This is a genomic window from Streptococcus fermentans (genome assembly GCF_040888305.1).
Classification (GTDB): Bacteria; Bacillota; Bacilli; order Lactobacillales; family Streptococcaceae; genus Streptococcus; species Streptococcus fermentans.
The window spans coordinates 1-115,343 of record NZ_JBFNFG010000003.1 but is presented as its reverse complement, the minus strand read 5'-3'; the positions used below and the strand labels follow the sequence as shown (position 1 = coordinate 115,343).

The window sequence follows — 115,343 nt, the reverse complement described above, 5'->3', positions numbered from 1 at the left end:
CTTTGGCAAAACATCGGTATGTCTAGCCTCTTGACCGATGAGACCTATGGCGTTTTGATGGGCGAGTTGGTGCATACGGATAAGGTCAATCCTATGTGGATGCACGGGAACAACCTTAACAGCTATGTGGCTTGGTTTGTCGGAACTGTTGTCGGAACTGTTCTAGGTGGACTTCTACCAAATCCAGAAATTTTTGGCTTAGATTTTGCCCTAGTGGGGATGTTTATTGGGATTTTTACTTCCCAGTTTCAGATTATGCAAAAACGGATTCCTTTGCGCAATCTCTTCATAATTTTAGCAGTTGTAGCTGTATCTTTCTTTTTGCTCTTGACGGTGGTGTCTCAGTCATTAGCTGTTCTGTTTGCGACCTTGCTAGGTTGTACCATGGGGGTGGTCTTGGATGGTCAGTAAGTATATTTTATTAGCAATTGTCTTTTCTGGCTTGGTGACTTGGATTCCAAGAATGATTCCTTTTATCCTAGCCAAGTACAAGGGTTTGCCGCCTATCGTAGAGCGCTTTTTGAAATTTCTACCAGTTTCTATTATCTTTGCCTTGATTCTTTCAAGTGTGGTGACAGGAAAAGTTGGAAGCCTTCCGCAGATAAAGTGGTTAGACTTTTTAGCAGTCTTTCCAACGGCTTTTGTAGCCTTTCGTTACCGCAATCTGGTGGGAACTGTTCTCTTTGGGGTGGTCTTGATAGCAGTTCTACGTTTGGTCTTTTAAATCAGCCATAAAGAAAACCTATCACAAATATAGAAATCATATAATAGCGTAATTCCTTTTTTTCTGTTAAGATAAGATTGTATTCTATTTTGGAGGAAATATCATGAAAAAAATCGTTAAATATTCATCACTTGCTGCTCTAGGGCTTGTAGCCGCAGGTGTATTGGTAGCTTGCTCAGGCGGTGAAAAGAAAGATGCTGCATCTGGTGAAGCAACATCTAGTAAAAAAGAAATTATCGTTGTAACCAATGCTACACCAAAACCATTCAACTATGAAGAAAATGGCGAATTGACTGGTTACGAGATTGAAGTGGTTCGCGCTATCTTTAAAGATTCTGACAAGTATACTGTCAAGTTTGAGAAGACAGAGTGGTCAGGTGTTTTTGCAGGACTTGATGCTGATCGTTACCAAATGGCTGTTAGCAACATCAGCTACACTAAAGAACGTGCTGAAAAATACCTTTATGCAGCTCCAACTGCTAAAAACCCTAACGTTCTTGTAGTGAAAAAAGATGACTCTAGCATCAAATCGTTTGATGATATCGGTGGAAAATCTACTGAAGTTGTTCAAGGAACAACATCTGCTAAACAGCTAGAAGACTACAACAAACAACACTCAGATAACCCAACTATCCTTAACTACGTTAAAGGGGACTTCCAACAAATCATGGTACGTTTGAGTGATGGCCGATTTGACTACAAGATTTTTGATAAAATCGGTGTTGAAACAGTCATCAAGGACCAAGGTTTGGATAACTTGAAAGTTATCGAACTTCCAAGCGACCAACAACCTTACGTATACCCACTTCTTGCCAAAGGTCAAGATGAGTTGAAGGCATTTGTGGACAAACGCATCCAAGAATTATATAAAGATGGAACCCTTGAAAAGCTATCTCAACAGTTCTTTGGCGGTTCTTATCTGCCAGCAGAAGCTGATATTAAATAAATTTTTAAATCATCCATTCTCTGGTAGATGGATGATTTTCCATTCTGTAGGTATATAGTTTCAAACTATAGGTCTTCCTATCTATTAACAATTTGCGAAATCAAATAAAGTGTGAGATACTATTACAGTATTATTTTTAAAGGAGAACGAATCATGAAAATTAAAAAATGGTTAGGCGTAGCAGCTATCGCTACAGTAGCAGGCCTTGCACTTGCAGCTTGCGGAAATTCAGACAAGAAAGCAGACAACACAACTACAGTTAAAATTGCGACTGTTAACCGTAGCGGTTCAGAAGAAGCACGCTGGGACAAAGTCCAAGAATTGGTTGAAAAAGACGGAATTAAATTGGAATTCACAGAGTTTACAGACTACTCACAACCAAATAAAGCAACTGCTGATGGTGAAGTAGACTTGAACGCTTTCCAACACTACAACTTCTTGAACAACTGGAACAAAGAAAACGGTAAAGACCTTGTAGCGATTGCAGATACTTATATCTCACCAATCCGCCTTTACTCAGGTAAAAACGGGGAAGAAAACAAGTACACTAAAGTGGAAGAAATCCCAAACAACGGTGAAATTGCTATTCCAAACGATGCTACTAACGAAAGCCGTGCCCTTTACCTTCTTCAATCAGCAGGTTTGATTAAATTGGATGTTTCAGGAACTGAACTTGCTACAATCGCAAACATCAAAGAAAATCCAAAGAACTTGAAAATCACTGAGTTGGACGCTAGCCAAACAGCTCGTTCATTGACTTCAGTTGATGCAGCAGTTGTAAACAACACTTTTGTTACAGAAGCAAAATTGGACTACAAGAAAGCACTCTTTAAAGAGCAAGCTGACGAAAACTCAAAACAATGGTACAACATCATCGTTGCGAAAAAAGATTGGGAATCATCACCTAAAGCTGATGCAATCAAGAAAATTATCGCAGCTTACCACACTGACGAAGTGAAAAAAGTCATCGAAGAAACTTCAGACGGCTTGGATCAACCAGTTTGGTAATAAACACAGGGAGGTGGGAGAGATTTTTTCCACCTCTTGCTTTTATATAGAGACTAAAGAAAAGGAACATCCACTTGTATTGATTCCAAAGGTACAAGTCCTAGTAGAAAGGTAGAGAGAAAATGGTTTTCCCTAGCCAAGAAGAACAAATTGAAAAGTTTGAAAAGGATCATGTGGCGCAACATTACTTTGAAGTTTTGCGGACCTTGATTTCTAAAAAATCAGTCTTTGCCCAACAAGTCGGCTTGAAAGAAGTGGCTCGTTATCTAGGCGAGATCTTCAAGCGTGTAGGTGCAGAGGTCGAGATTGATGAGAGTTATACGGCACCCTTTGTCATGGCGCATTTTAAAAGTTCACGCCCAAATGCCAAGACTATCATTTTCTACAACCACTATGACACAGTACCTGCGGATGGCGACCAAGTCTGGACAGAGGATCCATTTACGCTTTCTGTCCGTGATGGCATCATGTATGGACGCGGGGTTGATGATGACAAGGGACATATCACTGCCCGCTTGAGTGCTCTTAGAAAATACATGCAGCATCATGATGATCTACCAGTCAATATCAGTTTCATCATGGAAGGCGCAGAGGAATCTGCCTCTATGGACTTGGACAAATATCTAGAAAAACATGCGGACAAGCTTCGTGGTGCAGATTTATTGGTCTGGGAACAAGGAACCAAAAATGCCTTGGAACAGCTAGAAATCTCTGGTGGGAACAAAGGAATTGTGACTTTTGATGCCAAGGTCAAGAGTGCCGATGTGGATATCCACTCTAGCTATGGCGGTATTGTAGAGTCAGCGCCTTGGTATCTGATTCAAGCCTTGACTAGTTTGCGAGCTGCAGATGGACGTATTTTAGTTGAGGGCTTGTACGATGAGGTTCAAGAGCCTAATGAACGAGAGTTAGCCTTGGTTGAAACCTATGCTCAACGCAATCCAGAGGAAATCAGCCAGATTTATGGCTTGGAATTGCCACTTTTACAAGAGGAACGTACAGCCTTTCTAAAGCGTTTCTTCTTTGAACCAGCACTCAATATCGAAGGGATTCAGTCTGGTTATCAGGGGCAAGGAGTTAAAACGATTCTACCGGCTGAGGCTAGTGCCAAGCTAGAAGTCCGCTTGGTTCCAGGCTTGGAACCACATGATGTTTTGGATAAAATCCGGAAACAACTAGACAAAAACGGCTTTGATAAGGTAGAATTGTACTATACCTTGGGTGAGATGAGTTATCGGAGCGATATGAGTGCGCCAGCCATTCTCAATGTGATCGAGTTGGCCAAGAAATTCTATCCACAGGGCGTTTCAGTCTTGCCGACTACAGCTGGGACAGGACCTATGCATACGGTCTTTGATGCCTTAGAAGTACCCATGGTTGCCTTTGGGCTTGGAAATGCTAATAGCCGAGACCATGGTGGAGATGAAAATGTGCGAATCGCCGATTATTATACCCATATTGAATTAGTAGAGGAGCTGATTAGAAGCTATGAGTAGAGATATTATTAAGTTAGATCAGATCGATGTGACGTTTCACCAAAAGAAAAGAACCATTACAGCGGTCAAGGATGTGACTATTCACATTCAAGAAGGGGATATCTACGGAATCGTTGGATATTCTGGAGCAGGGAAATCAACCCTAGTTCGTGTTATTAACCTCTTACAAAAGCCATCTGCAGGCAAAATTACCATTGACGACGATGTGATTTTTGATGGCAAGGTGACCTTGACGGCCGAGCAGTTGCGTCGTAAACGTCAGGATATCGGGATGATTTTCCAGCATTTTAACCTGATGAGTCAGAAGACGGCAGAGGAGAATGTAGCCTTTGCCCTCAAGCACTCTGGTCTCAGCAAGGAAGAAAAGAAGGCTAAAGTAGCTAAACTGCTTGACTTGGTTGGTCTTGCGGACCGTGCCGAAAACTACCCTTCACAGCTTTCTGGAGGTCAAAAACAACGTGTGGCTATTGCGCGTGCCTTGGCAAATGATCCAAAAATCTTGATTTCAGATGAATCAACTTCTGCCCTTGACCCTAAGACAACCAAGCAAATCTTAGCCTTGCTGCAAGATTTGAACCAAAAATTAGGCTTGACTGTTGTCTTGATTACGCATGAAATGCAGATTGTCAAAGACATTGCTAACCGTGTAGCCGTTATGCAAGACGGTCGCTTGATTGAAGAAGGTAGCGTTCTTGAAATCTTCTCAGATCCTAAGCAACCATTGACTCAAGACTTCATCTCAACAGCCACAGGTATTGACGAAGCTATGGTCAAGATTGAGAAACAAGAAATCGTAGAGCACTTATCTGACAATAGTATTTTGGTACAACTCAAGTATGCAGGAGCTTCTACAGATGAGCCACTTTTAAATGAATTGTATAAGCACTACCAAGTAACAGCCAATATTCTCTATGGAAACATCGAAATTTTGGATGGTACTCCTGTTGGTGAGCTTGTGGTTGTCTTGTCAGGGGAAAAAGAAGCCTTGGCAAGCGCTCAAGAGGCCATCCGTCAGGCAGGTGTGCAACTAAAAGTATTGAAGGGAGGACAGTAAGATGGCAGAATTGATTAAAGCATACTTACCAAACGTCTACAAGATGGGTTGGTCTGGTCAAGCTGGCTGGGGAACAGCTATCTACTTGACTCTTTATATGACGGTTCTTTCCTTTATCATCGGAGGTTTCCTAGGACTGGTTGCAGGGCTTTTCCTTGTCTTGACAGCTCCAGGTGGTGTCTTGGAAAATAAAGTTGTTTTCTGGATTTTGGATAAGATTACCTCTATTTTCCGTGCGGTACCATTTATCATTCTCTTGGCAGTCTTGTCACCCTTCTCTCATCTAATCGTAGGAACAAGCATTGGTCCAAATGCGGCTATCGTACCGCTATCTTTTGCAGTCTTTGCCTTCTTTGCCCGTCAAGTACAGGTGGTATTGGCTGAGCTAGATGGTGGTGTCATTGAGGCAGCTCAAGCTAGTGGAGCGACCTTCTGGGATATCGTGGGTGTTTACCTATCAGAAGGACTTCCAGACTTGATCCGCGTGACAACTGTGACCTTGATTTCCCTTGTTGGTGAAACAGCCATGGCGGGAGCGGTCGGAGCAGGTGGTATTGGTAACGTAGCCATCGCTTATGGATTTAACCGCTATAATCACGATGTGACCATTTTGGCAACCATTATTATCATTTTGATTATCTTTACAATTCAGTTCTTGGGAGACTTCTTGACCAAGAAATTAAGTCATAAATAAAAAAGAGCCAGCTGGCTCTCAGATTGAAGAAAAAGTTCGTTGTGGACAATTTTCTTCAATCTTTTTCTATTATTAGAGAAAATAAAAAAACTCTTATTACTCTTCGAAAATCAAATTCAAACCACGTCAACGTCGCCTTAGATTATATATGTGACTGACTTCGTCAGTCTTATCTACAACCTCAAAGCTGTGCCTTGAGCAACCTGCGGCTAGTTTCCTAGTTTGCTCTTTGATTTTCATTGAGTATAAAAAGAGCATTATATCTGCATTTCTAAGAGTTTTCGAGATGTAGTAACCAAGCTCCTTTAATTACCGAAAGGGTTTGTCTACCTTCTTAGAGCTTAGTAGCTCTTTTTCTATCACATTTTATCTGCAAATTTTTTACTAAGTTTTTGTCCGATCAAGGCGCCAAGTAAAGCACCGATGAGGACACTTGCTACAAAGAGAAGAATGGTAGTGAGATTTGCTGCGACCATAATGCGATCGATATAGTCCTGAGATTTTCCACGGGCGACTAGAGTTGCTATATAGGATTGAGGTGCCAACCACATGAGTAGAATGGGACCAGTAGTACCAAAAGCAAAAACTAGGAAGGAAAGAAGGTTCTTGACCTTATCCTTGTAGTGGCCTAGGTGAGCGATGCCATCTGCTGCAAGACCGCAGATAATTCCTGGCAGAAAGGTTCCAGCACCATGCTTGCTCCCGAGGAAAAAGAGAGAAATTACAAGTCCAATCGTAGTAATCGCTCCAAAACGAGGCACCTTTGCTAAAAGGATCATATAGACGCTACCACCCACAAGAGCAGAAAAGGCAGGGGCGTAAAACATATTTCCAGTGTGGTCGACAAGGTTCCCTAGTAGAACCCCCGCTCCGATACAGAGAAAGTAGACAAGAGCAGCTACAAGGGTTGTCAAGATATTCTTTTTCATAAGTTCTCCTTCGTATATCTGATGTTATTCATTGTATCATGCCTAGCTCAGATTGTAAATGCTAGCTTGGAACTAGTATTTATTAGGAAATGTGGTAAAATAGGAAAAAATAAAAGACGAGTGGTAAGAGTATGAAGAATTTAGGAAAAGTTTTTAAAGAGTTAAGAGAGTCCAGAAAAATCTCCTTGAGAAAAGCAACAGGTGGACGCTTTTCAGCATCCTTATTGTCGCGTTTTGAAAATGGTCAAAGTGAAATATCTGCTCAAAAGTTGTTTGTTGCTTTAGAGAGTATCCATGCTAATGTAGAAGAACTCTTATTTTTGGCGAGAGGTTTTCATCAGGATGCCTATTCTGAATTTAGAAACAGAATAGTCGAGGCTATCGACCCTCAAGATTTGACATCCTTGCGCACTATCTACCAGAGAGAATATCAACAACTTCCTTTTTCAAAGGATAAACAGCAACACATTCTCAATGCTATTTTGATAAAATCCTATATGAAAGCTATTGATGAGACGGTTACATTGACCTCTGAGGAAGAAAGAGTCCTACATGATTATCTATTTTCTGTTGAAATTTGGGGGCTCTATGAACTTTCGTTCTTTTCTTCCTGCTCTCCTCTTTTATCAGTCCAGCTTTTGACAAAGTATACTCGGGAAATGTTGCGGAAGTCAGATTTCATGCAAGGAGTTGGGAAAAATCGGAATATGATGCACACCTTGCTTCTCAATGGTTTTATGGCCTGTATTGAAGTTGATGATTTTACCAATGCCCTCTATTTCAAAAAACAAATTGAACAGAACTTCTTTGAAGAAAATGAAACCTATTTTCGAATAGTCTACCTATGGGCAGAAGGTTTGCTTGATAGTAAGCAAGGAAGAGCGGAGGAAGGACAGAGAAAAATGGAGGACGCTATCCGTATTTTCGAGATGATCGGTTGTAGCAAATCTGCAGATTATTATAGAAGTGCCATAGAGTGTTGAATATCTGCAACTGGATAAATGAAATTGAAACGATAGGACTGTGAAGATACTTATTAGTAGTAGAAAATTCCAGCGTTTTCGTTATTCGTTTAATCTGTTGCATATATTCAAAAAATATTCTCAAGGGCTTCTTGATGCTATACTAGAGCTACCATAAAAGTAGAATGTGAGAAAGAAAGGAATCTATATGAAACTATTACTAAGAAATCAAGCATACAGAGTTTTGAGTTTATCACGATTTTTCAATGCTTTTGGAGCTTCCATTTTTAATTTAGTATTTGTGGTCTATGCCTCGACTTTGCCAGAGGCTTCTGTTGCAGTTGCTATGGCGAATGTTGTGATGATGCTTCCAACTCTTTTTACAGTTTTTGTGGGAATTCGGGCAGATTATACCAAGGACAAGGTCAAATGGATGACCTATGTCGGTTTATTTCAGGCGGTTTTATTTTTTCTAGCAGCCCTAGTTATTCAGCAAGCTAGTTTCTTTGCCTTTTCGACCCTTTGCCTCATCAATGTCCTTAGTGATGTAGCCAGTGATTTTGCTGGTGGCTTGCGAATGCCTCTCGTTAAAGAAAAGGTAGCAGAGTCAGATCTGATGGAGGCCTATTCCTTTTCGCAGTTTATTACCTATATCTCTGCGATTGGCGGCCAAGCTTTTGGAGTTTGGCTATTAGGTGTGTCAACACAGAACTTTTCGCTCGTAGCGGGAATCAATGCCATATTTTTCCTAGTGTCAGCTCTCATTCTCTTTTTAGGAAGGGCTGAATTAAGCTTATCAACTCCACTTGTTGATAGTAAATCACTGAAAAATGAGAAACTTTCTATCAAAGATCAATTTTTAACGATTTACCGAAACTTACGTCTCGTTTTTCTTAAAAGTGGACATAAAAACTTTGGTTTTATGCTCTTTGCTATCTTGATTATCAATGCTTTGGGTGGTGCCTTAGGTGGTATCTATAACATCTTCCTTTTAAATCATTCCTTACTGAATTTTTCCTACAAGGATGCATTGTTTATCTTACAATTGATTACCTTATTAGCAGTTATCATCAGTAGCCTTACTGGCAATGATTATTTTGGGAAGCAATCTCTGCCTAGATTGATGATGTGGGTTACATTAGGAGCCAGTCTAGTTGGTCTATCTAATTTGTTAAACCAAGTCTTGCTCGGGATGCTTTTCGTCTTTTTTACCATGTATGTTTCTGGGAAAATTTCTCCAAAGATTAGTGCTCTGCTCATGAAAAATCTTGCTCCAGAGGTTCTCTCTCGTACCAGTAATTTTTTAGGTTTGTTGTTTACTCTATCTATACCAGTGGGGACGGCCTGTTTTTCACTGGTGGCAGTATGGGATATACAGTTAACATGGGCTCTGTTTGTTGGACTTTCCTTGCTTGCGATTCTCCTAGCTAGTCTTAATCTCAAAAATGAAATTTAGGTGTTAGTCTTCTTTTCACACTGTCCCAATCTTCTCATTTATGGTAAAATAGGACTATTAAGTTATAAAGAGGATTCCCTATGAAATTACAAAAACCAAAAGGAACGCAGGATATTTTACCTGCTGAGTCTGCCAAATGGCAGTACGTTGAAGGCTTTGCGCGTGAAATCTTCAAACGCTACAACTACGCAGAAGTACGTACCCCAATTTTTGAGCACTACGAAGTCATCAGTCGTTCTGTTGGAGACACAACTGATATCGTAACCAAGGAAATGTACGATTTTTATGACAAGGGAGACCGTCATATTACCCTCCGTCCAGAAGGAACTGCTCCAGTCGTTCGTTCTTATGTGGAAAACAAACTCTTCGCACCAGAAGTTCAAAAACCAAGTAAGTTCTACTACATGGGGCCAATGTTCCGCTATGAGCGCCCACAAGCAGGTCGTTTACGCCAATTCCACCAGATTGGAGTGGAGTGCTTTGGCTCTAGCAATCCAGCTACCGATGTGGAAACTATCGCTATGGCAGCCCACTTCTTGAAAGAAATTGGCATACAAGGTGTTAAATTGCACCTCAACACTCTTGGAAATCCTGAGAGCCGTGCGGCTTACCGTCAGGCCTTGATTGACTACTTAACACCGCTCAAGGAGACCTTGTCTAAGGATAGCCAACGTCGCTTGGAGGAAAATCCTCTCCGTGTCTTGGACTCTAAGGAAAAAGAAGACAAGGTGGCAGTAGAGAATGCACCATCTATCTTGGATTATCTGGACGCAGAAAGCCAAGCTCACTTTGATGCTGTTCGTCAGATGTTGGAAAATCTCGGAGTAGCCTATATCATCGATACCAATATGGTACGTGGTCTGGACTACTACAACCACACCATCTTTGAGTTTATCACAGAGATTGAGGGCAATGACTTGACAGTTTGTGCAGGTGGTCGCTATGATGGCTTGGTTGCTTACTTTGGTGGTCCTGAGACTGCTGGATTTGGTTTTGGACTTGGTGTTGAGCGCCTTCTTTTGGTCCTTGAAAAACAAGGTGTAGCACTTCCTATCGAAAACGCCCTAGATGTCTATATCGCAGTGTTGGGAGAAGGAGCAAATGTTAAGGCCTTAGAATTAGTACAGGTTCTTCGCCAACAAGGTTTCAACGCAGAGCGTGATTACCTCAACCGCAAGCTTAAAGCTCAGTTCAAGTCAGCCGATGTCTTTGCGGCTAAAACTCTCATTACTCTCGGAGAGAGCGAAGTCGAAAGTGGACAAGTGACAGTCAAGAACAACCAAACACGAGAAGAAGTGCAAGTGTCACTTGATGCTATCAATCAAAATTTCTCAGAAATCTTTGAAAAATTAGGATTTTATACTCAATGAAAATCAAAGAGCAAACTAGGAAGCTAGCCGCAGGCTGTACTTGAGTACGGCACGGTGAAGCTGACGTGGTTTGAATTTGATTTTCGAAGAGTATTAATAACAGATAAACTGGTCAGGATCTTACTCCTGACCGTTTTCTTTTGCAAAATGACAAAAATCCTAAACTTTTTGACAAATATACTTGTCAAAAATAAAAAGATGTGTTACAATGAAATCAAGTTGAGAGAAAAGGAGAAAGGAATGCTAAAAAATCGTTTAAAAGAGCTTCGGGCTCGCGATGGCCTCAATCAAACCGAACTGGCCAAGCTAGCTGGCGTGTCCAGGCAAACCATCAGTTTGCTAGAACGGGATGAGTACACTCCATCCATCGTCATTGCCCTGAAGATTGCTCAGATATTCAATGAGCCTGTCGAGTCAGTCTTTCGCTTGGAGGAGGATGAATGATGAACAAGTATAAAGGGATTTATTATCTATGTATAGTTGTGTTTATCGTTAATCTTTTGGCCATGATTGGAACCCTATTTGGTTGGTTTACTATCGTTGAAAGTAAATATCTCTTCTGGATAAATTTAGTTCTACTATTGGTCTTTAGATGGGTAGAGAGAAAGATAAAGTTTAAAGAGATTGTAAAAGGAGAAAAATTATGAAAGAATTTTTAGCAGGTTTTCAAGTAGATACTGAGAACAAAGAACTTGCAGGTGTTTGTGCAGGTCTAGGAAACTATTTTAACATCCAGACCAACGTCGTTCGTTTGGTGACACTCTTGTTGTTTCTTTCTTCAACAGAGTTCGGTATTATAACAGTAACTCTCTATGCCTATCTAGCAGGCTGGCTTGGTAATGAGCCCTTGGGAGATGGAGCGAAAAAAGCAAGAAACCAAGCTATTATCTTACTTGTTGTTTGTTTGCTTTTGGTATCGCTTGGAGCAGAGGGCTTGACAGCTATTTATGAATCAGGGAAAGCCTTTGGTCAATGGTTGGCTGGATTGGTTTAAAGGGGGATGAAAATGAAAAAGAAACGAGTGCTATATTTATTATTATTGTTTATATCAGCATTTATTACAGGTATGTTTATGGGACGTGCTTTGGCAATGGGAGTCAGTTTCAATCTAACAGATTTGGTTCCTTGGTTTTCTGGCTCTAGTTTATTATTGGCATTGATTAGCATCCTTTTGGCTTTCAATTTCCTAAAGAAAAGTAGGGGATTTCACTCCTTGTATCAAGAGGAAATGGATGACAATCTGAATGAAACTTATTATGTGCAAATGTATCGAAATCTTGAGTTTGGAACAATTGCTTCTAACATAGTTTCAGTTACGACTTTGTTAGCATTTTTTATATCGGCGACTGAAGTGCTTATACTTGGTAATAGTTATTTAACCTTAGTACTCTCTTTCCTAGGTTTGATGTTGCTATTTGTTGTTCAAAAATATTTATTAAAGACAATTTCGATTGTTCGTCAGTTCGATTTGGCATTTTTCTCCATGCCAAAGGATGTGTTAGATTATGTAAATTCTTACGATGAAGGAGAACGACAAGCTAATTTGGAACAAAGTTTTCGGGTTTTATTCCAATTAAACCAATATGTTTTACATGGTTTGTATATTTTGATTACTATCGTTTCTGTGCTTACAAGAGAAATTCAGTTATTAGCCCTTTTAGCTGTAGCTGTAGTTCATATCTATATCAATTTAATGCAGATACCGATGATAAAACGTTATTTCAAATAGAAACGATCACTGAAACTACTAAAAGTTATTAGTTGGTTTAGATAGAGGTCAGAAAATGAAAAATAATCGTAAATGGTTGAGAGTAGTAGTGTGTATGTTAAGTGCTTTTGTAGGAGCCTTTGCTTACACTCTTAGAGGTATAGCTGAACAGATTCAAATGTCACAAGTATTACACACTGTTTATGGACTCGCTCTCGTTATTGGAGGAATTTCCTTCGTTTTAGCCATGTATTATCTTGGTAAAAGTCGAGAAGTTTATACTCTTTATCAAAGGGGGACAGAGGAAGAAGATAGTGATCAGACTTATGTAAGAGCTTATCGTTACTTAGATTATGGTTCTGTTTCTTCAAATGTTTTGATGATAGCAATGATGACCAGTGGGATCATACTGATTTCTCCGATATTTAAGAATACCTTGCTAATTCTTCCTGCTCTTATTCTATTATGCTTATACATTATTGTTGCCAATTACTTGCTGCGAACTATTTTTATCGTTCGACACTATAAACTGTCTGTTTATTACACTCCAAAAGATATTTTAGCCTATCTTAACAGTTATGATGAAGGAGAAAAGCAGGCAGAGATGGAAAGTGCCTATTTAACTCTGTTTAGATTGAATCAGATTTTACTGCCATCACTCTATTTTTTATTGATAGTATTATCAGTTGTTTTACGAGAAATACAAGTAGTTGCCTTAGTTCTTTTAGTCGTCATTCATCTTTATATAACTATCGCACAATTAAGAAAAACAAAACGTTATTTCAAATAGGAGAATATTATGAAAACACTTAAAAATATCGGCTGGTATAGCCTTACTTTCTTATCATTTCTTATGGTCTATAGTTTTATTCAGGGCGTAGGCTTAGAAGCCATGAAAATGGGTGCGCCTGAATATGTTGCTGTCCCAATTTATGTCTTATTAGCAGGAATTTTCACCTTCGTTACCTATAAGTGGTATAAGACAGGAACCGTTACGATTGAAAATACAGCCCTTAACAAATATATCTGGTTGCCTGCCTTGGTATTGGTTCTTGTCATAGTTGCACAAAATTTCTTACCAAATGATCCATCAGTCAATCAACAGATGTTAGAACAAATGACTCATAATCAACCTCTCTTCTCTTTCTTTATGATAGTTGTTTTTGCGCCTCTGACAGAAGAGTTAACCTTTAGAGGTATGTTAGCTCGCTATGTCTTTCCTCAACAGGATAACATCAAGCAGACAGCTCTCTTTCTTATTGTAAGTACGATCATTTTTGCACTTGTTCATTTCCCTGGCACTCCTCAACAATTCCTAGTGTATGGTTCCCTAGGTTTGAGCTTGGGCTTAGCTTATGTCAGCAAAGGTGGTTTGGCATACAGCATTGCTTTACATGCTTTAAATAATTTAATCGGATTTTTAATGATTCTCATGCTATAATAGACTCAGGAGGAAGTCATGAAACGAGTACTATTATTAGCAGTGATTCAGGCAGTTGTTCTCTTCTTCATTATTGGAGCGCTTGCCTATGCTTTAAAAGGGGATTTCTTTTATAACCATCTAGCAGTTATCTTTGCACCAATCGCAGGGATTATGCGATTTGCGACAGCCTATGCAACGGAGATTGTTCTCCCTAAAAAGGCTGCAGAGATTGCTGAAAAGCGTAAAAAATAAAGAAATACCAAGTAAAATAAGATCCAGCGAATGATTTTGCTGGATTTTTTCATTTATAAGAGGAAACTCTCAACTTTTCTGCTGATTTTCATGAAGAGCCTGCGCTTTTATGGTAAAATAGTAACAGAATAATAGAGGAGAGAAAACATGAAACGTAGTATGTATGCTGGTCGTGTTCGTGAGGAACACATCGGACAAGAAATTACCTTGAAAGGCTGGGTTGCCCGTCGTCGTGACTTGGGTGGATTGATCTTCATCGACCTTCGTGACCGTGAAGGGATTATGCAGTTGGTTATCAATCCTGAGAAAGTTTCTGCGGAAGTGATGGCAACAGCTGAAAGCCTTCGTAGTGAATTTGTCATCGAGGTGACTGGTCAAGTTGCTGCACGTGAGCAAGCCAATGATAAGTTGGCGACTGGAGCGGTTGAACTGAATGTAACGGCTCTTTCTGTACTTAACACAGCCAAAACAACACCATTTGAAATCAAGGATGGCATTGAAGCGAACGATGATACGCGTCTACGTTACCGTTATCTTGACCTTCGTCGTCCAGAGATGTTGGAAAACCTTAAACTTCGTGCCAAGGTAACTCATTCTATCCGTAACTACTTGGATGAGTTGGAATTTATCGACGTGGAAACACCATTCCTTTCTAAATCAACACCAGAAGGGGCGCGCGACTATTTGGTGCCATCTCGTGTTAATAAAGGGCATTTTTACGCTCTTCCTCAAAGTCCACAGATCACAAAACAGTTGTTGATGAATGCTGGATTTGACCGTTACTACCAAATCGTCAAATGTTTCCGCGATGAAGATTTACGTGGAGACCGTCAACCTGAATTTACCCAGGTCGACTTGGAAACGTCATTCTTGACTGAGCAAGAAATCCAAGATATCACAGAAGGCTTGATTGCGCGAGTGATGAAGGAAACAAAAGGCATCGAAGTAACCCTTCCCTTCCCCCGTATGAAGTATGATGATGCTATGGCTCTTTATGGTTCTGACAAGCCTGATACTCGTTTTGAAATGTTGCTTCAAGACTTGACAGATCTTGTCAAGGGTGTATATTTCAAAGTCTTCTCAGAAGCTCCTGCGGTTAAAGCCATTGTAGTTAAAGGTGCAGCAGACAACTACTCTCGTAAAGATATTGACAAGATGACAGAGGTGGCCAAGCAGTATGGTGCTAAAGGTCTTGCTTGGGTCAAGGTAGTTGATGGAGAATTAAATGGACCAGTTGCGAAATTCTTGACTGGTATTCAAGCAGACTTGACAACAGCGCTTGGTCTTGAAGATAAAGACTTGGTTCTCTTTGTGGCTGATACGCTTGAAGTAGCTAATGCAACACTTGGAGCCCTTCGTGGACGTATTGCTAAAGAATTAGGCTTGATTGATCAGGATAAATTTAACTTCCTTTGGGTTGTTGACTGGCCAATGTTTGAATGGTCTGAAGAAGAAGGCCGTTATATGAGCGCCCACCATCCATTTACCCTTCCTCAAGCAGAAACTACTCATGAGCTTGAAGGAGATTTGGCTAAGGTCCGTGCCATTGCCTATGATATCGTCCTAAACGGTTATGAACTTGGTGGCGGTAGCCTTCGTATCAACCAAAAAGAACTTCAAGAACGCATGTTCAAGGCTCTTGGATTCTCAGCAGAAGAAGCAAATGACCAGTTTGGTTTCCTTTTGGAAGCTATGGACTATGGCTTCCCACCACACGGTGGTTTGGCTATCGGTCTTGACCGATTTGTCATGTTGCTCGCTGGAGAAGAAAATATTCGCGAAGTTATCGCCTTTCCTAAGAACAATAAGGCAACTGACCCAATGACGCAAGCACCATCAACAGTAGCTCTTAAACAACTAGAGGAACTTAATCTACAAGTAGAACAAGATGAAACAAACGAAACTAACTAAAAAGTGGAATCATTATCTTCGCCGCTTTGCTTATCGAGTAAAGATTTTGCGTGTTTTACAAAGTATTTCTCGAGAAAAATACGATGAAAAAATCTCAGCTTCTCTGGTATATGGTTTTCTATCAGCAGTAGCCGTCAATTTCTTTTTCCAACCAGGGCACGTTTATTCAAGTGGTGCGACAGGTTTGGCCCAGATTATATCTGCTCTAAGTAACCACTGGTTTGGGTTTCATTTCCCAATCTCAGTAGCATTTTATGCCATCAATATTCCTCTCATGATTTTGGCTTGGTATCAAATTGGACATAAGTTCACGATTTTTACCTTTATCACGGTATCCATGAGCTCGCTCTTTATCCAGTTTGTGCCGGTGGTGGTCTTAACAGAGGATCCAATCATCAATGCCCTTTTTGGTGGTGTTGTCATGGGACTGGGAATCGGCTTTGCTTTACGTCATAACATCTCCAGTGGCGGAACAGATATTGTCAGCCTAACCATTCGTAAGAAGACAGGTCGTAACGTCGGAAGTATCTCTTTCTTGGTGAACGGTACCATCATGTTGATTGCAGGAGTGACCTTTGGTTGGAAATATGCCCTTTATTCCATGATTACTATCTTTGTCTCAAGTCGTGTGACAGATGCAGTTTTCACCAAACAAAAACGCATGCAGGCCATGATTGTTACTAGCAATCCAGATGCAGTCATTGAGAAAATCCATCATAAATTGCACCGTGGAGCAACCATGATCCATGATGCTGAAGGAACTTATAACCACGAACGTAAGGCTGTTTTGATTACGGTTATCACTCGTGCAGAGTTCAATGATTTTAAACTGATCATGAAGCAAGTTGATCCAACAGCCTTTGTTTCTGTTTCAGAAAATGTTCATATCCTAGGCCGATTTGTCGAAGTCGAAAACTAATCAATTATAAAAATAGATTACAAAAAACCAACTCTAAGCAAAAGTGTTAGAGCTGGTTTTTCTTATTTTTCAATGATTTCATGCGCAATGACTTGACGATAGCAGATTTGACGATTTTCTTTGACATCATTGATGATTTGAAGAATAGTCTCAAACGAAGTGCGGCCGAGAGCCAGACTATTAATATTGACATAGGCTGCTAGGTTTAATTTTGGATTTACAGAGTCAAAGCTAAGAACAGGGACATTCAGCTGATGTTCGTTGAGGTAGTTACAAACACCTTCAGCTAAGAGGCTATCTGTTGTGATAACAGCATCGGTTTTTGGATCGTATTCAAAAAGTTGTTTGCTAAATTTATATCCTTTTTCTTCAAGAAATTCATCAGCGAAAAAGGTACGATGACTATCAAGAGATAGTTTGTGTTCTTTGAGGGCTTGCTCGTAACCTGTTAGACGATCCTGCGTAACGTAGAGTTTCTTGGTACCACCGATGAAAGCAATGCGGCTGCATCCTTTTTTGATGAAGTATTCTGTCGCATCAAAACCAGCTTGAATATTATCATTGTCAACAAGCGAAATGAAGGGTGATAGTGATTTCCCAAGGATTAGGAAGGGAAATTGTTCTTCAGTAACGAGTTTAACCAAGGGGTCATTTTCTTGGGCATACAAGAAGATAAGACCGTCTACACGCTTTCCATAGACCATCTGTGAAATTGCATTTAAGCGCTCTTTTTCGTCTTTTCCAGTTGCAATCTGGATAGCATAGTGATTTTCTGAAGCAATTTGTGCAATCCCTCTAAGGACAGAAGGAAAGAAAGGATTTTGATAGAAAACGTCTGAATCATCTGGAAGAACCAAGCCGATAACCTGCGTATAACTACTAACCAGGCTTCGGGCATTGAGGTTAGGATGGTAGTTGAGTTCCTTCATAGCCTTTCGAACTCGTTTTTTGGTTTCATCGCTAATGGTTGATTTGTTTTGAATAACACGGGTTACGGTTGAGGGTGAGACCCCTGCAGCCTTGGCCACGTCTTTAATTGTCACGGGCATAATAATCTCCTACTTATGGTAGTCTGGATCACGGAAATGCGTTTTGTAAAAGATAGTGACCAGGTATAGAACAAATAAAATATTTTGAACAGTAATCAAAGTTGCCATGTTTTGCCCCAAGAGACCGAGAATCATGGCAAGTAAGGTTGGTAATCCTAAACAGTTCAAAATGAAATGATAGCACTCTTTGTAGCTTTTAAATGAAAAGAGACGCGATTTTTTTGTGAAGTAGAGCAAGAGGCTAGCACCTAAAGCAACAATAAAAAAATTAAGTCCAAAGAGGAAGCTAGAACCAAGCACAAGAAAGAGACTAATATAGACGCGATTCTGTTGATACCAGTCTTTAGAAATGGCTTGTGTTAAGCTTTCCTTGCTTTGGAAGCTCTCAGTCGTTATCGCGTGATAGCGAATGCTGGTCAATTCTTTTCCTTGCTTGCTGATGATGAGTTTCTCAGGTTCAAAGTTCAGAAGTAATTCCTCAGGGAAGTTTGAACTAGAAGGGTCTCCGATTTGGATAGAAGCTTGATGAGGAGATGAACCTGTATAGCTCAACTTACCATCTACAATCTTTGCATTGGTAGCCAAATCCTGAACCACACTATCCGTCAAAGGAGTGTAGACATCATCGATGAAAGTTTCTAAAGGATAAGTTTCCTGAGAACTGTTCTGGATGGCAATAGGGACCATAGACAAACTAATCAGGAAAATACTGGTAAAAATCAGTTGAAACCAGTTGAGACCAAAACGTTGAGATAGGGGCTTACGAAATCCCCAAATACTATTAAAATAAGAAAATGGATATGGTAACATAAATCTCTTTCTATAGGCATTTTTCTATATGAGTATTATATAGAGAAATGTATTTTATTTCAAGCGGGGATAGTAGAATCCTTGGTAAAAGTGAATGTTTGTTATGATTCGTCCACTAACTAACAAGGTAATCTCAGCAAGCTCTTGTTTCTCACCAGACAATCGATGTACAAGGTCAAAAATGAAAAAGGGTGGCGGGGGGGTATATTACCCCTTGTCGCCACCGCTTGTAAGTCCTGAAACGAAGTTCTTTTGCAAGAAGAAGAAAAGTGTACAGATTGGAAGGGCGATGAGGATAGCACCTGCTGAGAAGTAGGCAATCTTCATGTTCTTCACATTGCTAACGAAGGTCTGTAGACCAACGGCAACTGTAAAGTATTCTTTTTCACGAAGCAAGAAACTAGAGAGGATATAGTCTCCGAAAGGTCCCATGAAGGCCCAGAGTGCTTGTACAGCAACCATTGGACGAACAAGAGGGAGAACGATTTGCCAGAAGCGGCGGAAATGTCCTGCACCATCAAGTTTTGCAGACTCATCAAGAGACATTGGCACGGTGTCAAAGTAACCTTTCATCAACCAAGCATTCATAGGGATACCTCCACCAACGTAGAGGAAGATGAGGAACCAGCTATGGTTAAGGGCATTCAACATGAGGGCCATAACGAAGAAGGCAGTCAAAGCAGCCATTGTAGGCACCATTTGGATAATCAAGAAGAAGACCAAACTTTGTTTACGAGCCAAGAAGTTGTAACGGCTATAGGCGTAACCAGCAAGTACGATAATACTTGTTTGTACAACCATAGTGATCAAAGCGATGATCAAAGTGTTGAGGTACCATGTACCGTACAAGGTTTCTGTAAAGAGCCCTTTGAAGTTATCAAAATTGAAGTCGATGTTAGTATCGAGTTTAAAGGCTGCGACGTTACCTGCCTTGAAGGCTGACATGATAGTAATCAATAGTGGATAGATAATCACGATTGAAAGGCCAATCAAGTAGAGGTAAGTAAGGGTTTGAGTCAGTCTACGTTTGAGTTTGATTGAGTTATTCATCTTAGACGTCCTCCATATCAAATGCGTGTAGTTTCTTGAATGCAATCATAGAGATTGAGATGACAATGATAGAGATAATCAAGGTAACAGCTGCCGCCATAGAGTATTGAGGAGATGTACCCGTTGTCAAACGGTAGATCCATGAGATCAAGATATCGGTTGAACCAGCTCCACCACCGACACTACCAGGACCACCGCCATTGAAGAGGTACATGATAGAGAAGTTGTTGAAGTTGAAGGTGTATTGGCTGATCAAAGTAGGTGCCGCAACAGCCAAGATCATTGGGAAAGTGATGTTGCGGAATTTTTGCCAAGCGTTTGCACCGTCGATATAAGCTGCTTCATACAAGTCGTTTGGAATAGACTGTAGGATACCGAGAGTAAGGACATAGATATAAGGGAATCCAAGCCAACCTTGCATCATAATCAAGGCAACCTTAGTCCAAGTAGGGTCTGTTTTCCAAGGGATGAGTGCCCCGTCAAGGAATGGAAGAACCTTAGCAAAAAGTGGCAAAACTTGGGTATTGATAGCACCAACACTATCGTTGAACATGTTTGAGAATGTCAAGATAGTGATGAAGGCTGGAACCGCCCAAGGCAGAAGGAAGATAACACCAAAGATACGTTTCCCCTTGATGAATGGTTGGTTGGCAATAATAGCTGTGAAGATACCGATTACAATCTGTAAAGTTGATGCAGACAAAGCCCAGATAATAGTCCAAGAAAGAACAGAACCGAAGGCTGAACGGAAGGTACTCAAGCTCCAGATATTTGTGAAGTTAGTCAAACCAACCCAGTCTAACAATTTGTTTGGTGGTAAGTGTTGGAAATCGTAGTTAGTAAAGGCAATCATCAAGGTTACAATAACCGGGAAGATAATCGCAAATGTCATGGCAACGTAAGATGGGATAATGAGCAAGTATGGGAATCCATTTTCATAGATACCTTTAATCATATCCTTAAGTGTCAATGGGACAGGGATGCCATTATTGATACGTTTTGCAATAGTGTGAGCGTCTTTAATATTGAGAATATAAAAGGCTAGATAAACAATTACAAAAATAGAGTGAAATGCACCACGAATCAACATGAAGAGAGAGTTGTCACGGCCAGGTTTTTCCCCAAGTGTGATCAAGTTGCTCAATTCAGGTGCTGCAAGTGCTATAAAATAGAGGACAAAAACTACTGTTACAGCAAGGAAGATAAAACCTTTAGCTTTTTGTTTATTATAGATTTGCCCCAACCCAGGAATCAATGAAAGCAAGGCTGCTTTTTTTGGTTGTTGTTCCATGAGTGCTCCTTTCATAAGATACGAGCGTTGAGCTCGATGCTAATCAGTAAAACTACTGAAAACATTGTCAGTGTATCTAAAAATCAAGGGAGATGTTTGAATTATCTCCCTTGAAGCAATCAATTAGTTACCAAATTTTTGTTGGATTGTTTCTTTGATCAATGTTACAGCATCATTAGCAGCTGTTTTAGCATCTTTCTTACCACTTACAGCTTCAAATAGCATTGTTTTAGCTGGGTCCCAAACAGCTGACATTTGAGGGATGTTTGGCATTGGTTGAGCGTTTTGGAACTGTTTGATAACAGCTGTTGTCAACTCATCGTTTTTACCTTCAGCATATGAACGAGCCTCAGTGTTAGCTGGGATTTCGTTAGTTTTATCATAGAAGGCTTTTTGTTCTTCAGTTGAAACAAGGAAGTCTACAAATTTTTGAGCAGCTTCAAGGTTCTTAGTACTTGATGGGATGATCCAAGCTTTACCACCACCGAATGTTTCATAGTTTTTACCGTTTGGAAGAGTTGGGATAGTCGCAACACTGTAGTTTACTTTAGCATCTTTGAAGGCCTGAGCTTTCCAAGGACCATCAATGATAGCAGCTGTTTTACCTTCTTGGAATTGAGTTTGGATTAGGTTTGGAGCTCCTTCCGTATCTTGCATACCTTTAGGCCATTTTTCGTACCAAGTTTTAGCGTAGTTGATAGCAGTGATAGCTCCTTCGTTTGCAAGTCCGATATCTTTAGGATCTTTACCGTTGTCACCAAATACGTAACCGCCGTTACCAGCAAGAAGTCCGTATGCATAGTAGAAGTTTGTCCAGTCAGCAAGGAAGGCAGTTGTTTTACCATCTTCACCAGCGAAGGCATATTTGCTATCTTTAGCAAGGTTTTCCAAGTCAGCAAAAGTTTTTGGAGCTTCTTTAATCAAGTCTTTATTATAGTACAAAACAAGTGACTCGATAACAGCAGGAGCACCGTAAACTTTACCGTCAGCAGCTGTTACAAGAGATTTAGTTTTATCATCTGTTTTAGCACCGTCGCTCAATTTCACTTCTGAAAGTTGTCCGTCTTTACCAAGGCTACCTACTCGGTCGTATGGTGCCATCATAACGTCAGCAGCTTTACCAGATTGGTTATCTAGAGAAAGGTTATCGAGACCACCCATTTGGTCTCCTGTTTTGATAGTAACTTTTACTCCAGCTTCTTTTTCGTAAGCTTGTGCAGCTGATTCAGCAAATGCTTTATATTGGTCTTCAACGTATAAAGTAAGTTCTTTACCTTCAGATGAACCAGAATCAGCCGCTTTATCAGCAGTTTTGCTTCCGCAAGCTACCAAAAGCAAGCTAGCAAGAGTAGCAGTACCAAGTACAGCTGCGCTCTTCATGAATTTAGTTGACATAGTGTATTCCTCCTAAAGAATAACAAATTTTAATTTCGAGGAAACGCAAACGTTTTCCCTTATGACCCTAGTATAGCACAAACGGAAAACGGTTGCAAGCATTTTTTTGAAAAAATTTTAAAAAGCTTGTTGCTGGCTAATTCCTAAAATTGTTTGTATAATAGAAGAGAAATAGGAAATCATGCAAATTTCAATTCAAAAATAATTTAAGGGAAACGATTGCATGATTGAGCTACTGATTAAAAGGGTGTTAAAAATAAGAATATAGTAACTTAAAAGTTTATCAATAAAAAAATAAATCATAAAAGTTTTTTAAAAACGCTTGCATTTCTTTTTGAAATGGGTTATACTTTACTTAGCGCAAACGTTTGCGCACAAATTTGAAACAATTAATTAAAAACACTTGAGGTGCTATTATGAAAAAACGTCAAAGTGGTGTGTTGATGCACATCTCATCACTTCCAGGAGCTTACGGAATCGGATCATTTGGTCAAAGCGCCTATGATTTCGTTGACTTCTTGGTTCGTACCAAACAACGTTACTGGCAAATCCTTCCATTAGGAACAACAAGCTACGGAGATTCTCCTTATCAATCTTTCTCAGCCTTTGCTGGGAACACTCATTTTATCGATCTTGATATTTTGGTAGAGCAAGGCTTGTTAGAAGCAAGTGATCTTGAGGGAGTAGACTTCGGTAGCAACCCAACTGAAGTTGATTATGCTAAGATTTATTACGCACGTCGTCCGCTTCTAGAAAAAGCAGTTAAACGTTTCCTTGAAGTTGGGGATGTCCAAGATTTTGAAAAATTTGCTCAAGACAACCAATCCTGGCTTGAACTTTTTGCAGAGTATATGGCTATTAAAGAGCATTTTGATAACTTGGCTTGGACAGAGTGGCCAGATGCAGATATTCGTGCGCGTAAAGCTTCTGCTCTTGAAAGCTACCGTGAACAATTGGCAGACAAACTTGTTTACCACCGTGTAACCCAATATCTCTTCTTCCAACAATGGTTGAAATTGAAAGCATACGCTAACGAAAACCACATCGAGATTGTGGGGGATATGCCAATCTATGTTGCTGAAGATTCAAGCGATATGTGGGCAAATCCACACCTCTTTAAAACAGATGAAAACGGGAAAGCAACTTGCATCGCAGGATGCCCACCAGATGAGTTTTCTGCGACTGGTCAGCTTTGGGGGAACCCAATCTATGACTGGGAAGCAATGGATAAAGATGGCTACAAATGGTGGATTGAACGCTTGCGTGAAAGCTTCAAAATCTACGATATCGTGCGTATCGACCACTTCCGTGGATTTGAGTCTTACTGGGAAATTCCAGCTGGTTCTGAAACAGCAGCACCTGGTAAATGGGTGAAAGGACCTGACTACAAACTCTTTGCAGCCGTTAAAGAAGAACTTGGTGACTTGAACATCATCGCAGAAGACCTTGGATTTATGACTGATGAAGTCATCGAGCTTCGTGAGCGCACTGGATTCCCAGGAATGAAAGTCCTTCAATTTGCTTTCAATCCAGAACACGAAAGTATCGACAGCCCACACTTGGCACCAGCAAACTCAGTTATGTACACTGGAACACACGATAACAACACTGTTCTTGGTTGGTACCGTGATGAGATTGATGATCCAACTCGTGAGTACATGGCTCGTTACACAAACCGTAAAGAGTACGAAACAGTGGTGCATGCTATGCTTCGTACAGCTTTCGCATCAGTAAGTTTCATGACGATTGCCACTATGCAAGATTTGCTAGAGTTGGATGGTTCAGCTCGTATGAACTTCCCATCTACTCTTGGTGGAAACTGGTCATGGCGTATGACAGAGGAACAATTGACTCCTGCTGTCGAAGAAACTTTGCTTGACTTGACTACAATTTATCGCCGTATCAATGAAAATTTGGTAGAATTAAAGAAATAAGACATTATCAGGAGACATAAAAATGTTACCATTAAAAGAATTTGTACAAAATCGTTACAATAAATCTATCGCAGAATGTAGCAATGAGGAGCTTTACCTTGCTCTTCTTAACTACAGCAAACTTGCAAGCAGCCAAAAACCAGTGAACACTGGTAAGAAAAAAGTTTACTACATCTCAGCTGAGTTCTTGATTGGTAAACTCTTGTCAAACAACTTGATTAACCTTGGTCTTTATGACGAAGTTAAAAAAGAACTTGCTGACGCAGGTAAAGAGTTGATCGAAATCGAAGAAGTAGAATTGGAACCATCACTTGGTAATGGTGGTTTGGGACGTTTGGCAGCCTGTTTTATCGACTCAATCGCTACACTTGGATTGAATGGTGACGGTGTTGGTTTGAACTACCACTTTGGTCTTTTCCAACAAGTGCTTAAAAACAACCAACAAGAAACTATTCCTAACGCTTGGTTGACTGACCAAAACTGGTTGGTTCGCTCAAGCCGTAGCTACCAAGTGCCATTTGCACACTTTACATTGACATCTACTCTTTACGATATCGATGTACCTGGTTACAAAACTGCTACTAAAAACCGTTTGCGTTTGTTTGACTTGGATTCAGTTGATTCTTCAATCATCCAAGATGGTATCGACTTTGACAAGACAGATATCGCTCACAACTTGACTCTTTTCCTTTACCCAGACGATAGCGACAAACAAGGTGAATTGCTCCGTATCTTCCAACAATACTTCATGGTTTCAAACGGTGCTCAATTGATCATCGATGAAGCAATCGAAAAAGGAAGCAACTTGCATGACCTTGCTGACTACGCAGTTGTACAAATCAACGATACTCACCCTTCAATGGTGATTCCTGAATTGATCCGTCTTTTGACTGAACGTGGTATCGAACTTGATGAAGCAATCTCTATCGTTCGTAGTATGACTGCTTACACAAACCACACAATCCTTGCTGAAGCCCTTGAAAAATGGCCTCTTGAATTCTTGGAAGAAGTGGTTCCTCACTTGGTACCAATCATCAAAGAATTGGACCGTCGTGTTCGTGCTGAATACAAAGATCCAGCTGTTCAAATCATTGATGAAGACGATCGTGTACACATGGCCCACATGGATATCCACTATGGATACAGCGTAAACGGAGTTGCCGCTCTTCACACAGAAATTTTGAAGAACTCTGAGTTGAAAGCTTTCTACGATCTTTACCCAGAAAAATTCAACAACAAAACAAACGGTATCACATTCCGTCGTTGGCTTATGCATGCTAACCCAAGCTTGTCTCACTACTTGGATGAGATTCTTGGCCGCGAATGGCACCATGAAGCTTCTAAATTGGAAGACCTTCTTTCATACGAAGACAAGGCTGCTGTCAAAGAAAAATTGGAAAGCATCAAAGCTCACAACAAACGTAAATTGGCTCGTCACTTGAAAGAGCACCAAGGTGTGGAAATCAATACAAACTCGATCTTTGACATCCAAATCAAACGTCTTCACGAGTATAAACGTCAACAAATGAACGCTTTGTATGTTATCCATAAATACCTTGACATCAAGGCTGGTAACATCCCTGCTCGTCCAATCACAGTCTTCTTTGGTGGTAAAGCAGCCCCTGCCTACACAATTGCTCAAGACATCATTCACTTGATCCTTTGCTTGTCAGAAGTAATCGCTAATGACCCAGCAGTTGCACCACACTTACAAGTGGTTATGGTTGAAAACTACAACGTTACTGCAGCAAGCTTCTTGATTCCAGCGTGTGATATCTCTGAACAAATCTCACTTGCTTCTAAGGAGGCTTCAGGTACTGGTAACATGAAATTCATGTTGAACGGAGCTTTGACTCTTGGTACTATGGACGGAGCTAACGTGGAAATCGCTGAGTTGGTTGGCGATGAAAACATCTACATCTTTGGTGAAGATTCAGAAACTGTTATCGACCTTTACGCAAAATCAGCTTACAAATCAAGCGAATTCTACGCTCGTAAAGCGATCAAACCATTGGTTGACTTTATCGTGAGCGACGCTGTTCTTGCAGTTGGTAAGATTGAACGCTTGGAACGTCTTTATAACGAATTAATCAACAAAGACTGGTTCATGACTCTTCTTGACTTGGAAGACTACATCAAAGTGAAAGAGCAAATGCTTGCTGACTACGAAGACCGTGACGCATGGTTGGATAAAGTCATCGTTAACATTTCTAAAGCAGGATTCTTCTCATCTGACCGTACAATCGCTCAGTATAACGAAGATATCTGGCACTTGAACTAAGATATACAATTTAATAGTTATTACACTATCTAGCAAAAAAGCGAGTTTCAGTTGAAATTCGCTTTTTTGAATGTTATGGATTTGAGGTTGACTGGTCTCAAAAGAAAAAATAATTTGTCAATAATTTCTAGACTTAAAAATCAAACCTAGAGAACACTAAGAAGGCTGGTTGTACTACCTTTAAGCCTAAGGTTCTTCTTAGCTGTTACCTCAAATTTCTTGTATTCGTTTACAAACAGTATTATAATAGTATTATAGTAAAGAAGGAGGATGTTCTTATGTGGAAAAAATATTTTTCAAAATATAAATGGACTGATTTATTTTGGATTCTTTTTGTAATTTGGTCATGCCTTTATATGGGTAATAGTTTTTCGTTTCCACTGACTCATCAAGAAATCTCTTTTCATGGATGTTGTTATGGGGCAGCACTTGCCTTATATCACTTGCTATTTATTGATAAGTTTGTTATCTCGAATCGAAAATAAATGGAGAGGTCAAAATTTTTTATACTTTTCGAAAAGACAGTGAAAAACCGTGTTTTAAACCCGCATCTCAAGAAGAGGTGCGGGCTTTGTAGTATCTCAAAAATTTATTTATAGTGCTTTTCCGACCAGAATCTCTGCTTCGATGGTAATCTCTGTCAGTTGGCTCCAATCAATCTTGCTTTGGTCAACGTGAAAGAGGAGGGGTGTCATGCTGAGTAAAGCTTGTCTTTGCTCTGCGGTGATGGGATTGGTCAGGGAAGCTATCTGGTTAGATTGGATGCTGAAATATTCTTGGAAATGTTCCTTGATATCTTGATTGGAATAATCCTTCTTTGTCAGCTGATCCTGTACTATTTGGCGGATTTCCTTGAGGTGGTTTTCAGTCGGGATGACCTTAATTAAGATACCTTTTTGGGATAAAACGCGACGAAATTCTCCATAATTTGCAGGCGAGAAGATATCAAGAAGGATATCCATGCTAGCGTCTTTTATAGGAAGTCGAGCCAGGTCACCGACAAACCAATTGACTGCCCAGTTGGGTTCGCTCTTGGCAGCGATTTGGACCGAATCTTTTGAAATGTCAAAGGCATAAAAGGTTTTATCAGAGTGACTTTCTTGGAGCTTGCGAGAGTAGAAGCCTTCGCCACAGCCGATATCCAAGACTGTTTGACTCGTTTCTAAGCTAGAAAGCATGGTTGATAAGGCATCTAGAATAGCTTGGTAAAAGCCAGCTTCTAGGATTTGCTGGCGGTTTTGAAAGTTTTCTTTATCGTAGTTGGCGGATTGTTTGATTTGAGGGGCAAGATTGACATAGCCGAATTTTGCTAGGTCAAAAGAATGCCGATTCTCACATTTAAGACTAGACTCTACCAAGGTCAGATTTTCTTGGCAGATAGGGCAGGCAAAGGCACTAGCAGAAGCAAAGCGCTGGAGTTTGGGTTTGAGGTTTGTATTCATAGTTTAAGTGTATCAAAAGAGGCAAATGAAAGCAACTTTAGGAATAAGTAAATGGGAGATTCAGTAGAAATAAAACTAATTCTCCAATTTATAGAATGAAATTGCTTTTATATCTAAATTGCTATATAATAATGATAAGGAGGAAATAAGTATGTTAAAAGAAGTACTAACCGTTGCAAAAGTTGCGAAAAAATCATCACTCTTTTTGGGTGGTGTCGCATTTGGTACCCTTGGTTTGAAAATCTTAGCAAGTAAGGAAGCTAAAAAAGGTTATTCTAAAGCTTTGGCTAAGGCTTACAAGTTGAAAGACGGGCTAGATGCATCTGTTTCTGTTGTGAAACAACATGGAGACGATGTCTTGCAAGATGCCAAATATTTGTACGAGCAAGAGAAAAAAGAAGAGCAATTAGATAGCCTTATAGGAGAATAATATGTCTTTTAAAGTGCTACATAGAGGATACCAACATATCCGACTATCATCTTCTTTTTCACTCACCTTGGATATTCAAGACTATCTTCGTTCCTTGGCGAGAGATGAAAAGGGGATTGAGTCTATCCAGTTTTACATGGATCAACAGCACTTTACTCTACGCATAAAAGAAGGCTTTTCTGTATTAGATAATGCAGAAGCCTTTTTAAAAAGAATTGATAAAGGGAAAGTTTCTGAGTTGATGACTCTTCCCATTCGTAGAGAAGAGAGTGCTTATTCTATTGTTTCAGGTGCAGCGATTAAGCGTGTACTTTTTCGTAGTTTTGTGCCGTATCCTATTCGCTATATATGGACTTGTTATCAGGCTTTGGGTTATATTAGAGAAGCCTATCAAACACTAGCGCGTAAGGAACTAACGATGGAGGTCTTGGACTGTTCGGCGATTTTATTGTCCTTGTTTATGAACCAATCCAAGACAGCTAGCAATATCATGTTTATGCTTGATTTGGGGAATCATTTAGATCAGTGGTCCTTGAAAAAAACTGCAACAGATTTAGAACAGAGTCTTCTTGCAAAAGAGAGCGATGTATTCCTAGTACAGGGTGATACGGTCGTTAGTATCAAGAGTTCCAATGTTCAAATAGGAGATGTCTTGGTATTATCTCAAGGAAATGAAATTCTGTTTGATGGACAAGTAGTTTCAGGTTTAGGTATGGTCAACGAAAGTTCCTTGACGGGAGAGAGTTTTCCAGTTGAAAAAAGAGAGTCTGATTTGGTTTGTGCAAATACAGTATTAGAAACTGGAGAGTTACGCATTCGTGTAACCGATAATCAGATGAACAGCCGGATTTTACAACTGATTGAGTTGATGAAGAAATCTGAAGAAAACAAGAAAACGAAACAACGCTATTTCATCAAAATGGCGGATAAGGTCGTCAAATATAATTTCTTGGGGGCTGGTCTGACTTACCTATTAACAGGTTCTTTTTCTAAGGCTATTTCTTTCCTATTGGTCGATTTCTCCTGCGCTTTGAAAATCTCTACTCCTGTAGCTTATTTGACAGCTATCAAGGAGGGGTTGAACCGTGAAATGGTGATTAAGGATGGGGCTGTTCTGGAGAAATATCTGGAAGTTGATACTTTCTTATTTGATAAGACGGGAACAATCACAACTAGCTATCCGATAGTTGAAAAGGTGTTACCTTTTGGAGACAATAGTGAGGAAGATATTCTCAGAATCAGTGCCTGTCTTGAGGAACACATTTATCATCCTATTGCTAATGCCATCGTCAAGCAAGCCGAGATAGAGGGAATTGAACATGAGGAAATGCATGGGAAACTCCAATATATCGCAAGTAAGGGGATCAAATCTCATATAGATGGCCAACCAGTTCTTATTGGGAATTATGTCTTGATGCAGGATGAGCAGATTCATATCAGTTCAGAACAAAATGCTTTAATTGAAGAGTACAAGAGTCACTACAATCTCTTATTCTTAGCCTACCAGAATGAATTGATTGGAATGTTCTGTATTCATACTCCTTTGAGAAAAGAAGCAAAAGCAGCCTTGGAGAAACTTAAGGCACAAGGGAAAAAATTGATTCTGGCAACAGGGGACACCCTGGTTAGGACAGAGGAATTAGTCAAAGATTTGCCCTTTGATCAGGTCTATACAGACTTGAAACCTGATGGGAAATTTGAGTTAGTAGAGGAACTGCAGAAAGCAGGTCACACTATTTTGATGGTTGGAGATGGATTGAATGACTCAGCGGCTCTAACCCTATCAGATATCGGTGTGGTGATGAATGAGAGTGCAGATATTTCTAAGCAGATGAGTGATATCTTATTGTTAGATAATCGCTTGGATTTCTTCCAAGAGTTGGATTCGCTATCATCATCTTTGCAAACACTCATCAAGAAGAATATTCAAGATACCGTTGTCGTAAATAGTAGTTTGATTGGCTTTGGCTTGTTTAACTGGCTCAGCCCTTCAAATCTTTCTATCTTACATAATCTAACAACCTTACGCATTGTACTGCGTAGCCTGTCTATTAAGGGATAGGTGGGGACTATTCACAGCAAAAAGGAGTTACCTTTATCGAGGTTAACTCCTTTGTTTATAGGTAAATGTTGAACAATTTAGTAAGTCAATACAAAATATTTTTTCTTACCGCGACGGATAACGGTCAATTCATTTTCTAATTTATCGCTATCGCTCAAGACATAGTCAAGGTCTTGGATGCGGTCGCCGTTGACGTAGATAGCTCCGTTTTGGACGTCTTCACGGGCTTGGCGTTTTGAGTTAACTACACCAGATGAGACGAGCAGTTCCACGATATTGTGGTTTTCGTCTGCCTGAACTTGGTAGTTTGGTACACCACGAAGTCCTTGTTTGAGCTCTTTGACAGAAAGGTTTTTGATGTTTCCTGCAAATAGTTGCTCAGTAATGTTAAGGGCTTCTTTGTAGGCTTCTTCTCCATGTACAAGTGTTACGACTTCACGAGCGAGGACTTTTTGAGCCAAGCGTTCGTGTGGAGCTGCTTCAAATTGTTTGCGGATGTCTTCAATCTCATCAAGTGACAAGAAAGTAAAGATTTTCAAGAAGCGAACAGCGTCAGCGTCCATAACATTCATCCAGAATTGGTACATTTCGTATGGAGAAGTCTTTTCAGGGTTGAGCCAAACAGCGTTTCCTTCAGATTTACCAAATTTCTTACCAGTTGCGTCTGTGATGAGTGGAACAGTGATAACGTGACCAGTCTTGTCAGCCTTACGACGAAGCAACTCTGTACCAGCAGTCATATTTCCCCATTGGTCAGAACCACCGATTTGAAGGGTTACATTGTGCTCTTGGTTCAAAACAAAGAAGTCGTACCCTTGCATGATTTGGTAGGCAAACTCAGTGTAAGAAATCCCTGTTTCAATTCGTTTTTTAACAGACTCCTTGCTCATCATGTAGTTGACAGTGAAGTATTTTCCGATATCACGGAGGAAGTCAATGAAGCTGATGCTGCCAAACCAGTCGTAGTTGTTGACCATGACAGCTTTATTTTCACCATTTTCAAAATCAAGAAAGCGAGAAAGTTGTCCTTGGATAGACTTGACCCAGCCATTTACTGTGTCTTTTGTTTGGAGACTACGCTCAGCATCTTTGAAGGACGGATCTCCGATGAGACCAGTAGCACCGCCAACGAGCGCATAAGGTTTGTGACCTGCTAACTGCAAGCGACGACTTGTCAAGATTGCGACAAGGTGGCCTAGGTGAAGGCTGTCAGCAGTTGGATCGTAGCCAGTATAATAAGAAACTTGACCTTCTTCTAGGGCTTTACGCAAAGCTTCTTCATCAGTCGTTTGAAAAATCAAACCACGCTCTTTTAGCTCATCAAAAATGTGCATGTGTCTTTTCTCCTTTTAAAATATTGTTTCTACCTATTTTACCACAAACTTGGCAAATAACCTAGTAAAATCGGGAATAAAGTTGCTACTTGGACTTTTTTGGAAACGAGTGAAATATGGTATAATAGCACTAGCTTATTTTCAGAGAAATAGATAAAAATAGTTGAGAAAGGGGCTGGAAAATGTCTCATATTATTGAATTGCCAGAAGTATTGGCCAACCAGATTGCAGCAGGAGAAGTTATCGAGCGTCCTGCTAGCGTTGTCAAAGAATTAGTTGAAAATGCTATCGATGCTGGCTCAAGCCAGATTATCGTTGAGATTGAAGAAGCTGGTCTTAAGAAAATCCAAATAACAGATAATGGTCACGGGATTGCCCATGACGAAGTAGAGTTGGCCCTCCGTCGTCATGCCACTAGTAAGATAAAGAATCAGGCAGATCTCTTTCGGATTCGCACGCTGGGTTTTCGTGGTGAAGCCCTGCCTTCAATCGCTTCTGTTAGTGTTTTAACTTTGTTGACTGCGGTGGATGGAGCAAGTCACGGGACCAAGTTAGTGGCTCGTGGGGGAGAAGTTGAGGAAATCATTCCAGCGACCAGTCCTGTGGGGACTAAGGTTTGTGTGGAAGACCTTTTTTTCAACACACCAGCCCGTCTCAAGTATATGAAGAGTCAGCAGGCGGAGTTGTCTCACATCATTGATATTGTCAACCGTTTGGGGCTAGCCCATCCTGAGATTTCTTTTAGCCTGATTAGTGATGGCAAGGAAATGACACGAACAGCTGGTACGGGTCAACTGCGTCAAGCCATTGCTGGGATTTATGGTTTAGCCAGTGCCAAAAAAATGGTTGAGATTGAGAATTCTGACCTAGATTTTGAAATTTCAGGTTTTGTCTCATTGCCTGAATTGACGCGGGCTAATCGCAACTATATCAGTCTTTTTATCAATGGCCGTTATATCAAAAACTTCCTACTCAATCGAGCTATTTTAGATGGCTATGGTAGTAAGCTCATGGTGGGGCGTTTTCCACTAGCCGTTATTCACATTCATATCGATCCTTATCTAGCAGATGTCAATGTGCATCCAACCAAGCAAGAGGTACGAATTTCCAAAGAAAGAGAACTGATGGCGCTGGTCTCAGAAGCTATTGCAAAGAGTCTCAAGGAACAAACCTTGATTCCGGACGCCTTGGAAAATCTTGCCAAATCTACTGTTCGAAATCGTGAAAAAGTAGAGCAAACGACTTTGCCGCTGAGAGAAAATACGCTTTACTATGAAAAAACGGAACAAACTAGACCTACTCAAGCTGAGGTGGCAGACCATCAGTTGAACCTGACTGAAGAGAAACAGGATTTGAATCTGTTTGCTAAGGAAACCTTGGATCAGCTGACTAAACCAGCTAAACTGCATTTTGCAGAGAGAAAGCCTGTCAGCTATGATCAATTGGACCATCCAGAGTTAGATCTAGCTAGTTTGGATAAGGCTTATGATAAGTTGGAGCGCGAAGAGTCTTCGAGCTTCCCAGAGTTGGAATTTTTCGGGCAAATGCATGGAACCTATCTCTTTGCCCAAGGGCGAGATGGGCTTTACATCATAGACCAACACGCGGCCCAGGAACGGGTCAAGTATGAAGAATACCGCGAGAGTATTGGCAATGTTGACCAGAGCCAGCAGCAACTCCTGGTACCTTATATTTTCGAATTTCCAGCGGATGATGCCCTTCGTCTCAAAGAAAGAATGCCTCTTTTAGAAGAAGTTGGCGTCTTTCTAGCAGAGTACGGGGAGAATCAATTTATCCTACGGGAACATCCAATTTGGATGGTAGAGGAGGAAATCGAGTCAGGAATCTATGAGATGTGTGATATGCTTCTTTTGACTAAGGAAGTTTCGATCAAGAAATACCGGGCAGAGCTGGCGATTATGATGTCCTGCAAGCGTTCCATCAAGGCCAATCATCGAATCGATGACCACTCAGCTAGACAGCTTCTCTATCAGCTCTCTAAATGTGACAACCCCTACAACTGTCCGCACGGACGTCCGGTTTTGGTGCACTTTACCAAGTCAGACATGGAAAAGATGTTCCGTCGCATTCAAGAAAATCATACAAGCCTACGCGAACTAGGAAAATACTAAATTTAAGGGAAAACTATGTACGAATATCTAAAGGGTATTATTACCAAAATTACTGCTAAATACATTGTTCTAGAAGCTAACGGGATCGGCTACATTTTGCACGTGGCTAACCCCTATGCTTACTCAGGACAAGTCAATCAAGAAGCGCAAATCTATGTCCATCAAGTTGTTCGCGAAGATGCTCACCTGCTTTACGGCTTTCGTTCAGAAGACGAGAAAAAACTCTTTCTCAGCTTGATTTCGGTGTCGGGCATTGGTCCAGTATCAGCTCTGGCTATCATTGCAGCAGATGACAATGCTGGCCTTGTCCAAGCGATTGAGACCAAGAATATCACCTACTTGACCAAGTTTCCGAAGATTGGTAAGAAAACAGCCCAGCAGATGGTGTTGGACCTAGAAGGTAAGGTGGTTGTGGCAGGTGATGAGCTTCCTGCTAAGATTGCTGTTCCATCTAGCAGTGATAACCAAGAATTGGAAGAAGCTATGGAAGCCATGTTGGCACTGGGCTACAAGGTAACAGAGCTCAAGAAAATTAAGAAATTCTTTGAAGGAACGACAGATACAGCAGAGAATTATATCAAGTCGGCCCTTAAGATGTTGGTGAAATAGGAGGTTCCTATGCCCAAACGTTGTGGCTGGGTCAAAATGAACAACCCTCTGTATGTAGCCTACCACGATGAGGAATGGGGTCAACCCCTACATGACGATCGAGCGCTTTTTGAGTTGCTTTGTATGGAAACTTATCAGGCTGGACTATCTTGGGAAACGGTGCTCAATAAACGCCAAGCCTTCCGTCAAGCTTTTCAGGGTTACCAAGTCCAAGCTGTTGCAGACATGACGGATGAAGAGCTGGAAGCTTTGATGAATAATCCAGCAATTATCCGCAATCGAGCCAAGATTTTTGCGACGCGTGCCAACGCCCAAGCATTTTTGCAAGTCCAGAAAACCTACGGCTCTTTTGACGCTTATCTCTGGTCTTTTGTAGAGGGGAAAACCATGGTCAATGATATCCCGGACTACAGTCAAGCACCGGCCAAAACGCCTTTGTCTGAAAAAATATCCAAGGATCTCAAAAAACGTGGTTTTAAGTTCACTGGACCAGTCGCTGTTTTGTCCTTTCTACAGGCTGCAGGGTTGGTTGATGACCATGAGAATGATTGTGAATGGAAGGGGAATTAAATGATGTCTAGCAAAAATAAGGGAATTCTGATTTTTGCGATTCTCTACACAGTTCTCTTTGTGTTTGATGGCGTTAGATGGTTGGTTTTCTTGATGCCATCTACCATTGCGAATTATCTAAAATATCTAGTCTATGTAGTATTAGCTCTATATGCCTCTTTCTTGTGCAAGGATAGATTGATTCAGCAATGGAATGAGATTAGAAAGACGAAAAGAAAATTCTTCCTTGGCGTCTTAACAGGATGGCTCTTTCTCATTCTGATGACTGTTGCCTTTGGATTTATATCAGAGTTGTTGAGGCAGTTTTTCGGGCTGGTCGGACAAGGTCTAAACCAGTCGAATATTCAAAGTACCTTTCAAGAGCAACCACTACTGATAGCGGTTTTCGCCTGCATCATTGGACCTTTGGTGGAAGAACTCTTTTTCCGTCAGCTCTTATTGCATCACTTGCAGAAAAGTCTGCCAAGTTGGCTAAGCATTCTTCTGGTAGGAATTGTCTTTGCTCTGACTTATATGCATAATGTAAGTTTATCAGAGTGGGTCGGTGCAGTCGGATACCTAGGTGGTGGCCTTGCCTTTTCTATTATTTATGTGAAAGAAAAGGAGAATGTCTACTATCCCCTACTTGTTCACATGTTAGGCAATAGCCTCTCCTTTATTATTTTAGCTATCGGTAGTATGTGATGAAAATGCTAGTAACGATACTGAAAAAAGCTGAGAAATTCATCTCAGCTTTCTTTGTTATAGTCAAAGCGAATGACTTGCTCCGTTGCATCTACATGGGCGTGGACTCCGAAGGGGACAATAGCTCTTGGAGTTGCGTGTCCAACATTTAGATTATAGACAATCGGGATATTGCTATCAATGATATCCAATAGTGCCTCTTTATAGTCGTCATAGAAAGTTTCATCCATAGGTTTTCCGACCAAGAGTCCACTGATGACCGCGAATATGCCCGTGTCCTTTAAAGTTCGCAACATCTTTTTGAAGTCTTCAGGCTTAGGCTTTTCTTCGCTTGTTTCTAGCAAGAGAATCTTTCCTTCCCAGTCGGATAAGTCAGGGAAGAGTTTGTACTTTTGGCAGAGCTCCGTACTGTCTGCGTATCGAGAATTGTCAAAGATATCATAGAGAGATTCAAGGCAACCACCGAGAATTTCTCCCTCAAACTGAGCATTTCCTTGCAATAAGTCAAAACCTGTATTTACATGACTGATACGAGCTGTTCCCAGGGCCTTTGGACTAAAGTCAATCCGTTCCTCATACCAAACGTCGCTAGGGCGGATTTCTGAGATTTTTCCAGTCTCAATCAATTCTTTAAAGTAGTGGCGGCTATATGGCAACATTTCTTTGTCTAATTCACAAATGTCTGCTAAAAAGGATTGACCATAAAAAGTTTTAACACCTAGTTTATGCAACATGAGATGGTTCATGGTCGTATCCGAGAAGCCAAGAAAAATCTTTTGTTTGATAACTTTTTCTAGTTGGTCATTTTCAAAAAGATAGGGTAATAAACGATAGGTATCGTCTCCACCGATGGCGCATAGGATCATGTCGATACTATCATCAGAAAAGGCCTGAATCAAATCCTCCGCACGAGCTTCAGGATGTTCTTTGATAAAGTTTAAGCCTTTTAGTGAATGAGGTAAAAAGATAGGATTGAGTCCGAGGCCCTTGAGACGTTGAATACCCAAGTCCACTTCGTGTTTGACAAAGTCTTCTCCGATAATGCCACTAGACAAACTAACAATACCAATAGTAGAAACCATATCTCATCCTCCTAGAAATAAATTGATGCTATTGTATCACAAAAGATGAGGAGAAACAACAAGAATTAGAATCAGAAAAAGGCTTTTAAATCAAGAAAGTAAGCAAAAAAGCAACCGCTCGATGTGGTTGCTATTATAGTAGTTAATTTCTTATAGAGCAGTAAGGAAGGTCAGTCCGCCAAGGACAACCCCGGCCGAGTTTGGAATGATTAGAATCCAATCTTTCTTAGGCTCTTTTGTCCATCCATAAATGACCCAGATTAAGCAAGAGATTGCTGCTGATAAAGGTTGAAATGGTTGAGCTTTGTTCCCTTGTAAATTGGCAAAAATTTGGGGGATGTAGGCTATAAATACAATAATCCCAATAAAGGCACCAATTGAACCAACAATTTGATTAATTCTCTGTTTAGTCATATATATTTCTCCTTATTATTTTATTAGTATAACAGAAAAACAACTTGGATTCAAGGATAAAACCTCGGGATTCCAAGGGAAGACTTTACATTGAAGTAAATTTAGACAAAATGTCTATTTATGATTTTGACGAATCAATAAATGATTTGGAACTACAAAAAAAGTAGTCTGTCTACAAAACACACTACTTTCATTGTTTATCTTAATATCTAGCAGGTCCTGCACTTGCGCTCTTGATGTTGAAACGTTTTTTGAGGTAGAAACGTAGGGCAAGGAGAGCTCCTCCGATAACCATCAAAACAAGAGGTGGTAGGCTGATGTTGATGGCTTGTGGAAGGAAGTTACTCAAGAAGAGGATGAAGACCCAGGCAAACATGGTTGCTAACATAACCAAAAGTGATTTCCAGAATGGAGGACGTTGGCTACGGTCAGTATCTGGTCCGTAGTAGCGGTAGATGAAGTGGTAGAGAAGGTAGAAGGCAACTCCTCCGAAGGCCCCTACACTGATGAGTGTTACCAAACCGTAAGCCACTGGTTGGTTTGAGAAGAAGCTCATCAAGGCACTAACTACTGCAAACAGTCCTGTAATGAAAAGGGCTGAATCCAACATCATCAATTTTGGATCGTCGTTTTCCTTTGGATGTTCTTTCTCGTATTGCTCTTTTTCGCTGAAGCTGTGAGCCCAGTGAGTTGGTGCTCCATAGATAGAACGAGCAGTCACACCTTTTGGTTGTTCTTCAAGGATGTGAGGAATCACTTCTTCAAGGATAGCCTTGATTTCAGCGTCAGTTTTTCCATCTTTTAGAAATTGTTGGGTTGCAATGTGGATAAATTCTTGGTTTTTCTTGGTTAATTCTTTTAAATCAATCTGTGACATAATAACTCCTGTTTAGAACCATTTTTTATGGATGAGGTAAAGAGTGAGAGAGACACTCATAGCAAAGGCGATAAAGACGATGAGCCAGAAAGCATGCGGTTCTCCGTTTAAAGGAATTTCATTATCCTTAAAGTTCATTCCGTAGGCTGAGAAAATCATGGTCGGGATGGACATAACGATGGTTACGAGGGCCAAGGTTTTCATGATATTGTTCTGGTTGTTTGAAATGATAGAAGCGAAGGTCTCTGTCATAGAGTGAAGGACGTTTCCGTAGATATCCGCCATCTCGATGGCCTGTTGCGTTTCAATCAAGGTATCTTCCAGTAAGTCTTCATCTTCGAGGTATTTCTTGATATTGCTAGTCGCACTGGTCAATTTTTTAATCACGCGCTCATTTGTCTTAAGTGAAGCTTTGAAGTAGACGATGGTCTTTTCCAACTCCATGAGTTCAATCAATTCTTCGTTTCGAGTAGATTTATGAAGTTGGCTCTCAATCTGCTCACTCTTACGTTCAATCGAACGGAGGGCAGTTAGGTAAATCTCCGCATTGCGGTATAGGATTTGGAAGATGAAGCGCGAACGCATGAAGGTATAGAAATTTCGAAGCCTACGATTGATAAAGACATCAAGAAGTGGTAGAGGCTCCAAGCAGGTAGTGATGATAGCCTCTTCTGTGATGATAATCCCCAAGGGAATAGTCACATAGTAGGTCTGGTTGTTTCTTTCCTCTGTGATTGGGACGTCTACGATAATCAAGGTGTACTCATCTTCGATGGTGATACGTGACATCTCTTCCGCATCGAGCGGTGCACGGAGATCGGCGATATCAATATCAAAGGCCGAGGCGATTTCCATCGATTCGCTTTGAGTAGGATTGACGAGATTGATCCAAGTGCCCGGCTGGAGCGTATCGATCTCTTTAAATTCAGTTGTTGTTGAGAGAAAGACTTGTTTCATATCTCCGATCCTTTCCTAATCTATTCTGTGTTAATACTCTTCGAAAATCAAATTCAAACCGCGTCAACGTCGCCTTGCCGTACTCAAGTACAGCCTGCAGCTAGTTTCCTAGTTTGCTCTTTGATTTTCATTGAGTATAAAGTGATTTTTGACACCGTACTATTATACTACAAAATCGGCTTTTTTGGTAATAGAATTTCACTTTTTTTGGTATAATGGAAAGCAACAATGGACTAGAAAGAAGTAACATGCAAGATAAGATTGTCATCCATGGGGCACGCGCCCATAATTTAAAAAATATAGATGTGGAAATTCCACGTGACAAGCTAGTTGTGGTGACGGGCCTGTCGGGTTCAGGCAAGTCCAGTCTTGCCTTTGATACCCTCTATGCAGAAGGGCAACGTCGCTACGTCGAGAGTCTGTCAGCCTATGCTCGTCAGTTTTTGGGAAATATGGAAAAGCCTGATGTGGACTCTATCGATGGCCTTAGCCCTGCTATTTCTATCGATCAGAAAACGACTAGTAAAAATCCACGCTCTACCGTTGGAACAACCACGGAAATCAACGACTATCTACGTCTCCTCTATGCACGTGTAGGAACACCCTACTGTATCAATGGACATGGGGCGATCAAGGCTTCGTCTGTCGAGCAGATTGTAGACAAGGTTTTGGAATTGCCAGAGCGCCAACGCTTGCAAATCCTAGCACCTGTTATCCGTAAGAAAAAAGGGCAGCATAAGACTCTGATTGAAAAGATTCAAAAGGATGGTTACGTACGTGTCCGTGTCGATGGAGTTGTCTACGACGTGACTGAAGTTCCTGAACTTGAAAAGAATAAACAACACAACATTGACGTGGTGGTAGACCGTATCATCATCAAAGAAGGTATCCGTAGTCGTCTCTTTGATTCGATTGAAGCAGCTCTCCGTATCGCTGAAGGTTATGTCGTTATCGATACCATGGATGATTCAGAGTTACTCTTTTCAGAACACTATGCCTGTCCAGTATGTGGATTTACGGTTCCAGAGTTAGAACCTCGTCTCTTCTCCTTCAACGCACCGTTTGGCTCCTGTAGTGAGTGTGATGGTTTGGGAATGAAGCTAGAGGTTGATACGGACTTAGTAGTGCCAGATGCTAGCAAAACTCTTCGCGAGGGAGCCTTAGCACCTTGGAACCCTATCTCTTCTAACTATTATCCAAATATGCTGGAACAAGCCATGACAGCCTTTGGAGTGGATATGGATAGGCCTTTTGAGGACTTGTCTGAGGCGGATAAACATCTCATTTTCTATGGTTCAGATGGGAAAGAATTCCATTTCCATTATGAAAATGAATTTGGTGGAGTTCGTGATATCGATATTCCTTTTGAAGGTGTTATCAGAAATATCAAGCGTCGCTATCATGAAACCAATAGCGACTATACTCGTACACAGATGCGTCTCTATATGAACGAGCTGACTTGTGGCACTTGTCATGGTTATCGTCTCAATGACCAAGCCTTATCTGTTCGTGTAGGGGGAGAGAAAGGACTCCATATCGGAGAAATTTCGGACCTCTCCATCGCAGACCATTTGGAGGTTATTGACCAGCTAACTCTATCTGAAAATGAGGCTATTATCGCTCGTCCTATCCTGAAGGAAATCAAGGACCGCTTGACTTTCCTAAATAACGTGGGCCTTAACTATTTAACGTTATCCCGCTCGGCAGGAACCCTATCAGGTGGGGAGAGTCAACGTATTCGCTTGGCGACTCAGATTGGTTCCAATCTCTCAGGAGTTCTCTATATCCTTGATGAGCCATCCATCGGTCTTCATCAGAGGGACAACGATCGCCTGATTGCCAGTCTGAAAAAAATGCGTGACTTGGGGAATACCTTGATCGTGGTGGAACACGATGAAGATACTATGCGAGAAGCTGATTATCTGATTGACGTTGGTCCTGGAGCGGGTGTCTTTGGTGGAGAAATTGTCGCGGCAGGAACGCCTAAGCAAGTAGCTCGCAACAGCAAATCCATTACAGGACAGTATCTATCAGGAAAACGCGCGATTCCAGTGCCGTCAGAACGTCGCGTTGGAAATGGACGTTTTATCGAAGTGACAGGAGCGCGTGAGAACAACTTGCAAAATATCACCGCTCGCTTCCCGCTAGGAAAGTTCATCGCGGTGACAGGTGTGTCAGGTTCAGGGAAGTCGACCCTCATTAACAGTATTCTCAAAAAAGCCATTGCTCAAAATCTCAATCACAATTCAGACAAGCCAGGTAAGTTTAAGACGATTACAGGAATCGAGCATATCGACCGTCTGATAGACATTGACCAGAGTCCAATTGGACGAACACCGAGGTCCAACCCTGCGACCTATACAGGTGTTTTTGATGACATTCGGGACCTCTTTGCTCAGACAAATGAAGCCAAGATTCGTGGCTATAAGAAGGGGCGTTTCAGTTTCAACGTCAAGGGCGGTCGCTGTGAAGCTTGCTCGGGTGACGGGATTATCAAGATTGAGATGCACTTCTTGCCAGATGTTTACGTAGCCTGCGAAGTCTGTCATGGGACTCGCTACAACAGTGAAACGCTAGAAGTTCACTACAAGGAAAAGAATATCTCGCAAGTCTTGGATATGACGGTCAATGACGCAGTAGAATTTTTTCAACACATTCCGAAAATTCAACGCAAACTCCAGACTATCAAGGATGTAGGTCTAGGTTATGTGACCTTAGGACAACCAGCTACGACACTTTCTGGTGGAGAAGCGCAGCGTATGAAGTTGGCTAGCGAACTCCACAAGCGCTCGACAGGTAAGTCCTTCTACATTTTAGATGAACCGACAACTGGTTTGCATACTGAGGACATCGCTCGCCTACTCACCGTTTTGTCTCGCTTTGTCGATGATGGAAATACAGTTCTCGTGATCGAGCACAATCTGGATGTCATCAAAACAGCAGACCATATTATCGACTTAGGACCAGAAGGTGGTGTCGGTGGCGGAACTATTATCGCAACAGGAACACCAGAGGAAGTAGCTGCCAATGAAGCTAGCTATACAGGACAGTATTTGAAAGGAAAGTTACATCATGAATAAACGTGTGCAAGCATTTTTAGATAAAATGCAAGAAAAAGAACTAGATGGAATCATTATCAATAACCTTAAAAATGTCTACTATTTGACAGGATTTTGGGGTTCAAATGGGACAGTCTTTATCAGTCGTGACCGTCAAGTCTTGGTGACAGATGCCCGCTATATCATTGCAGCCAAACAAGAAGTAACTGGTTTTGAGATTTTTGCAGAACGTGATGAGTTGGCAACTATCGCAAAGATTGCAAAAGATATGGGCCTTTCTCGTATCGGTTTTGAAGATGAGATTTCAGTTTCTTATTACCATCGCATGCAAACTGTCTTTGAGGGGATGGAATTGCTTCCTCAATCTCAGTTTGTTGAAGCGCTTCGTATGATTAAGGATGAAACAGAGATTGCGACTATTCGTAAGGCTTGTTCCATTTCTGACCAAGCTTTCCACGATGCGCTTGAATTTATCAAGCCAGGGAAGACTGAAATTGAAATTGCCAACTTCCTTGATTTCCGTATGCGTGAATTAGGAGCGGCAGGTTTGTCTTTTGACACAATCTTAGCGAGTGGCATCAACTCTTCTAAACCCCATGCCCACCCAATGCACAAGCCAGTAGAACTAGGTGAAGCTATCACTATGGACTTTGGATGCCTTTACGAGCATTATGTGAGTGATATGACTCGGACCATCTACCTCGGTCATGTCAGTGACGAGCAGGCAGAGATTTACAATACAGTTCTAAAAGCCAACCAAGCATTGATTGACCAAGCTAAGGCTGGTTTAGGTTTCCAAGACTTTGATAAGATTCCTCGTGACATTATTGTGGAAGCAGGTTATGGACAATACTTTACACACGGTATTGGACACGGTATCGGGCTTGATATCCATGAAGAACCTTACTTCAGTCAAACTTCTAAAGAAGTTATCAAAACTGGTATGGTCTTGACTGATGAACCAGGTATTTATATTGAAGGTAAATACGGGGTTCGTATCGAAGACGACATCCTGATTACAGATACCGGTTGTGAGTTATTAACCCTTGCTCCAAAAGAATTAATCGTAATCTAAGAAAAATGAGATAAATCATTGACTTTTACTAGTTAAAGGTTTATACTGAAAGGCGAAAACGGTAGGTGAGGCTACCATAGGGATACGGATGACTACCGCAAAGCAGTGGAGACACTACTCGTTGGTCAACAGTCCTGGTCGCGAAGGTCAAGACTAAGCTCATTACATCGCCCTATGGAGTTAAAGCTTGAACGAAAACAGATCATAAGTTTTTTAGTCCTGCCATTTTATGGCAGGATTTTCTGCTGTTTTAAAACAAAGAAAGGAGACAAACGATGCAAATTGACGATCATCCAGAACCGCACATACACAGCCAATCGCTGATTTGTGTCGTTCTGTCCTTATAAAGTGATTGGTCCCTGTGTATGAAATCACCATTCATACAGATAGGAGAAACCAATGAAAACTACAAAAGAAAGACTAGCAGCAGCTATTCAAACTCCATTAAAAGATAGTCTAGCTTTTTACCATACAAGTCTAAAAGGCTTAGACCAAGAACAAGTCGAAGAAAACCGTGACCTGTATGGTGAAAACACCATTACCAAGGGTCAAGAGGATTCTATCTTTAAGAAGATTTATGAGTCCATTATCAATCCTTTCACAATCATTTTGCTTGTGATTGCCTTTATCTCTCTCGTTACAAACGTCTGGCTTGCCAAACCTGGCCAAGAGGACCCTACGACCTCTATTATTATCGTTGTCTTGGTTTTGATTTCAGGAGGCATCCGTTTTGTCCAAGAATTGCGGAGTGACAAGGCAACAACCAACCTTTCAAAAATGATTGTCAACACTGCAACTGTTATTCGTGATGGTCTTGAACAAGAGTTGCCAATCGATGAGCTGGTTGTGGGAGACCTCGTGAAATTGAGTGCGGGAGATATGATTCCTGCAGATGTTATCTTATTTGAATCCCGTGACTTTTTCGTTCAACAGTCAGGTTTGACTGGAGAAAGTGATGCAGTCGAAAAACTTGCTTTAAATAAAGCCACCAATCAAAATGTAGATAGCCTACTAGAAGCAGAATCTTTGGCATTCATGGGGACAAACGTTATCTCAGGAAGTGCTACAGCTATGGTCCTAGCAGTTGGGGATGACACCATGATGGGAGCTATCGAGCAAACTCTCAACACCTATGATGAACCAACTTCTTTTGAACGTGAAATGAACAGCATTTCTTGGCTCTTGATCCGCTTGATGCTTGTCATGGTTCCAATTGTGTTTTTTGCAAATGGTTTAACCGATGGAGACTGGCTAGAGGCTGGAGTATTTGCCTTGAGCGTGGGTGTCGGACTGACACCAGAAATGCTTCCGATGATTATTACAGCCAGCTTGGCCAAAGGTTCCATTATCATGGCCAAGGAAAAAGTAGTCATCAAAAAACTCAATGCTATCCAGGACTTAGGAGCAATCGATATCCTTTGTACGGATAAAACTGGAACTCTAACGCAAGATGAGATTGTCTTAGAATATCCCTTGGATATCCATGGTGATTTGGATATGGCGGTCTTAAGAAGAGCTTATCTAAATTCACATTTCCAAACAGGTTTGAAAAACTTGATGGACCGTGCCATTATCAGTAGAACTGAAAAAGAAGCTAAAGAACACGTTATTCTACAAGATTTGGATAAAATCTTCCAAAAGATTGATGAACTGCCTTTTGACTTTGAACGCAGACGCATGAGTGTCATCGTCAAAGACGACAGCAATGTCGTTAGCATGGTGACCAAAGGTGCTTTGGAAGAAATGTTGACCATTTCGACTCATGTGGAATACCGCGGAGAAATCATTCCCCTAACCGAAGACATTCGTCAAGAAGTATTAGCAGAAGTTGGTCAATTAAACCGTCAAGGTTTGCGTGTCTTAGGTGTTGGTTACAAGTCAGGTCTACGTGAAGATTATGCCTATGCTGTGACTGATGAAAGTGACATGATCCTAACGGGGTACCTTGCCTTCTTGGATCCACCAAAACCATCTGCAGCACCCGCTATCCAAGCTCTGCTTGAGCATGGTGTCAGAACAAAAATTTTAACTGGAGATAACGAAAAAGTAACCCAAGCCATTTGTGAAAAGGTTGGATTGGACGTTGAACATATGCTCTTAGGTGCTGACATTGATCAAATGACCGACCAAGAATTGGCAGAAGTGGTTGAAAAAGTAACAGTCTTTGCCAAATTATCTCCTGATCAAAAAGCGCGGATTATTCTACAGTTAAAGAAAAATGGTCACGGTGTTGGTTATATGGGGGACGGTATTAATGACGCTCCATCCATGAAGGTGGCAGATGTCGGTATTTCTGTAGATACAGCAGTCGATATCGCCAAGGAAACAGCGGATGTTATCTTGCTAGACAAGGATCTCATGGTTCTTGAAACTGGTATCGTTGAGGGCCGTAAGGTTTACGCCAACATGACCAAGTACATCAAGATGACCGTTAGTTCAAACTTTGGGAATATCTTCTCACTCCTTGTTGCGAGTATTTTCTTACCATTTTTACCAATGGCTCCTGTTCATCTCATTGTCCTAAACCTAGTCTATGATTTGTCTTGTGTGGCATTGCCATTTGATAATGTGGATCAAGACTTCCTCAAACAACCCCATACATGGGAAGCAAAATCCATTACGCGATTTATGGTTTGGATGGGACCAATCTCATCTGTCTTTGATATTTTGACCTTTATCTTCCTCTACTTTATCATTGTTCCTTTGGTGACTGGCTATCATTATGTTCATGGGTCAGAATCTGCCCTTCAGTTTATTATCTTGTTCCAAACAGGATGGTTCATCGAATCTATGTGGTCTCAAACCATGGTCATCCATATGCTTCGTACGGCAAAAGTTCCTTTTGTACAAAGCAGACCAGCTTGGCTTGTGATTTTGATGACACTGGTTGCAGCCTTTTTCGTAACCAGTCTACCTTATGGACCACTAGTAAATATCCTTCGTCTAGCACCCTTAGGGCTTCCTTACTTCTTGTTCTTAATCTGTATTATTTTCTTGTATATGTTTAGCGTCACAGTTATAAAGAAATTTTACATTAAGAAGTATAAAGAATGGTTATAGTTCGTATTTTGTCAAGAAAAAAGTTCAAAAATTGCCAAAAAAGTTAAAATTTTTTAAAAATAGGTCGCAAGTCCGATGTTTTTTATGGTATAATAGTCTAAACTGATAGTAACATGTAGCGAAAGGGGTAGGTACATGATCAAAATTTATACAGTCTCAAGTTGTACTAGCTGTAAAAAAGCGAAGACCTGGCTCAATGCCCACCAGTTAAGTTATAAAGAACAAAACCTCGGTAAGGAAGGAATTTCGAGAGAAGAACTACTTGATATTTTGACAAAAACAGACAATGGAATTGCAAGTATCGTATCATCGAAAAATCGTTATGCAAAGGCCCTTGGTGTTGATATCGAAGATTTGAGTGTCAATGAAGTACTCAACCTAATCATGGAAACACCACGTATCTTGAAAAGTCCGATTCTTGTAGATGAGAAACGCCTACAAGTCGGCTATAAAGAAGACGATATCCGTGCCTTTTTGCCACGCTCTGTCCGTAATGTGGAAAATGCAGAAGCGCGTTTACGTGCGGCTCTATAAAACATCAAGGCTGGGAGCGACTCCTGGCCTTCTCTAATATTTAAATTGGATAACATGTGAGGATTTATGAAAAAGTTAGTCATTGGAACATTCGCAGCACTATTTTTGCTCGTTGGATGTGGTCAGAAAAAAGAAACAGCAGCTTCAACTACTGAGAGTTCTCAGGAAGCTCTACAGTCTACCTTGCCCGTATTAGAAAATGCAACTAAGAATACAGTTGTTACCAAGACCTTGGTTTTACCAGCTGATGAGAGTGGAGCACAGCAAACTCAAATCATTACTTACAAAGGCAATCAATTTTTAAGCTTGACCATTCAGCAGAAACGTCCTGTATCAGAAGATTTAAAAAATTATATTTCTGAACGTGGATTAGACGAAGCTAAAAAAGCTCTTAAAGAAGCTGAGGACAAGGATGAGTCTGTTCAAGCAGCTCGAAAAATTTCAGGCTTTACCATTGAAACGACTCTTTTAAATGAGAAAGAAATGGAAACCAAGACTAGTTATGATTTCCAAACACTGGATCTCAAAAAAGCAAGTGAAAACGAATACTTGAAGAATGTTGGACTGGAAAATCTATTGAAAAACGAACCAGAGGACTATATTGCTAATCGTGTTGCAAATGGGGCAACAGTCCAGTAAAAAGTCAGAGAAAATCAGCAGAATCAGACTGTGTGATTTGTAGAACGACCGCGAATGTGCTATAATAGTACTGTTCTAAGGAAAGAGGGTGTTAGAATGGGATTTACTGAAGAAACCGTACGTTTTAAATTGGACGATTCCAATAAAAAAGAAATCAGTGAAACATTGACAGATGTCTATGCTTCTTTGAATGAAAAGGGCTATAACCCTATTAACCAGATCGTGGGCTATGTTCTCAGTGGAGACCCAGCTTACGTTCCTCGTTATAACAATGCACGAAATCAAATCCGTAAGTATGAGCGAGATGAAATCGTTGAAGAATTGGTTCGCTACTACCTTAAAGGACAAGGAGTCGATCTATAATCTATGAGAATTATGGGATTGGACGTTGGTTCCAAAACGGTAGGAGTAGCGATTAGCGATCCGTTAGGTTTTACGGCACAAGGACTTGAAATCATCCAAATCAATGAAGAACAGGGAGAATTCGGTTTTGAACGCCTCAAGGAACTGGTTACTACCTATAAGGTAGATTGTTTTGTTGTTGGTTTGCCTAAAAACATGAACAATACCAGCGGACCGCGCGTGGAAGCCAGTCAAGCCTATGGTGCTAAACTAGAAGAACTCTTTGGTCTACCAGTAGAGTATCAAGATGAACGCCTAACCACGGTTGCTGCTGAGCGCATGTTGATTGAGCAAGCAGATATTAGTCGCAATAAGCGTAAAAAAGTTATTGATAAACTAGCCGCTCAATTGATTTTGCAAAATTATTTAGATAGAAAATTTTAAGACAGAGGAGAAACTATGTCACACGATCACAACCACGATCACGAAGAACGTGAACTTATTACACTTGTAGATGAGCAAGGAAACGAAACCTTGTTTGAAATCCTTTTGACTATTGACGGAAAAGAAGAATTTGGTAAAAATTATGTTCTTCTTGTACCAGTTAATGCAGAAGAAGATGAAAACGGCGAAGTTGAAATCCAGGCATACTCATTCATCGAAAACGAAGATGGAACAGAAGGCGAATTGCAACCAATCCCTGAAGATTCAGAGGATGAATGGAACATGATTGAAGAAGTCTTCAACAGCTTTATGGAGGAGTAAAAACATCCGGGGGATGTTTTTAGCCCTGCTTCTAGAAAGAAAAAGCAGGAACGTCCAGTGGACGTTTTTAGCCCGTATTGAAATAAAATATAGCTAAGTACTAGCTAATTCAATGAAAAGCGAAGAGAATCTTCGCTTTTTTGTTAAGGATTAAGGAGATTAAGCGTGTTTGAAGTAGAAAAATGGCTTCATAGTCGAATCGGTTTAAATTTTAGATCAGGTTTGGGGCGGATGCAGAGAGCGGTAGACTTGCTGGGGAACCCTGAGAAAGCCTATCCTATTATCCATGTTACAGGAACTAATGGCAAGGGGTCAACCATTGCCTTTATGAGAGAGCTCTTTGTTTCTCATGGTAAGAAGGTGGGGACCTTTACTTCACCCCATATTGTTAGCATCCATGATCGGATTTGTATCAATGGTCAACCCATATCGGACGCAGACTTTATCCGTTTGGCAAATCAAGTTAAGGAAATGGAGCAAAGACTTCTAGAGACACATGATCAATTGTCTTTTTTTGAATTGTTAACAGTGATTGCTTTGCTTTATTTTAAAGAACAAGAGGTGGATCTAGTTCTATTAGAAGTTGGGATTGGTGGACTTCTTGATACCACTAATGTGGTGACTGGAGAGATTGCAGTTATTACTTCAATTGGCCTAGATCACCAGGAGACCTTGGGCAATAGTCTGGAAGAAATCGCTGAACAGAAAGCAGGAATTTTTAAGCCAGAAAGAGTAGCAGTGATTGCAAACTTAGCTCCTGAAGCCCAGCTCGTTTGTCAAAAGATAGCAGAAGATTTAGATGTAACTCTCTACCAAGCTGACCGAGATTTTTCTTTCAAATCAGGAGATTTTTCTTCTTCTCTAGCGGATTTGACCCAATTAAAACTAGGATTGGAAGGAGCTTATCAAGAGGAAAATGCCGCCCTTGCTTTGCAGGCATTTCTGTTGTTTATGACAGAGAGAGGTGAAAAGGTCAATGAGAAAGCTATCCGGTATGCTCTGAAAACAACCAGTTGGGCTGGGCGTCTAGAAGCTGTTACGAAGCACATTTATCTAGATGGTGCCCACAATCTACCAGCCTTGGAGCGGTTAGTTGAATTTATCCAGGAAAAAATTCAGCAAGGTTATCAACCTCAAATCCTTTTTGGAGCTTTAAAGCGTAAAGATTATAGTGGCATGTTGGATTATCTGACCGATCATTTGCCTGATACAGCTCTCTATGTGACGAGCTTTGACTATCAAGGGTCTTTGGAGGAGAAAGATTTGAGCGACTATCATAGAGTTTCTTCCTATCGAGACTTTATAGATGATTTTGAAAAGTCTGCAGGGGAGAGAGACTTACTGTTTGTTACAGGTTCCCTCTATTTTATATCTGAAGTTCGTGCCTACCTTATAAAAATATAGTTGCCTGATTGACCTTGTTTTCTTTATTTGATATAGTATAAGTAGAATAGTTCTGCAGTTTTTCTGCCTTTAGCTCCTGAAAGAAAGGAGACATTATGTCACTAAAAAATTTACACTTTCTCTTGCTACTGTGGCAAGTCTTAGTCTCTTAACTGCTTGTTCGTCAACAACGAAGCCGGCGCCGTCATCCCAAGCAAGCTCTAGATCTGAAGTGAGCACTAGTCAAGTATCAGAAACCAGTGCTTCTAGTTCTACTACTAGTACAAAGACTGACACAACTACTAATATAGATGGGACCTACAAGGGACAAGACGAGGGTGATAGCATTACTCTTGTAGTCACTGGAAATACCGGAACGTGGACAGAAGTTGAAGCGAACGGAGATAAAGAGGTGAAAAAGGTGACCTTCGAACCAGAAAATCAGAGAGTCTTTATTGGAGACGATATCAAGATTTATGTGGCAGAAGAGAACCAGATTATTATCGATGACATGGACCGTGAGGCTTCAGATCGTATCGTTTTAAAGAAATAGACATCATTTGTTGGGATTTGGATCTGTAAAAGACGGATTCAAATCCTTTTTTCATTGACTTTGAGCTCAAAAAAATTCCATACTCTTAAGGTAGCTAATGTCTACCCCAAAAGTATAGAATGAGTGAAATTAAAGAAATCGTTCCTGTAAAAAGTGAGCGACGCCATCTTCTTCGTTGGTCAATGGTAATTGCTCGTCTGCGAAAGGTAACAGAGCAGGATTTGCGTTTTTCATAGCATAGCCTTTACTTGCAAAAGAAAGCATTTCTTGGTCATTGTGTTCGTCACCAAAGGCAATCAAATTCTGTTTGTCTATATTCATGACCTTGAGAAGATATTCGAGGGCAAAGGCCTTGTGAACTCCTTTGGGAGTACATTCGAGAATGTTCAAAGGGCCACCCCAAGTGTTAATATTGAGTTGGTGCTTGTAAAAGCTGTTCATCTCTTCTGCTAGTGCATATTTATCGTCTGCCCTAGTTTGTAATAAAATACAGTTAGGTCCCTTGGTCACTAAGTTAGACTGGAATTGATTTTCAGGGCGAAAGTTTTCAACACCAAATAATTTAGGGTTGGCAATTTCTTTGTCTGGAGCCGTAATGTAAAACTTTTTACGGTATTCACCTGCGATAAAGTCTGCCTCAATCTCCTCTTTTCGTTTCACGATATCTAAGAGGTATTTTTTGTCCACAGTCAGACACTTTTCATGTTTCCAAGTCTTACCTGGCAGATGAGTGAGTGAACCGTTGAAGTTGATCATAGGGGTTTCAAGTTCAAGTTGATCATAAAAATCTTTGGCCATACGGTAAGGGCGACCAGTTGCGATAACAACTTGGTGGCCTTTTTTAGAGATTTTCTTAATCGTTTCAATAGTAAAATCAGAAAGTTTGCTTTCAGAGTTGAGCAAGGTTCCGTCCAAATCGACGGCAATCATTTTTTTAGTCATAAAATCCTCCCGAATCTAGTTTCAGATAAGATGTTTTCTATTATATCAGAAAGTGACTAGAAAAGCTGATAATAAGCGAAAATAGGGAGAATAATATCCCATAAGAATTTTTAAAATTAGAAAAAACATCTTGAAAAGATGAATGATTGGTGATATAATGGTAGTATTGTTCGTAAAATGACAAAGGAGATTAAAAATGGACAAACTATTTAAACTAAAAGAGCACGGGACAGATGTCCGTACAGAGGTTCTTGCTGGTTTAACAACTTTCTTTGCAATGAGTTATATTCTCTTTGTAAACCCTCAAATGCTTTCACAAACAGGAATGCCTGTTCAAGGTGTGTTCTTGGCTACAATCATTGGTTCTGTTGTGGGGACTTTGATGATGGCCTTCTATGCTAACTTACCATATGCGCAAGCTCCAGGTATGGGACTCAATGCCTTCTTCACATTTACCGTCGTATTTGGGATGGGTTATAAATGGCAAGAAGCACTTGGGATGGTCTTCATCTGCGGGATTATTTCATTGATTATTACATTGACCAATGTTCGTAAAATGATTATCGAATCTATTCCTACAACTCTTCGTTCAGCGATTTCAGCTGGTATTGGGGTTTTCCTTGCTTATGTTGGGATTAAGAATGCTGGTCTCTTGAAATTCTCGATTGACCCGGGTACTTATACAGTAGCAGGTGAAGGAGCAGATAAGGCTCAAGCAGCACTTACTGCAAACTCAGCAGCTGTTCCAGGATTGGTAGACTTCAACACTCCAGCTGTCTTGGTAGCTCTTGCAGGTCTTGCCATTACTATCTTCTTCGTTGTTAAGGGGATCAAAGGCGGTATCATCCTTTCTATTTTGACAACGACAGTTCTTGCTATTGCTGTTGGTCTTGTTGATTTGTCTAGCATTGACTTTGCAAGCAACAATCTTTCATCAGCAGTTAACGACCTAGGAACTTTGTTTGGTGCTGCTCTTGGTTCAGAAGGTTTAGGATCTTTGGTTTCAAACACTTCTCGCTTACCAGAAACCTTGATGGCCATTCTTGCCTTCTCATTGACAGACATTTTTGATACTATTGGTACTCTTATTGGTACTGGTGAAAAAGTTGGTATCGTTGCAACAAGTGGTGAAAACCACGAGTCAGCTAAATTGGATAAGGCTCTATATTCTGACTTGGTGGCGACATCAGTTGGTGCCATTGCAGGTACTTCAAACGTTACAACTTATATTGAGTCAGCAGCAGGGATCGGTGCTGGTGGACGTACTGGATTGACAGCCTTAGTTGTTGCTATCTGTTTTGCTCTATCAAGCTTCTTTAGCCCACTTCTTGCCATTGTGCCTTCAGCTGCGACAGCACCAATTTTGATTATCGTCGGAATTATGATGCTCTCTAACTTGAAAAACATTCCTTGGGATGATATGTCAGAAGCTATTCCAGCCTTCTTCACATCTATCTTTATGGGATTCAGCTACTCTATCACACAAGGGATTGCTGTTGGTTTCTTGACATACACCTTGACAAAAGTTGTCAAAGGTCAGGTCAAGGATGTGCATGTAATGATTTGGATTTTGGATGCCTTGTTTATCTTGAACTACATCAGTATGGCTCTTAACTAATGACAAAAACTAAAAAAAGAGGGGAGTCTCCTCTTTTTTTGTTGATGGAAATATCACAAAATAAAACTTTTTGGTATAATAATTATATGTACACAAAAAATGAAGATGAGTTGATTGCACTTGGGGAAAAGCTAGGGCATTTACTAGAAAAAAATGATGTATTGATTTTGACCGGTGAATTAGGTGCTGGTAAAACAACACTAACAAAAGGTCTGGCTAAAGGATTAGGCATTTATCAAATGATTAAGAGTCCTACCTATACCATTGTTAGAGAGTACGAAGGACATCTACCCTTGTATCACTTAGATGTTTATCGCATCGAAGGGGATGCAGATTCAATCGACTTGGATGAATTTCTTTTTGGATCAGGTGTAACGGTTATTGAGTGGGGACATCTATTGGGGGACAATCTTCCATCAGATTATCTGGAGTTAGAAATTCTTAAAAAGGATGAGGGACGAGAAATCGTCTTTCATGCTCATGGCCAACGAGCGACAGAACTTTTGAAGAGGCTGACGAATGGAATATGATCTTTTAATTCGTGAAGCAGAAGTCCAAGATGCTACGGCTCTTATTGCACTTTTGGATCAAATAGGACAAGAGTCGACTTTTACTAGTTTGGATGAAAATGGAATCTCAATGAGTGAGTCTGAGATGGAATTGTTCATTGACCAACAAGCCCAGTCAGAGAATCAAATCACCCTATTAGCTTTTTTGAATGATGAATTAGTAGGAGTCATCAATATAACAGCTGATCAACGTCTGCGGGTTCGTCATATTGGAGATGTCTTTTTAGGGATTAAAAAAGCTTATTGGGGAAATGGTCTCGGTAGTATCTTGATGGAAGAAGTGATTGAATGGGCTAAATCTAGCGGTAGTATTCGACGTTTACAATTGACAGTCCAAAAAAGAAATCTTGCTGCGGTGCATCTGTATGAAAAAATGGGTTTTATCATAGAAGGATTACAGGAACGTGGCGCTTGTATAGAAGGAGGAGAGTTTCTAGATGTTTACCTGATGGGTCAACTGATAGATGAATAAAAGTATGGCAAAAAAGATAATCGGAATGTTTTTAGGCTTTGTTCTTGTGACAGTACTTGGTGTGGGAGCTTATGCCTATACAATCTACCAACAGAGTACACAGACTTTGGCTAAAACCTATAAAAAAATCGGTGAAGAAACCAAGGTCATTGAAGCGACCGAACCTCTGACGATTTTGCTGATGGGCGTGGACACAGGGAATGTTGAACGTACAGATCCATGGGCGGGTAATAGTGATTCGATGATTTTGGTCACAGTGAATCCTAAAACTAAGAAGACAGTCATGATGAGTTTAGAGCGAGATATTCTCACACAAATCCAGCAGCCAGATGGTAGTGTAATAGAGGCTAAACTCAATGCCGCCTATGCCAATGGTGGAGCAGAGTTGTCTATTTCAACGATTCAAAAAATGATGAATATCCATATCGACCGTTATGTGATGGTCAATATGCATGGACTTCAAAGAATGGTTGATGCTGTAGGTGGTATTACAGTGAACAACACTCTAGGTTTCCCAATCTCTATCCAAGATCAGGAACCATTTAATACGATTTCTATCGGTGTTGGCGAACAGAAGCTAAATGGTGAAGAAGCCCTTGTTTATTCACGTATGCGTTATCAGGATCCAGAAGGAGACTATGGTCGTCAAAAACGTCAGCGTGAAGTGATTCAAAAAGTTGTCGAGAAGATTCTTAGTTTGAATAGTGTGAGTCACTATCAAGAGATTCTGAAGGCTCTTAGCGATAATATGCAGACAAATATCGAAATTACAACGACAACGATTCCTCAGTTGATGGGTTATCAAGATTCATTTAAAAATATTGAGTCTCAACAATTGCGTGGAGAGGATGCAATGCTTCAAGGGACATCTTACCAAATCGTGACATCCGAGCATATGTTAGAGATGCAAAATCTTTTACGCCGTTCGCTCGGGCAACCAGAGGTTACGAATTTGGAGACCAATGTAGTCTTGTATGAGAATATTTATGGTCAGGGGCAGTTACCCCAATCTACTAGTTATACAGTAGAAGAGTTAGAATAATAGGAAACTATTGGTCAAATCGTGGGAATTATCCTGCGATTTTTTCAAAGAAATCCGAATAGGTAAGTAGGAGGAAAAAATGAAAGCAGAAATTATAGCTGTTGGGACAGAGATTTTGACAGGTCAGATTGTCAATACCAATGCGCAATTCTTGTCTGAAAAGTTGGCTGAAATCGGTGTAGATGTCTATTTTCAGACGGCCGTAGGGGATAACGAGGCTCGCCTCCTATCCCTGTTAGAAATTGCTCGGAATCGCAGTAGTCTAGTCATTTTAACAGGTGGCTTGGGTCCTACGGAAGATGACTTGACCAAGCAAACTTTGGCCCGATTTTTAGGACGTGACTTAACTTTTGATCCTCAGGCTCAGGCTAAGCTAGATGTCTTTTTTGCTCATCGATCAGACTATGCTAGAACTCCCAATAATGAGCGCCAGGCTCAAATTGTTCAAGGTTCAACCCCATTGCCGAACGAAACAGGGCTGGCAGTCGGTGGCATGATCGAGGTGGCTGGGGTAACCTATGTCGTCCTACCAGGGCCACCAAGTGAATTAAAACCTATGGTTTTAAATGAATTGCTGCCAAGGTTGACAACAGGTTCTAAGCTCTACTCACGTGTGTTGCGTTTCTTTGGGATTGGAGAGAGCCAACTGGTGACAATCTTATCGGATCTGATTGACCAGCAGACGGATCCAACCTTGGCACCTTATGCTAAAACTGGGGAAGTGACCATTCGCTTATCTACCAAGGCTAAGAGTCAGGAAGAAGCGAATCGAGTTCTAGATGATCTAGAACAAAAAATCCTTGAGAGAGAAACCTTTGAAGGTGTTTCACTTCGAGAAATTTGCTATGGCTATGGAGAAGAAACCAGCCTGGCTAGCCTGGTAGTAGAAGAGTTGAAAAAGCAAAAGAAAACCATCACCGCAGCAGAAAGCTTGACTGCAGGACTGTTTCAAGCCACTTTGGCAGATTTTTCAGGTGTATCTGCTATCTTTAAAGGTGGTTTTGTGACCTATAGCCTTGAAGAAAAATCTAAGATGCTTGATATTCCACAAGCTGAATTGGAAAAACATGGAGTCGTCTCAGCCTTTACTGCTGAAAAAATGGCTGAACAGGCACGAATCAAGACCCAGTCAGATTTTGGAATTAGTTTGACGGGAGTAGCTGGCCCAGATAGTCTAGAAGGACATCCAGCAGGTACAGTCTTTATTGCTTTAGCGCAAGCTTCGGGTACAGAAGTTATTCAAGCCAATATCGCAGGTAGAAGTCGTGGAGATGTGCGAGAAATTGCAGTCCTACATGCCTTTAACCTAGTTCGCAAAGCTTTATTAAGTGCTGGAGATTTGTTATAATAGAAGAAGGTCTTAGGACTATTAGAATATAGGAGAACAAAATGGCGAAAAAACCAACAAAAAAATTAGATGAAATTGGCAAAAAATTTGGTGCTGATCGTGAAAAAGCCTTGAACGATGCCCTTAAATTGATTGAAAAAGACTTCGGTAAGGGATCAATCATGCGCTTGGGTGAACGTGCCGAGCAAAAAGTCCAAGTGATGAGTTCAGGCTCTTTGGCCCTTGATATTGCACTTGGATCAGGTGGTTATCCAAAGGGACGTATCATTGAAATCTACGGTCCAGAGTCATCAGGTAAGACAACGGTTGCCCTTCATGCGGTAGCGCAAGCACAAAAAGAAGGCGGAATTGCTGCCTTTATCGATGCGGAGCACGCTCTTGACCCAGCCTATGCAGCAGCTCTTGGGGTTAACATTGATGAATTGCTCCTATCACAACCAGACTCAGGTGAGCAAGGTCTTGAAATTGCAGGGAAATTGATTGACTCTGGAGCGGTTGACCTTGTCGTTATCGACTCAGTTGCTGCCCTTGTACCTCGTGCGGAAATCGATGGTGATATCGGAGATAGCCATGTTGGTCTTCAAGCTCGTATGATGAGCCAGGCTATGCGTAAACTCGGAGCTTCTATCAATAAGACTAAGACAATTGCTATCTTCATCAACCAGTTGCGTGAAAAAGTAGGGGTTATGTTTGGTAATCCAGAAACAACTCCTGGTGGACGTGCTCTTAAATTCTACGCTTCTGTCCGTTTGGATGTTCGTGGAAGCACACAAATCAAGGGAACTGGTGACCAAAAAGATACTAGCGTAGGTAAGGAAACCAAGATTAAGGTTGTTAAAAACAAGGTAGCCCCACCATTCAAAGAAGCCTTTGTTGAAATCATGTATGGTGAAGGAATTTCAAGAACTGGTGAGCTTTTGAAGATTGCAAGTGATCTTGACATTATCAAGAAAGCAGGAGCATGGTATTCTTACAAAGATGAAAAGATCGGACAAGGTTCTGAAAATGCTAAGAAATACTTGGCAGATCACCCAGAAATCTTTGACGAGATTGACCACCAAGTTCGTGTCAAGTTTGGCTTGATTGAAGATGATGCAGTGGCCGATGAAAAAGTTGCACCTGTGGAATCAGAAGTAGCTAATCAAGAAGTGACTCTTGACCTTGGCGATGATCTTGAAATCGAAATTGAAGATTAAAAAGTGAAAGTGGTGGAGGAATCCCCACTTTTTTTGCTATATGAGAATAAAGAAACAAGGTTATGAGAGCAGGATTGACAGATTTTCACAGTAAAAATGAGGAAGACGGTTGAAAAAGATTTGATTTGATAACAAAATAAATTAAAAGAAAAATTAGTATAAGGAGATTTTTATGGAAAAACGTTTAGTTCGTAATGTTCAAGATAAAAAATTGCTGGTGTTTGTGCAGGTCTTGCTGACTACTTAGATATGGACCAAACATTGGTTCGTGCTATTTGGATTCTCTTCACATTACTAGGTGGATCAGGAATTCTTGCTTACCTCATTCTTTGGCTCATCATGCCAGAAGCTGGAACAGAAGCGTAAACTTAGTGACATCTTTATAAGATAAGTCATGATAGGGCTGGGACAAGGTTGTCTCAGTCTTATTTATTTTGATGGATTTAGCAAAACTTTCTGCTATTTGATTTTGGAATCACAAAAAAATCACCTGTAGCACAGGTGATTGGGTATTCATTGTAGAAAAATTTGCAGTTTCTTACTGGGAAGTTCAAGACTACAGTATAGGTTAGTGGTCGCTGAAACGACGATACTCGATGTGGAAGTCGAAATAATTTTCTTCTTGCAATTTTTGAAAGATGTTCCTATAGGCTTCCTCATCAAAATGGTCACCACGATAGAGAATTTCAAAACTCATTCCCTCGTATTCCAAGAAGGCATTGGCTGTTTTAAAACCATTTTGTAGGTAGAAGTCCATACGGGCTTTTCGTTGTTCAAGATTGTCACAGTCTTCGTCCAATCGCTCCACTTCAAGAATCATGGTACGCTGGTAAAAATCAATCAGCTTTTCAATGATTTCTCTCCCGTATCCGTGGCTACGCAAATGGGGCATAATGGCAAAAAAGCTGATATAGAAAGCTTTTTGATTGGAAATGGCAAAGGCGAAGCCGACAAATTCTTCCTCGTTATAAAAAGCGAAAAAGTGGGCGTCATCTCTATCCTGATAACTTAAAAATTCCTCCAAGGAGACGCGTTCTTCTTCAGGGAAGGCTTCCTTGTTTAATTGTTCAACTTTGTCAAGGTCTGGAAATACATCTGTAATTAATTGGCTGGTTAAGCTCATGTATAAACTCCTTTTCTGTCACGATTATACCAGATTGTTTGTATCTAGGCAACGCTTTCTTAATGAAACTCCCTTGTTCCCCCACTTGAAAGCTGATATAATAGCCTTATGAATAAAAAATCAAAGGTGGACCTGATTCATGGTCCCATCCTTCCCGCGCTAATTAGTTTTGCATTACCGATTCTACTGTCCAATATCTTTCAACAACTATACAATACAGCTGATGTTTTGATTGTTGGGCGTTTTTTGGGACAAAATTCCTTGGCAGCAGTCGGAGCAACGACTGCCATTTTTGATTTGATTATCGGATTTGCTCTCGGAGTCGGAAATGGGATGGGAGTGGTGATTGCCCGCTATTACGGAGCTCGTAACTTTTCAAAGATTAAAGAAGCTGTCGCAGCCACTTGGATTTTAGGGGCTCTTTTAAGCGTGATTGTTATGGCGATAGGCTTTGTTGGTCTCTATCCACTTCTCCAATATCTGGAAACTCCTGCAGAAATTCTCCCCCAGTCTTATGAATACATTTCTATGATTGTCAGCTGTGTAGGAGTTAGTTTTGCTTATAATCTCTTTGCAGGATTACTGCGCTCTGTTGGCGATAGCCTTGCTGCGCTTGCTTTTCTTATTTTCTCAGCCATTGTTAATGTGATTCTGGATTTGTATTTTATTACGCAATTGCAGTTAGGTGTTCAATCTGCTGGTCTTGCAACCATTATCTCCCAGGGTTTGTCAGCTATCCTTTGCTATCTCTATATCCGAAAGAGTGTTCCAGAGCTCCTTCCTAGGTGGAAGGATTTCAAATGGAATAAGGCTCTTTATGTTGATCTCTTGGAGCAGGGGCTAGCCATGGGTTTAATGGGTTCAATCGTCTCTATCGGAAGTGTGATCTTGCAATCCTCGGTCAATAGTTTTGGAGCAGTCATTATCAGCGCTCAGACAGCAGCACGCCGAATCATGGCTTTTGCCTTATTACCAATGACAGCTATTTCATCTTCGATAACAACTTTTATCTCTCAAAACTATGGAGCCAAGCAACCAGACCGCATTGTCCAAGGACTTCGATTAGGAAGTTATATTAGTATGGCTTGGGCAAGTTTTGCCTGCATTTTCCTATTTTTTGCAAGTCCTACTCTGGTTTCTTTCCTGGCAAGTTCGACAGACGGCTACTTGATTGAAAATGGGACTTTATACCTACGCATCAGTTCTGTATTCTATCCATTTTTGAGTCTTTTATTGATCTATAGAAATAGCTTACAAGGGCTAGGTCAAAAGTTCCTACCTCTCGTATCTAGCTTTATCGAGTTATTTGGGAAAATCGTGTTTGTGGCTTGGATTATTCCTTGGACAGGCTATATAGGTGTGATTCTATGTGAGCCCCTTCTCTGGCTAGTTATGACTGCTCAACTTTACTTCTCACTTTCCAAGCATCCATGGATCAAAGAAGGCAAGAAAATATTGGTTGCTGGTGGGAAATCCTAGCTTGATTTACAAAAGAAAAATCCATTTCCTCTAGTGAAAATCAGGTAGACTTGTGTTATAATAAGAAAGATTAAAATGTGAAAAAAGGAGATTCCTAATGGGACGTAAATGGGCCAATATCGTAGCTAAGAAAACAGCTAAAGATGGAGCTAACTCTAAAGTATATGCAAAATTTGGTGTAGAAATCTATGTAGCAGCTAAAAAAGGTGAACCAGATCCAGAATTAAACACTGCTTTGAAATTCGTTATCGATCGTGCCAAACAAGCGCAAGTACCAAAACACGTTATTGATAAGGCTATCGATAAAGCAAAAGGAAACACAGACGAAACCTTTACAGAAGGTCGTTACGAAGGTTTCGGACCAAATGGTTCTATGTTGATTGTTGATACTTTGACTTCAAACGTCAACCGTACAGCTGCGAATGTTCGTGCTGCTTTTGGTAAAAACGGTGGAAACATGGGAGCTTCAGGTTCTGTATCTTACCTATTTGACAACAAAGGTGTTATCGTCTTTGCAGGTGAAGATGCTGATGCAATCTTTGAACTCTTGCTTGAAGCAGATGTCGATGTAGACGATGTAGAAGCAGAAGAAGGAACAATCACTGTTTACACAGCTCCAACTGATCTTCACAAGGCTATCGTTGCCTTGCGTGAATCTGGTATTGAAGAATTCCAAGTAACTGAATTAGAAATGATTCCTCAATCAGAAGTTGAGTTGTCAGGTGAAGATTTGGAAACATTTGAAAAACTTTACGGAGTCCTTGAAGACGACGAAGACGTACAAAAAATCTACACAAACGTGGATGGGTTCTAATACAAAAAAACAGTGCTGAGTCACTGTTTTTTACTTGTAGCAAATTCATAAAGTTTTTCTGCAGTTAGGAGAGCCATTTTGTCCATGCTTGTTTTTCCTTTTCTAAGATCCGAAATGGTAGACCAAGGAACGGCAGCACCTTGTGAAATCGCAGATGTAGAAATGGAACTGTCTAATAATTCTTGAATAACTTTTCTCATTTTATTTGTCCTTTTCGTTTTTTAGATAAATATAGACGTTGATTGCTATTATAAAAACAGCTATTGAACTAACCATTGGTTTCCCTCTTTTCATTTGATAAAATAGAAGTTCGAGGGGCTTTCGTATCTACTTCTTAGCATTTCTTTTTTCTTTCACTGGATTTGGACTTACATCTTTTGTTTTGCGATAGACGTTACTGTTTTATGGGAATTATCTATCGCCTTTTCAAGTTTTTTGAGCCGATCTTCTTTGTAGATCTCAGCAAGCTCTTATCTTGACTATATTATATCACGGTACGCCGACAGAGCCAAGAGTTTTTATAAAGTTTAAAAAATAAGGGGAAAATGTCGTAAACCTCTGAAAAACTCAGCTATTTTATAAGATATTGGGTCGCTTGGAAATATATGTGATGAAATTCTAGAAAGTAAATGGGTTCTAATACAAAAGAGGCTGGGACAAAAGTCCTAGCCTCTTAATTGTCTTTGGATTTTCGAGCAAGACGCAGTGGTTGAGTGGGCTCTACTACGCTGATTTCATCAGCTTTTACAGCCCTACTCAACTGGGCGGAGGTGGGACGACGAAATCGAATTCTAACGAATTACCGATTTCTGTCCCACTCTCTTTTTATTTTATGTTAGATTCTGATACCAGTATCATGTTGTTTTTGTGATTCCAGACCTATTGAAAATTTATGAATCAGAAGAAACTGACCATTTTTCTGCTTTACAAAGTTTAAAACAACTGCCTTACTAGGTGAACCAAGGGATAGATAGGAGATTCTTTTTGTTTCTTGATTATCAAGATTTGATTCTGACTCAGAATCTGGAATTCCATGCTCTCTGATAATATCACTGTAGTTGGTACCCCCTTGCCCTTGGTTGGATGGGTCTCCCTCTATTAAGGCATCAAACTGGTCTTGGGTCCAGGTAAAGATCTCTTCTTCCTCTTCATTTTCGTATTCATCAATGATACTATTTGGCCAATCTTCATTGGTTGGTTCTTCCATGAGATAATTAGAAGAGCTGCGATAGCCTCTTATAAAATCAGCGAAGATAGGAGTGAATAGCAATTGGCTTATCAGTACAATGATAATGGAAATGAGGCCAAAACTTGAACCTATCATAGCTAATGTTTTTTGATTTTGGAGATTGAGGCCGATACCGATGACTCCTAAGATCAAGGCAACAAATCCAAGGAGAAAGGCTAGACTATTGATAATTGGTATCCGAGAGCTGAGAAGAGCACCAGCTCCAAAAATGACAGCAAGGATTCCTAAGGTTTTATACTCTTCTTGTTTCATTTGAAAATTCTCCCACTTCTAGTGTAATCAGATAAGTTAGGTTTATTATAGAGAAATTATCAACTATTGTCAATTTTAACTAAAATAGTTCTCTAGAAAACTTTTTTTCTTGACATCCTTTCTGAAAATGATAAAATAGTTCTCATGAAAACTTAATTGTTCTCAAGAGAACTATTTTCACTTAGAAGGGGGAAAGCATGGATAAACCGATGTTGGTCTTTAAACGTTTTGGTCACCAGTTACATCTACTGGTACAAAAGGAAGCCAAGCGTTGTGGCATTGAATTTATGGGGGGACCGCAAGGGCAGGTCATTCGTTTTTTAGAACGTCGTGAGCATGAACAAGAATTAACACTCATCAAGGATATTGAACAAGAACTCAATATTACCAAGTCAGTTGCTAGTAATTTGGTCAAGCGTATGGTGCAAAATGGTTTGGTAGAGTTGGAGGTGAGCCCAAGTGATAAACGGGCGAAATTTGTTCACTTGACCGAAAAATCAAGCTCTCAGATGAAACAAATCAAATCATTCTTTGATCGAATGAACCGTAGTTTGCTTGATGGCATTTCCGAAGAGAATCTCGCTATTTTTGAAGAAGTCATGGGCCAACTACAAGCAAATGTAGAAAAAATAGGAGGTAAGAATGAAGAAACTCGCTAAGCGTATCACAGGAAAAGAGTGGGGCATGATTCTAATAACTGTTCTCTTTACCTGTTGCTCGGTCTATCTAGAGTTAGAAGTACCGACTTACGTTTCAAAAATAACAGAATTACTCGGAACGCCAGGTACGGAGTTGGGAGACCTTTGGTCGCCAGCAACTAAGATGATGGGTTTGTCATTCTTAGCCTTCCTATCATCTGTAACAGTTGGATTTTTTGCCGCTCGAGTTGCAGCATCCTATACGGCTCATCTACGAAGCGATATTTTTAATCGTGTATTGGATTATTCTCAGACAGAAATTAAACGTTTCTCTATTCCTAGTCTTTTGACTCGGACAACCAATGATATCACACAGATTCAGATGCTCTTTACCATGGGACTCCAAGTGGTTACTCGTGGTCCTATCATGGCTATTTGGGCCATTGGTAAAATACTTGGCAAGTCAGAATACTGGATCTGGGCAGTAGTGGTGGCCGTTATCGTCAATGTTCTGATGACAACTGTCTTGATGACTTTGGCCTTTCCTAAACAATCTGTCATTCAAAAATTGACAGATAAACTGAACAGTATTACTCGTGAAAGTTTGACAGGGATTCGGGTTGTTCGTGCATACAATGCTGAGGAATACCAAGATAAGAAATTCGAAGAAGCCAATGATGAAGTCACACGAATCAATCTCTTTGTCAGTCGCTTAATGGCCATTATGAATCCTATTATGATGGCGATTTCTAGCGGATTGGTCCTTGCCATTTACTGGATTGGTGCTTATCTTATCAACGACGCTAGCTTGACAGAGCGTCTACCCCTCTTTAGCGATATGGTGGTCTTCATGTCCTATGCTATGCAAGTGGTAATGGGCTTCTTACTCATGGGTGCTCTCTTTATCGTCTTGCCTCGTACCTTGGTTTCTGCAGGTCGTATCAATCAAGTCTTGGACCTTCATTCCACTATTGAAAATCCTAGTCACCCACAGATAGCAAACTCTTCTGTAAAAGGTCAAGTGGAATACCGCGACGTAACCTTCCGCTACTCTAAAAACTCAGAAGCAGTAGTGGAACATGTCAGCTTCAAGGCAGAAGCAGGGCAAACCATTGCCTTTATCGGTTCAACTGGTTCTGGTAAATCTACTCTAGTTAACCTCTTACCCCGTTTTTATGATGTGTCAGAGGGAGAAATTCTAGTAGACGGCGTCAATGTTCAGAATTATGACTTAGAAGATTTGCGTAATAAAGTCGGCTATATCCCACAAAAAGCTGTGCTCTTTTCTGGAGATGTTAAGGGCAATCTCGACTTTGGTAAGAGTCAAGAAACGCCACTAAGTGAGACGGCCATGTGGCAAGCTCTGGAATTGGCTCAATCTAAAAACTTTATAGAAGATAAGGAAGCGGGTATAGCTTCAGAAGTAGCTCAAGGCGGGACCAATTTCTCAGGTGGACAGAGGCAACGTCTGGCTATTGCACGCGCCTTGGCTCGGAAGCCAGAAATTCTCATTTTTGATGATTCATTCTCAGCCTTGGACTACAAGACCGATCGTATCTTGCGTCAAGTATTAGCTGAAAAAACACAATCAATGACCAAGTTAATCGTTGCCCAACGCATTTCAACCATTATGGATGCAGACCTGATCTTAGTCTTGGATCAAGGTAAAGTCGTGGGACAAGGCACCCACAAGGAACTTCTTGCAAACAATGAAGTTTACCAAGAAATTGCCTATTCACAACTATCGAAGGAGGAATTGGAACATGGAAAATAAGAAAATGTCCTTATGGAAACAGTGTAGACCTTTTCTAGCAGGTCTCCAACTTCCCCTACTAATCGCAGTTGTGGCGGCTATATGTTCAAGTATTATCACGGTTTATGGGCCAACTAAGATCAAAGAAATTACCAATTTGATTTCAGATGGGTTAATGACAGAAATTGACCTAGAGGCTGTCTCAAGTATTGCTAGCTTTTTGGTTATCCTCTATGTGCTTGGGATTATCCTGAACTATACGCAAGCCTACATTTTTTCAACTAGTATCCAACATTTCTCAAAACGTTTGCGGAAGGCTATCGCTGAGAAAATCAATCGCTTGCCACTTGCTTATTTTGACCGTCATTCTCAAGGGGATACCCTTTCTCGCGTGACTAATGACGTTGATACAGCAGCTCAGTCACTTAACCAAAGTCTTGGGACAGTGATCTCAGCTAGCTTCTTGCTGATTGCTGTTTTGATTACCATGTTTGGCATGAACTGGATTTTGGCACTGGTAACCGTTGTTTCAACTCTTGTTGGATTTGCGGCGGTCTCAGTGATTATGGCTAAATCTCAAGGCTACTTTAAAGCTCAACAAAATAACCTAGCAGCTGTCAATGGCTATGTGGAAGAAATGTACTCTGGGCACAATGTTGTGACCAGCTATAATGCTGTGGAACCAACAAAAGACACATTTGCAGGCTTGAATCAGAATCTACATGATAGCATCTGGAAATCTCAGTTTATCTCTGGAATTATGATGCCTGCCATGATCTTTGTAGGCAACTTTAGTTATGTTCTAGTCATTATCGTCGGTGCTGCCTTGGCTCTTGAAGGGTATATCAGTATCGGGATTATTGTAGCCTTCATGGTTTATGTTCGAACCTTCTCGCAACCCTTATCACAGATTGCCCAAGGAATTACCAGCTTACAACAAGCTAGTGCAGCCATGACTCGTGTCTTCGAATTTCTAGGTGAAGAAGAAATGGAAGATGAATCTCATAAGGAAAGACAATTGACCAACATGAAGGGTGAAGTAATCTTCGACAGAGTTTCATTTGGCTACACACCGGAGCGAACGATCATTCATGACTTTTCTGCGACAGCTCATGCAGGTCAAAAGGTCGCGATTGTCGGACCAACTGGCGCTGGGAAGACGACCATTGTTAACCTCTTGATGAAATTCTATGAGATTGATAAGGGGAGCATCCGCATCGACGGTGTGGATACCAAGGCTATGAAGCGCTCAGAAGTACACGATGCCTTTTCAATGGTCTTGCAGGATACCTGGCTCTTTGAAGGAACCATTCGTGACAATCTCGTCTACAATCAAACAGGTATCAGTGATGAAGGTGTGATTGAAGCTGCCAAAGCAGTAGGAATCCACCACTTCATCACAACCTTACCTGATGGATACGATACTGTTTTGGATGATACAGTGACCTTGTCAGTCGGACAGAAACAACTCTTGACCATTGCTCGTGCTCTGATCAAGGATGCTCCGCTCTTGATTCTGGACGAAGCAACATCCTCAGTCGATACTCGTACGGAGGAGCTGATTCAAAAGGCTATGGACCGTTTGATGGAGGGACGCACATCCTTTGTTATTGCTCATCGCTTGTCAACAATCCGCAATGCTGATTTGATTCTGGTCATGAAAGAAGGAAACATCATCGAGCAAGGAAATCATGAGGAACTCATGGCTCAAGGTGGTTTCTATGCCGACCTCTACAATAGTCAATTTATAGAAGACCAAGTAGAAGAATAGTCATTCAAAAGAAGGCTTGACGGCCTTCTTTTTCTTCTTTATACTGGTATAATAGAAAGAGGAGAGTATGAGTCAGAAATTACACAATATGAATTTTTCTGCGGTCTATCAAGCCTTGATCGCAAAAGTTGAGCGAAAGGGTGGAAGGGCAGAATCCGTTCACCAAGTGACCAGTTGGCTGACAGGTTATGAAGTGAGTGACATCCTCACTTGTCTGAATAAAGACCTTACTTATGGAGATTTTTTTCGACAGGCGCCGTCTTATGCTCCTGAACGGATAGCGATTACAGGAAAGATTTGTGGGGTTCGTATTGAGGAAATTGAGGATACTCTGATGCAGGAAATCCGTCGTCTGGACAAATTAGTAGACTGGCTTGCCAAGGGGAAAACAGCCCAGCAGGTCCTAGAAAAGTATGAGAAATAGAAATGAAAAACTATCAAGAGTGGTACGATAAGAGGAAATCAAGTCTCCTTGGACATCCACAAATTTTGCAACTGATGCGAGTCTTTAATCGCATGATGACAGTCCTGATGCCCTTAGCTTACCTGACCCTGTTGGGAACAAGCTTTATCAGTAAAGGGATTGGGAAAGACCTCTATACTTATATCTTGGTGCCAGCCTTTGGTTTTATCCTGTTGACACTCGTTCGTAAGTGGATCAATCAACCGCGCCCCTATGAGACTTGGGGAATTGTCCCGCTACTAGATAAGGACAGTTCTGGCAATTCAATGCCTAGTCGCCACGTCTTTTCAGCAACCATCATTTCCGTGGCTTGTTTACATGCAAATCTGCCTGTGGGGTTGATTTTATTGGTCTTGTCAGCTTTTCTCGGTCTTGTGCGGGTCTTGGGTGGAGTACATTATCCCAAGGATGTTTTAGTTGGCTACGCCTGTGGGCTCATCTGGGGAATTCTTTTCTTTATTTTGTGAAATGCAAAGCAAGTGGGCCTGGCCTCGTAACCACTTACGGGTCAAAAGTGACCACTTGCTTTTTTGCCCTTGTAAAGTCTTCTGGCCTTTGGTATAGTAGATGCAGAAAGGAGATAGGATGAAGTTACGAATCGAGATTGATAGTGAATTAACTGAGACAGAGATTGTCATCAAGGCTGCAGCCCTGACAGATGAAATAGCTGACTTACAACGACTCTTGCAAGAAACCAAGGCTCCTAGATTAATTTTCTATAAGGGGACGGGTGAGTACTACTTAGACTTGGCAGAAATTCTCTTTTTTGAGACGGAAGGTAGCAAGATTTACGCCCATACCCAGAAAGAAGCCTACGAGGTTCGGCTCAAGCTTTATGAGTTGGAGTCCATTCTGCCCCGCTATTTCAGTCGGGTATCCAAGTCTACCATTGCCAATATCCGGCAGGTTTACTCGGTGGACAAGTCCTTCTCAGGGACAGGCACTATTTCCTTTTATCAGACCCACAAGGAGGTGCACGTGTCACGGCACTACCAATCCCTCCTAAAAGAAAATCTAAGAAACATGAGGTAAGAACATGAAAAAGAAAGCATTTGGTATTGTATTGCTAGTATTGGCAGCCTTAGTATTATTGCAGGGAAATTTTGGAATTCCTTCTCTAGGAGGGCACATTTGGCCCTTGATCGGTATTGGATTTTTTGCCTATCAATCAGTTGAAGCTTTGTTGCGTCGCCACTTAACTTCAGCCTCTTTTACAGCCCTAGTGGCCCTCATGATTGCTAATCATTTTTATGACATTTTACCGATTCCAAATCAATCATTGTTCTGGGCAAGTATTTTAATCGTAATGGGTGTCAGCGCACTCACTCATTCTAACAGAACTTGGAATGGAAAAAAATGGTGGTATGACGGTGAAAAGACCATTCTGACAGACAAGGAAGTCGCTTTTGGGGCGGGTACATTTTACAAGCAAGACCAAGAATTGGTAGAAGACGAGTTTGAAGTCGGATTTGGGAATGCCAAAATCTATTATGACAATGCAGAGATGTTAGGTGATAGCGCAACCTTGAAGATAGAAGTCGGTTTTGGGAATGCAATTATCTACGTTCCCCAACACTGGAGAGTGGACCTTAAGGTGGAGACTTTCTGTGGTGCAGCCAAGGCAGATGCCCCTCTAGCTCCAACCAGCAAAACTTTGATTATCCGTGGAGACGTTGCTTTTGGGAAATTAGGTGTCGTTTACGTTAAATAAAAAAATCTTCTAATCCCCTTGCCAAAAAAGAGAAAGTGTGATAACATAGTACGGTATGTGGTGCTAGCACATCCGCTATATTAGATCTAATAGGAGGAAAACACAAATGGCTAAAGTATGTTACTTTACAGGTCGTAAGACTGTATCAGGAAACAACCGTTCACACGCGATGAACCAAACAAAACGTGCCGTAAAACCAAACCTTCAAAAAGTTACTGTACTTATCGATGGTAAACCTAAAAAAGTTTGGGCTTCAGCTCGTGCTTTGAAATCAGGTAAAGTAGAACGTGTTTAATAAAGAGTAAAAGGCCATCAGGTCTTTTTCTTTTGCTCTAAGCTCAAAAAGTCTCGTCAAAGGAGCAAATATCCGCCGATACAGTATTCTGCTTTTACACTTGGCTTGAAATATGATAAAATAGAGTATCAACTAGTTGAGGTAGAAAAAATGACTGTAAAAATTAATACAAAAGATGGTCAAATCGAACTAACAGATGAAGTGATTGCTACCGTTGTAGGCGGTGCAGCAACTGAGATTTTTGGTGTGGTCGGTATGGCAAGTAAGAAAGCCCTCAAAGATAATTTCCAAGCCCTCCTTGGGAAGGAAAATTATTCTAAAGGTGTCGTTGTAAAAGCGGCCGAAGATGGTAGCATTGCAGTTGATGTATATACCGTGTTGAGCTACGGAACTAAGATTAGTGAAGTCTCAAAAAACATCCAAGAGCGTGTACGTTTTAGCTTGGAAAACCAACTTGGCATCACTGCTCAAACTGTGAATGTCTACATTCAAAATATCAAAGTTGTAGGAGAATAATCGTGTCAAATATTACTACAAGCTTATTTCAAGAAATGGTACAGGCTGCATCTACTCGTTTGAACAAGCAAGCCGAATATGTCAACTCATTGAACGTCTTCCCAGTTCCAGATGGAGATACAGGAACAAACATGGGAATGACTATCGAAAATGGTGCCAAAGAAGTAGCAGACAAACCAGCTTCAACTGTTGGTGAGGCTGCAAGTATCTTGGCTAAAGGTCTTTTGATGGGTGCGCGTGGGAACTCAGGAGTTATCACTTCTCAGCTTTTCCGCGGATTTTCGCAAGCCATCAAAACCAAAGAAGAGTTGACAGGGAAAGACCTAGCTCTTGCCTTCCAATCAGGTGTTGAAGTAGCCTACAAGGCTGTTATGAAGCCAGTTGAAGGAACAATCTTGACTGTATCACGTGGGGCTGCCATCGGTGCTAAGAAAAAAGCCGAGCAGACAGACGATGCCATTGAGGTTATGCGCGCTGCCTTGGAAGGAGCTAAAACAGCCCTTGCTAAGACTCCAGACATGCTTCCAGTCTTGAAGGAAGTTGGGGTTGTGGACTCTGGTGGTCAAGGTTTGGTCTTCATCTATGAAGGCTTCCTTTCAGCTCTTACTGGCGAATACAGTGCTTCTGAAGACTTTGTCGCGACTCCAGCTAACATGAGTGAAATGATCAATGCAGAACACCACAAGTCTGTAGCTGGGCATGTGGCAACAGAAGACATCACCTTTGGTTACTGTACGGAGATCATGGTTGCCCTTAAACAAGGCCCAACTTATGCTAAAGAGTTTAACTACGAAGAATTCCGTAACTACTTGAACGAACTTGGGGACTCATTGCTTGTTGTCAATGACGATGAAATCGTTAAAGTTCACGTCCATACAGAAGATCCAGGTCTTGTCATGCAAGAAGGTCTCAAGTATGGTAGCTTGGTTAAGGTTAAAGTCGATAACATGCGTAACCAACACGAAGCACAAGTGGAAAAAGAAGCAGCTCAAGTCAGCAAGCCAGCTGAAGAAAAAGAATATGCCCTTATCGCAGTAGTAGCTGGACAAGGATTGGCAGATATCTTCCGTGCTCAAGGTGTGGACTATGTTATCGAAGGTGGACAAACCATGAACCCTTCGACAGAAGACTTTATCAAGGCTGTTGAGCAAGTCAATGCTCGTAACATTATCTTCTTGCCAAACAACAAAAATATCTTCATGGCAGCTCAATCTGCCGCAGAGGTATTGGAACAACCAGCAGTAGTGGTAGAAGCTCGTACCCTTCCTCAAGGATTGACTAGCCTTCTTGCTTTTGATCCAAGCAAGTCTATCGAAGAAAACAAAGAACGTATGACTGCAGCTCTTGCTGACGTGGTCAGCGGTAGTGTAACAACAGCCGTTCGTGACACGACTATCGATGGTCTAGAAATTCATGAAAATGACAATCTTGGTATGGTAGATGGTAAGATCCTTGTATCAAACCCTGATATGCACCAAACTCTGACTGAAACTTTGAAACATATGTTGGATGAAGACAGTGAAATCGTAACCTTCTATATCGGTGAAGATGGAAGTGAAGAATTGGCTAACCAAATCGCCCAAGAAATCGCAGAAGAATTCGAAGATGTAGAAGTAGAAATCCACCAAGGTCAACAACCAGTATACCCATACCTTTTCAGTGTGGAATAAAAAATAAATAATAAGAAAAAGAAAGTTGAGAAATCAGCTTTCTTTTTTATGACATTTGTCATATCTCCTTATGACAGAAGCTTCTAGTGGCAGTAGCCTCAAAGAGATATACTAGATGTATCAAATGGAGGAAGAAAAAATGAAACATAAAGTAATTGTCGCAATGAGTTTAGTAGCAGCAGGAGTCATGACTTATCTCATGTTTTCTGGATTGGATGAAGGCTTCTATCATTTCCCTTGGGAGTTGTTCGCAAGCTTTGGAATCATGTCTTGGTTGATCCGAGAAGGTTTGAAATTAGTCTCAGATGTGAAAAAGGAGTTTGAAAAATGAAAAAAGCGATTCTCTATCTCTTTATTGGACTATCACTAGTGGTATGGTTGGTAGAAATGTTTACAGGTTGGTTTGATCAAGCCTTCCTTCACCAAGCCATTCGCGGTGCCTGGGGATTAGGATTTATGATTTTTATCGCCTTTCCGATGGGAAAGGAGTGGCTGAAAGGAGAATATCATGAACATGATTAAGGTAGAAAGCCTAAATAAAAACATCAAGAGCAAGGCTATTTTGAAGGATATTTCCTTTGAGGTAGCTGAGGGTGAATGCGTCGCCTTGATTGGGCCCAATGGTGCTGGGAAGACCACACTCTTGGACTGTTTGCTTGGAGATAAACTGGTCACAAGCGGTCAAGTATCCATCCAAGGCTTGCCAGTGACGAGCTCTCAGTTAGACTACACAAGATCCTACCTCCCTCAAGAAAATGTCATCGTTCAGAAATTAAAGGTCAAAGAGTTGATTGCTTTCTTTCAAAGTATTTACCCAAATCCCTTGAGCAACCAGGAAATCGATCAACTATTGCAGTTTGACCAGCAACAAAAAGAGCAATTCGCAGAAAAATTGTCAGGTGGGCAAAAGCGTCTTTTCTCTTTTGTCTTGACCTTGATTGGCCGACCAAAGCTTGTCTTTTTGGATGAGCCTACTGCAGCCATGGATACCTCAACTCGTCAACGTTTTTGGGAAATTGTCCAGGACCTAAAAGCGCAGGGAGTCACCATTCTCTATTCATCCCATTATATCGAAGAAGTAGAGCATACAGCTGACCGGATTTTGGTCTTAAATAAGGGAGAGTTGATTCGTGATACGACACCTCTAGCCATGCGTAGTGAGGAGATTGAAAAGCACTTTATCCTTCCTCTAGCTTACAAGGAAGTCGTTGAGCAGTCAAACTTGGTTGAAAACTGGATACAAAAACGAGATGCTCTGCAAGTAGTCACACGTGAAGCGGATGCTTTCTGGGAACTGTTAGTCCAGGCAGGCTGTAGGATTCAAGAAATTGAAGTCAATAACCGTAGCTTGCTGGATACAATCTTTGAAGAAACACAAAAGGGAGATGACTAAGATGAAACGATGGATCGCACTAAACAAGATAGAATTTCTATTGACCAAACGGCAACTAGTCTATTATTTATTATCAGTAGGGATGCCGACAGCCTTTTATTTATTCTTTTCAGGCATGTACCAAGACACACCAGATGGACCGGCTAATTTTATGCGTGACTACCTCATCTCCATGACGGCTTTTTCCATGATGTCGACAGCTATCTTTTCATTCCCAGTTGTTTTACATACCGACAAGATCAACAACTGGCAGAAAACATTACGCCATACTCCAGTAAATATGGTAGAATATTATCTATCAAAGATAACAAGTATGATGATTGATTATCTGGTTTCAATCCTGGTTGTTTTCTCAGTTGGGCATTTTGTAAGAGGTGTGGATATGCCTTTAGGAAGCTGGGTTGGAGCTGCGTTCTTGCTGATAGTAGGAAGTGTAGCTTTTGTAGCGCTTGGCTTGACCTTGACACTCTTGCCTTCTAGTCAGCTGATGTCTGTCGTGGGCAATCTTCTCTATCTAGGCTTGGCTGTTTTAGGTGGGCTCTGGATGCCCATCTCTTTATTTCCAGACTGGATGCAAGCAATCGGGAAGTGCCTACCAACCTATCAGTTGATGGAGTTGCTCAAGACCTTCTTAAATGAGAATGGCATCAATTTATCAGCTACAGTTTATCTACTTGTTTTTTCAGCAGTTTTGTTTGGTTTGACCATTTACCTTCAAGGTCATAAGGAGAATGCTTAATGCTTGAAAGACTGAAAAGCATACACTATATGTTTTGGGCCAGTTTGATTTTTATGGTTTTCCCCATCCTTCCTGTAGTGACTGGGGAACTAGCTGTCTGGCATTTATTGATTGATATTCTATTTATAGTGGCGTATTTGGGTGTTTTAACAACTAAGAGCCTTCGTCTTTCCTGGCTTTTCTGGGGGATCATGCTGGTCTATGTTGCTGGAAATACCGCCTTTGTTGCTGTAAATTATATCTGGTTTTTCTTTTTCCTATCCAATCTCTTAATTTATCATTTTGGTGTCCGTAGTTTTAATTCTTTACATGTCCGGACTTTTCTCCTTGCTCAAGTGCTTGTTGTGGGGCAACTGTTGATTTTTCAGAAAATCGAAGTTGAATTTCTAGTCTATCTGCTTGGAATTCTTACTTTTGTGGATTTGATGACTTTTGGTTTGGTTCGGATTCGGATTGTGGAGGATTTGAAAGAAGCTCAGGCCAAGCAAAATGCCCAGATAAATCTATTGCTTGCTGAAAATGAACGCAGTCGTATCGGTCAGGATTTGCATGATAGTCTGGGACACACCTTTGCTATGCTGAGTGTCAAGACGGATCTCGCTTTGCAGTTATTTCAGATGGAGGCTTATCCACAGGTGGAGAAGGAATTAAAAGAAATTCACCAGATAAGCAAGGATTCCATGAATGAAGTACGAACCATTGTGGAAAATCTGAAATCACGGACCCTAGCGTCAGAACTTGAGACTGTCAAAAAGATGCTAGAGATTGCTGGGATTGAGGTTGAGGTTGATAATCAGTTGGACAAGGCTAGCTTGACCCAGGATGTAGAGTCCACGGCTGCTATGATTTTGTTAGAACTGGCAACCAATATCATCAAGCATGCCCAAGCTCAAAAAGCCTATCTAAAACTGGAACGCACAGATCAGGAATTGCTCCTGACAGTCAGAGATGACGGGAAAGGCTTTGCAACTGTAGAAGGAAATGAACTCCATACAGTCCGTGACCGTGCAGCAGTCTTCTCAGGTCAAGTAGAGCTGGTCAGTTTGAAAGATCCCACAGAGGTGCGCGTGCATCTGCCTTATAAGGAGAGAAAGTAGATGAAAGTATTAGTCGCAGAAGATCAAAGTATGCTGAGAGACGCCATGTGCCAGCTCTTGAGCTTTCAACCAGATGTGGAGACTGTCCTGCAGGCGAAAAATGGAGCTGAAGCCATCCAAATTTTGGAGAAAGAAGCGGTGGATATAGCTATCCTTGACGTCGAAATGCCAGTCAAGACAGGACTAGAAGCTCTCGAGTGGATCAAACAAGAAATTCCTGAAATCAAGGTGGTTATCGTTACGACCTTTAAACGCCCAGGCTATTTTGAACGAGCGGTCAAAGCAGGAGTCGATGCCTATGTCTTGAAGGAGCGGAGCATTGCCGAGCTCATGCAAACCCTGCATACGGTGCTAGAGGGGCGAAAGGAGTATTCTCCAGAACTGATGGAAGTCATGATGACCCATCCCAACCCCTTGACCGAGCAGGAAGTCGCCGTTCTACATGGAGTAGCCCAAGGCCTGTCTAACCAAGAAATTGCGGACAAGCTCTACCTCTCAAACGGCACGGTCCGTAATTACATGACCAATATCCTCTCCAAACTAGGCGCCAGCAACCGAACCGAAGCAGCCAAAACTGCCGAGGAAGAAGGCTGGTTGTGAGGGGAGAAAGAAAGTAAAAAGAGGATGGGTAAAAAGTCTTTAAAATCAAAAAACGCATAATATCAGGTATTGAAAAAACGTGATACTATGCGTTTTATTGTGGAAAGATTTATTTCATTTTCTCCTGAAATTTAGCATCAGGATTTTTAAAGATCGAGGTCTAGATACATCTTTTCTGAAGACAGATCGTTTTGACCACCGAGCAAGAGATTTTCAAAAAAAGCTGTTAAAAACTCAGGACGTCGCTGTAAAATCTTTGCATTATCTAATACCAAGGCATCACGAAAATACTTGGCATGTTGCTGAAATGGTGTATTATCAATATCAAAACCAAACTCACGAAGATACTGAATCAAAAAGACCGTTACTGTCCGAGTGTTTCCTTCGCGAAATGGATGAATCTGCCAGATTCCTGAAATAAAATACTGGATTTTTTTAACCATATCCGCCTGGGTTAGTGTCGCATATGCAACTTGTCTTTCCTGGTTAAAATCATAATCCAAGGTCATTTGAATCATAGAGTAATCCGAGTACACAACACTTTCACCATTTAAAACAGGTTCATTCTTTGTGATATTGGTCTGACGAAATTGCCCCACCGGAATAGAGGGTTCAAATATATCCTGAAACAATTCCTTATGAATAGCAAGTAAGGTCGCAGGACTGAAGCTAAAGCCTCTTCGAGACAAGAGTTCTACAATACGCAAAGAAACCAAGTCTGCCTCCTCCGTACTTGCATCAATAGTATGGTGATAAGTCGTTGCATCCTCATAAACCTGCTCATAAGTCAGTTCACCCCGAGCCTGTTTCTCAGCCAAAGATTCCATATAAGCTGATGGCACCAGATTGTCAACTTTCTGCAGACCAAAACCTATCCGCCATAAATCACGCTTAGCTTCATAAGACAAGTTTGGATTGTCAATGTTGTAAGTTGGTTGCATAGAAAGGTCCTTTCAATTGTTTTTCTGTGTTATCGGTAAATGATGAAATTGGGGTGAACTATAAAAAACATTCATAATAAGTTCTATGAAGAAGTAATAAAAGAGTTATACTCAACATCCCGTGCACTCATTTGAAAGGCCTTTGGATGAATGGTTTGATTAAATGAATAATTCTAGCGCGCATATTTATCAAATTCATTGGCATACACCACTCTGAACTCGTTGGTCTGTTCAAATCCCAACTCAATTCCTCCAACATCTGAGAAGAAAGCTGCAATGTTGTACTTCTTAGAGCGGTTCGAACTTAGAGGGTTTGTTGTGTAGGAACCTGCTTTTTAAAGATATGAATTATATCCTAATTAAAGTAAACTGAATTGCTTTTGTAGAATTTTTAATAAACTGGTTATTAAAAAAGGAATTTTATTCTTGAGCTAGAATATTATCTCTCATTATGTCTGATAGTCTTTCTGTATCTTGCAAATCATTATATGATATAAATTGATCGTATATTTTATTTGTAATATCTTTAAAACTTTCTACACATTTATCGAACGAGATATTCCCAACCGAGAAGTGACTATTCTCATGTGCGATGCTATTTCTTATCTTCTCTGTATAAATTGATAAAAATTCTTTAGCATTCTTAACTTCTCGTAACTCAACCCCTAAAGTAGCGCTATCTGTATCTGGAAATTCAATATCAACACTTTCTAAAAAATTTCTTATACCTAATATTTGTTCCATAAGTGCTGGATAGTACTTATCTAATTTCTTTTTGTGTAAAAACTCAAATCTTACATATATTCTTAAGTCCTTTTCGCTAAGTTTGTTTTCTAATAAAGACTTGATATTATTAAAACTATCAAGATTTTGATCTTTAAAAAAATTATCAAACTGTCTTTCTTTATTTTTTAGATACTCAATTGCAAAAGAGTCTACTAATTTGCTAAAACAAATTTCATCAGCTAGAGCTTTTCTAATATATATATCAATTATGTCTTTTAAAAATAATTCAAAAGTTGTAAAAATAGATAGATATAAAGAATTCTCGAGAAGAATTTTAGCATTACCTTCTAAAGAACCTAGTGAATTATTATAAACATTTTTGTATTCATCATATGTATTTAGAATACTAGTCTTATCTAAGCTACTATGATTCATTTAATTAACCCTCTAATATAGAAGACAAGACTTTCCCCCAATTATACCTTCTTTTTACATTTTCGGTATTATTTGTTGCTCTGAGAAAAATCTCGGTATTATCTGAAAGGAATTTCTTAAAAGATTCTCTTATTAGTTCTTTTTGTTCAAGAATAGTACTTTCAGAAAATCTTGACAAACTTACTAATTGTAACTCAGCAATAGTTTTATTGATACTTGTTGAAGAATCATTGTTATCTATGCGCTTGAAAGCATCGTCATTAAAAACAATTTGTACTTTTCGTATAGAATCATTAATAAAAGTCTTCAATTCATCACATTTTTCTTCATCATTTCTAAATTCTTTTAAAAATTCAATTATGGACGTATTCAATCTTCCACCATATTTTCGCTCTTTTTTCTCAAGTGATTTTTCATTACGAACAGGTACCGTTCTAAGATTCCAGTCATTGTCAATAAAATCATTAATAACAAACGCTCTCAATAAAATTTCATTATACCCAAATCTCTTTTTTAAAATAGGTCTATTACCAAAAATATTATCAACCTCACTACTTTCACAAATAGTATTTAAAGCATACAATAATTTTCCACGATACATAACATTTAAAAGCTCTTGACCATTTAGCTTTATTGACCCTTGATTAATTCTAGAAAATACATCGTATTTAATATCTTCTGATGAATCTTTTTGGATAATAACCATAGGTAAAGAGACATTTTTAAAACGTCTCTGGATTTTTTCATCCATTTCGTATAATGTTTTTTTATTAAGATTGTTCAAAGTGTTTAAACCAGATAATTTCAATGGTTGTATTTCGTCTAACTGTTTATCTTTAACTGAATTTCTTTTTAATTCATCTTCACTTAATATAGATTTATAAAAAGAGTAAACTGTAGTTAATCTTTGTTGACCATCTATTACTTCAAGTGTATCATCATCGTTTTCTGCTAAAAATATTGTCGGAATAGGAATTGAAAGTAACAAAGATTCTATAAACTGAGATTGTGTCTTTTCGTTCCATACAAATTTTCTCTGATAATCAGGTTGCAAGATTAATTCGCCTTCTGTAATCATTCTTATAATATCTGAAGTAGACTTATCCACTTTATCTATATATAATTTTCTACCTGATGGAGTCTCAATCTCATCAGAAATTTCCTCTTCGCGGTCAAGATCGATCTTATCATTTTCGATAACATCAATCAAATCTTCTTCACTATATTTTTCTAATATATTTGACATGCTATATTTCCTTTATTTTCAATAAATTTTATTTCACGAGTTTCTTCATCTCATCAATACGCGCTACGGTCGCGTCGTATTTGGCTTGGTAGTCGGCTTGTTTGTCGCGTTCTTTTTGGACGACTTCTGGTTTGGCATTGGCTACGAAGCGATCGTTAGAGAGCTTCTTACCAACCATATCCAGTTCTTTTTGCCATTTAGCCAGTTCCTTGTCGAGACGAGCCAGTTCTTCTTCGACGTTGAGTAGGTCAGCGAGTGGCAAGTAGATTTCTGCTCCTGTGATGACGCTTGACATAGCGAGTTCAGGTGCAGGGATGTTTGATGCGATTTCCAAGTGTTCTGGATTTGTGAAGCGTTTGATGTAGTTGACATTGCTGTTAAAGAAGGCTTCCAAGTCGCTATCGCTAGTCTTAACAAGAATCGTGATAGGCTTGCTTGGTGCTACGTTTACTTCCGCACGCGCATTACGAACAGCACGGATCAAGTCTTTGAGGCTTTCGACACCAGTGTGAGCAGCGAGATCTTCAAAGGCTGGGTTGACAGTTGGGTATGCTGCTGTAACGATAGAGCCTTCTGAGATTTGTCCAAAGATTTCCTCTGTCACGAATGGCATGATTGGGTGGAGGAGACGAAGGATCTTGTCTAAAGTGTAAAGGAGAACAGAACGTGTGATGACTTTCTCTTCTTCGTTATCGCTATAAAGGACTTCCTTGGTCAATTCAACGTACCAGTCCGCAAACTCATCCCAGATGAAGTTGTAAAGGATGTGTCCAGCGACACCAAACTCAAACTTATCAAAGTTGGCAGTTGCTTTTCCGATAGTTTCATTGAGGTTGTGAAGAATCCAGCGGTCTGTGACATTTCCAGCTTCCTTGTTGACAACTTTTTCCACATTGGCAGTAGCTTGCTCAAGGGTCAAGCCTTCATTATTCATGAGGATGTAGCGAGAGATGTTCCAGATCTTGTTGATGAAGTTCCATGAAGCATCCATTTTCTCATAAGAGAAGCGCACGTCTTGACCTGGTGCAGAACCGTTTGAAAGGAACCAGCGAAGGGCATCGGCACCGTATTTCTCGATAACATCCATTGGGTCAATCCCGTTACCGAGTGACTTAGACATCTTGCGTCCTTGCTCATCACGGATAAGGCCGTGGATCAGGACGTTTTGGAATGGTTGACGACCAGTGAATTCCAAGGATTGGAAGATCATACGAGACACCCAGAAGAAGATAATGTCATAACCTGTTACCAAGGTTGAAGTTGGGAAGTAACGTTTGAAGTCTTCTGAGTCGACATCAGGCCAGCCCATGGTTGAGAATGGCCAAAGGGCAGAACTGAACCAAGTATCCAAGACGTCTTCGTCCTGAGTCCATCCGTCCCCTTCTGGAGCTTCTTCACCGACGTACATTTCACCCTCAGCATTGTACCAAGCAGGGATTTGGTGACCCCACCAGAGCTGACGAGAGATAACCCAGTCATGAACATTTTCCATCCATTGGAGGAAGGTATCGTTGAAACGAGGTGGGTAGAATTCTACCTTGTCCTCTGTGTCTTGGTTGGCAATCGCATTTTTAGCCAATTGGTCCATCTTAACGAACCATTGCGTAGACAAGCGTGGTTCAACCACTACACCTGTACGCTCTGAGTGACCAACACTGTGGACACGTTTTTCGATTTTGACAAGGGCACCGATTTCTTCCAATTTAGCAACGACTGCCTTACGAGCTTCAAAACGGTCCATACCTGCAAATTCGAAGGCCAAGTCGTTCATAGTTCCGTCGTCGTTCATGACATTAACTTGTGGCAAGTTATGGCGTTGACCAACCAAGAAGTCATTTGGATCGTGGGCAGGCGTGATTTTCACGACACCAGTACCAAACTCAGGATCTGCGTGCTCATCCCCAACGATTGGGATGAGTTTATTAGCGATTGGAAGGACGACGTGTTTGCCGATCAAGTCCTTGTAGCGTGGGTCTTCTGGATTGACCGCAACAGCAACGTCCCCAAACATGGTCTCAGGACGAGTTGTCGCCACTTCAAGAGCGCGTGAACCATCTTCCAGCATGTAGTTCATGTGGTAGAAGGCACCTTCGACATCCTTGTGGATCACCTCGATATCAGAAAGGGCAGTGCGAGCCGCTGGGTCCCAGTTGATGATAAACTCACCACGGTAGATCCAGCCTTTCTTGTAAAGGTCCACAAAGACCTTGCGAACGGCTTTTGACAAACCTTCGTCAAGAGTAAAACGCTCACGAGAGTAGTCTACAGAGAGCCCCATCTTGCCCCATTGTTCCTTGATGGTAGTGGCATATTCGTCTTTCCATTCCCAAACCTTATCGAGGAATTTTTCACGACCGAGGTCATAACGGCTAATGCCCTCACCACGCAAGCGCTCCTCAACCTTAGCTTGAGTGGCAATACCAGCGTGGTCCATCCCAGGAAGCCAAAGGGTGTCGAAACCTTGCATGCGTTTTTGACGGATGATGATATCTTGAAGAGTTGTGTCCCAAGCGTGACCAAGGTGAAGTTTCCCTGTAACGTTTGGTGGTGGAATCACGATCGAATAAGGCTTAGCCTTCTGATCTCCTGAAGGCTTGAAAACATCGGCATCAAGCCATTTTTGGTAACGACCAGCCTCAACCTCGGCTGGATTGTATTTAGGTGAAAGTTCTTTAGACATGTGTGTTCTCCTTTATATTTTTTAGCATAATAATTTTTATCATTTATTGATTGATTAAAACTTCATTTTTATTAAATATATTTTGTATAACAACTTCTGACTCATCCGGTGTTAAATTGACATCATAGAACCATTTATCCCCATTTTTATCAATGAAGTCTCGGAAACGAGAAAAACCCTCACTTGCATCTTCAGTTGTAGATTTCACAAGATACTTATGCCCTCTTTTCCCATATAATTCTTTAAACTCAAAATCATTATCCTTCATTTCTGTAAGTTTTCTATTCATATATCTGGGAACAGTATCAACACCTTTAATAAAAGTGAAGTCAAAACCATCTCTTGAAAGAACTTTTTCCTGGGTACATACGGGAATTTTTCTTTCATTTTTAGTAGCTTCCATTTTTTCAGTTTCGAGATTATTTTTAGATTTTTTAATATAAACCTCTATCACATGATTGACATTTTTTAATGTAACTACTGTATAATTCTTAACTCTTTTATTTATTATTTTTATATATTTATTCTTCAACTCTTCAAAAAAATTATTTAAAAAAGATTTTTCAATCAAATTAATTCTATCCCACTCATTTTTTTGAATACCTATTTGTAATAGGACGATTTCATCTATAAGAAAATTAATCTCCTCTTTATAAATTACTTTATTTTTATAAGATTCTTCTAAAATTATTTGTGAAATATTTAAAAAATCCAATAGTAAAGCTTCTAAATCATCATTATTCATTATTCTTCTAGTATTTTTGTATGTCTCATCTATAAATTTTTTTATATTTTTAAAGTTCTCATAATCAGTAGGACTATCGTTAATTTCAAAATTTTTTGCTCTAATTTCATAAGGTTTAAATTGTAATTCTAATTTTGTCTTTAACTCAATAGATTCATTTATTAAATTTAAATCAACTTTTTCTGAGACACTATACTCATGTAACTTTTTGATATAATCATCAAGAATTATTTTTGTACTTTTTATCCATTCAAATCTTGAATTTATAATTAATTCTTTTTTTGTTTGTTTCGAAGTTTGTACTGCTACAATGATTGGACTTAGAAGTGCAGCAACTCCAACTACTATTGTAAAAATTCCATCAATTTCCATTATGATTCCCCCCTAACAAAGTTTCCCCCACTCACTCCTCAGCAAGCCATATATCAGACTGTCACAACGATTGCCTTGGGCATCTTTGCGGTCTCTTATGCGAGCTTCAAGAGTGAAACCAAGTTTCTCAGCGACTCGTTGACTTTGAAGGTTGTAACCAAAACAAGTCAGCTCAATCTTATGTAGGTTCAATTCTTTAAAAGATAAATCAATCAAGGCACGCGCCGCTTCAGGCACATAACCGCGCCCCCAATAGTCTGGGTGCAAGATATAGCCAATCTCCAATACATCGTCTTCGTAGCGACGGGGGAAATCGACAGAACCAATGATTGTATCGGTTCCTTTAACGACAATTCCGTAGCCTGCTGGGAGATTTTCTTTTTCGTTGCGCTCAGGAAGGATGTGCTCTAGATAATAAATCTCGTCTTCCAAGGTCTTGACGGGTGGAAAACCTGCTGGGTAAGAAACCTCTGGACGACTAGCATAGTCAAAGATAACCTCGGCATCCGCCACGGTACGGACTCGTAAGACCAGACGCTCCGTTTCGATTTGTTCTGGCAATTCAGTTCTTGTCATCCTTCTTCCTCGCTTTCTTAATGAAGCTCCCCATGGGATTGACTCGGTCATCCAGATAACGGTAAACGCGTTGATGACCGTCCCCCATAAAGTAAGTTGGGGCAAAGCGGTCATTTTTAAAATGCTCTTTATCGTCCAAGAGCTCTGGATCAGCCAGTCGCTCGAGAATCTTGGCAAAGATATGGCAGATGCCATCTTCCTCGATAATCCGATCTACCTGACAGTCCAATACGACTGGACATGCCTCTAAAATAGGGGCCTGAGTCCGTACAGAAATCTCGTAGTCAAGCCCTAGGTGTTTTAACTTTTCCCGATGGCTGATAAAACCAGCCTGCTCCATTTCGAGCATGAAGTTTTCATCAGGGATGTTTACGGTAAACTGTTGATAATGCTTAATCTGGTCAGCCGCATTTTCCTCAGCGCCAACACCGATGACCAGCCAATCTCCCAGGCTATAAGAGGAACTGCAGGTCGTGATATTGTGCCCAAAGTTCTTGTCCTGATATCCCAAGATGAAGATAGGAAAACCATAGTAGAGCTTGCTGGTGTTAAAAGATTGTTTCATGACAACCTCCTTTGGCTAGGGGTGTAAAAGAAAAATCGCCCCTGCCATCAATCTGACAGGGACGAATGTGTTTATCCGCGGTACCACCCAATTTCGGGCCATGCCCGCATCTTTAATCTTCTTGTTTCTCTTTTGTTATGACGGCTTAGTTCGCTTTGGCCTACTTGAGTACAGCCTGCAACTCGCTGCCTAGTCCTAAACGGAAGCAAAAAGACTATTCTAATATTTCAATTTTTCATCTCATTAGCAACCAGCTTTGACACATTTGTGGACTTCTCAGCACCGCCACTTTCTGTATAATGTGGGATTCAAAACACCTCTAATGGCTTTATTTTAACAAGTTTTTCACGGAAATGCAAGGGACAAGAAAGATTACTTGAACTTGATGCCGTTTTCTTTTAATTTCTTGATTGTAGCTGGACCGATTCCTTTCAAGGCAAGGAGTTCTTTCTCTGTCCAGTTTTTGAAGTCAGCAGCAGACTTGATCCCTTCATCGTAGAAAGTTTTAGCACGGTCAAGTGGAAGTCCGTCTAGGTTAGCTGCGAACTCTTCAACAGAAGTCGTAACCTTGTGGGCTTGCTCTTTAGTTGCTTCTACAGCTTTTTCTACTTGCTTAGAGACAGCTTTTCCAGCTTCGCTTGCTGCATGTTCTGCATGTTTAACGACTTTCTTTGTTTCTTCGACAACCTTGTTTACAGCATTTGAAAATACACCTGAACGACGAAGGCTGTTTCTTAATTGTTTTTTACGTTGTAGTTTTTTTGACATCATAAAATCCTTTCAATAAAAAATCCCTGTGACTGAACAAGGATTTAATCTTTATACGTTTATTGTATCAACTTTCTTTAGGAAATGCAAGGTTTGTAATCTTAGAAATATGGCGAATTCCGCCTTAGAATAAGAGAAGATGATAGAAGAAAAGTGAAAAATATGGTATAATGAAACGATAGATTTTTGAATAGGAATACAATCATGTTTGGATTTTTAAAAAAAGATAAAGTAACAGAAACACCAGAAATGGTGCCTGCCCACATCGGTGTTATCATGGATGGTAATGGACGTTGGGCCAAAAAACGGATGCAGCCACGTGTCTTTGGACATAAAGCTGGGATGGATGCTTTGAAAAAGGTAGCAATCGCAGCTAGTGATATGGGGGTTAAGGCTTTGACGGTTTACGCTTTTTCCACTGAAAACTGGACTCGTCCAGACCAAGAAGTCAAATTTATCATGAACCTACCAGTTGAGTTTTATGACAAATATGTCCCTGAATTGCATCAAAAGAACATGAAGATTCAGATGATTGGGGAGACTGATCGTTTACCTAAAGAGACCTTTGATGCTTTGAAAAAAGCAGAGGAGCTGACCAAGCTAAATACAGGTTTGATTCTCAATTTTGCGCTCAATTATGGTGGACGAGCTGAGATTACACAAGCAGTCAAGTTGATAGCGCAGGATGTTTTAGATGCTAAGATCAATCCTGGTGATATTACCGAGGAGTTGATTGGGGAATACCTCTTTACGGGGCATTTGCCAAAAGTCTTGCGGGATCCTGACTTGATTATTCGAACCAGTGGGGAGCTTCGTTTGAGTAACTTCTTGCCCTGGCAGGCTGCCTATAGCGAGCTTTATTTCACGGACGTTTTGTGGCCTGACTTTGACGAGGAAGCCTTAAAAGAGGCTATCGTTGAGTACAATCGTCGCAACCGTCGCTTTGGAGGAGTATAGGAGTTATTATGATAAAGGATTTACAAAAGAGAACGCTCTTTGCTATCTTGGCCTTGGCTATCTTTATACCAATCTTGATCCTCGGTGGTCTATGGTTACAGATTGCTATGGGACTTGTGGCTATGTTGGGAGTACATGAGTTACTTCGCATGAAGGGCTTGAACACCATGACGCCTGAAGGTCTCTTGACTTTACTGGCGACCTTTGCTCTGACCGTGCCTTTGGAAAACTACTGGAAGTTTTTACCTGTAGATGGGAATGTTGTAGCCTATGGAGTTGTGATCCTCATCATGCTAGGAGCGACAGTCTTCAGCAAGAACTACATCATTGAGGATGCTGTTTTTCCGATTGCCATGAGTTTCTACGTTGGCTTCGGCTTTAATGCCTTGGTTGATGCTCGAATTGCAGGCTTAGATAAGGCCCTTTTGGGACTTTGTTTGGTTTGGGCAACAGATAGCGGTGCCTATCTGGTGGGGATGAAGCTTGGCAAGAGAAAGCTTGCTCCGAGAGTATCGCCTAACAAGACCATAGAAGGTGCTATAGGGGGTATCTTGGCTGCTATGCTAGCGACTCTCATCTTTATGCTAGTCGATAGTACCGTTGCTTTACCATATGGGATTTACAAAATGATGGTTTTTGCTATCTTCTTTAGTCTAGCAGGTCAGTTGGGTGATTTAATCGAAAGTGCTATGAAGCGTCATTTTGGAGTCAAAGACTCAGGCAAATTTATCCCTGGTCATGGTGGGGTACTGGATCGTTTTGACTGTATGCTAGTAGTTTTCCCTATTATGCACCTCTTTGGCTTATTTTAAGGAAAGGTGAACAGAAATTAAATGATAGGATTACTAACATTTATCCTGGTCTTTGGAATTATCGTGGTTGTACACGAGTTTGGGCATTTTTACTTTGCTAAAAAGTCTGGGATTTTGGTTCGTGAGTTTGCCATCGGGATGGGCCCCAAGATCTTTGCTCATATCGGAAAAGATGGGACTGCCTATACCATTCGTCTCCTGCCACTTGGTGGGTACGTTCGCATGGCAGGTTGGGGTGAAGATACGACAGAAATCAAGACTGGAACTCCCGCGAGCTTAACACTGGCAGCGGATGGCAAGGTCAAGCGTATCAATCTCTCTGGTAAAAAGGTTGACCAGACAGCTCTGCCTATGCAGGTCACTCAGTTTGATTTTGAGGACAAACTCTTTATTAGAGGCTTGGTCTTGGAAGAAGAGAAGACCTTCTCAGTTGATCATGATGCGACCATTGTGGAAGCAGATGGAACGGAAGTTCGTATCGCTCCCTTAGATGTCCAATATCAAAATGCGACTGTCTGGGGTAAAATGATCACCAACTTTGCTGGTCCTATGAATAATTTTATCCTAGGAGTTATCGTCTTTTGGATCTTGATTTTCATGCAAGGCGGTGTTCGTGATACGCAAACGAATAACTTCAGTATTATTCCAGATAGTGCTTTGGCTAAGGTTGGTGTTGAAAATACGGCCCAAATTACTAAGGTCGGCAGTCACGAGATTTCAAACTGGGCAGATTTGATTCAGGCTGTCGATGCAGAAACCAAGGACAAAACAGCGCCCGTTTTGGATGTGACTATTGCTGAGAGTGGAACTGAAAAACAAGTGAGTGTGGCACCTGAAGAAAGTCAAGGTCGTTATATTCTGGGTGTTCAGCCAAGACTCAAATCAGATATCTGGTCCATGTTTATGGGCGGATTTACAAGTGCAGCTGATTCAGCCTTGCGCATTCTCAATGCTTTGAAAAGCTTGATCTTCCAACCTGATTTGAATAAGCTTGGCGGTCCCGTTGCTATCTTTAAGGCAAGTAGCGATGCTGCTAAGAATGGTCTTGAAAACGTCTTGTTCTTTTTGGCTATGATTTCCATCAATATCGGTATCTTCAACTTGATTCCGATCCCTGCGCTCGACGGTGGAAAAATCGTGCTCAATATCCTAGAAGCTATCCGTCGCAAACCACTAAAACAAGAAATTGAAACCTATGTCACTCTGGTCGGAGTTGTCATTATGGTCGTTTTGATGATCGCCGTAACTTGGAATGACATCATGCGAACCTTCTTTTAAGAATTAGAGGAGTCATTATGAAACAAAGTAAAATGCTTATCCCAACGCTTCGCGAAATGCCAAGCGATGCTCAAGTTATCAGCCACGCCCTTATGTTGCGTGCTGGATATGTTCGTCAAGTATCAGCAGGAGTCTACTCTTACCTGCCACTTGCCAACCGTGTAATCGAAAAAGCCAAGAATATTATGCGTCAAGAGTTTGACAAGATGGGTGCTGTTGAGATGTTGGCTCCAGCCCTTCTCAGTGCAGATCTTTGGCGTGAATCTGGTCGTTATGAAACCTACGGGGAAGACTTGTACAAATTGAAAAACCGTGAGAAGTCAGACTTCATCTTGGGGCCAACTCACGAAGAAACTTTTACAGCTATTGTCCGTGATTCTGTCAAGTCTTACAAGCAATTACCACTGAACTTGTACCAAATTCAACCTAAGTACCGTGATGAAAAACGTCCACGGAATGGACTTCTTCGTACGCGTGAGTTCATCATGAAAGATGGTTATAGCTTCCACGCTAACTACGATAGTTTGGATGTTACCTATGATGAGTACAAGGCGGCTTACGAGCGTATTTTCACTCGTAGTGGCTTGGACTTTAAAGCCATCATCGGTGACGGTGGAGCCATGGGTGGTAAGGATAGTCAAGAATTTATGGCCATCACACCTGCTCGTACAGACCTTGACCGTTGGGTGGTATTAGACAAGTCTGTCGCATCATTTGATGAGATTCCCGTAGATGTACAGAAAGAAATCAAGGCAGAATTGCTCAAATGGATGGTTTCTGGTGAAGATACCATTGCCTACTCAAGTGAATCAAGCTATGCAGCCAACTTGGAAATGGCAACCAACGCCTACAAATCAAGCAATCGTGTTGTGACTGAAGAAGAAGTGGCTCGTGTGGAAACACCAGGTGTCAAATCAATTGATGAAGTCGCAGCCTTCTTGAATATCTCTGAAGAGCAAACAATCAAGACCTTGGTTTATATCGCAGACGAAGAGCCAGTTGTGGCTCTACTTGTCGGCAATGACCAACTCAATGAAGTTAAGTTGAAAAACTACCTTGGAGCAGACTTCTTGGAACCTGCAACTGAGGCAGAAGTGAAAGAATTGTTGGGAGCGGACTTTGGTTCACTTGGCCCAGTCGATCTTCCAGAAAATGTCAAGATTATCGCAGATCGCAAGGTCCAAGATAGCCGCAATGCTGTTGTAGGTGCTAACGAAGATGGTTACCACTTGACTGGTGTCAACCCAGGTCGTGATTTCACTGCTGAGTATGTCGATATCCGTGAAGTTCGTGAGGGTGAAATCTCTCCAGATGGACAAGGTGTGCTCAACTTTGCGCGTGGGATTGAAATTGGTCACATTTTCAAACTTGGGACTCGCTACTCAGCAAGTATGGGTGCAGGTGTCTTGGATGAAAATGGTCGTGCTGTGCCAATTATCATGGGTTGCTATGGTATCGGTGTTAGTCGTCTCCTTTCAGCAGTTATGGAGCAACACGCTCGCCTCTTTGTCAACAAAACTCCAAAAGGTGAATACCGTTACGCTTGGGGAATCAATTTCCCTAAAGAATTAGCGCCATTTGATGTGCACTTGATTCCAGTTAATGTCAAGGATGAAGCAAGCCTTGCATTGACAGATCGTATCGAAGAAGCCTTGGTCAACAAAGGTTACGAAGTTTTGACAGATGACCGTAACGAACGTGTCGGTGTTAAATTTAGCGATAGCGACTTGATTGGTCTTCCAATCCGTATCACTGTTGGGAAGAAAGCAGCTGATGGTATCGTAGAAGTCAAGATTAAGGCGACAGGAGATACAATCGAAGTTCATGCAGATAACTTGCTTGAAACTCTTGAAATCCTAACAAACAAATAAAATCTATAATCAGAAGAAAAACAAGACAAAAATGTAACTAGTTTTTGCCTTGTTTTTTCTTTATAATGAGATAAAATAAAGATAAAAAGAGTAAATAAAGAGGTAGAGCTATGCTAAAATTTCCAAAGGATTTTGTCTGGGGTTCCTCAACTTCTGGGCCACAGACAGAAGGGCGAGTGCCTGGTGACGGAAAGGGAGATAATCTCTGGGATTATTGGTTTCAAGTGGAACCAAATCGCTATTATAATGGGATTGGACCAGATAAGACATCGACCTTTTATGAAAACTGGGAGCAGGATATCGAACTTTTGTTAGAAACAGGTCATACAGCCTTTCGGACTTCAATCCAGTGGTCTCGTATTTTCCCACAGGGTCGTGGAGAGGTCAATCCTCAAGGTGTGGCTTTTTACCGTCAGGTCTTTGAAACTATTAAGGCCAAGGGAATCCGTCTTTTAGTCAACCTTTATCACTTTGACCTGCCTTTTGCCCTTCAAGAAGATGGGGATGGTTGGGAAAATAAGGCAACTATTAAGGCTTATGAAGACTATGCGCGTTTCTGTTTTGAGAATTATGGTGACTTGGTTGACCAGTGGATTACCTTCAATGAGCCTATCGTTCCTGTAGAGTTTGGCTATTTCTATGATGCCCATTATCCACATAAGGTGGATGCCAAAGCTGCGGTTCAGGTAGCTTATAACACTCAACTGGCTAGTAGTCTTGCGGTTAAGGCTTGTCATGAGGTTTTGCCTGATTCTAAGATTGGAATTGTCCTCAACTTGACACCAGCTTATCCACGTAGTCAGCATCCTGCGGATGTCAAAGCTGCTCGTATAGCCGATCTCTTCCAAGCTCAATCTTTCCTAGATCCATCTGTCTTGGGAACTTATCCAGAAGACTTGGTGGAGATTTTAGCTGAGCATGATTTGCTACCAGATTCTACAGCTGAGGAGTTGGACCTCATTCGCCAACATACAGTAGACTTCCTAGGAGTGAACTATTACCAACCTTTGCGTGTCATGGCGCCACGTTTTGCTAAGCACCCTGATAGTCCACTCTTGCCAGAACATTTTTACGAACCTTACGTTATGCCAGGTCGTAAGATCAATCCTCACCGCGGTTGGGAAATCTATGAGCAAGGGATTTATCATATCGCTCAAAACATTAAGGAAAACTATGGTAATATCGAGTGGATGTTGACCGAAAATGGAATGGGTGTCGAAGGCGAAGACAAATTCCGTGAAAACGGTATGATTCAAGACGACTATCGCATTGACTTTGTCAAAGGTCACCTTCGTGAACTTCATCGCGCCATTGAAGACGGTGCTAACTGTAAAGGTTACTTGATCTGGACCTTTATCGACTGCTGGTCATGGCTCAATAGCTATAAGAACCGTTATGGTTTAGTCGAACTTGACCTAGAAACGCAAGAACGCCGTCTGAAAAAATCAGGCCACTGGTTCAAAGAACTCAGTGACAATAATGGATTTTAAGCTACTTATCAAATAGATTCAAAAAAACCATTGGAAATACAGCTCTCTGAGAGAGATTCCAATGGTTTTTCTTTGTCTTAAAGTAATCCGATAAAAAGCAGCAAGGCTGATAAAGTGATGAAGGCTAGGATTGCTAGACCACGTTGGCCTGGGCTGTAAATCTTCCGTTCGCCTAGAACTGGGAAGACGATAGCTAGTAATGCACCACCGGCAGCTCCCCCGACATGTCCAGCAAGGCTGATGCCAGGCATTAAAATACTTCCTACTAGGTTGATGACCAAGAGGGAGAGGTAGGATTGACCAAGCTGTTGAAGATAGGGGTTGCGTGAGGCATAACGGAGAACGACAATAGAAGCGAACATACCGTAGAGGGCAGTTGAAGCACCTGCAGTAATGGCATTGGGACTAAAAACTAGGACAAAGAGATTTCCCATCATACCTGATAGAAGGTAGATAAAGAAAAACTGTTTAGAGCCAAAGATTTGTTCCATCTGACGTCCTAAGAAGTAGAGGGATAGCATATTGACTAAAAAGTGCTCCAAGCCAATATGGATAAAGGTTGCCGAGAATAAGCGCCAGACTTGTTCAGGCATGGCCTTGATTGCTGGGGGGTAAACAGCTCCGAATTTATACAAGGTGGCTGCACTTGTGTAGTTAAAACCACTGGTTAAAAACATGAGTATAAAAACCAGGCTTGACACGAGAAGAAAGAAGCTCGTGACAGGATACCGACGATCAAAAATTTCTTTCATAGATGAGTACCTCCTCAACAGGAATATCGTAGTGCTCAGGTTGAAAATTCTGAATCTGACATGGATAAATCGTACTAATAGTAGGACCTGGGAAATGCTCCAAGTAGCGATCGTAATAACCACCACCGTAGCCAATCCGATAAGCAGAAGGATTGAAAGCCAAACCAGGAACATGAATCAAATCAATCTGAGAGGGTTCAAGGATTGTGAAGTCTCCTTGAGGTTCAAAAAGTCCAAAAGAATTTCTTTCGAGTTTCTCTGGTTCATAGAGCACAAAGTCCATTTTCCCTTGTGGATAAGTTTTGGGAATGAGGATGGTTTTCCCATCTTTTTGAGCTTGTTCAATGAGTCTAGCTGTCTGAAATTCATGAGGAAAAGACAGGTAAGTGGCGATGGCTTTTGCTTCCTTGTAGAAGGGATGTAGAAGTAGTTGCTCAGTCAACCAAGCGTCCATGACTTCCTTTTCTTCGGCTGATAGAGATTTGAGTTCTTGCAAGACCTGCTTGCGTAGGGCTTTTTTCATTGTTTACTCCGCAGCTTTCTTTGCTAAAAAGCTTGATACAGCCTCGACTCCAATTGCCAGAGCTTCTTCCTTAGGACTCATCTGTGGATGGTGAAGAGCATAGGGACTATCAATTCCAAGCCAGAACATGACACCAGGAACCTTGGAGAGAAGATAACCAAAGTCTTCTCCTGTCATGGCAGGTTCGATGTCGATTAGTTCAATTCCCTCTTTTTCATCAAAGAAGGTCATCAATTCCTGGGCTAATTCAGGGTTGTTTTCGACTGGTAGGTAACCTCCCTGTTTGAGTTCAACTTCCACATCCATATCAAAAGCAGCTGCGACCCCTTCAGCGATAGCTTTGACACGTTTTTGCACCAAGAGGCTCATGCTGTGTGTAAGAGCTCGAATCGTTCCATGTAAGAAGGCTGTATCAGCGATGACATTATTGGTTGTACCAGCTTGAAAAACACCGAAAGTGACGACAGCTCCCTCGATAGGATCGACATTACGGCTGACAACCGACTGGACTTGGGTCACAAAATAGCTAGCTGCAACCAGAGCATCGTTTGCTTGATGTGGAAATGCAGCGTGACCACCTTTACCCTTGAAACGAATCTTGACTTCGCAAGTTCCTGCAAAGAGTGTATGGGTATTGGTCGCAATCTGACCAACCTTTAGGTCTGGACGAACATGAAGCCCATAGAATTGGTCAGGCAACCAGTCGCCAAAAGCATCATCTTCATACATGAGCATACCGCCTGCCTCATTTTCTTCCGCAGGTTGAAAGAGAAAGAGGAGATTGTTTTTGGGTTGGTTTTCTAAGGCGCGTTCGAGACTTCCAAGGGCAATGGTCATGTGAAAGTCGTGCCCACAAGCATGCATGCGGTCTGGATGTTGAGAGGCAAAAGGAAGGCCTGTTTGTTCAACGATTGGGAGTCCATCAATGTCTGTCCGCCAACCAATGGTACGTTCTGGCTGACTTCCTTGCAAGTAAACTAAAATACCTGTTCGCCAAGTACGAATCTGAACAAAATCCTTACCAGCTGTTAATTTCTCAATGACATTGAGTAAATAAGCGTGAGTCTTGAATTCTTCTAAACCAATCTCGGGAATTTGGTGAAGATCGCGTCGAGTTTGAATCAAATCTAACATAGTTAATTTCCTTCTATTGATACGATAAAGAGGCTGGAAATATTTCAGCCTCTGTTACTAATTACAAGGTGCGAAGCGCATCTTCTAGAGCTGTTTTTTGTTGGGTTTGGCTATCGATTTCTTTGATAACACGAGCTGGAACACCAGCTACCACAACATTTTCTGGAACATCTTGAGTAACGATGGCACCTGCTGCAACAACAGATCCGCTACCGATTTGAACACCTTCGATAACCACAGCGTTAGCACCGATGAGAACATTGTCACCGACACGGACAGGCTCTGCACTAGCTGGTTCGATAACACCTGCAAGAACAGCTCCCGCACCCACGTGACTATTTTTACCGACAATAGCACGTCCACCTAGAATAGCGCCCATATCAATCATAGTACCAGCACCGATTTCAGCACCGATATTGATAACAGCCCCCATCATGATAACAGCGTTGTCGCCAATCTCAACCTGGTCACGGATGATAGCGCCTGGCTCGATACGAGCATTGATATCACGTTTATCAAGGAGAGGTACAGCGGAGTTGCGAGCGTCTTGTTCAACAACATAGTCCTTGTTTTCTGTTAGTCCTTCAAGAAGTGGAGCGATATCTTTCCAGTCTCCAAAGAGAACATTCCCAAGCTTGATAACAGAGGCAGGGATAGCTCCGGCAAGTTGTCCTTCAAAGGTCACTTTTACACTTGTTTTTTTCTCAGCATTTGCGATAAATTGGATAATTTCTTGTGCATTCATTTTTGTAGCAGTCATAGGTGTCTCCTCACTCTTTGTAATGCTTACTATTCTACCAAAAAAGGCTTCAATTTTGAAGCCTTAAGTGTTAAAAGAAGATTCTTTCATTTTGTTTTTTGATTCTTCAATGGATAGAAAGATCATTGGGATTATAATCAAAATCATAGCCAGTAGCAGATACCCATCCAAGACTAAACCTAGAAAGAGAACGCTTAGAATAGCAGATGATAAAGGTTCGCTTGCACTAACGACTGACACCACCAAGGGAGAAACGAGCGAGACAGCCTTCATCGATAGGAAGAAAGCAAAGGCTGTTCCCAAAAAGGCAATAGTCAAACAAATACAGATACTGATGGCATCAACCTGGAAGCTAATCTTATAAACAGGATAGAGAAAATTACTAAAAATCCCAGCGATAATCATTCCCCAGCCAACAGTAGGCACAAAACCGTATTTTTTAGCAAAGCGTTGGGGTAAGATGACATTGAACATGACACCTAGTGCACTGAGAAGTCCTGTCAGTAAAGCAAGTGGTGTAATTGATAATTTGGATAGATCTCCTTTGGTAGCCATCAAAAAGACCCCAACCATAGTGACCAAGACATAAAAAATAGCACTTTTAGAAGCTTTTTTCTTGTAGATGATGCGATTGTAAAAGAGGATAAAGACAGGACTGATAAATTGTAGGATGGTTGCCGTTGTAGCGTTGGAGTACTCCACACAGAGATAGAAGAAATACTGAACGGAGAAGATCCCTAAGATAGCATAGGCCAGAAAAGGAAGGTAATTGTTTCGATTTCTCCAGATCTCGAAGAGCTGGGACCGGAGTTTAAGGCTAGATAAGACGATTACGAAACTACCAGCGACGAGTAGACGCATAGAAGTAATCCACCCTGAAGATACTTGATAATGTGAAAAAAAGTACTCTCCTAAAATTCCGCAGATCCCCCAGATCAAGCCAGAAAGGAGAGAATAAATGGTTCCCTTAAAAATATTCTTTTGATATTTATTCATGTTGCTATTGTACCATGAAAGGAAGAAAGAAAAAAGAGAGTTGAGAAAAATCATTTCTTTCAGAAATTTTCTTTCCCACTCTCAATGATTGTACTGTTTAGTTAGCGCCGTTGATTGCTACTTCTGTTATTGGAACTAGAGCTACTATTATTGTTCCCGTTACTATTAGAAGTATTATTACGATTATTATTACTATTATTGTTATTATTGTTACTGTTATTGTTTGATGAGGAAGAAGATAATTTTGGCAGACTTCCTAAAATGGTGTTCCAAGCATTTTGGTAGTCAGAATCACTTCCACCAATAGCAAATTTATAAGTGGTAGTCGGCGCGCCAGCTTGGTTAGCCCAGTAGCTAGTCACCGTTTCTCCGCTTAGATTAATTTCTTTCCCATTGATAGTCACCTTTCCTGGCTTTTGACCAGTTGATTTGAGGACTTGTGATGAAGTGACACTTGAATCGAGTTTGAAACGTTCTGAACCCCAAGCAGAAGGAGCTGCTTGCTGGATGGCATTTACCAGATGAGCCATATATTTTGCATTGCGGTAGTAAGCTCCCTGGGCTAGAGGGCTGTTATCATCATGTCCAACCCAACCTCCAAGGGTTAATCTTGGAGTAGAGACCATTAGCCACATATCCCCTTCTTCATTGGTTGTACCAGTTTTTCCGATCCAGTCAGCACCTGCTAGACTGGAATTGATAGAAGTCAGATCCGTTTGGAAGCTTGTAGTGACTCGAGATGAAAGCACATCTCTTAGCAAACTCTGCATAATGGTTGCAGTAGCTTTAGAGTAAACTTGGATGGGTTTAGCCTGATGTTCATAGAGAACCTCACCACTCGTTTTCTCAATTTTTGAGATCATGTATTTCTTATGATAGGTACCATTGTTAGCTAGCGTTTGGTAGCCATTGGTGTGCTGGGCTACAGTAACTTCAATTCCTCCTCCCATTGGAAGACTTTCAATGCCATATTCTGGGATTTCATAGCCCATTTTTTCCATATAAGAACGGACATCAACCCCTTTTTCACGGAGCATTCTGTAGGTCCAGTAAGCTGGAATGTTCCAAGAATAGTTGAGAGCTTCTTTAAGGTCTATCATGGCTGTTCCAGGACTGTTGACATGCATGATCGGAGTTCCGTTAGAGAAGTTTGTTGGATAGTTAGAGAGGATGCTAGCACTTCCCATAAGCCCTTGGTCGATAGCAATACCGTAGGCCAAGAGTGGCTTGGTAGTGGAGGCAGGGGAACGTTTGGTATCGAAGGCGTGGTTGTTTTGATTGGCCTGATAATCTCGTCCACCTACAAAACCTAAAATCGCCCCAGTTTGATTGTCCATCAAGACATTCCCGACTTCAGGTTGACCCGAGCTATCATTTAGAAGGTATCCGTAGTTTGTTACGGCATTTTGCATAGCAGTATGAATCGTTTTATCGATGGTAGTTGTAATTCGGTAACCACCGTTTTGGATTTCTTTTTCAGCCAATTCTTGATAAGATTTTCGAATAGATTCGTTCTGTAGTTCTTGGTCAGAAACATTGTCCTTTTGCACCAGATAATCATACATAATCTTGGTAGCCTCATCGAGTGCAGTGAAGTAGAGGAAGCCTTTAGAGGTAACGCTAGCATTTTCTGCTGGCAAGAAATCTTGCTTAATGTCATAAGCCTTGTAGGTTTCATAGTCTTCCTGGCTGAGGACTCCTGTTCGATACATATTGTAGAGCACATCTTTTGAGCGCTTAATACCGAGTTTAATATCTTCTTCGCTTTTCATCTCACCAGTAGATTCATAAGGTGAGTAGGAAATAGGGCTTTGTGGTAAACCTGCTAGGAAAGCCGCTTGGGGAATGGTTAGTTTGCTTGCATCCACCCCAAAAATCCCTTTGGCAGCTTGTTGAGCACCTGCGATATTTTGACCTTTATTGTTACGACCAAAAGGAGCAACATTGAGATAGGTTGTTAGGATTTCGTCCTTGCTCATGGCTCTTTCTAAGGCCAAGGCATCCACGATTTCACTGGCTTTACGAGCAAGTGTAGGAGCATCCCCAACTACTTGTTGTTTGATGAGCTGTTGTGTTAGGGTAGATCCTCCACTGGAAGAACCAAGTCCGATGAATTTTCCTAGACTGGCGCGAATAACCGCTTTAGGAACGACACCTTTGTGCTCTGCAAAGTGTTCATCCTCGGTTGCAACGATAGCTTGCTTGAGATTATCTGAAATGGCATCTGATGACACAGATGTGCGAAGTAGATCGCTTTCGATAGCGCTAATCATGGAACCATCTGCATAGCGAATTTCAGAGATGGATGAAATATTATTGACCTGCTTGATCAAATCTTCTGTTTGAGGGACACTAACCTGGTCAAAGAGAGAAACAGCATAACCCAAGGCAACTCCTGTTCCAAGGAGACCGCCAATAAAAGCTAGGATGAAAAGTGTGTTAAAAGTTGCCTTTATACCAAGTAAGATATTGGTCAATAGAGTCCAAATATCGAATGGTGTTTGAGTTTTCTTTTTCTGCTTAGAGTTTTTTCCACTCTTTTTCTTTGCATTCATTTTAGAAGCTGTTAATTTTAGAGGCCGAAGTAAGGCCAGTCCTTTTTGTTTGATTCTTGTTACATGTTTGTTCATAGAATTCCTCACTCTTTATTATTATACCATAAAAGCAATTATTGCAAGAAATTAGGCTTAGAACAGGGCTTTGGATAGGGATTGGAGTTCGAAATTTAGACATTAAAAAAGCCAGATTTAAGCTAAATCTGACTGTTTGACAAATTGTTTATTTTTCTCCTGAAAGTTCTTTTCCTAGATCAATCAAGTAGTCCTTCAAGTGGTCTTTGACTTGTGGATGTTTAAGAGCGTATTCGATGGAAGTCTTCATGAATCCAAACTTATCTCCGACATCGTAACGTGCACCTTTAAACTCACGAGCAAATACTCGTTGAGTTTTGTTGAGTGTATCGATAGCATCTGTTAGCTGGATTTCATTTCCCGCACCAGGTTTTTGATTTTCAAGAATACCGAAAATCTCTGGTGTGAGGAGATAACGGCCAATAATGGCTAGATCACTTGGTGCGTCTTCAGGTGCTGGTTTTTCAACGAAGGTTTCAACGCTGTAAAGTCCATCTTTTCCTTCGCCTTGAGGAGCGATGACTCCGTATGAAGAAACTTCTTCATGTGGGACAGGCATGACGGCGATAGTAGAAGCATGAGTCTTCTCATAATCGTTCATGAGTTGCTTGGTCAGTGGAACAGCCTTGTCATCTGTGATATCCATGAGGTCATCTCCAAGCATAACCACAAAGGGTTCATTCCCGACGAAAGCTTTGGCTTGTAAGACGGCATCTCCAAGTCCACGTGGGTGTGTTTGACGGATGAAGTGAAGGCGCATGCCAGTTGTTTCGTCAACTAGTTTCAAAAGGTCGGTTTTTCCTTTTTCCTTGAGGTTATATTCTAGTTCAAAGTTTGAGTCAAAGTGATCTTCGATAGAACGTTTTGACTTTCCTGTTACCACAAGAATGTCCTCAATTCCAGACTTAAGAGCTTCTTCGACGATGAACTGGATGGTTGGTTTATCCACGATTGGCAACATTTCTTTGGCCAAAGCTTTAGTTGCAGGTAGGAAACGAGTTCCAAGTCCCGCAGCAGGGATAACGGCTTTTCTAACTTTTTGCTTCATGAGCTTCCTTTCTAATGGTGACTAAGACCACTCGTTCTCTGCCTTGAACTCATTGCTCATGAGTTCAGAAACGGCATCCTTAATATTAACATTTTCATAAATGACTTGGTAAATGGCTTGGGTAATAGGCATATAAACTCCCAGTTCTTGTGCTAATTCGTAAGCAGCTTTTGTTGTTGAAATTCCTTCAATGACCATCCCCATATTTGCTTCGATATCTGACAAGGCTTCGCCGCGCCCAAGAGCATCTCCAGCACGCCAGTTACGTGAGTGGACAGAAGTTCCGGTAACGATTAAATCCCCAACTCCAGAAAGACCACTGTAAGTTAATGGATTTGCTCCAAGTTTAACCCCCAGACGAGTAATTTCTGCCAGACCTCGCGTGATAATGGCAGCTTTTGCATTATCACCAAATCCAAGTCCATGAAGGGCACCTGCACCAACAGCGATGATATTTTTAAGAGCACCAGCTGTTTCCACTCCGATAACATCCGTATTGGTATAAAGGCGGAAGTAGTGGTTGCTAAAGAGTTTTTGAACATATTGAGCAGTTTGTAAATTTTTAGAGGCAGCCGTAATCAAGGTGATGTCGCGTACAATCGTTTCTTCCGCATGGCTAGGACCAGATACAACCACAATTTCACTACGCAACTCTTCAGGGATTTCTTCTTCTAGAATGGTTGAAAGGCGTTTGTGGCTATTGGGCTCGAGACCTTTTGAAGCATGCATAATAACCACTTTATGGTCCAAAACAGTAGCTACCTGTTGAGCTACCAATCTTGTCACCTTAGTTGGAACTACGAACAAGACAGCGTCAACGCCCTTCAAGACTTCTGCTAAATCATGGTAGGCAACAATCTTATCGTCTAATACAGTATCCTTAAAATAGCGTTTGTTGGTATGTTGTGTATTGATTTCGTCAATTTGGTCAGGAATATTTCCCCAGATACGCACTTCGTGTCCATTGTCATTTAAAACTTGTGACAGAGCAGTACCCCAAGAACCAGGCCCTAAAACAGCGATGGTTTGTTTGTTCATTTTCCCCTCCTTCTGAGAAAGCACTTTCCTATATTCTACCATAAAAAGCCTTATCTTGCATCTATAGAATTCATTAAGAAATTTTTGTCAGACTATTTATGTATCTGAGAAAGAAATTGAAAAAATGACAGTAGAAGAATAGGGTGTTCATAGGTCAAAACAATAAAATCTCGAAAAGAGAAACAATATTTCCTTTAAAAATGGTATAATAGGAACATCACGAAAATTGGAGAGACGATATGAGTTTTTACAATCATAAAGAAATCGAGCCTAAGTGGCAAAAATACTGGGCTGACAATCACACTTTTAAGACAGGAACAGATGCTTCAAAACCTAAGTTTTATGCGCTTGACATGTTCCCTTACCCATCTGGAGCGGGTCTGCACGTAGGACACCCAGAAGGCTACACAGCGACTGATATCCTTAGCCGTTTTAAACGTGCGCAAGGCTACAACGTCCTTCACCCAATGGGATGGGATGCCTTTGGTTTGCCTGCAGAGCAATATGCTATGGATACAGGGAATGACCCAGCGGAATTCACAGCGGAAAACATTGCCAACTTCAAACGCCAAATCAATGCGCTTGGATTCTCTTACGACTGGGACCGTGAAGTTAACACTACAGATCCAAACTACTACAAGTGGACGCAATGGATTTTCACCAAGCTTTACGAAAAAGGCTTGGCCTATGAAGCGGAAGTGCCAGTAAACTGGGTGGAAGAATTGGGAACAGCCATCGCCAACGAAGAAGTTCTTCCAGATGGGACATCTGAGCGTGGTGGCTATCCAGTTGTCCGCAAACCAATGCGCCAATGGATGCTTAAAATCACGGCCTATGCGGAACGTTTGCTGACTGATTTGGATGAGCTTGACTGGCCAGAGTCTATCAAGGACATGCAACGCAACTGGATTGGGAAATCAACTGGTGCCAATGTCACTTTCAAAGTGAAAGGGACTGATAAGGAATTCACCGTCTTTACGACACGTCCAGATACCCTTTTCGGAGCAACCTTCACTGTTTTGGCGCCTGAGCATGACTTGGTAGATGCTATCACAACACCTGAACAAGCTAAGGCTGTAGCGGACTACAAACACCAAGCCAGCCTCAAATCAGACTTGGCTCGTACAGACCTTGCCAAGGAAAAAACAGGGGTTTGGACTGGTGCTTATGCAATCAACCCTGTCAACGGTAAAGAAATTCCAATCTGGATTGCAGACTACGTTCTTGCTAGCTACGGTACAGGTGCCGTTATGGCCGTACCAGCCCACGACCAACGTGACTGGGAATTTGCTAAACAATTTGACCTACCAATCGTAGAAGTGCTGGAAGGTGGCAACGTAGCAGAAGCTGCTTACACAGAAGATGGCCTTCACGTCAACTCTGACTTCTTGAACGGTCTCAACAAAGAAGATGCTATTGCCAAGATTGTGGCTTGGTTGGAAGAAAAAGGCTGTGGTCAAGAGAAGGTAACTTACCGTCTCCGCGACTGGCTTTTTAGCCGTCAACGTTACTGGGGTGAACCAATCCCAATCATTCATTGGGAAGATGGGACTTCAACAGCTGTTCCTGAAAGTGAATTGCCACTTGTCTTGCCGGTAACCAAAGACATCCGCCCTTCAGGTACTGGTGAAAGCCCATTGGCTAACTTGACAGACTGGCTGGAAGTGACTCGTGAAGATGGCGTCAAAGGTCGTCGTGAAACCAACACCATGCCACAATGGGCAGGTTCAAGCTGGTACTACCTTCGCTATATCGACCCACACAACACAGAGAAATTGGCTGATGAGGACTTCCTCAAACAATGGCTACCAGTAGATATCTACGTGGGTGGTGCAGAACACGCCGTTCTTCACTTACTCTACGCTCGTTTCTGGCATAAATTCCTCTATGATATCGGTGTTGTTCCAACCAAAGAACCATTCCAAAAACTCTTTAACCAAGGAATGATTTTGGGCACAAGTTACCGTGACCACCGTGGTGCTCTTGTGGCAACCGACAAGGTTGAAAAACGTGACGGATCTTTCTTCCATGTAGAAACAGGAGAAGAGTTGGAGCAAGCGCCAGCCAAGATGTCTAAATCCCTCAAGAACGTGGTTAACCCAGATGATGTGGTGGAACAATACGGTGCTGATACTCTGCGTGTTTATGAAATGTTTATGGGACCGCTTGATGCTTCGATTGCTTGGTCAGAAGAAGGTCTAGAAGGAAGCCGTAAGTTCCTCGACCGTGTTTACCGTTTAATCACAAGTAAGGAAATCGTTGCGGAAAACAATGGTGCTCTTGATAAGGTTTATAACGAAACGGTTAAATCTGTCACTGAGCAAATCGAGTCTATGAAGTTCAACACAGCCATTGCCCAACTCATGGTCTTTGTCAACGCTGCTAACAAGGAAGACAAACTCTATGTGGACTACGCCAAAGGCTTTATCCAATTGATAGCCCCATTTGCACCTCACTTGGCAGAAGAACTCTGGCAAACAGTCGCAGCAACAGGTGAGTCAATCTCTTATGTAGCTTGGCCAACATGGGATGAAAGCAAATTGGTTGAAGACGAAGTCGAAATCGTCGTCCAAATCAAAGGTAAAGTCCGTGCTAAACTCATGGTAGCCAAAGACCTTTCACGCGAAGAGTTGCAAGGAGTAGCTCTTGCTAACGAAAAAGTCAAAGCAGAGATCGATGGCAAAGAAATCGTGAAAGTGATTAGTGTACCTAACAAGCTTGTAAATATCGTAACGAAATAAATTTAAAAGTCCTTCAGAGCTAAGTTCTGGAGGATTTTTGTATTGCTATATGCTATAATAGTTCCAACTAAGATAAAAACACAGTTCTGGTTGGTAGTCCAGACGTAGGCAAGCCTATCAGTAACCTTCCTCCTTGGTTGTCCATTCTTAGGGATAGATTTAAGGAGGTGCTGTCGTGGAAACAATTTCAATTGGATTGACAGTTTATTTTGAAGATGGATTTTGGCATGGTTTGTTCGAACAAGCGTATCGAGAATCTTATCAAGTTTGTCGTGTGACATTTGGTCAGGAGCCAAAAGATGATGAAATTCTGAAGATTTTACAGACTCAGTTTCCTCAATTATCTTTTAGTCCAGAAGCTACAGTTAAGCAACATGTAAAAATCAAGAATCCTAAACGATTACAGCGAGCTATGAAGAAACAAGTAAAGCAGAAAGTTTCTTCCAAGTCGAAAGAACTATTGCAGTTGCAGTATGAGGAAAGGAAAAAGATTTCAAAACATCAATCTAGTGTCCAAAATCAATTGCTCAAACAAGAGAAATTCGAACGCAAACAGCAAAAACGTAGAGAGAAGCACAAGGGGCATTAACTCACTCGTTTCCATATTTGATCAATCCTCCATAAACTGGAGGATTTTTTGAATATTATGTGTGAGATGTGATATACTATTCACATCTTTAAACTTATAAGTGTGAGACAAGGAGAAAGCTATGCCAGTAAATGAATACGGTCAGATGATTGGTGAACCTGTAGATGATACACCTGGAGTTTTGCCTTCACTTGTACGGATAGACGGGCGATATACGATTATAGAAGCTCTATCGGTGGAAAAGCATGCGAAAGATTTGTTAGCTGTTTATGGCCCAGATAGCCCTCGTGAGATGTGGACCTATCTTTTTCAACCACCAGTAGAAAATCTTGAAGAATTAATCGTCGCTTTAAAGAAGATGATTGAGCGCAAAGATCGCTTCTATTATACGATTATCGATAAAGTGACTGGAAAGGCGTTGGGGACTTTTTCTCTCATGCGTATTGACCAAGCCAATCGCACCATTGAAGTTGGCGCGGTGACCTTTTCTCCGGCTCTCAAACAGACAAGGATGGGAACAGAGGCTCACTATTTGCTAGCTCGTTATGTATTTGAGGAACTTAACTATCGTCGCTACGAGTGGAAATGCGATGCTCTAAATTTGCCATCAAGACGAGCGGCAGAACGTTTGGTTTTTTTCTATGAAGGAACCTTCCGTCAGGCAGTCATTTATAAGGGGCGTACGAGGGATACAGATTGGCTGTCTATGATTGATAAGGACTGGCCCAAAGTCAAAGCTCGTTTGGAAACATGGTTGGCTCCTAAAAACTTTGATAAAAATGGACGGCAGTACAAGAGCTTGAGAGAGCTTTAAGAGGTGTTGAGATGATTACTATTAAAAAGCAAGAAATTGTCAAGCTAGAGGATGTTTTGCATCTCTATCAGGCAGTTGGTTGGACAAACTATACCAATCAGCCACAGATGCTGGAGAAATCTTTGTTTCATTCATTGGCCATTTATCTAGCGCGTGATGGTGAGGAAATCGTTGGTTTAGTGCGTCTGGTTGGAGACGGTTTTTCATCCGTTTTTGTCCAGGATTTGATCGTTTTGCCTACTTATCAGCGCCAAGGGATTGGCAGTGACTTGATGAAAGAGGCTTTAGGGGATTACAAAAATGCCTATCAAGTCCAACTAGCCACCGAACAGACAGAAAAAACCTTGGGATTCTATCGTTCTCTGGGGTTTGAAACCCTATCTACTTATGATTGTACAGGAATGATTTGGATGGATAGAAAAAAATTACAATAATTCTTTTATCTTAAGTTAATTTTAAGTCTTCTCTTGTATCATGTAGTTATTAAGTAAAGACCTCCTAACTTTATTTAATAAAAAATCCTAAACTTTTCTTTTTCATAATAATCTCCCTAAAGAAGCCACCAAATTCGGTGGCTTTTTCTTGTTTACTTTTAGCAATTTTTATTTAGTGTTTATTATTCTTGAACAAAATTTAAAAAACTAGAAAATCTTAAGCTAACTTTAAGTCTGCTTGCGTATCATGTAATCATTAAGTAAAGACCTCCTAATACTCTTCGAAAATCTCACCATACTTCGTTAGAGTCGACTTACCTTACTATAGTTATGCTTACGTCGCTCTGCTTAGTCTGCTTTCGATTTTCATTGAGTAACCTTTATTTAATGGAAATCCTAAAACTTTTTTCATCATAATCTCCTAATGAAGTCACCCAATTTGGTGGCTTTTTATTTGAAAAAAATTCTCCCTAGTGAGTTACTAAGGAGAGATATGATTAAGATTCTTTTTTGAGTTGTTGGTTTCGATATTGTCTAGGAGTTAGTTGGAAGTGTTGTTTGAATTGTCGATTGAAGTTTGAGAGGTTGGTAAAACCGACCTGACTTGCTATTTCTTGAACACTTTGATTGGTCTGAACGAGCTTTTCACAAGCTTTTTCCAGGCGCAATCGTATGAGATAGTCCATACAGCTTGTCCCGGTGTGTTGTTTGAAAATATTCATAAAGTGATTTTTGCTGTATCCAAATGTTGCAGCAAGCTGATCAATTTGAATGGGGTCTGCATAGTGTTGCTCAAGATAACCTATCATTTCTTTTAATTTCTGGTATTTTTGATAGGTATCATCTGTATAGTGCCGATTGACATACCTGTATTTAAAGAGAAGATAGAGAAATTCGTAGAGTTTAGATTTTAATAGGAGATCGTAATAAATACTCTGTTCTTCAAGGATAGAAAAGATAGTAAAAAGACAACCGCGAATCTGTTCGTAAGCATGGTCATTCGCTGAAACCCGAGGGGTGAGATAAAAATGGCCAGAGTACAGAGGTTGGATATAACGCTGGCTAAAGCTGTCAATTTGACTTCTACCTAAGAAATCTAGATGGATACGAAAAACTGTAGAAATTTGTTCTTGATTTTCAATAGAGTAGATAGCATGAAGAGATGTTGGCTGAATCAGAAAAATATCACCTTCATGACTTTCAAAGCGCTCAGAATTGATATACAAGGTAGCAGTTCCTTTTTTTACATAGATAATCTCGAGTTCGGGATGCCAATGATAAATTGTATCAGCAGATTGCTTAGATAGAATTTGCTTTTCAAAATCATAGGGGAAACCAGATGGGTTATCTCGTAAAAGTCTTGATTGCTGAGCCATGATAAAACCTCCTGATAAGCTATTTCTAGTTTAATTATACCAAAAAAGGTCGGGACAAAAAATCCCGACCTGCTTTAGACTAGCAATGAGTATTTGGCGAGAACGTCTTTCTCTAACCTTTCTTCTTCATATAAAGGAAGTTTAGGAGAAGTCCGACAACTGCTAAAGCGATAGCGACGTAGAATGCGGCGCTGTAATTTCCATTGTTGGCTGTTGCCATTTGAACCGCAACCTTAGGTGCAAAAAATGCAGCTAAAGAATATCCTGTGAAGACGATACCGTAGTTGACACCCTGATTTGCAGGTCCGTAGTTCTCCATGACAATAGATGGGAATACTCCCATAACACCACCGAAGCAGATGCCAAGACCGATGATTCCTAGCGTAAAGCCAAATTGTCCAGGGACGATTGTTAGGGAGAAGAGTGCCAAAACGATGACTGAATAGATAATCAATAGAGTCTGAGAACGCCCAATTTTATCAGAGAGGGATCCCCAGATAAAGCGCCCACTTGAGTTCGCGATTGAATAAAGAGAGACATAGAGTGCTGCTGTTCCCGCAGAGAGTCCAAACATGGATTGACCAATTGGGGATGCTTGAGAGGCAATCATCAAACCAGAGAAAGCACCAACAAAGAACATGCTGATAATAATGTAAAATAGCGGACTTTGTAGCATTTCTTTCCAGTTTTTATTAGCAGGTCTTTGTTTAGTTTGTACGGGAGCTTTCCAACCTGCTGGTTGGTAGCCGCTTGGGGCTGCCTTGATGAAGAAAATTGCAGCGATAATAACAACAATATAGACTAGTCCAATGGTTCGAAATGCAAAGAAGGCATCTTGTTTTTGAATGAGACTGCTTGCAACTGGTGACGCGATAACTGCGGCAAATCCCATACCTCCTGTTAGAATCCCAGAAGCTAGACCACGTTTGTCAGGGAAGAGGCGAAGAGAATTTGAGAGGGCTCCTGAATAGGCAAATCCTTGACCGAGACCGGCCATCAAACCATAGGTAAGATAGAGCATGGCTGGTGAACTAGCATAACCAGTTAGGAAAAAACCGCTAGCAAATAGAAGGGCGCCAAGGGCGATTGTCCATTTTACATATCCCTTATCTACCAGATAACCTCCGAAAATCATGGGGATAGGTCCGATAGCTGAGTTGATTGCAAATGCAAGCATGATTTCGGACATAGACCAACCTGTTGAGGAACTGAGAGGTCCAGCAAAAACGGAGAAGGAATAGACAGCACCTGTACAGAGGAGAATAGCAGTTGATGCAGCTAAAACTTGCCAACGATTGAATGTCTCTTTCATAAGAAGACCCTCCTTTAACTTAATACATATTTTCACAAAGACTATAACATAGTTAAAAATGAGGGTCAATACTTTCTCGTGAAATATTGTTAATTTTTTCACTAACTTATACTAAACTAAGATAAACTGATAGAATAACACAATGTTTTAGGATTGTTGATTTACAAGATAGACCAAAGTTGTATAATGATATTAAATCAAACAAATAAGGGAGGTAGCAAGATGAAATTAGTTGCTATCGTTGGAACAAACTCTGACCGCTCAACCAATCGGAAACTCTTGAAATTTATGCAAAAGCATTTTTCAGATAAAGCCGACATTGAGGTGTTAGAAATCAAACAATTGCCAGCATTTAACGAACCTGAGGACAAGTTAGCACCAACCGAAGTTCAAGCTTTTTCGGAAAAAATCCTTGCTGCAGATGGTGTGATTATCTCAACGCCTGAGTATGACCATACTATACCAGCACCTTTGGCTTCAGCCTTGGAATGGATTGCCTATACTAGTCGCGCTTTGATTAATAAACCTACGATGATTGTCGGAGCTTCACTTGGGTTGCTTGGAACATCTAGGGCTCAAGCGCACTTGCGCCAGATTCTTGATGCGCCTGAACTGAAAGCAAGAGTCATGCCAGGGACAGAATTTTTCCTAGGCCATTCTGAACAAGTGTTGGATGATGACTATCATTTGAACAATCCTGAAAAAGTCGCTGAGTTGGAAGAACATTTTGCAGAGTTCCAGAATTTTGTTGAACTAACACAAGCCTTAGTTAGACCAGAAGATACAAACCGTAAGAAATCTTTCATCTGGGAAGAATGGTTGAAAGCATAAGCATTTAAAGAAAGGAGAACAATCCATGAAATTAGTAGCTATTGTTGGTACCAATGCCAAACAATCTTATAACCGTAGTTTGTTGCAATTTATGCAAAGACATTTTGCAACCAAAGCGGATATTGAGATTTTAGAAATTACCGATGTACCGATGTTCAATGAAACCGATGATCAAACAGATACACCTGTTATTCAGAAGTTTAACCAAGCGATTTCGGAAGCAGACGGTGTGATTATTTCGACACCTGAGCACAATCATACAATTCCATCAAGTTTAAATAGTTTGCTCGAGTGGTTGTCTTTTAACATTCATCCACTAGATGGGAAGCCAACCATGATTGTCGGAGCGTCCTATGATGTTCAAGGTTCTTCGCGTGCCCAGCTTCATCTTCGTCAGATTCTTGATGCACCTGGGGTAAACGCAGCAGTTATGCCAGGAAGTGAATTTTTACTTGGTCGAGCTCATCGAGCATTTGACGCAAATGGGGATTTGGTTGATGAGCGAACCGTCGATTTCTTAGATAGCTGTTTCTATCGTTTCCTTCGCTTTGTGTCCGTTGCAAACCAACTAAATCTTCCTGAAGAAATTCGCTTTGAGCCAGGAACTTATCACGTTACAACTGAAGGACATAATGGTAAATTACCAATGGATGTCACAGTTTCTGAAGACCGTATTGAAAAAATTGAAATCGATTCTTCTGGAGAATCTTCAGGAATCGCAGATGTTGTCTTCACTCGTATTCCAGCAGAAATCATTGAAGGGCAAACCTTAAATGTTGATGCGGTCTCAGGAGCTTCTGTGACTTCAAATGGTGTCTTAGATGGGGTTGCGCGTGCGGTCAAACAAGCGGGTGCAAATCCAGATGTTTTACGCAAACGTTCCAAAGCTCCATCCGCCTTGGATAAAGAAGATAAAACTTATCAGGCAGACGTGGTCATTGTCGGAGGTGGAGGAGCTGGTTTAGCTGCAGCTGCAGCAGTCTTACAAGCTGGTAAGAAGCCAATTGTCGTGGAGAAATTCCCAGCAATTGGAGGAAATACTGTTCGTGCAGGTGGTCCAATGAATGCACCAGACCCAGCATGGCAAGGAACCTTCGCAGCTCATCCAGGTGAGGCAAATACTCTTCAAGAATTGATTGCAACAGATGAATCAACGATTGCCCCAGAATATTTAGAGGACTTTAGAGCCTTGAAAACTGAGGTTGAACAGTATTTGCAGGACCCAAGCTATTTGTTTGATTCTACCTTACTTTATCGTATCCAAACCTATATCGGTGGGAAACGAAAAGATTTACAAGGACATGAAATTTATGGCCAATATGATTTGGTTTCTGTATTAACCGAACGTGCCCTAGAGTCTGTTCGCTGGTTAGAAGACATCGGTGTTGAATTCGTACGTAACGAAGTAACAATGCCAGTTGGAGCTCTTTGGCGTCGTGGTCATAAGCCAGTTCAGCCACTGGGTTATGCCTTTATCTCGGTTTTACAAAAATATGTTCTAGAGAATGGAGGCACAATTTTGACTGACTCCCCAGTTAAAGAATTGCTTGTAGAAGAAGGAGCCGTCAAGGGTGTCAGAGCAGAAGGTCGAAACGGTCAAACAATCATCGTTCATGCAGATGCCGTTGTTCTAGCTTCTGGAGGATTTGGTGCCAATACCAAGATGTTACAAAAATACAATACCTACTGGACTGAAATTGCGGATGATATCGCCACATCTAATACACCAGCCGTAACAGGGGATGGAATCGTCTTGGGTCAAAGTGTAGGTGCAGATCTAGTAGGTATGGGCTTTAGCCAAATGATGCCAGTATCCGATCCAGTGACAGGGGCCCTCTTCTCAGGACTTCAAGTTCCTCCAGCTAACTTCATCATGGTTAATACTGAAGGGAAGCGATTTGTGGATGAGTACGGTAGCCGAGATAAGTTATCTCAAGCAGCGATTGACAATGGGGGCTTGTTCTACTTGATTGCAGATGACCGCATCAAGGCAACAGCCTATAACACTAGCCAAGAAAAAATCGATGCTCAAGTCAAAGCAGGAACTCTCTATCGTGCAGATACGATAGAAGAATTGGCAGTTCAGATTGGTATTGATCCACAAGTCTTATCAGATACAATCAAGAAGTACAACTCCTATGTTGATGCAGGATTTGACCCTGAATTTAATAAAGGTAGTTTTGATCTCAAGTGTGAGGTCGCACCATTTTATGCAACACCAAGAAAACCAGCTGTTCACCATACAATGGGTGGACTCAAGATCGATACTTCAACACATGTTTTAAATGAAAAAGGTCAGATTATCCCTGGTTTGTATGCTGCTGGAGAAGTCGCAGGAGGACTCCATGCAGGTAACCGTCTAGGAGGAAATTCGCTTACGGACATCTTTACTTTTGGACGTATTGCAGGTCAAACAGCTGTTCAAGAAAATTGTTAGTAATGGATTTAAAATCTTAAGCTAACTTTAAGTCTTGTCCTGTATCATATAGTTATTAAGTAAAGACCTCCTAACTTTATTTAATAAAAATTCCTAAACTTTTCTTTTTCATAATAATCTCCCTTAACTCCACCGGAACTGGTGGAGTTTTTTGGCTCTATTTCAGGCTTTTTGGGACTATTCTAAAAATAATTTTTCGATATTTTTTGGTATTTTTCGGATTTTGGTCGGGGAATTGGCGGGGACTTTTTGAGATTTTGGCGGGGATTTTTTTAGCGAATATGACTAAGAAATTGGTCTGTCGTCGCTTCAGCGAGTTCATCCTCAATCTGATTATAACGATCTGCCATATAAATATTTGTATAAGTTAGCGCCTGGCTTAATTGTTCAATTGGGCTTCCTGCAATGATGATTTGAGTTGTGAAGAAGTGGCGCATAGTACGAGGTGAGACATGTGGTATTGTCGCTTCGTTTGTTAGATTTTAATTTCTGTTTGACTTACTTAGGTTGACGAGTGTCTCTTTGTTATTGAAGTTGATATAAGTTATAACTTTAGCTTGATCGTGAAAGTCTTATTGGATAGGGGCTATTAAGCAAGCGAATGGACAAGGGAGTAAAACTTTGAAAAAATTTGTGAACTATGGGATAATAAAAAGGAGTTGAGTACTAGTTCTCTATATTATAGGCTAGAAAAGACCCCAAGCTCACGTCCAAATAAGCTAGGGGTCTTTTTTGACACTATTTATCCTTGTTTAGCCATTTATCGACTAAGCGAAGAACGACACCGACCACAATTGGTCCGATGATAGTTTTGAGTACTAGTTCCATCATGGACTATTTCATCTCCTTTCGTAGGCGGTGTAGCAGTGCCGTACAACATCAGTGCTAAAGTCGGGAGTCACCCAATTCGGTGGCTTTTTTGTTTGTAGGCGGGATTTTTGCTATAATAGAAACATGAGTAGAATTTTAGATAATGAAATCCTGGGTGATGAGGAGTTGGTAGAACGTACCCTTCGTCCCCAATATTTACGTGAATATATCGGTCAGGACAAGGTCAAAGATCAGCTTCAAATCTTTATCGAAGCAGCAAAAATGCGTGATGAGGCGCTGGACCATGTTCTTTTGTTTGGCCCTCCAGGTCTCGGGAAAACAACTATGGCTTTTGTCATTGCCAATGAACTGGGAGTCAATCTCAAACAAACGTCAGGTCCTGTTATCGAAAAAGCCGGTGATCTGGTAGCGATTTTGAATGACTTAGAGCCAGGCGATGTGCTCTTTATTGATGAGATTCATCGCTTGCCCATGTCGGTGGAAGAGGTGCTTTACAGTGCTATGGAAGACTTCTACATCGATATCATGATTGGTGCGGGGGAAGGTAGTCGCAGTGTCCATCTAGAATTACCACCTTTTACCTTAATTGGTGCGACGACACGAGCAGGAATGCTGTCAAATCCACTTCGTGCGCGTTTTGGGATTACTGGTCACATGGAGTATTATGCCCATGATGACTTGACAGAGATTGTCGAGCGGACGGCAGATATCTTTGAGATGGAAATTACACATAAAGCTGCTTCGGAATTAGCTTTACGTAGCCGTGGAACTCCTCGTATTGCCAATCGTCTCCTCAAGCGCGTGCGCGACTTTGCACAGATTATGGGCGATGGCTTGATTGACGATGTGATTACGGACAAGGCCTTGACTATGCTGGATGTAGACCATGAAGGCTTGGACTATGTGGACCAGAAAATCCTTCGCACCATGATTGAGATGTACGGTGGTGGTCCTGTCGGTCTAGGTACTCTTTCGGTTAATATTGCGGAAGAGCGTGAGACGGTAGAGGATATGTATGAACCTTACCTGATCCAGAAAGGCTTTATCATGCGAACTCGTTCAGGACGGGTGGCGACGGCCAAGGCTTATGAGCATTTGGGGTATGAATACATTGAAAAATAAGGCTGAAATTTTAGACTCTTTCAGAGAAAATCCTGACATGATGGCTATTCTGACTATCATCCGTGATTTGGAGTTGAAAGATTCCTGGTTAGCAGCTGGTTCGGTTCGAAATTTTATCTGGAATCTCTTATCAGACAAGCCAGCCTTTGACTGTGAAACGGATGTGGATGTGATTTTCTTTGACCCAGACGTGAGTTACGAAGAAACGCTGGCTATAGAAAGTAAGTTGAGAGAGGATTTTCCCCAGTATCAATGGGAGCTGAAGAATCAAGTATATATGCATCAGCATAGTCCCCATACGCCTCCCTATGTGAATTCCTGTGATGCCATGAGTAAATATCCTGAACGTTGTACGGCGATAGGTCTTCGCTTGAATGTTGACGCAACTTTAGAGCTCTTTGCCCCTTATGGTTTGGAGGATATTTTGAATTTTCAAGTCTGTCCGACTCCTCATTTCTTAGAAAATGAAGACCGGATGAAGCTCTATCAACAGCGTTTATCTAAGAAAAACTGGCAAGAAAAATGGAAAAATCTCATATTTAAAATAACTTAAGGAAACTTTAAGTTAGGAGTTGTATACTTATCTCATAAGTTAAGAAGAACTTAACTTTAACTCCTAAAAATTTTTCATAATAATCTCCCTATAAAATAAAGTCGCCCAATCAGGCGGCTTATTTTTTGTTCTAATACTCAAGGAAAATCAAAAAGCAAACTAGGAAGCTAGCCGTAGGTTGCTCAAAACACTGTTTTGAGGTTATAAATGGAAGCTGACGTGATTTGAAGAGATTTTCGAAGAGTATAAATCTATGCTTGTTCATGGTATAATAGTGCTATGAGATTAGATAAATATTTGGTTGCCTGCGCCGTAGGAAGTCGGACAGAGGTTAAAAACTTTCTAAAGGCTGGGCGCGTGACGGTCAATGGTAAAAAGGAAAAATCTGCCAAGCTACAAATCAATGAAGAGACAGACGAGATTTGTTTTGACGGGCAAAAGCTAGACTACGAGGAGTTTGTTTACTATATGATGAACAAGCCCCAGGGTGTTATTTCAGCAACTGAAGATCCTAAACATAAGACTGTTTTGGATTTGTTGGATGACTTAGCTCGTTCAAAGGAAGTTTTCCCAGTAGGGCGTTTGGATATCGATACGCATGGACTCTTGCTCTTGACCAATGATGGCCAGTTGGCTCATGCTCTTCTTTCACCAAAACGCCATGTGGATAAGACTTATCTGGCGCAAGTCGATGGAATCATGACGGATGAAGACATTGAGACATTTGCCAAGGGCATTCCGCTCAAGGACTTTACCTGTCAGCCTGCTAGACTGGAGCTTGTGTCCATAGATCCAGAAAAGAATCAAAGCCAAATCCGTGTGACTATTGCAGAAGGGAAATTCCATCAGGTTAAACGCATGGTTGCCTACTGTGGCAAGGAAGTGGTGAACTTGAAACGTTTGACCATGGGAACTTTGACCTTAGATGAAAATCTAAAGCGTGGGGAATGGCGTCGCTTGACCAAAGAGGAATTAGAAGGCTTGCTCGAAAGTGTTAGGTAAACTGTGTAATCGTTGAAAAAGGTGAGGAAAATATCCTTGGCTTTTTCAGTTTTTGGTTGCTTCCTTTGTGAAAAGAGTTATAATAGACTGTAGAATAAAAGGAGGATTTTATGAACGCGATTCAAGAATCATTTACAGATAAATTATTTGCCAACTATGAAGCAAATGTCAAATACCAAGCTATCGAAAATGCTGCTAGCCACAATGGAATCTTTGCAGCCCTTGAGCGTCGTCAAAGCCATGTAGACAACACACCTGTTTTCTCACTTGATTTGACAAAGGACAAGGTTACTAACCAGAAAGCATCTGGTCGTTGCTGGATGTTTGCGGCCCTCAATACCTTCCGTCACAAACTCATCACTCAATACAAACTTGAAAACTTTGAATTGTCACAAGCCCACACCTTCTTCTGGGACAAGTATGAAAAATCAAACTGGTTCTTGGAGCAAGTCATTGCGACTGCAGACCAAGAATTGACAAGCCGCAAGGTTAGCTTCCTACTCCAAACTCCACAACAAGATGGTGGTCAATGGGATATGGTTGTGGCTCTCTTTGAGAAATATGGTGTCGTTCCTAAGTCTGTTTATCCAGAGTCTGTTTCATCTAGCAGCAGTCGTGAGCTCAATGCAATCCTTAACAAATTGCTTCGTCAAGATGCTCAAATCTTGCGTGACCTATTAGCTTCAGGTGCGGATCAAACGACTGTTCAGGCTAAGAAAGAAGACCTCTTGCAAGAAATCTTTAACTTCCTTGCCATGTCACTAGGTCTCCCACCACGTCAGTTTGACTTTGCTTATCGTGATAAAGATAATAACTACCAAAGCGAAAAAGGCATTACTCCACAAGAGTTTTACAAGAAATATGTCGCTCTTCCATTAGAAGACTATGTTTCTGTGATCAATGCTCCAACTGCTGATAAACCTTACGGTCAATCTTATACAGTTGAGATGTTGGGAAATGTCGTTGGTAGCCGTGCAGTTCGTTACATTAACGTACCGATGGAACGCTTGAAAGAATTGGCGATTGCCCAAATGCAAACAGGAGAAACTGTTTGGTTTGGTTCAGATGTCGGCCAGCTCAGCAACCGTAAAGCAGGAATCCTTGCGACAGATGTCTATGATTTTGAATCAAGCATGGATATCCAACTCACTCAAGACAAGGCTGGACGTTTGGACTACAGCGAAAGCTTAATGACCCACGCTATGGTCTTGACAGGTGTTGATTTGGACGAAAACGGTAAATCAGTCAAGTGGAAAGTTGAAAACTCTTGGGGAGACAAGGTCGGTACAGATGGATACTTTGTTGCCTCAGACGCTTGGATGGATGAATACACTTACCAAATCGTTGTTCGTAAGGAATTACTAACAGAAGAAGAACAAGCTGCCTATGAAGCAGAACCAATCGTCCTTGCACCATGGGATCCAATGGGTGCCTTGGCAGAATAAATGAGATATAAAAAGAATGGTTCTATAATTTTTAGGGTTGATGGAAATTTTCCACCAACCCTATTTTAGTGTATACAAAAAGGCCAACATCCATTATA

Annotated in this window: 113 protein-coding genes, 2 pseudogenes and 1 riboswitch (1 of these 116 running past the window's edge); of the genes and pseudogenes, 78 read left to right on the top strand and 37 right to left on the bottom strand. The window is 41.0% G+C overall.

Annotated elements, in window-relative coordinates; genetic code table 11:
- The 7 genes from AB2B50_RS04585 to AB2B50_RS04555 all read left to right on the top strand — a co-directional run.
- On the top strand, window positions 1–411 hold the 3' portion of the coding sequence (locus tag AB2B50_RS04585; RefSeq protein ID WP_320692659.1) for an AzlC family ABC transporter permease. Its footprint begins 285 nt before the window's first position; the window shows 411 of its 696 coding nt (coding positions 286–696); the start codon falls outside the window, past its left edge; its stop codon occupies window positions 409–411.
- A complete protein-coding gene (locus tag AB2B50_RS04580; protein ID WP_045762538.1) occupies window positions 401–724 on the top strand; it encodes an AzlD domain-containing protein in 324 nt (107 codons plus the stop codon). The genes AB2B50_RS04585 and AB2B50_RS04580 overlap by 11 nt, the downstream gene beginning before the upstream one ends.
- A 103-nt stretch (window positions 725–827) precedes the next feature.
- The gene (locus AB2B50_RS04575) at window positions 828–1,670 is read left to right on the top strand and encodes an amino acid ABC transporter substrate-binding protein (RefSeq protein ID WP_049502808.1); all 843 of its coding nucleotides are present in this window, start codon (window positions 828–830) and stop codon (window positions 1,668–1,670) included.
- A gap of 153 nt (window positions 1,671–1,823) precedes the next feature.
- The gene (locus tag AB2B50_RS04570) at window positions 1,824–2,678 is read left to right on the top strand and encodes a MetQ/NlpA family ABC transporter substrate-binding protein (RefSeq protein ID WP_000694516.1); all 855 of its coding nucleotides are present in this window, start codon (window positions 1,824–1,826) and stop codon (window positions 2,676–2,678) included.
- 122 nt (window positions 2,679–2,800) lie between these two features.
- Window positions 2,801–4,174: a M20 family metallopeptidase gene (locus tag AB2B50_RS04565; RefSeq protein WP_320692658.1), complete on the top strand. Its 1,374-nt coding sequence runs from the start codon at window positions 2,801–2,803 to the stop codon at window positions 4,172–4,174.
- Entirely contained in the window at window positions 4,167–5,228 is a 1,062-nt protein-coding gene (locus AB2B50_RS04560; protein WP_320692657.1) for a methionine ABC transporter ATP-binding protein, read from the top strand. The genes AB2B50_RS04565 and AB2B50_RS04560 overlap by 8 nt, the downstream gene beginning before the upstream one ends.
- 1 nt (window position 5,229) lies before the next feature.
- Window positions 5,230–5,922, top strand: a complete 693-nt coding sequence (locus tag AB2B50_RS04555; RefSeq protein ID WP_049495467.1) for a methionine ABC transporter permease — start codon at window positions 5,230–5,232, stop codon at window positions 5,920–5,922.
- Between the two features lie 359 nt (window positions 5,923–6,281).
- Here AB2B50_RS04555 and AB2B50_RS04550 read toward each other — a convergent pair whose 3' ends face one another.
- Window positions 6,282–6,851, bottom strand: coding sequence for an MptD family putative ECF transporter S component (locus AB2B50_RS04550; RefSeq protein WP_320692656.1), 570 nt, complete (start codon window positions 6,849–6,851; stop codon window positions 6,282–6,284).
- 131 nt (window positions 6,852–6,982) lie between these two features.
- On the opposite strand from AB2B50_RS04550, the gene AB2B50_RS04545 reads away from it, so the two are divergent.
- The 12 genes from AB2B50_RS04545 (at window position 6,983) to AB2B50_RS04490 (ending at window position 16,852) form a co-directional block, all read left to right on the top strand.
- Complete coding sequence (locus AB2B50_RS04545; protein ID WP_320692655.1) at window positions 6,983–7,834, top strand: Rgg/GadR/MutR family transcriptional regulator; 852 nt, start codon at window positions 6,983–6,985, stop codon at window positions 7,832–7,834.
- A 187-nt stretch (window positions 7,835–8,021) separates the two neighbouring features.
- Entirely contained in the window at window positions 8,022–9,269 is a 1,248-nt protein-coding gene (locus AB2B50_RS04540) for an MFS transporter (RefSeq protein ID WP_320692654.1), read from the top strand.
- Between the two features lie 80 nt (window positions 9,270–9,349).
- A complete protein-coding gene (gene hisS / locus AB2B50_RS04535; protein WP_320692653.1) occupies window positions 9,350–10,639 on the top strand; it encodes a histidine--tRNA ligase in 1,290 nt (429 codons plus the stop codon).
- Window positions 10,640–10,879: 240 nt separating this feature from the next.
- Window positions 10,880–11,083 (top strand): helix-turn-helix transcriptional regulator, encoded by a 204-nt coding sequence (locus AB2B50_RS04530; RefSeq protein ID WP_000916945.1) that lies wholly within the window; start codon window positions 10,880–10,882, stop codon window positions 11,081–11,083.
- Window positions 11,083–11,286: a hypothetical protein gene (locus tag AB2B50_RS04525; protein WP_320692673.1), complete on the top strand. Its 204-nt coding sequence runs from the start codon at window positions 11,083–11,085 to the stop codon at window positions 11,284–11,286. The genes AB2B50_RS04530 and AB2B50_RS04525 overlap by 1 nt, the downstream gene beginning before the upstream one ends.
- Window positions 11,283–11,633 carry a PspC domain-containing protein gene (locus tag AB2B50_RS04520; RefSeq protein ID WP_320692652.1) on the top strand — a complete coding sequence of 117 codons (351 nt, stop codon included), beginning with the start codon at window positions 11,283–11,285 and terminating at the stop codon, window positions 11,631–11,633. The genes AB2B50_RS04525 and AB2B50_RS04520 overlap by 4 nt, the downstream gene beginning before the upstream one ends.
- Window positions 11,634–11,645: 12 nt before the next feature.
- On the top strand, window positions 11,646–12,368 hold the full coding sequence (locus tag AB2B50_RS04515; protein WP_320692651.1) for a DUF3169 family protein: 723 nt from the start codon (window positions 11,646–11,648) through the stop codon (window positions 12,366–12,368).
- Window positions 12,369–12,423: 55 nt separating this feature from the next.
- On the top strand, window positions 12,424–13,137 hold the full coding sequence (locus AB2B50_RS04510; RefSeq protein WP_320692650.1) for a DUF3169 family protein: 714 nt from the start codon (window positions 12,424–12,426) through the stop codon (window positions 13,135–13,137).
- A 9-nt stretch (window positions 13,138–13,146) separates the two neighbouring features.
- Window positions 13,147–13,788 carry a CPBP family intramembrane glutamic endopeptidase gene (locus AB2B50_RS04505; protein WP_320692649.1) on the top strand — a complete coding sequence of 214 codons (642 nt, stop codon included), beginning with the start codon at window positions 13,147–13,149 and terminating at the stop codon, window positions 13,786–13,788.
- An 18-nt stretch (window positions 13,789–13,806) separates the two neighbouring features.
- Entirely contained in the window at window positions 13,807–14,022 is a 216-nt protein-coding gene (locus AB2B50_RS04500; RefSeq protein ID WP_320692648.1) for a hypothetical protein, read from the top strand.
- A 147-nt stretch (window positions 14,023–14,169) separates the two neighbouring features.
- Window positions 14,170–15,933, top strand: coding sequence for an aspartate--tRNA ligase (gene aspS, locus AB2B50_RS04495; protein WP_320692647.1), 1,764 nt, complete (start codon window positions 14,170–14,172; stop codon window positions 15,931–15,933).
- Window positions 15,911–16,852 carry a YitT family protein gene (locus tag AB2B50_RS04490; RefSeq protein WP_320692646.1) on the top strand — a complete coding sequence of 314 codons (942 nt, stop codon included), beginning with the start codon at window positions 15,911–15,913 and terminating at the stop codon, window positions 16,850–16,852. The genes aspS and AB2B50_RS04490 overlap by 23 nt, the downstream gene beginning before the upstream one ends.
- A gap of 62 nt (window positions 16,853–16,914) precedes the next feature.
- Here the strand turns inward: AB2B50_RS04490 and AB2B50_RS04485 are convergent, their stop codons facing one another.
- The 5 genes from AB2B50_RS04485 to AB2B50_RS04465 form a co-directional block, all read right to left on the bottom strand.
- The gene (locus AB2B50_RS04485; RefSeq protein ID WP_320692645.1) at window positions 16,915–17,901 is read right to left on the bottom strand and encodes a LacI family DNA-binding transcriptional regulator; all 987 of its coding nucleotides are present in this window, start codon (window positions 17,899–17,901) and stop codon (window positions 16,915–16,917) included.
- Window positions 17,902–17,910: 9 nt separating this feature from the next.
- Window positions 17,911–18,711: a DUF1189 domain-containing protein gene (locus tag AB2B50_RS04480; RefSeq protein ID WP_320692644.1), complete on the bottom strand. Its 801-nt coding sequence runs from the start codon at window positions 18,709–18,711 to the stop codon at window positions 17,911–17,913.
- A gap of 207 nt (window positions 18,712–18,918) precedes the next feature.
- Entirely contained in the window at window positions 18,919–19,761 is an 843-nt protein-coding gene (locus AB2B50_RS04475; RefSeq protein ID WP_049531176.1) for a sugar ABC transporter permease, read from the bottom strand.
- A gap of 1 nt (window position 19,762) precedes the next feature.
- Entirely contained in the window at window positions 19,763–21,052 is a 1,290-nt protein-coding gene (locus AB2B50_RS04470; protein WP_320692643.1) for a sugar ABC transporter permease, read from the bottom strand.
- A 123-nt stretch (window positions 21,053–21,175) separates the two neighbouring features.
- The gene (locus tag AB2B50_RS04465; protein WP_320692642.1) at window positions 21,176–22,447 is read right to left on the bottom strand and encodes an extracellular solute-binding protein; all 1,272 of its coding nucleotides are present in this window, start codon (window positions 22,445–22,447) and stop codon (window positions 21,176–21,178) included.
- A 416-nt stretch (window positions 22,448–22,863) separates the two neighbouring features.
- Here AB2B50_RS04465 and malQ point away from each other — a divergent pair, with 416 nt between their 5' ends.
- From malQ to AB2B50_RS04450, 3 genes are all read left to right on the top strand, one after another.
- Window positions 22,864–24,381 carry a 4-alpha-glucanotransferase gene (gene malQ / locus AB2B50_RS04460; RefSeq protein WP_320692641.1) on the top strand — a complete coding sequence of 506 codons (1,518 nt, stop codon included), beginning with the start codon at window positions 22,864–22,866 and terminating at the stop codon, window positions 24,379–24,381.
- Between the two features lie 22 nt (window positions 24,382–24,403).
- Window positions 24,404–26,662 (top strand): glycogen/starch/alpha-glucan family phosphorylase, encoded by a 2,259-nt coding sequence (gene glgP / locus AB2B50_RS04455; RefSeq protein WP_320692640.1) that lies wholly within the window; start codon window positions 24,404–24,406, stop codon window positions 26,660–26,662.
- 278 nt (window positions 26,663–26,940) lie between these two features.
- A complete protein-coding gene (locus tag AB2B50_RS04450; RefSeq protein ID WP_320693292.1) occupies window positions 26,941–27,147 on the top strand; it encodes a hypothetical protein in 207 nt (68 codons plus the stop codon).
- 108 nt (window positions 27,148–27,255) lie between these two features.
- On the opposite strand, the gene AB2B50_RS04445 is transcribed toward AB2B50_RS04450, so the two are convergent.
- A complete protein-coding gene (locus AB2B50_RS04445) occupies window positions 27,256–28,104 on the bottom strand; it encodes a putative RNA methyltransferase (protein WP_320692638.1) in 849 nt (282 codons plus the stop codon).
- A 151-nt stretch (window positions 28,105–28,255) separates the two neighbouring features.
- Here AB2B50_RS04445 and AB2B50_RS04440 point away from each other — a divergent pair, with 151 nt between their 5' ends.
- Both AB2B50_RS04440 and AB2B50_RS04435 read left to right on the top strand, forming a co-directional pair.
- On the top strand, window positions 28,256–28,534 hold the full coding sequence (locus tag AB2B50_RS04440) for a DUF6110 family protein (protein ID WP_000910910.1): 279 nt from the start codon (window positions 28,256–28,258) through the stop codon (window positions 28,532–28,534).
- A 1-nt stretch (window position 28,535) separates the two neighbouring features.
- On the top strand, window positions 28,536–30,596 hold the full coding sequence (locus AB2B50_RS04435; RefSeq protein ID WP_000008777.1) for a heavy metal translocating P-type ATPase: 2,061 nt from the start codon (window positions 28,536–28,538) through the stop codon (window positions 30,594–30,596).
- A gap of 77 nt (window positions 30,597–30,673) precedes the next feature.
- Here the strand turns inward: AB2B50_RS04435 and tyrS are convergent, their stop codons facing one another.
- A complete protein-coding gene (gene tyrS, locus AB2B50_RS04430; RefSeq protein WP_320692637.1) occupies window positions 30,674–31,930 on the bottom strand; it encodes a tyrosine--tRNA ligase in 1,257 nt (418 codons plus the stop codon).
- A 182-nt stretch (window positions 31,931–32,112) separates the two neighbouring features.
- Here tyrS and mutL point away from each other — a divergent pair, with 182 nt between their 5' ends.
- The 4 genes from mutL to AB2B50_RS04410 are packed head-to-tail and all read left to right on the top strand — an operon-like array spanning window position 32,113 to window position 35,925.
- Window positions 32,113–34,062, top strand: coding sequence for a DNA mismatch repair endonuclease MutL (mutL, locus tag AB2B50_RS04425; protein ID WP_320692636.1), 1,950 nt, complete (start codon window positions 32,113–32,115; stop codon window positions 34,060–34,062).
- Between the two features lie 15 nt (window positions 34,063–34,077).
- Window positions 34,078–34,671, top strand: coding sequence for a Holliday junction branch migration protein RuvA (gene ruvA / locus AB2B50_RS04420; RefSeq protein WP_049526441.1), 594 nt, complete (start codon window positions 34,078–34,080; stop codon window positions 34,669–34,671).
- Window positions 34,672–34,680: 9 nt separating this feature from the next.
- A complete protein-coding gene (locus AB2B50_RS04415; RefSeq protein WP_320692635.1) occupies window positions 34,681–35,241 on the top strand; it encodes a DNA-3-methyladenine glycosylase I in 561 nt (186 codons plus the stop codon).
- A complete protein-coding gene (locus AB2B50_RS04410; protein ID WP_320692634.1) occupies window positions 35,242–35,925 on the top strand; it encodes a CPBP family intramembrane glutamic endopeptidase in 684 nt (227 codons plus the stop codon). It begins immediately after the preceding gene.
- Between the two features lie 44 nt (window positions 35,926–35,969).
- Here the strand turns inward: AB2B50_RS04410 and AB2B50_RS04405 are convergent, their stop codons facing one another.
- The 4 genes from AB2B50_RS04405 to AB2B50_RS04390 all read right to left on the bottom strand — a co-directional run bounded on the left by AB2B50_RS04405 (window position 35,970) and on the right by AB2B50_RS04390 (window position 39,255).
- Complete coding sequence (locus AB2B50_RS04405; RefSeq protein ID WP_320692633.1) at window positions 35,970–37,007, bottom strand: S66 family peptidase; 1,038 nt, start codon at window positions 37,005–37,007, stop codon at window positions 35,970–35,972.
- A 150-nt stretch (window positions 37,008–37,157) separates the two neighbouring features.
- Window positions 37,158–37,421 (bottom strand): SemiSWEET family transporter, encoded by a 264-nt coding sequence (locus AB2B50_RS04400; protein WP_000166358.1) that lies wholly within the window; start codon window positions 37,419–37,421, stop codon window positions 37,158–37,160.
- 202 nt (window positions 37,422–37,623) lie between these two features.
- A complete protein-coding gene (locus AB2B50_RS04395) occupies window positions 37,624–38,298 on the bottom strand; it encodes a DUF1129 domain-containing protein (RefSeq protein WP_000077985.1) in 675 nt (224 codons plus the stop codon).
- 12 nt (window positions 38,299–38,310) lie between these two features.
- Window positions 38,311–39,255 carry a magnesium transporter CorA family protein gene (locus tag AB2B50_RS04390; RefSeq protein ID WP_000815631.1) on the bottom strand — a complete coding sequence of 315 codons (945 nt, stop codon included), beginning with the start codon at window positions 39,253–39,255 and terminating at the stop codon, window positions 38,311–38,313.
- A gap of 248 nt (window positions 39,256–39,503) precedes the next feature.
- On the opposite strand from AB2B50_RS04390, the gene uvrA reads away from it, so the two are divergent.
- The 10 genes from uvrA (at window position 39,504) to AB2B50_RS04340 (ending at window position 50,665) form a co-directional block, all read left to right on the top strand.
- The gene (gene uvrA, locus AB2B50_RS04385; RefSeq protein ID WP_320692632.1) at window positions 39,504–42,335 is read left to right on the top strand and encodes an excinuclease ABC subunit UvrA; all 2,832 of its coding nucleotides are present in this window, start codon (window positions 39,504–39,506) and stop codon (window positions 42,333–42,335) included.
- A complete protein-coding gene (locus AB2B50_RS04380) occupies window positions 42,328–43,389 on the top strand; it encodes a M24 family metallopeptidase (RefSeq protein WP_320692631.1) in 1,062 nt (353 codons plus the stop codon). The genes uvrA and AB2B50_RS04380 overlap by 8 nt, the downstream gene beginning before the upstream one ends.
- Before the next feature lie 53 nt (window positions 43,390–43,442).
- Window positions 43,443–43,596, top strand: a riboswitch (M-box (ykoK) riboswitch).
- A gap of 192 nt (window positions 43,597–43,788) precedes the next feature.
- Window positions 43,789–46,449 carry a magnesium-translocating P-type ATPase gene (gene mgtA / locus AB2B50_RS04375; RefSeq protein ID WP_320692630.1) on the top strand — a complete coding sequence of 887 codons (2,661 nt, stop codon included), beginning with the start codon at window positions 43,789–43,791 and terminating at the stop codon, window positions 46,447–46,449.
- A 135-nt stretch (window positions 46,450–46,584) separates the two neighbouring features.
- Entirely contained in the window at window positions 46,585–46,983 is a 399-nt protein-coding gene (gene spx / locus AB2B50_RS04370; RefSeq protein ID WP_000591164.1) for a transcriptional regulator Spx, read from the top strand.
- 66 nt (window positions 46,984–47,049) lie between these two features.
- The gene (locus tag AB2B50_RS04365) at window positions 47,050–47,622 is read left to right on the top strand and encodes an SP0191 family lipoprotein (protein ID WP_000737513.1); all 573 of its coding nucleotides are present in this window, start codon (window positions 47,050–47,052) and stop codon (window positions 47,620–47,622) included.
- A 96-nt stretch (window positions 47,623–47,718) separates the two neighbouring features.
- On the top strand, window positions 47,719–47,985 hold the full coding sequence (locus AB2B50_RS04360) for an IreB family regulatory phosphoprotein (RefSeq protein ID WP_000507060.1): 267 nt from the start codon (window positions 47,719–47,721) through the stop codon (window positions 47,983–47,985).
- 3 nt (window positions 47,986–47,988) lie between these two features.
- Window positions 47,989–48,408: a Holliday junction resolvase RuvX gene (gene ruvX, locus AB2B50_RS04355; protein ID WP_320693291.1), complete on the top strand. Its 420-nt coding sequence runs from the start codon at window positions 47,989–47,991 to the stop codon at window positions 48,406–48,408.
- 15 nt (window positions 48,409–48,423) lie between these two features.
- Window positions 48,424–48,729 (top strand): DUF1292 domain-containing protein, encoded by a 306-nt coding sequence (locus tag AB2B50_RS04350; protein ID WP_000017624.1) that lies wholly within the window; start codon window positions 48,424–48,426, stop codon window positions 48,727–48,729.
- A 165-nt stretch (window positions 48,730–48,894) separates the two neighbouring features.
- Window positions 48,895–50,133, top strand: a complete 1,239-nt coding sequence (locus AB2B50_RS04345) for a bifunctional folylpolyglutamate synthase/dihydrofolate synthase (RefSeq protein WP_320692628.1) — start codon at window positions 48,895–48,897, stop codon at window positions 50,131–50,133.
- Window positions 50,134–50,209: 76 nt separating this feature from the next.
- Complete coding sequence (locus AB2B50_RS04340; protein ID WP_320692672.1) at window positions 50,210–50,665, top strand: SP_0198 family lipoprotein; 456 nt, start codon at window positions 50,210–50,212, stop codon at window positions 50,663–50,665.
- Window positions 50,666–50,794: 129 nt separating this feature from the next.
- On the opposite strand, the gene AB2B50_RS04335 is transcribed toward AB2B50_RS04340, so the two are convergent.
- Window positions 50,795–51,607, bottom strand: a complete 813-nt coding sequence (locus tag AB2B50_RS04335) for a Cof-type HAD-IIB family hydrolase (protein WP_320692627.1) — start codon at window positions 51,605–51,607, stop codon at window positions 50,795–50,797.
- A gap of 196 nt (window positions 51,608–51,803) precedes the next feature.
- On the opposite strand from AB2B50_RS04335, the gene AB2B50_RS04330 reads away from it, so the two are divergent.
- From AB2B50_RS04330 to AB2B50_RS04300, 7 genes and pseudogenes are all read left to right on the top strand, one after another.
- Window positions 51,804–53,225 (top strand): NCS2 family permease, encoded by a 1,422-nt coding sequence (locus AB2B50_RS04330; RefSeq protein WP_320692626.1) that lies wholly within the window; start codon window positions 51,804–51,806, stop codon window positions 53,223–53,225.
- An 86-nt stretch (window positions 53,226–53,311) separates the two neighbouring features.
- On the top strand, window positions 53,312–53,755 hold the full coding sequence (tsaE, locus tag AB2B50_RS04325; protein ID WP_320692625.1) for a tRNA (adenosine(37)-N6)-threonylcarbamoyltransferase complex ATPase subunit type 1 TsaE: 444 nt from the start codon (window positions 53,312–53,314) through the stop codon (window positions 53,753–53,755).
- Window positions 53,745–54,266, top strand: coding sequence for a GNAT family N-acetyltransferase (locus AB2B50_RS04320; RefSeq protein WP_320692624.1), 522 nt, complete (start codon window positions 53,745–53,747; stop codon window positions 54,264–54,266). The genes tsaE and AB2B50_RS04320 overlap by 11 nt, the downstream gene beginning before the upstream one ends.
- A 4-nt stretch (window positions 54,267–54,270) precedes the next feature.
- The gene (gene lytR, locus AB2B50_RS04315; RefSeq protein ID WP_320692623.1) at window positions 54,271–55,308 is read left to right on the top strand and encodes a glycopolymer--peptidoglycan transferase LytR; all 1,038 of its coding nucleotides are present in this window, start codon (window positions 54,271–54,273) and stop codon (window positions 55,306–55,308) included.
- Between the two features lie 79 nt (window positions 55,309–55,387).
- Complete coding sequence (locus AB2B50_RS04310) at window positions 55,388–56,656, top strand: competence/damage-inducible protein A (protein ID WP_320692622.1); 1,269 nt, start codon at window positions 55,388–55,390, stop codon at window positions 56,654–56,656.
- A 41-nt stretch (window positions 56,657–56,697) separates the two neighbouring features.
- Window positions 56,698–57,852, top strand: coding sequence for a recombinase RecA (gene recA, locus AB2B50_RS04305; protein ID WP_049502853.1), 1,155 nt, complete (start codon window positions 56,698–56,700; stop codon window positions 57,850–57,852).
- A gap of 172 nt (window positions 57,853–58,024) precedes the next feature.
- A pseudogene (locus AB2B50_RS04300) lies at window positions 58,025–58,218 on the top strand (PspC domain-containing protein).
- A gap of 202 nt (window positions 58,219–58,420) precedes the next feature.
- On the opposite strand, the gene AB2B50_RS04295 reads toward AB2B50_RS04300, so the two are convergent.
- Window positions 58,421–58,975: a GNAT family N-acetyltransferase gene (locus AB2B50_RS04295; protein ID WP_320692621.1), complete on the bottom strand. Its 555-nt coding sequence runs from the start codon at window positions 58,973–58,975 to the stop codon at window positions 58,421–58,423.
- Between the two features lie 108 nt (window positions 58,976–59,083).
- Here AB2B50_RS04295 and AB2B50_RS04290 point away from each other — a divergent pair, with 108 nt between their 5' ends.
- On the top strand, window positions 59,084–60,454 hold the full coding sequence (locus AB2B50_RS04290) for an MATE family efflux transporter (RefSeq protein ID WP_320692620.1): 1,371 nt from the start codon (window positions 59,084–59,086) through the stop codon (window positions 60,452–60,454).
- Between the two features lie 97 nt (window positions 60,455–60,551).
- Window positions 60,552–61,268, top strand: a complete 717-nt coding sequence (locus AB2B50_RS04285) for a YebC/PmpR family DNA-binding transcriptional regulator (RefSeq protein ID WP_045762594.1) — start codon at window positions 60,552–60,554, stop codon at window positions 61,266–61,268.
- 20 nt (window positions 61,269–61,288) lie between these two features.
- Here the strand turns inward: AB2B50_RS04285 and AB2B50_RS04280 are convergent, their stop codons facing one another.
- On the bottom strand, window positions 61,289–61,468 hold the full coding sequence (locus tag AB2B50_RS04280) for a hypothetical protein (RefSeq protein WP_320693290.1): 180 nt from the start codon (window positions 61,466–61,468) through the stop codon (window positions 61,289–61,291).
- A gap of 635 nt (window positions 61,469–62,103) precedes the next feature.
- The gene (locus AB2B50_RS04275; protein WP_320692619.1) at window positions 62,104–62,769 is read right to left on the bottom strand and encodes a hypothetical protein; all 666 of its coding nucleotides are present in this window, start codon (window positions 62,767–62,769) and stop codon (window positions 62,104–62,106) included.
- A gap of 197 nt (window positions 62,770–62,966) precedes the next feature.
- On the opposite strand from AB2B50_RS04275, the gene AB2B50_RS04270 reads away from it, so the two are divergent.
- The 16 genes from AB2B50_RS04270 to AB2B50_RS04195 all read left to right on the top strand — a co-directional run bounded on the left by AB2B50_RS04270 (window position 62,967) and on the right by AB2B50_RS04195 (window position 75,415).
- Window positions 62,967–63,428: a MarR family winged helix-turn-helix transcriptional regulator gene (locus AB2B50_RS04270; protein WP_320692618.1), complete on the top strand. Its 462-nt coding sequence runs from the start codon at window positions 62,967–62,969 to the stop codon at window positions 63,426–63,428.
- Window positions 63,412–65,181, top strand: a complete 1,770-nt coding sequence (locus tag AB2B50_RS04265) for an ABC transporter ATP-binding protein (protein ID WP_320692617.1) — start codon at window positions 63,412–63,414, stop codon at window positions 65,179–65,181. The genes AB2B50_RS04270 and AB2B50_RS04265 overlap by 17 nt, the downstream gene beginning before the upstream one ends.
- Window positions 65,171–66,931 (top strand): ABC transporter ATP-binding protein, encoded by a 1,761-nt coding sequence (locus tag AB2B50_RS04260; protein ID WP_320692616.1) that lies wholly within the window; start codon window positions 65,171–65,173, stop codon window positions 66,929–66,931. Before AB2B50_RS04265 ends, AB2B50_RS04260 begins: the two co-directional genes overlap by 11 nt.
- Before the next feature lie 67 nt (window positions 66,932–66,998).
- Complete coding sequence (locus AB2B50_RS04255) at window positions 66,999–67,355, top strand: DUF2200 domain-containing protein (protein ID WP_320692615.1); 357 nt, start codon at window positions 66,999–67,001, stop codon at window positions 67,353–67,355.
- 2 nt (window positions 67,356–67,357) lie between these two features.
- Window positions 67,358–67,861 (top strand): phosphatase PAP2 family protein, encoded by a 504-nt coding sequence (locus AB2B50_RS04250; protein WP_320692614.1) that lies wholly within the window; start codon window positions 67,358–67,360, stop codon window positions 67,859–67,861.
- A gap of 118 nt (window positions 67,862–67,979) precedes the next feature.
- On the top strand, window positions 67,980–68,426 hold the full coding sequence (locus AB2B50_RS04245) for a LytTR family DNA-binding domain-containing protein (protein ID WP_004250544.1): 447 nt from the start codon (window positions 67,980–67,982) through the stop codon (window positions 68,424–68,426).
- 4 nt (window positions 68,427–68,430) lie between these two features.
- Window positions 68,431–69,105, top strand: a complete 675-nt coding sequence (locus tag AB2B50_RS04240; protein ID WP_320692613.1) for a LiaF transmembrane domain-containing protein — start codon at window positions 68,431–68,433, stop codon at window positions 69,103–69,105.
- Window positions 69,106–69,211: 106 nt separating this feature from the next.
- A complete protein-coding gene (gene rpmB, locus AB2B50_RS04235; RefSeq protein WP_001140948.1) occupies window positions 69,212–69,400 on the top strand; it encodes a 50S ribosomal protein L28 in 189 nt (62 codons plus the stop codon).
- 150 nt (window positions 69,401–69,550) lie between these two features.
- The gene (locus tag AB2B50_RS04230; protein ID WP_000216431.1) at window positions 69,551–69,916 is read left to right on the top strand and encodes an Asp23/Gls24 family envelope stress response protein; all 366 of its coding nucleotides are present in this window, start codon (window positions 69,551–69,553) and stop codon (window positions 69,914–69,916) included.
- A 2-nt stretch (window positions 69,917–69,918) separates the two neighbouring features.
- Entirely contained in the window at window positions 69,919–71,586 is a 1,668-nt protein-coding gene (locus tag AB2B50_RS04225) for a DAK2 domain-containing protein (protein WP_320692612.1), read from the top strand.
- A gap of 124 nt (window positions 71,587–71,710) precedes the next feature.
- A complete protein-coding gene (locus AB2B50_RS04220) occupies window positions 71,711–71,917 on the top strand; it encodes a hypothetical protein (protein WP_049509882.1) in 207 nt (68 codons plus the stop codon).
- A complete protein-coding gene (locus AB2B50_RS04215) occupies window positions 71,914–72,108 on the top strand; it encodes a hypothetical protein (RefSeq protein ID WP_006154913.1) in 195 nt (64 codons plus the stop codon). The genes AB2B50_RS04220 and AB2B50_RS04215 overlap by 4 nt, the downstream gene beginning before the upstream one ends.
- Window positions 72,095–72,979 (top strand): ABC transporter ATP-binding protein, encoded by an 885-nt coding sequence (locus AB2B50_RS04210; protein ID WP_320692611.1) that lies wholly within the window; start codon window positions 72,095–72,097, stop codon window positions 72,977–72,979. Before AB2B50_RS04215 ends, AB2B50_RS04210 begins: the two co-directional genes overlap by 14 nt.
- 1 nt (window position 72,980) lies before the next feature.
- Window positions 72,981–73,718: an ABC transporter permease gene (locus AB2B50_RS04205; protein ID WP_320692610.1), complete on the top strand. Its 738-nt coding sequence runs from the start codon at window positions 72,981–72,983 to the stop codon at window positions 73,716–73,718.
- Window positions 73,718–74,815 (top strand): sensor histidine kinase, encoded by a 1,098-nt coding sequence (locus AB2B50_RS04200; protein ID WP_320692609.1) that lies wholly within the window; start codon window positions 73,718–73,720, stop codon window positions 74,813–74,815. Before AB2B50_RS04205 ends, AB2B50_RS04200 begins: the two co-directional genes overlap by 1 nt.
- The gene (locus AB2B50_RS04195) at window positions 74,816–75,415 is read left to right on the top strand and encodes a response regulator transcription factor (protein ID WP_320692608.1); all 600 of its coding nucleotides are present in this window, start codon (window positions 74,816–74,818) and stop codon (window positions 75,413–75,415) included.
- 146 nt (window positions 75,416–75,561) lie between these two features.
- Here AB2B50_RS04195 and AB2B50_RS04190 read toward each other — a convergent pair whose 3' ends face one another.
- The 9 genes and pseudogenes from AB2B50_RS04190 to AB2B50_RS04150 all read right to left on the bottom strand — a co-directional run bounded on the left by AB2B50_RS04190 (window position 75,562) and on the right by AB2B50_RS04150 (window position 84,469).
- Window positions 75,562–76,356, bottom strand: a complete 795-nt coding sequence (locus tag AB2B50_RS04190) for a Fic/DOC family protein (protein ID WP_320692607.1) — start codon at window positions 76,354–76,356, stop codon at window positions 75,562–75,564.
- Window positions 76,357–76,532: 176 nt separating this feature from the next.
- Window positions 76,533–76,673, bottom strand: a pseudogene (locus tag AB2B50_RS04185) (DNA cytosine methyltransferase); the annotation flags it as partial.
- A gap of 103 nt (window positions 76,674–76,776) precedes the next feature.
- Window positions 76,777–77,517 carry a HEPN domain-containing protein gene (locus AB2B50_RS04180; protein ID WP_320692606.1) on the bottom strand — a complete coding sequence of 247 codons (741 nt, stop codon included), beginning with the start codon at window positions 77,515–77,517 and terminating at the stop codon, window positions 76,777–76,779.
- A gap of 4 nt (window positions 77,518–77,521) precedes the next feature.
- On the bottom strand, window positions 77,522–78,763 hold the full coding sequence (locus AB2B50_RS04175; protein WP_320692605.1) for a DUF262 domain-containing protein: 1,242 nt from the start codon (window positions 78,761–78,763) through the stop codon (window positions 77,522–77,524).
- Between the two features lie 28 nt (window positions 78,764–78,791).
- Window positions 78,792–81,443: a valine--tRNA ligase gene (locus AB2B50_RS04170; RefSeq protein ID WP_320692604.1), complete on the bottom strand. Its 2,652-nt coding sequence runs from the start codon at window positions 81,441–81,443 to the stop codon at window positions 78,792–78,794.
- A gap of 43 nt (window positions 81,444–81,486) precedes the next feature.
- A complete protein-coding gene (locus AB2B50_RS04165; protein WP_320692603.1) occupies window positions 81,487–82,560 on the bottom strand; it encodes a hypothetical protein in 1,074 nt (357 codons plus the stop codon).
- A gap of 12 nt (window positions 82,561–82,572) precedes the next feature.
- Complete coding sequence (locus tag AB2B50_RS04160) at window positions 82,573–83,136, bottom strand: GNAT family N-acetyltransferase (protein WP_320692602.1); 564 nt, start codon at window positions 83,134–83,136, stop codon at window positions 82,573–82,575.
- Complete coding sequence (locus AB2B50_RS04155) at window positions 83,123–83,701, bottom strand: flavin reductase family protein (RefSeq protein ID WP_320692601.1); 579 nt, start codon at window positions 83,699–83,701, stop codon at window positions 83,123–83,125. Before AB2B50_RS04155 ends, AB2B50_RS04160 begins: the two co-directional genes overlap by 14 nt.
- Before the next feature lie 372 nt (window positions 83,702–84,073).
- The gene (locus AB2B50_RS04150; RefSeq protein WP_320692600.1) at window positions 84,074–84,469 is read right to left on the bottom strand and encodes a helix-hairpin-helix domain-containing protein; all 396 of its coding nucleotides are present in this window, start codon (window positions 84,467–84,469) and stop codon (window positions 84,074–84,076) included.
- Between the two features lie 204 nt (window positions 84,470–84,673).
- Here AB2B50_RS04150 and AB2B50_RS04145 point away from each other — a divergent pair, with 204 nt between their 5' ends.
- From AB2B50_RS04145 to AB2B50_RS04125, 5 genes are all read left to right on the top strand, one after another.
- Entirely contained in the window at window positions 84,674–85,426 is a 753-nt protein-coding gene (locus AB2B50_RS04145; RefSeq protein ID WP_320692599.1) for an isoprenyl transferase, read from the top strand.
- Window positions 85,427–85,434: 8 nt separating this feature from the next.
- On the top strand, window positions 85,435–86,238 hold the full coding sequence (locus tag AB2B50_RS04140) for a phosphatidate cytidylyltransferase (protein WP_320692598.1): 804 nt from the start codon (window positions 85,435–85,437) through the stop codon (window positions 86,236–86,238).
- A 21-nt stretch (window positions 86,239–86,259) separates the two neighbouring features.
- Window positions 86,260–87,516, top strand: a complete 1,257-nt coding sequence (gene rseP, locus AB2B50_RS04135; RefSeq protein WP_320692597.1) for an RIP metalloprotease RseP — start codon at window positions 86,260–86,262, stop codon at window positions 87,514–87,516.
- A gap of 17 nt (window positions 87,517–87,533) precedes the next feature.
- A complete protein-coding gene (locus AB2B50_RS04130; RefSeq protein WP_320692596.1) occupies window positions 87,534–89,387 on the top strand; it encodes a proline--tRNA ligase in 1,854 nt (617 codons plus the stop codon).
- 110 nt (window positions 89,388–89,497) lie between these two features.
- Entirely contained in the window at window positions 89,498–90,877 is a 1,380-nt protein-coding gene (locus tag AB2B50_RS04125; RefSeq protein ID WP_320692595.1) for a glycoside hydrolase family 1 protein, read from the top strand.
- A 77-nt stretch (window positions 90,878–90,954) separates the two neighbouring features.
- Here the strand turns inward: AB2B50_RS04125 and AB2B50_RS04120 are convergent, their stop codons facing one another.
- The 8 genes from AB2B50_RS04120 to AB2B50_RS04085 form a co-directional block, all read right to left on the bottom strand.
- Window positions 90,955–91,629 (bottom strand): rhomboid family intramembrane serine protease, encoded by a 675-nt coding sequence (locus tag AB2B50_RS04120; protein WP_320692594.1) that lies wholly within the window; start codon window positions 91,627–91,629, stop codon window positions 90,955–90,957.
- Entirely contained in the window at window positions 91,613–92,152 is a 540-nt protein-coding gene (locus AB2B50_RS04115) for a 5-formyltetrahydrofolate cyclo-ligase (RefSeq protein ID WP_320692593.1), read from the bottom strand. Before AB2B50_RS04115 ends, AB2B50_RS04120 begins: the two co-directional genes overlap by 17 nt.
- Window positions 92,153–92,155: 3 nt before the next feature.
- Window positions 92,156–93,286 (bottom strand): N-acetyldiaminopimelate deacetylase, encoded by a 1,131-nt coding sequence (locus tag AB2B50_RS04110; protein WP_320692592.1) that lies wholly within the window; start codon window positions 93,284–93,286, stop codon window positions 92,156–92,158.
- Window positions 93,287–93,347: 61 nt separating this feature from the next.
- Window positions 93,348–94,046 carry a 2,3,4,5-tetrahydropyridine-2,6-dicarboxylate N-acetyltransferase gene (gene dapD, locus AB2B50_RS04105; RefSeq protein ID WP_045762757.1) on the bottom strand — a complete coding sequence of 233 codons (699 nt, stop codon included), beginning with the start codon at window positions 94,044–94,046 and terminating at the stop codon, window positions 93,348–93,350.
- 63 nt (window positions 94,047–94,109) lie between these two features.
- Window positions 94,110–95,042 carry a DMT family transporter gene (locus AB2B50_RS04100; RefSeq protein ID WP_320692591.1) on the bottom strand — a complete coding sequence of 311 codons (933 nt, stop codon included), beginning with the start codon at window positions 95,040–95,042 and terminating at the stop codon, window positions 94,110–94,112.
- A gap of 101 nt (window positions 95,043–95,143) precedes the next feature.
- Window positions 95,144–97,672, bottom strand: coding sequence for a penicillin-binding protein PBP1B (gene pbp1b, locus AB2B50_RS04095; RefSeq protein ID WP_320692590.1), 2,529 nt, complete (start codon window positions 97,670–97,672; stop codon window positions 95,144–95,146).
- A 148-nt stretch (window positions 97,673–97,820) separates the two neighbouring features.
- Entirely contained in the window at window positions 97,821–98,720 is a 900-nt protein-coding gene (galU, locus tag AB2B50_RS04090) for a UTP--glucose-1-phosphate uridylyltransferase GalU (protein WP_320692589.1), read from the bottom strand.
- Between the two features lie 21 nt (window positions 98,721–98,741).
- Complete coding sequence (locus AB2B50_RS04085; protein WP_320692588.1) at window positions 98,742–99,758, bottom strand: NAD(P)H-dependent glycerol-3-phosphate dehydrogenase; 1,017 nt, start codon at window positions 99,756–99,758, stop codon at window positions 98,742–98,744.
- Window positions 99,759–99,997: 239 nt separating this feature from the next.
- Here AB2B50_RS04085 and leuS point away from each other — a divergent pair, with 239 nt between their 5' ends.
- The 4 genes from leuS to AB2B50_RS04065 all read left to right on the top strand — a co-directional run bounded on the left by leuS (window position 99,998) and on the right by AB2B50_RS04065 (window position 104,336).
- Complete coding sequence (leuS, locus tag AB2B50_RS04080; RefSeq protein WP_320692587.1) at window positions 99,998–102,499, top strand: leucine--tRNA ligase; 2,502 nt, start codon at window positions 99,998–100,000, stop codon at window positions 102,497–102,499.
- Window positions 102,500–102,674: 175 nt separating this feature from the next.
- Entirely contained in the window at window positions 102,675–103,088 is a 414-nt protein-coding gene (locus tag AB2B50_RS04075; RefSeq protein ID WP_320692586.1) for a YjdF family protein, read from the top strand.
- A 121-nt stretch (window positions 103,089–103,209) separates the two neighbouring features.
- On the top strand, window positions 103,210–103,902 hold the full coding sequence (locus tag AB2B50_RS04070; protein WP_320692585.1) for a GNAT family N-acetyltransferase: 693 nt from the start codon (window positions 103,210–103,212) through the stop codon (window positions 103,900–103,902).
- An 11-nt stretch (window positions 103,903–103,913) separates the two neighbouring features.
- Entirely contained in the window at window positions 103,914–104,336 is a 423-nt protein-coding gene (locus AB2B50_RS04065) for a GNAT family N-acetyltransferase (RefSeq protein ID WP_320692584.1), read from the top strand.
- A gap of 497 nt (window positions 104,337–104,833) precedes the next feature.
- On the opposite strand, the gene AB2B50_RS04060 is transcribed toward AB2B50_RS04065, so the two are convergent.
- A complete protein-coding gene (locus tag AB2B50_RS04060; RefSeq protein WP_320692583.1) occupies window positions 104,834–105,712 on the bottom strand; it encodes an AraC family transcriptional regulator in 879 nt (292 codons plus the stop codon).
- A 112-nt stretch (window positions 105,713–105,824) separates the two neighbouring features.
- Window positions 105,825–107,024, bottom strand: coding sequence for an L-lactate MFS transporter (locus tag AB2B50_RS04055; protein WP_320692582.1), 1,200 nt, complete (start codon window positions 107,022–107,024; stop codon window positions 105,825–105,827).
- 222 nt (window positions 107,025–107,246) lie between these two features.
- On the opposite strand from AB2B50_RS04055, the gene AB2B50_RS04050 reads away from it, so the two are divergent.
- Together AB2B50_RS04050 and AB2B50_RS04045 are read left to right on the top strand one after the other, a co-directional pair.
- Window positions 107,247–107,855, top strand: a complete 609-nt coding sequence (locus tag AB2B50_RS04050; protein WP_320692581.1) for an NADPH-dependent FMN reductase — start codon at window positions 107,247–107,249, stop codon at window positions 107,853–107,855.
- A 25-nt stretch (window positions 107,856–107,880) separates the two neighbouring features.
- Complete coding sequence (locus tag AB2B50_RS04045; RefSeq protein WP_320692580.1) at window positions 107,881–110,292, top strand: flavocytochrome c; 2,412 nt, start codon at window positions 107,881–107,883, stop codon at window positions 110,290–110,292.
- 272 nt (window positions 110,293–110,564) lie between these two features.
- Here the strand turns inward: AB2B50_RS04045 and AB2B50_RS04040 are convergent, their stop codons facing one another.
- Together AB2B50_RS04040 and AB2B50_RS04035 are read right to left on the bottom strand one after the other, a co-directional pair.
- The gene (locus AB2B50_RS04040; RefSeq protein WP_414168232.1) at window positions 110,565–110,729 is read right to left on the bottom strand and encodes a site-specific integrase; all 165 of its coding nucleotides are present in this window, start codon (window positions 110,727–110,729) and stop codon (window positions 110,565–110,567) included.
- 301 nt (window positions 110,730–111,030) lie between these two features.
- Complete coding sequence (locus tag AB2B50_RS04035; RefSeq protein ID WP_000970382.1) at window positions 111,031–111,123, bottom strand: type I toxin-antitoxin system Fst family toxin; 93 nt, start codon at window positions 111,121–111,123, stop codon at window positions 111,031–111,033.
- 123 nt (window positions 111,124–111,246) lie between these two features.
- Here AB2B50_RS04035 and ruvB point away from each other — a divergent pair, with 123 nt between their 5' ends.
- The 4 genes from ruvB to pepC all read left to right on the top strand — a co-directional run bounded on the left by ruvB (window position 111,247) and on the right by pepC (window position 115,245).
- Entirely contained in the window at window positions 111,247–112,245 is a 999-nt protein-coding gene (gene ruvB / locus AB2B50_RS04030) for a Holliday junction branch migration DNA helicase RuvB (RefSeq protein WP_320692579.1), read from the top strand.
- Window positions 112,226–112,798, top strand: a complete 573-nt coding sequence (locus AB2B50_RS04025; protein WP_320692578.1) for a nucleotidyltransferase family protein — start codon at window positions 112,226–112,228, stop codon at window positions 112,796–112,798. The genes ruvB and AB2B50_RS04025 overlap by 20 nt, the downstream gene beginning before the upstream one ends.
- 279 nt (window positions 112,799–113,077) lie before the next feature.
- Window positions 113,078–113,800, top strand: a complete 723-nt coding sequence (locus AB2B50_RS04020; RefSeq protein ID WP_320692577.1) for a pseudouridine synthase — start codon at window positions 113,078–113,080, stop codon at window positions 113,798–113,800.
- 110 nt (window positions 113,801–113,910) lie between these two features.
- A complete protein-coding gene (pepC, locus tag AB2B50_RS04015) occupies window positions 113,911–115,245 on the top strand; it encodes an aminopeptidase C (protein WP_060955177.1) in 1,335 nt (444 codons plus the stop codon).
- The last annotated feature ends 98 nt before the right edge of the window (window positions 115,246–115,343 follow it).

Coding starts and splice junctions, on each gene's coding strand:
- AB2B50_RS04245 (WP_004250544.1), top strand. CDS start 67,980: ATGAAGTTACGAATCGAGATTGATAGTGAATTAACTGAGACAGAGATT.
- AB2B50_RS04060 (WP_320692583.1), bottom strand. CDS start 105,712: ATGGCTCAGCAATCAAGACTTTTACGAGATAACCCATCTGGTTTCCCC.
- ruvB (WP_320692579.1), top strand. CDS start 111,247: ATGAGTAGAATTTTAGATAATGAAATCCTGGGTGATGAGGAGTTGGTA.
- dapD (WP_045762757.1), bottom strand. CDS start 94,046: ATGACTGCTACAAAAATGAATGCACAAGAAATTATCCAATTTATCGCA.
- AB2B50_RS04550 (WP_320692656.1), bottom strand. CDS start 6,851: ATGAAAAAGAATATCTTGACAACCCTTGTAGCTGCTCTTGTCTACTTT.
- ruvA (WP_049526441.1), top strand. CDS start 34,078: ATGTACGAATATCTAAAGGGTATTATTACCAAAATTACTGCTAAATAC.
- mgtA (WP_320692630.1), top strand. CDS start 43,789: ATGAAAACTACAAAAGAAAGACTAGCAGCAGCTATTCAAACTCCATTA.
- AB2B50_RS04115 (WP_320692593.1), bottom strand. CDS start 92,152: ATGAAAAAAGCCCTACGCAAGCAGGTCTTGCAAGAACTCAAATCTCTA.
- AB2B50_RS04165 (WP_320692603.1), bottom strand. CDS start 82,560: ATGGAAATTGATGGAATTTTTACAATAGTAGTTGGAGTTGCTGCACTT.
- AB2B50_RS04280 (WP_320693290.1), bottom strand. CDS start 61,468: ATGAGAAAAGTTATTCAAGAATTATTAGACAGTTCCATTTCTACATCT.
- rseP (WP_320692597.1), top strand. CDS start 86,260: ATGATAGGATTACTAACATTTATCCTGGTCTTTGGAATTATCGTGGTT.
- AB2B50_RS04565 (WP_320692658.1), top strand. CDS start 2,801: ATGGTTTTCCCTAGCCAAGAAGAACAAATTGAAAAGTTTGAAAAGGAT.
- aspS (WP_320692647.1), top strand. CDS start 14,170: ATGAAACGTAGTATGTATGCTGGTCGTGTTCGTGAGGAACACATCGGA.
- AB2B50_RS04380 (WP_320692631.1), top strand. CDS start 42,328: ATGAATAAACGTGTGCAAGCATTTTTAGATAAAATGCAAGAAAAAGAA.
- AB2B50_RS04445 (WP_320692638.1), bottom strand. CDS start 28,104: ATGAATACAAACCTCAAACCCAAACTCCAGCGCTTTGCTTCTGCTAGT.
- AB2B50_RS04270 (WP_320692618.1), top strand. CDS start 62,967: ATGGATAAACCGATGTTGGTCTTTAAACGTTTTGGTCACCAGTTACAT.
- AB2B50_RS04100 (WP_320692591.1), bottom strand. CDS start 95,042: ATGAATAAATATCAAAAGAATATTTTTAAGGGAACCATTTATTCTCTC.
- glgP (WP_320692640.1), top strand. CDS start 24,404: ATGTTACCATTAAAAGAATTTGTACAAAATCGTTACAATAAATCTATC.
- AB2B50_RS04560 (WP_320692657.1), top strand. CDS start 4,167: ATGAGTAGAGATATTATTAAGTTAGATCAGATCGATGTGACGTTTCAC.
- AB2B50_RS04400 (WP_000166358.1), bottom strand. CDS start 37,421: ATGACTAAACAGAGAATTAATCAAATTGTTGGTTCAATTGGTGCCTTT.
- AB2B50_RS04390 (WP_000815631.1), bottom strand. CDS start 39,255: ATGAAACAAGTCTTTCTCTCAACAACAACTGAATTTAAAGAGATCGAT.
- AB2B50_RS04125 (WP_320692595.1), top strand. CDS start 89,498: ATGCTAAAATTTCCAAAGGATTTTGTCTGGGGTTCCTCAACTTCTGGG.
- AB2B50_RS04130 (WP_320692596.1), top strand. CDS start 87,534: ATGAAACAAAGTAAAATGCTTATCCCAACGCTTCGCGAAATGCCAAGC.
- AB2B50_RS04545 (WP_320692655.1), top strand. CDS start 6,983: ATGAAGAATTTAGGAAAAGTTTTTAAAGAGTTAAGAGAGTCCAGAAAA.
- AB2B50_RS04580 (WP_045762538.1), top strand. CDS start 401: ATGGTCAGTAAGTATATTTTATTAGCAATTGTCTTTTCTGGCTTGGTG.
- AB2B50_RS04490 (WP_320692646.1), top strand. CDS start 15,911: ATGAAACAAACGAAACTAACTAAAAAGTGGAATCATTATCTTCGCCGC.
- tyrS (WP_320692637.1), bottom strand. CDS start 31,930: ATGCACATTTTTGATGAGCTAAAAGAGCGTGGTTTGATTTTTCAAACG.
- uvrA (WP_320692632.1), top strand. CDS start 39,504: ATGCAAGATAAGATTGTCATCCATGGGGCACGCGCCCATAATTTAAAA.
- AB2B50_RS04570 (WP_000694516.1), top strand. CDS start 1,824: ATGAAAATTAAAAAATGGTTAGGCGTAGCAGCTATCGCTACAGTAGCA.
- AB2B50_RS04350 (WP_000017624.1), top strand. CDS start 48,424: ATGTCACACGATCACAACCACGATCACGAAGAACGTGAACTTATTACA.
- pbp1b (WP_320692590.1), bottom strand. CDS start 97,672: ATGAACAAACATGTAACAAGAATCAAACAAAAAGGACTGGCCTTACTT.
- AB2B50_RS04050 (WP_320692581.1), top strand. CDS start 107,247: ATGAAATTAGTTGCTATCGTTGGAACAAACTCTGACCGCTCAACCAAT.
- AB2B50_RS04210 (WP_320692611.1), top strand. CDS start 72,095: ATGAACATGATTAAGGTAGAAAGCCTAAATAAAAACATCAAGAGCAAG.
- AB2B50_RS04415 (WP_320692635.1), top strand. CDS start 34,681: ATGCCCAAACGTTGTGGCTGGGTCAAAATGAACAACCCTCTGTATGTA.
- AB2B50_RS04025 (WP_320692578.1), top strand. CDS start 112,226: ATGAATACATTGAAAAATAAGGCTGAAATTTTAGACTCTTTCAGAGAA.
- spx (WP_000591164.1), top strand. CDS start 46,585: ATGATCAAAATTTATACAGTCTCAAGTTGTACTAGCTGTAAAAAAGCG.
- AB2B50_RS04120 (WP_320692594.1), bottom strand. CDS start 91,629: ATGAAAGAAATTTTTGATCGTCGGTATCCTGTCACGAGCTTCTTTCTT.
- AB2B50_RS04475 (WP_049531176.1), bottom strand. CDS start 19,761: ATGAATAACTCAATCAAACTCAAACGTAGACTGACTCAAACCCTTACT.
- lytR (WP_320692623.1), top strand. CDS start 54,271: ATGGCAAAAAAGATAATCGGAATGTTTTTAGGCTTTGTTCTTGTGACA.
- AB2B50_RS04045 (WP_320692580.1), top strand. CDS start 107,881: ATGAAATTAGTAGCTATTGTTGGTACCAATGCCAAACAATCTTATAAC.
- AB2B50_RS04020 (WP_320692577.1), top strand. CDS start 113,078: ATGAGATTAGATAAATATTTGGTTGCCTGCGCCGTAGGAAGTCGGACA.
- AB2B50_RS04440 (WP_000910910.1), top strand. CDS start 28,256: ATGTTAAAAGAAGTACTAACCGTTGCAAAAGTTGCGAAAAAATCATCA.
- AB2B50_RS04360 (WP_000507060.1), top strand. CDS start 47,719: ATGGGATTTACTGAAGAAACCGTACGTTTTAAATTGGACGATTCCAAT.
- AB2B50_RS04180 (WP_320692606.1), bottom strand. CDS start 77,517: ATGAATCATAGTAGCTTAGATAAGACTAGTATTCTAAATACATATGAT.
- AB2B50_RS04155 (WP_320692601.1), bottom strand. CDS start 83,701: ATGAAACAATCTTTTAACACCAGCAAGCTCTACTATGGTTTTCCTATC.
- leuS (WP_320692587.1), top strand. CDS start 99,998: ATGAGTTTTTACAATCATAAAGAAATCGAGCCTAAGTGGCAAAAATAC.
- AB2B50_RS04040 (WP_414168232.1), bottom strand. CDS start 110,729: ATGCGCCACTTCTTCACAACTCAAATCATCATTGCAGGAAGCCCAATT.
- AB2B50_RS04260 (WP_320692616.1), top strand. CDS start 65,171: ATGGAAAATAAGAAAATGTCCTTATGGAAACAGTGTAGACCTTTTCTA.
- AB2B50_RS04575 (WP_049502808.1), top strand. CDS start 828: ATGAAAAAAATCGTTAAATATTCATCACTTGCTGCTCTAGGGCTTGTA.
- AB2B50_RS04240 (WP_320692613.1), top strand. CDS start 68,431: ATGAAAAAGAAAGCATTTGGTATTGTATTGCTAGTATTGGCAGCCTTA.
- AB2B50_RS04410 (WP_320692634.1), top strand. CDS start 35,242: ATGATGTCTAGCAAAAATAAGGGAATTCTGATTTTTGCGATTCTCTAC.
- AB2B50_RS04160 (WP_320692602.1), bottom strand. CDS start 83,136: ATGACAAGAACTGAATTGCCAGAACAAATCGAAACGGAGCGTCTGGTC.
- galU (WP_320692589.1), bottom strand. CDS start 98,720: ATGAAGCAAAAAGTTAGAAAAGCCGTTATCCCTGCTGCGGGACTTGGA.
- AB2B50_RS04110 (WP_320692592.1), bottom strand. CDS start 93,286: ATGTTAGATTTGATTCAAACTCGACGCGATCTTCACCAAATTCCCGAG.
- malQ (WP_320692641.1), top strand. CDS start 22,864: ATGAAAAAACGTCAAAGTGGTGTGTTGATGCACATCTCATCACTTCCA.
- AB2B50_RS04255 (WP_320692615.1), top strand. CDS start 66,999: ATGAGTCAGAAATTACACAATATGAATTTTTCTGCGGTCTATCAAGCC.
- AB2B50_RS04215 (WP_006154913.1), top strand. CDS start 71,914: ATGAAAAAAGCGATTCTCTATCTCTTTATTGGACTATCACTAGTGGTA.
- AB2B50_RS04310 (WP_320692622.1), top strand. CDS start 55,388: ATGAAAGCAGAAATTATAGCTGTTGGGACAGAGATTTTGACAGGTCAG.
- AB2B50_RS04330 (WP_320692626.1), top strand. CDS start 51,804: ATGGACAAACTATTTAAACTAAAAGAGCACGGGACAGATGTCCGTACA.
- AB2B50_RS04285 (WP_045762594.1), top strand. CDS start 60,552: ATGGGACGTAAATGGGCCAATATCGTAGCTAAGAAAACAGCTAAAGAT.
- AB2B50_RS04170 (WP_320692604.1), bottom strand. CDS start 81,443: ATGTCTAAAGAACTTTCACCTAAATACAATCCAGCCGAGGTTGAGGCT.
- AB2B50_RS04530 (WP_000916945.1), top strand. CDS start 10,880: ATGCTAAAAAATCGTTTAAAAGAGCTTCGGGCTCGCGATGGCCTCAAT.
- AB2B50_RS04035 (WP_000970382.1), bottom strand. CDS start 111,123: ATGATGGAACTAGTACTCAAAACTATCATCGGACCAATTGTGGTCGGT.
- tsaE (WP_320692625.1), top strand. CDS start 53,312: ATGTACACAAAAAATGAAGATGAGTTGATTGCACTTGGGGAAAAGCTA.
- AB2B50_RS04335 (WP_320692627.1), bottom strand. CDS start 51,607: ATGACTAAAAAAATGATTGCCGTCGATTTGGACGGAACCTTGCTCAAC.
- AB2B50_RS04230 (WP_000216431.1), top strand. CDS start 69,551: ATGACTGTAAAAATTAATACAAAAGATGGTCAAATCGAACTAACAGAT.
- AB2B50_RS04520 (WP_320692652.1), top strand. CDS start 11,283: ATGAAAGAATTTTTAGCAGGTTTTCAAGTAGATACTGAGAACAAAGAA.
- AB2B50_RS04320 (WP_320692624.1), top strand. CDS start 53,745: ATGGAATATGATCTTTTAATTCGTGAAGCAGAAGTCCAAGATGCTACG.
- AB2B50_RS04290 (WP_320692620.1), top strand. CDS start 59,084: ATGAATAAAAAATCAAAGGTGGACCTGATTCATGGTCCCATCCTTCCC.
- AB2B50_RS04470 (WP_320692643.1), bottom strand. CDS start 21,052: ATGGAACAACAACCAAAAAAAGCAGCCTTGCTTTCATTGATTCCTGGG.
- AB2B50_RS04055 (WP_320692582.1), bottom strand. CDS start 107,024: ATGAAAGAGACATTCAATCGTTGGCAAGTTTTAGCTGCATCAACTGCT.
- AB2B50_RS04515 (WP_320692651.1), top strand. CDS start 11,646: ATGAAAAAGAAACGAGTGCTATATTTATTATTATTGTTTATATCAGCA.
- AB2B50_RS04190 (WP_320692607.1), bottom strand. CDS start 76,356: ATGCAACCAACTTACAACATTGACAATCCAAACTTGTCTTATGAAGCT.
- AB2B50_RS04195 (WP_320692608.1), top strand. CDS start 74,816: ATGAAAGTATTAGTCGCAGAAGATCAAAGTATGCTGAGAGACGCCATG.
- AB2B50_RS04365 (WP_000737513.1), top strand. CDS start 47,050: ATGAAAAAGTTAGTCATTGGAACATTCGCAGCACTATTTTTGCTCGTT.
- recA (WP_049502853.1), top strand. CDS start 56,698: ATGGCGAAAAAACCAACAAAAAAATTAGATGAAATTGGCAAAAAATTT.
- AB2B50_RS04205 (WP_320692610.1), top strand. CDS start 72,981: ATGAAACGATGGATCGCACTAAACAAGATAGAATTTCTATTGACCAAA.
- AB2B50_RS04275 (WP_320692619.1), bottom strand. CDS start 62,769: ATGAAACAAGAAGAGTATAAAACCTTAGGAATCCTTGCTGTCATTTTT.
- AB2B50_RS04480 (WP_320692644.1), bottom strand. CDS start 18,711: ATGTTACCATATCCATTTTCTTATTTTAATAGTATTTGGGGATTTCGT.
- AB2B50_RS04465 (WP_320692642.1), bottom strand. CDS start 22,447: ATGTCAACTAAATTCATGAAGAGCGCAGCTGTACTTGGTACTGCTACT.
- AB2B50_RS04175 (WP_320692605.1), bottom strand. CDS start 78,763: ATGTCAAATATATTAGAAAAATATAGTGAAGAAGATTTGATTGATGTT.
- AB2B50_RS04145 (WP_320692599.1), top strand. CDS start 84,674: ATGTTTGGATTTTTAAAAAAAGATAAAGTAACAGAAACACCAGAAATG.
- hisS (WP_320692653.1), top strand. CDS start 9,350: ATGAAATTACAAAAACCAAAAGGAACGCAGGATATTTTACCTGCTGAG.
- AB2B50_RS04505 (WP_320692649.1), top strand. CDS start 13,147: ATGAAAACACTTAAAAATATCGGCTGGTATAGCCTTACTTTCTTATCA.
- mutL (WP_320692636.1), top strand. CDS start 32,113: ATGTCTCATATTATTGAATTGCCAGAAGTATTGGCCAACCAGATTGCA.
- AB2B50_RS04150 (WP_320692600.1), bottom strand. CDS start 84,469: ATGTCAAAAAAACTACAACGTAAAAAACAATTAAGAAACAGCCTTCGT.
- rpmB (WP_001140948.1), top strand. CDS start 69,212: ATGGCTAAAGTATGTTACTTTACAGGTCGTAAGACTGTATCAGGAAAC.
- AB2B50_RS04510 (WP_320692650.1), top strand. CDS start 12,424: ATGAAAAATAATCGTAAATGGTTGAGAGTAGTAGTGTGTATGTTAAGT.
- AB2B50_RS04265 (WP_320692617.1), top strand. CDS start 63,412: ATGAAGAAACTCGCTAAGCGTATCACAGGAAAAGAGTGGGGCATGATT.
- AB2B50_RS04065 (WP_320692584.1), top strand. CDS start 103,914: ATGATTACTATTAAAAAGCAAGAAATTGTCAAGCTAGAGGATGTTTTG.
- AB2B50_RS04540 (WP_320692654.1), top strand. CDS start 8,022: ATGAAACTATTACTAAGAAATCAAGCATACAGAGTTTTGAGTTTATCA.
- AB2B50_RS04395 (WP_000077985.1), bottom strand. CDS start 38,298: ATGTCACAGATTGATTTAAAAGAATTAACCAAGAAAAACCAAGAATTT.
- pepC (WP_060955177.1), top strand. CDS start 113,911: ATGAACGCGATTCAAGAATCATTTACAGATAAATTATTTGCCAACTAT.
- AB2B50_RS04555 (WP_049495467.1), top strand. CDS start 5,230: ATGGCAGAATTGATTAAAGCATACTTACCAAACGTCTACAAGATGGGT.
- AB2B50_RS04405 (WP_320692633.1), bottom strand. CDS start 37,007: ATGGTTTCTACTATTGGTATTGTTAGTTTGTCTAGTGGCATTATCGGA.
- ruvX (WP_320693291.1), top strand. CDS start 47,989: ATGAGAATTATGGGATTGGACGTTGGTTCCAAAACGGTAGGAGTAGCG.
- AB2B50_RS04485 (WP_320692645.1), bottom strand. CDS start 17,901: ATGCCCGTGACAATTAAAGACGTGGCCAAGGCTGCAGGGGTCTCACCC.
- AB2B50_RS04450 (WP_320693292.1), top strand. CDS start 26,941: ATGTGGAAAAAATATTTTTCAAAATATAAATGGACTGATTTATTTTGG.
- AB2B50_RS04140 (WP_320692598.1), top strand. CDS start 85,435: ATGATAAAGGATTTACAAAAGAGAACGCTCTTTGCTATCTTGGCCTTG.
- AB2B50_RS04435 (WP_000008777.1), top strand. CDS start 28,536: ATGTCTTTTAAAGTGCTACATAGAGGATACCAACATATCCGACTATCA.
- AB2B50_RS04220 (WP_049509882.1), top strand. CDS start 71,711: ATGGAGGAAGAAAAAATGAAACATAAAGTAATTGTCGCAATGAGTTTA.
- AB2B50_RS04200 (WP_320692609.1), top strand. CDS start 73,718: ATGCTTGAAAGACTGAAAAGCATACACTATATGTTTTGGGCCAGTTTG.
- AB2B50_RS04500 (WP_320692648.1), top strand. CDS start 13,807: ATGAAACGAGTACTATTATTAGCAGTGATTCAGGCAGTTGTTCTCTTC.
- AB2B50_RS04085 (WP_320692588.1), bottom strand. CDS start 99,758: ATGAACAAACAAACCATCGCTGTTTTAGGGCCTGGTTCTTGGGGTACT.
- AB2B50_RS04070 (WP_320692585.1), top strand. CDS start 103,210: ATGCCAGTAAATGAATACGGTCAGATGATTGGTGAACCTGTAGATGAT.
- AB2B50_RS04295 (WP_320692621.1), bottom strand. CDS start 58,975: ATGAGCTTAACCAGCCAATTAATTACAGATGTATTTCCAGACCTTGAC.
- AB2B50_RS04250 (WP_320692614.1), top strand. CDS start 67,358: ATGAAAAACTATCAAGAGTGGTACGATAAGAGGAAATCAAGTCTCCTT.
- AB2B50_RS04525 (WP_320692673.1), top strand. CDS start 11,083: ATGAACAAGTATAAAGGGATTTATTATCTATGTATAGTTGTGTTTATC.